Origin of the sequence: Mangrovibacillus sp. Mu-81 (assembly GCF_036867415.1) — a bacterium.
GTDB lineage: Bacteria > Bacillota > Bacilli > Bacillales > Bacillaceae_B > Rossellomorea.
Map to the genome: position 1 here is coordinate 57,407 of NZ_JBAJHU010000010.1, position 107,619 is coordinate 165,025.

Below are 107,619 nucleotides of genomic sequence, written 5' to 3' on the forward strand. Positions count from 1 at the left end.
ATAAAGAAGGAATTTTCAGTCTATTCAAAGGGGCATAGTAGATGAAGCATAAAATTATCGATATCGTTCAATCACAAGTGATCGCATCCATAAAGGAAGATGGAGACCTGGAAAAGGCAGTGCAGTCAAACGTCAATATCGTATTCATCCTTACTGGAAATTTAATAACAATGAATGAATATGTGAAAAAACTGAAGAAAGCCGGTAAAACTACTTTTATACATATAGATTTCATCGATGGACTGTCCAATACGAAGAGTGCCATTAAATACATAGCAGAGATCTGGAAGCCGTCTGGCATCATAACCACAAAGAGCAACCTGATCAAATATGCGAAAGAGGAAGGCTTAATGACGATTCAGCGCCTTTTCCTTATCGACCGCAATGCCCTTGCCAAAGGCATTGATATTGCACATAACTGCAAACCGGATGCAATTGAAGTCCTTCCTGGTCTCATGCCATCCATCATTGATCAACTGACAAACATGACTTCGCTGCCGATCATTGCCGGCGGCCTGATCAGCAACAAGGAAGATATTCTTAATGGACTAAGAGCCGGAGCACTCGCGATTTCTTCAGGAGACCCTAAGCTTTGGAATCTGGATCTTTAATCTAGAAGAGCTCAACTCAGAGAAGAGTTGAGCTCTCTTTTTATTCACGTCCCCACCTTTTTTTCTGCTTCCTCCGTCTTTCTCTTTTTCCGGAACCACGGGAGACGAACACTCGTAATCTCGTTCTCTTCAAAGAAGTTTCCGATCTTCGTAATAATGAATGTTACCAGTGTTGCGAAGATGACGATAGAATAAAATCCTGCTCCAATGCCGATTCCGATACCCCCGACGTAAAAAATCATCGCAGCTGACGTCAGGCCTTTTACCCTCAACCCATCTTTTAGGATCACACCTGCACCCAGGAATCCGAGACCGGATACAATCTGCGCTGCCAGACGCAGCGGGTCCATCACTTTTCCGCTGTCCGGTTGACTGAGCATCTCCGCCCCCTCGATCGAGACGATTGTGATCAGTGTGCATGCCACCGATACATACGTATACGTTTTTAAACCGGCCGGCTTATTTTTCGATGTCCTGTCCCAGCCGATGATAAATCCCAGTACAGCACTGACCACAATCCGGAAATAGACTTCATGCCCCCAGAAGAAACCTGACATATCATTCATAAAATGCCCCATTCCACCATCTCCTTTCACGATAAAAAGAGACCGCGCCATAAAACGAACGCTAATCCCCCCGCCAAATAGTGAGGAAATCATACCGTTCGCTTCATAGGTGATCTCTTCTACTCTGCCTATCAAGCCGGAACTTATATGATTGTTATGCTAATTATAAACGAACATCACGATTATTTCAATAATAAATTCTAATAATTCAAAATTTTTATAAATTTTCATTGCTACTCCTAGTTCCTCATTGTATGATTGAACTATCAATAATATAGTGGGTAGAGATGAGGAGAACCCTGTGTCAATCGCGTGTACGGCCATCGTGCATGCTGTTGTCATGGGGTTCTTTTCATTTGTACATAAACAACATTCAAAAAGGAGGAAGTGACGTTGAAAAAGAAATCCATTCACTTGTCAGCTGCCATTCTTGTTTTAGGGCTGGGGTTTCTCTTGTTTCAAGTTCAAAACTCAAATGCGGAAGAGCCCGCCCCGCCTCTGATCATCACGGAAATCGTAACGAAATCTGACGGATCCGGGCAGCCATATGAGTATGTCGAAATCTATAACACCACCTCAGAATCTATCAACCTGCAGGACTATCAGCTCCAATACTTCACAAGTAACTTCTCAAGTCCGGCCAACCGATGGCCAATCCAAAACAAAACAATCCAGCCGAAAGACACGCTGGTACTCTGGTTAAAGAAATTTGATTATCCTGATGTACCGCTTTGGGACTTCAACTCGAACTATGGAATGTTTCTCACTGCTGGAGAGGTGTACGAAATCAAGCTTACCACTTCCGGACAGGGATTGCATGACAGCAGCCTTCGCCAGGTGGGAATTGCTGATGCGGACGGCACTATTCTCAGTACTGCATTGATCAATGACGGTGGAGCCGACGGGATTACAAACCGGAGCATCATCTACAAAGCAAACAGCTCGGCGGCAATGACGAAGCTCCGCAATGGAGAACCACCGACCCCTTCCGTCCTTTTGTCAGAACAGGTGGAAGGTCCTGCGACACCATTAAACCTGACGGCAACTCCTTCCAACCAATCAGTTCTGCTGGAGTGGGAAGCCTCTAAAGGTGCAGTCTCGTATAACATTTACGATTCTGATGGAACGGCAACTTCAACGGACACGACCACATCGACAATCGAAGGATTGGAAAATGGCCATGCCTATACGTACCGGCTGACAGCTCTCGATTCGGATGGAAACGAATCCCCTGCAACAAAAGAAGTACGGGCTGTGCCTCAGGAGACTGTGGATACAGTAGCCCCTAACGCCCCAACCGGTCTCAAAGCTAATGCAGGGAACGATCATGTAAAACTGTTGTGGACTGCCAATACAGAAAGCGACCTTTCCGAATATCAGGTCTACATCAATGGGACGCGTTACGGGACAGCAGCTGCAGATAAAACAAGTATGGTCGTATCTAACCTGGAATTGAACAGGGAGTATACATTTGAGGTCACGGCGATTGATCAAGCCGAAAACGAGTCAGAAGCTTCAGCCGCACTCGTCACAGGACCGACAGAAAACGCACCGATACCAAGCCTGCTTATCACCGAGTTGATCCCGAATACCGACAACTACGCAGGTTATGATGCCTTCGAATACTTTGAGCTTTATAACAACAGCCCTGATCCAATCGATCTCAAAGGATATCGATTCGCCTCTTATAATTGGGATGAAGAAATCGGGGAAAGTTATATTTTGAAGCCTTGGGAGTCTGTAGTGATTTGGACAAGAAACGCAGCCATTAATCCTATTTCACACGAAGCTTTCAATTATAACTATTTCTATTCTTACAAAAGTAAGTATTTAGAAGAAGACGATACGATTGTCCTCGGTGACATCGCCGGCCTGGTCAACGGAGGAAACACACTGACCATTTATGATCCGGACGGGCTCGAAGTCGTCAGAGCCGATTACTCAGCAGAAGACGTCTCCTTGAAGCATACGGTCACCTTTACCTATCCAAAAGATAACACTCGGACGATGGAAAAACTCGCAGCAAACCAAAATCCGACGCCGGGTTGGCTGGTTGAAGATCAAGCCCCGGATCGTCCGGTGTCAGATCAAGAAGCACCGCAGCCACCCGCCAATCTTGCGGCAGCAGCGGGAAGCGGTGAAGCAGTCTTGAACTGGGACGCATCAAACACAGAGGATTTATACCGTTATCACATATATAAAGACGGCAAACTTGATTACTCCGTAGGTCCTGCGCAGACAGCATTTACGCTCTATACGCTGGTCGGCAGCCAAACATACACATTACAAGTAAGTGCCGAGGATACCTCAGGAAATATATCGGAAAAATCAGCACCTGTAGAGGTAACACCTGAACACCAGATCATCACCCAGCTTGAACGCCGGGAACATGAAAAAGATCCCGCCTACCAAGGTCTGTGGGATATCAGTTCGGACGGCCCGGTGATCGCCGGACTGTCACAGGGACTCGTCCCTCAGGGATTGACCTACTACAAGAAAAAAGACTGGCTCCTTACCATCAGCTACGTTGATGATGGCATTAGACCCGGTACCATCACCGTAACAGACCGTACAACTGGGGAATTGGTGAAGTCGGTGGTCCTTTACAATACGGACGGCACACCGTATACCGGTCATGCCGGCGGGGTAACCGTCAGCCGCGACCACGGCTGGGTGGCATCCGAGAACCACTTGTTCAGCTTTAAGTTAAGTGACCTGGTGCAAGCTGAAGACAACGGAGAAATCCAGTTCACAGAACAGATTCCATTACCGGTCGAAGCTGCTTACACCGTTTATGATGAAGGCATCCTCTGGGTCGGGGAATTCTATGAGGCAAGTTCCTATCCCACAGATCCATCTCACCATATCCAGAACAGGGACGGGGAAATGCACTATGCATGGATGATCGGCTTTGACTTGGAACGAAACAACGACACGCTTTCCGAAGAACACTGGAATGGATCGCCGGACCATGTAGCCGTACCGGATTACGTTCTTTCCACTACCGGAAAAGTCCAAGGTGCCATCATCCAGAAAGCGGCATTGAACGGCGTCACGCTCAGCACCTCGTACGGAAGAGCCAACGACAGTGTACTGTACCGCTATGAGTATCCGCTGAAAGAGGACCCTCATGCCTACGTTGCGGTTGAAGGAAAACAAGTACCTCTATGGTTCCTTGACGGACATACTGCAAAACCGCGCCAGAGTATTGAAGCCATTCCGATGCCGGAGGGAATTGTTGAAGTACAAAAAGAGCTCTACGTCGTATTCGAGTCCGGGGCAGATAAATACCGTTATACAACCACCTTCCCGATGGACAGGATGCTCAAAATCGATATGAAGAAGTTAATGAAGGATGACAAAGGAATCGAATAGCATGAAAAAGGAAGCGGCGTCCAATCACCGCTTCCTTTTTCATGTCATTTTTTCCGATAACAATCCCTTCACCGAAGGCAGGACATAATCCGGCTTCCAAGTAGCACTCCTCAGATCCTCCACGGTCGTGATCCCGCTGAGCACGAGCGCTGTTTTCATCCCGGCTTCGATGCCCATCCGTATATCGGTTTCAAGGCGGTCTCCGATCATGACACACTCTTCCGGCCGCAGCTGTAAAATCCTCAATGCTGCTCTGATGGTCAGAACGGATGGCTTTCCAATCTGCACATCGATTTTTTTCCCGGCAACCGCTTCAACTGCCCCGATCATTCCTGCACAGTCCGGCACATCGCCAACCTCTACTGGACATGTTTTGTCAGGATTGGTTGCAATCACCTTTGCACCGAGCTTAATCGCCTGGTATGCAAAATTCAAATGGTCGTAATGAAAGTTCCTGTCCCAGGAAAGCACGACGACATCGACCTCTGATGGCGACATCCCCTCCCGGAACCCGGCAAATGCCAGCTCATCCTTGATCGGCTGCTCACCAATCACATATAATGCGGCATCCGGATGGTGTCCCTGCAAGTAGTCAATTAATGTAAGTGTCGGATTTACTATATTCTCCAGGCTGGCATTGATATTGAACCCGTTCAACTTTTCCACATAACGCTGGCGCGATTCAATGGTCTTGTTTGTCAGGAACAGCACTTTCTTCCCTTCATCAATAAGAGAGTTGATAATGGTGTCTGCTCCTTCTATCAATTGCTTACCAAGATATACAGTCCCATCCAAGTCAAAAATATACCCCTTTAAGTTTTTCATCTGTACCCTCCATCCAATAAGAAAAGCGCAAGCGCCTTGTTCAGCCCCGACAAGCGTTGGAGGGCCGACCGGTGAAGTCGTTCCTTGACTTCATTGGGCGGACCGAGACGTCTCGAGGGGCTAGGCGCTGGAGCTGGCCAATTCTCAAATTTAAGTTATATTTTATTACCACAATAAAAAAATTCCCTGAGCATGACGATGTCTCCAATTTAATAATTGGATGCCGTCATACCCAAGGAATCTCCTGATCTTTATCCTTGTCTCTCTTCATTTATATTCGCCTGGTCATCAGATCTTCGCCAATGATGACCTTCGAAATGCCAATCTTTTCTGCCTCTTCTTCATACGGTTCGTTGTCAGATAAGTGGACGAGAACGATCTCATCGATTTTATCCATGTCATACTTCTCTGCCACTTCAATAAGACTGCTGTGGTTGCCCGCAATTTTACTGGCTGAAGTCGCTTCATGGATTAACATATCTATATGGTCATACCTTCCGATTCGTTCGTTTATCTCCGTATCCCCTGAATAAACGACGATTCGCCCGGCACATCGAACTTCCAGCCCGGCAGTCGGAACAGAATGAAGTGCCTTAAAGCAGGAAAATGTCATTCCCCCGCCGTTCAGCAGCTCCTCTTCCCGGTCACCATCAAATGTTTCGATCTCAATGGCAAACGCGATCGGCCATTTGTCAGCTTCCATCGTCGCCAGCCATTCCTGGAGCTTTTTCTCATTGCGATAATCGCAGAAAATACTTAAAGGCTTTTTCCTGTCTTCCAGCCACATCCCCCACAGCAGGGAAGGCAGCCCGTAAATATGATCAATATGAAAATGGGTGAAGATCACCGCATCGAGTTCACACAGATCCACCTGCAGCTGCTTCAGCTTCCTGCAGGGATTTCCGCTGACATCGACCAGCACACGATACCCATCTTTGCAAAAGCAGATTGACGTATTGTCGCGTTCGGAACCGGGGTACGCACTTCCTGTTCCTAGAAAATGAATGTCCATCTATACCACCACCTATTTGATTCCTGAGTGCATGAAGCTAGATACGAATTGTTTTTGAAAAAGGAAGAAAGCGATCACCAGAGGCATGATGACCATGACCGTCCCTGCAGCAACCATCCCCCACTGCGCTCCCGTTTCATAGGATTGTGCAAACAGGGCAAGTCCGACAGTCAGCGGACGGGACTCGACAGAATCCGTGATGATCAGCGGCCACATGAAGTTACTCCAGTGGTGACTGACCGAAACCAGGGCAAAGGCGATATAGGTCGGTTTCGCCGATGGGATGTAGACATGCCACAGTGTCTGATACCATTTACAGCCGTCCATTCTCGACGCTTCATCAAGATCAAACGGGACTTGTTTGAACGTCTGGCGCATCAGGAAGACCCCGAACGCCGATGCCCAATACGGCATCATGACAGCAAGCTTTGTATTGACGAGCCCAAGCTGACTGATCACCTGGTAGTTTGGGAACAACAGGATTTCCGGTTGAATCATCAACTGAAGCAGGAACAGGATGAACAGGACATTTTTCCCTTTGAAATTCACCCGTGCAAAGGCATAAGCAGCAAGCGTGACCGTGACCAGCTGGACAATCAACACCCCAAAAACGATGACGAACGTATTGAAGTAATACTGCAAAAATGGTGCAGTCTTCCACGCGTTGACATAGTTTTCAACTGTCGGGTTCGACACCCAGAACGGAAAGCCCCCATTGATCACTTGATTCCCAGGAGAGAAAGACGTGATGACGACCCACAGGAGGGGGATGAATGAAATGATCCCTAAAACAATAATAATGCCATAGTTTAATTTTTTCATTGATTTCCCCTCCTTAATAATGGATTTTCTTATCAAGATATAAATAGTTGAATGCGGTGATACCAAGCATGATGACAATTAGAATCACGGTCAGAACCGCAGCTTTCCCAAGATCCCAGTTCGTAAATGCCGCTTCATAGATATGGTAGAGTAATAGATTGCTGGCATTATCCGGGCCACCTTTGGTCATTATGTACAGGTGGTCGACGTTTTTGAATGAATTCGTAATCGCCACAATCATGACAAACAAAGTCGTCGGCATCAGCAGTGGAAATGTGATATGACGGAACATCTGGAACGGTTTCGCTCCCTCCATCTCAGCAGCTTCATACACGTCTCTAGGCAAATTCTGCAAACCTGCCAGATAGAAGATCATGAAAAAACCGGCATCCTTCCATATAATCATGACAATCATTGCAATCATGACGGTGCTCGGATTCCCCAGCCAGTTATGATCACCGGTTCCGAACGTTTGAAGGAAATTATCGAGCAATCCATACTGAGGGGTGTAGATAAAAAGCCATATATTCGCCACCGCAATCAGCGGAACGATCGTCGGATAGAAAAATGACGTTCGAAGCAAAGAGCTTCCGGCCATTTTTTTATTCAACCAGATCGCGAGATACATCGCCAGGAACAAACTAGTTGGTACCGTACCGATCATGAAAAGAATGTTATTCAAGATGACCTTCCTGAAAATCTCATCCTCCAAAACGCCTCTATACTGTTCAAGTCCGGAAAACTGCAATCTGGTCATCGGGCCGCTGTAGAAGCTTAACTGGATTGATTTGAGCGTCGGGTAAAACGTAAACAGTGTTAAAAAAATGAAAGAAGGAAACAGCAGCCCATAGGCGAACAGATTATTCCTCGCCCCGGAACTGAGTTTTCGTTGCTTGGTCGTCATCTAACAGTCCCACCTTTCTGGGAAAAAGGAGCCCAAGTCAGCACAATATCCACTCCGAGCTCCACTTCTTCCAGTCTATTTATGCTGCCTGCTTACTGAAAAGGCTCCAGCACTTTTTCTGCTTTCTCCTGGGCATCATCCAACCCTTCATCAACAGGGCTCTGACCTGTTAAGATTGATTGAATATGGTCATTAAAGATTTTCTGCACCTCGCCGTTCTGGTACGTGGCCAATTCACTGTCTGCATATTCCAATTGCTCGCGTGCTACAAGTGCAGGAGGGAACTCCTCCACATACTTCTTCAACAAGTCAGTCTCATAAGCAGATTCGGTGGTGGCAACATATCCTGTATCAATCGACCACTGTGCCACACGCTCAGGTTCTGTAAGGAATTTCATGAACTTAACGGCAGCTTCCTTATTCGCTTCTGGAAGATCCTTGAACAAGTAGATATTTCCGCCTCCAGTAGGTGAACCATACTGATTATTGGCAGGCAGGAAGGAGACACCGAACTCAAAGTCCGCATTATTCTTCACATTCGTCAGGTTACCCGTCGTATGATACATCATTGCCGTCTTACCACTAAGGAAGTCAGAAGGAACGGTTGCCCATTCAATGACCCCTTCCGGCATGATTTTATGCTCATTCCCAAGAGACAACCAGAACTCCATGGCGTCTTTTGCGTATGGTGCATTGAAATACACTTCTTTCCCGTCTTGAGACATGATGTTCTCTTCAGTCTGAAGTGCTAAAGCCTGGAACATCCAGTACTGATAACCTGTACTCGGTATTTCAAGTCCCCACTGATCCTTGCCGCCGTTTATCGTCAGCTTCTTGCCGTAATCCACCAGCTGTTCCCAGTTTTCAGGCGGTGCTTCAGGATCCAATCCAGCTTCTTTGAACGCGTCCTTATTATAATAAAGGACGATCGTACTGCGCTGGAAAGGCAGGCTGTATACCTTATCACCCACGGAAGAGTTCGCCATGAAACCATCATAGAAATCATCCATATACTCTTCTTCGAACATCGGAGTCAATTCCTCGATCAGGTCGTTCTCAAGCAATGTAAATAAATCAATCGAGAATAACACCGCAAGCTCAGGCGCATTACCCGCCTGTGACGATGCCATCACCTGCGTCATCGTCTCAGCGTAACTTCCCCCGTATTTCGCATTCACCTTGATGTCGGGATTTTCTTCCTCAAAATCAGCAACAATCCCATCCACGATCTTTGCCACATCACCGCCGACCGCAACCGGAAACCAGAAATCAATTTCAGTCTTTTCATCCCCTCCGGTTTCACTGCTGCTGCATCCGACAAGGACAACCATCAACACTAAAACGAATGATAAAACCTTGGTCTTCATGCCATTTCCTCCCCTTTGTTTCACATTTTCTTCATAAAAAAACCCATGAACAACAAACTGCACCACAAAAAGTGTCATGCAATTCATTGGTCACAGGGATTCTCCTCATCTCTACCCTTAGACAACTACCTGTCTAAACTATATGTCTGATTATTCATAATAATACAATAAATACTAATGCTTGGCAATGAAATTTCTGGATTTTTATATATAGTTTACAATATTTTTACTATGAATTCTTCAGTCAACTTTATGCTAACATAGCAATACTAGTAATATCGCAGCTTTAACGGGGGTATGTAACTTGGTCAAAAAGAAAAAATGCAAAAGTAAAAAGAAAGAATGTTGGGGATTGCCCAAGGAAGAGCGGAAGGAGCTTGGACGTACCTGGGCCCGGGAGTTTACGGAAGAAGGAAATATCATTAGAGCATATTCAAAGAAGTTCGGACTCAATCTAAAAAACTCCATGAAGGAACTTAGGAGGATTGGATTCAAAATAAGCAATCAGGACAAAGAGGAAATCAAGCGAATCCTAGAAAAACAGGCAGAACAAAAGAAAAAGAGGAAAAAGAAAGCACTAAAACTGGAGGAATCCTGTTATTCTGATGAAAACTTTGCTTTCATCGCTGGTTATACAGAAGGCGGGTTACCTTTTGGCATTACCCATGAGGAAATGGAGGAGATTGAGAAAGAATAGCGGCAGAAAAGGGATATTCCAATAAACAATGACGGGTATCCCTTGTCACCACTTACAGCTTACAACATTTAATCAGAAGTATTGATCATGCCACACATGCTGCCGCGGGTTTATTTTATCTTCCCTAATTCGTCCAGAAATGCCGGTCTCCTTTTGTATAATTCCATTAGCTCATCGATCAACTCTACTTGCTTCGGTTTGCCTGCAATTCTCTTATAGTTAATTAATATATGACAAACCGTTTGGTAAGCTTTCCGATTGGAAGAAGAACTTGCAGCAGCTTGGATATAACCGCGATAGATTTCCTCGACCCCTTCTTTATCATGATCAAACAGTTTATGGGCGTATTCTTCAATATAAATGGGGTTGCTTCTAACAAACAACAATAACTCTTCCACATCGTTTTCTTCATCTATCAACTTAAGGAACATACTTCCCGCTTGCCAGCTTTTGGCATCCTTTAATTCTTGTTTTAAGTTTGTGTAGAAATTCTCTTTATTTTCCGAGGATAATCCTTTTAATTCTTCGTAATATGAAAAATCCCCTTGAAACAAAAACTCCTTTGCCAACAAATACTGTTCTTCCCTTAATGAAAGGTTCTTATAGGCTAGGTATCGGAACTTTTTCCATTTCGATATTAATCCCGGATACTGTTGATCCTTCGCTTCTCCTTCTTGAGCAAACTCAATGACCTTTTGATCGTTTTTCTCCAGCAGCAACTTATTCAATAATTGCTCTCTAAAATTTGTATAATGCAAATGCTCATAAATAAACTCCTCGGCTTCTTCTTCTGTTCCATATTTCTTTGTCAACTCAAGCAATAATTGCAGCATGCTTTCACTCTCATAATGTGAATACCGATCACTTGATCTTTCATCCAGCATCGATTCAATTTTGTCAATCAGCCGTTTCCTCAGCTTTATATCATCCACAAGTTCACAACAGATACTCAACAATTCAATTTTGTAATCGCTCCACCCATCTAGAACCTCGTTTTCAACCTGATTTAATAGCCTTTCAAAGATTTCTGCCTGTAGAGGGTCTGTACTGTCAACACCACTAGTTATCTCTTCGATTAATTCCAGAGTTTCGTCAACCAGGGAGCCGATATCTCCGCCAGAATCATCTGCATATTGGAATGCACCAATTGCTTCCTCAAATAAAAGAACTGCGATATCCAGGGACTGAAGTACACCTTCAGTTTGTCGCGCCTTTTCGGCTACCTCTTCCAGTTCTCTGACAAAGTTCCTAGTAAGGCGATACTGGATAAAACCTTCCCTGCCTTTATATATTCTGATGATAGAATTTATTAATCTACGGCAACCTTCAAACTCCTGCTGATTGCCCCTTTTTGAGAATTTAACCATAAGTCTATTTTTCAAAATTGTGTCATCCTTCGTTAGGTTTACGATAATATCAATCAATTCTTTTTTAGAAAGACTGTCTAAAACCATATGTATGGTCGAATGCTCTTCCTTTTCACCTCCATCACCAAAATCACCCTTTAACATCGCCAATATTCTAAAGTATGCAGCAACCTCATGCTTACATACCGGTCCAAAATCGTATGGACAATCACACTGGGAATGCAGAATATGACCGTCAGCTGCCGTCTCAACCAGCACTTCGTAATCCTCGCTTCCCTCCACTTGAAAAAGAAACGTGTTTTCACTCTGTTTAGACGCCTTCGTGACATTGCCATCAATGTAATAGCAATATCCCCTGTCTAGAATCGTTTTATCTACATGATTCTCAAAACCATGAATATTCATCTCAGGTCCACCTTTCTTTATTTCCCACAGCACTTTATATGTCGAACCACTTCTACATGGACAAGGATCATTCCTCCCAATGGAGGGCGCATTTCTTACAGGCTAAGGTTTTTTTGTACACTTTGGATCATCCTGCTTTATTCATATCTCCATTCTAGTTACACATGAAATGCTACCAAATCCTTAATACTCATTAAAAGCGATCTTTGAAACACTGAATAATAAATTTCTGAGCATTACAAAAGAGATAGCAGGCTCGTGAACTGGAGGATTCCTTCGATTCAAATGATACTTTTGCATTCATAGCTGGATATACGGAAGGCAGGATCCCATTCGGAATTACCCACGAGGAAAGGGAGGAAATGGAGGAGATTGAAAAGAAGGATAAATAGACAGAAAAAGATACCCCTTAATAGTATAGCGGGTATCCTTTTCTTGGTATTAACTTTACGTTCAGCTCAATGGGTGTACTTAGTCTCACCAGTTGCGTTTTCCCGGCGAAATATCTCTTTCCCCTCTTCTCTGACATGCCGCACTAATTCTTCATTGTTAATTTTTTCAAATTGAAGAACATCAAAAAAGTAAGGCAATGGAAGTTTTTCATTAAGTAAATTATCAAGACTATATAATGTTTTACCCGTAATGTCTTTTCCGTAAATCACTAAATCTACGTCCGAACCCTTTTTGTAATTCCCCATAGCACGGCTTCCAAATATAACAGCCTTTTCAATTTCGCTGAATCCTTTAATGCCATCCAAAATATGTTCGAGATCTTTTTCCGTCAGTCCAAACATGTTTATACTTCCTTTAAGAGTTTTTCATAGAATGATTTGAAGGCAGGAAAATATAGTTCTTTAATATTTTTTACAAATTTTTCAGCAAGTGCTTCGTCGTAAGTATGCGTTGTGAGATTCCGGTTCGTCAGGGCATCAATCCAAACGTGCCCATCTTCGACCAAGCCTATTTGATAGGACTGTTTTATTGTTTCTCTTGGGCTTTTCACTTGGAAACCTTCTGTTTCAAGATAGTCTTTCATGACTTTCCATGCTAATTCAAAGGACATCTCAAAAAATTGAATAATCCCTGCCTTTTCCAGTTCAGAATGCAGCTCTTGTTCTGAATACTTTTCCAGGAGCTTATAAGATTTCTCAAAGTTCTCAAACCTTTGCCTCCACCTGGTATCTTTTAACGGATCCAATACTTCCCCTCCTTCACATGATAAACGCCTCTATATAAACTTATTCGTTACGATTGACCAAAACCCTCCCATACTTACTTCAACACCAACCTCACCACACACTCCACATGCGCCGTCTGCGGAAACATATCCACCGGCTGCAGATACTCAACGGTGTAATGCTTCTTCAAATACTCAATATCTTTCGCCAAAGTAGAAGGGTTGCAGCTCACATACACAAACTTCTTCGGCTTCACTTCCTTGATTGTATCAAGGAACTTCTGATCGCAGCCAGTCCTAGGGGGATCGACCACGACCACGTCGGGTCTCCAGCCTTCTTTTTTCCACTTCGGCATGAGTTCTTCAGCACTTCCGACGAAGTATTCGGCATGATTGACTCCGAATCGTTCAGCGTTCTTCTTGGCGTCATCAATGCCTTCTTTGACGACGTCCATACCACGGATTTCTTTTGCTCCGTCTGCCAGCCAAAGTCCGATTGTACCGACTCCGCAGTAAGCATCGACAACCTTCTCTTCACCAGTCAGTCTCGCTGCTTTCTTCGCTTCATTATAAAGCTTGGTGGTCTGAATCGGGTTCAACTGGAAAAATGCTCGCGCTGAAAGCTCATAAGTGAACTCATCCAGGCGTTCTTCAATGCTTTCTTTTCCAGAGAGATGAACGGTTTCGTCCCCAAAGATGATGCCGGTTTTTTTCGGGTTGATGTTCTGTGCGATGGAAACGACTTCAGGCAGACGCTTCTCTATCTCTGAAATCAGCAATTCCTTGCGTGGAATCTTTTTCTCGGAAGTAACAAGTACCACCTGGACCTGTCCGGTTTCGAAACCGACACGTGTCACGATCGTTCTCAGGATCGGCTTCTTCTTTTTCTCATCATAGACAGGGATGTTGAAGTCGTTGATGATGCGCTTGATTTCGGTTGTGACTTTGTTGGTGGCCGAGTGTTGGACGATACATTCGTCGATGTTGATCAGCTTGTTAGAGTTCATGCTGTAGAGACCTGCGAAGGCTCTTCCTTTATGGGTCTCCACTTGGAATTGGCTCTTGTTCCGGTAGTGCCATGGGTTTTCCATGCCGATTGTCGGACGGATATCAAGTTCTTCCAGGTTTAATTTCGTATGTCGTTCAAGCGATTGCAGGACGATATCGCGCTTTGCTTCGAGCTGGCCTTCATAGGTAAGGTGCTGAAGCTGACAGCCTCCACATTCTTCGTAGACGAGGCAAGGTGCCTTTGTACGCTGCGGCGACTTTTTCCGGATTTTCTTTATGCGCGCTTCGGTGAATTTCGGATGCACCTTGGTCACTTCGACGACGACTTCTTCTCCAGTCAGGGCGCCGGGTACGAAGACGATCTTTCTTTTGAAGAATCCGATGCCTTCCCCGTTGATGCCTATTTTCTTTATCGTAAGCGGAAACTGCTGTTTCAGCTCAATCTTCACTTCATTGTTGTTGCCTTGCCGTTTTTTCGTGTATTGCTTTTTCATTGATTCACGTCCGTTCTATTCGATACTTCTCCATAAATACAGGGATGCATAGCTTAAATAAGGATGCCACGGCGAGCTGAACTGTTCAAGCTCTTCCTGGGTGGGCTTCCGGTCCATTTTGTATAAACGTTTGAGGGCGTTCTGGATGCCGATATCAGCCATTGGAAACAGATTCGGGCGGCCGAGTCCGAACAACAGATAGCTCTGTGCCGTCCACGGTCCGATACCGCGGATTTTGGTGAGCTCCTTGATGATGATTTCATCTGTTTCATTTGCCAATGTTTCAAGGTTCAATTCACTGCTCGCCACCTTCTGGCCGAGACCGATGACATACTCTGCTTTACGCTGGGAAAATTGCAGCTCCCTCAATTCTTCCACGGTGATGCGGGCTGTTTTTTCAGGCGACGGATAGAACCAGACACCTTCCTTATGCCAGCCGTATGTCGTGACGAACCGATGCGTCAGCGTGAAGGCGAATTTCAGGTTGAGCTGCTGGTGGATGATGCTCTTGACGATGCTTGCAAACGGATCGAATTCCAATATGATCGGAGTGCCCAGATGCTCTTCGAAAATGGGTTTCAGTTCGGTTTGCAGGAAATGCTCATGCACGTCATGAAGTCCAATATGCCATTGAAAGATCTGTGCGATGCGGCTGTACTTTTCTTCAAGGTGTTCATCATTCTCAAATGTAACGGTGAATTGGGGTTCCTCCGTCGTACCGGTCGCCTGCACCCTGATGACCTCACCGTTTCCGTGCGGAAGATAATACGGAACCTTTACGCTGCGGTCAGCCTGATCTACTGCATTCAACGGATCAAGCGACAGCCTGTCCAGCACCATGTCAAAATTATAAGGGCCTTCAATCCTAACATTCCTCGTTATCATCGTCCTCATCCTTCCGCGTCAAAACTCGTATGTGTATTATAGCATACGGAAGGTGTAACCCTTCAACGTTGTGATACGTCTATTATGGTAGAATCAGGTAAAAAGGGGCTGGTGAAATTGAAAAAATGGATGGCGTTCGGGATACTGCTTGTGATGCTGGCAGGAGGTTGCGACGGTCCGGGTAATAAGGTTAATGTGGAGGTTGGTAAAGACTTCAAACCTGCACCGGCCGATGTGGTGAACAGCCATGGAAAGATAGAAAATCTCGAAGAATTTGAGCATTTTTTTGAAAATGTCCAGAACGGGAAGAAAGACAGTGTCCGGATTGTCAGCTATACAATAGAAGGAGACCCCATTCTGCACGACCTGGAATTCGATGGAGATACAATTCATTCCGTGGAAGATACGCGAATGGATGCTTACGGCACTGGTGAAGTGACGAAAATGAGCTGTGAAGAAATTGAATACGTAACCGATCAGGAATTAGCCGACAATGTCTATAATCTAAAACAATGCGATAAAAAACAGTACAATGAAACTCTCATCTGGTACGACTGATAATCCTTTACCAAGTTGACGCACCGAGGGACGGGCCTTTAGCAGCTAATGGCCCGTCCCTCCTATTTCATTGCCGGATGTTCATCCAGGCTTTTGAATGTGTAACCGCGTTTTTTCAAATCCTGTATTGCTTTTTCCAATGCATCTGCGTTGTCTTTTGATACAGAATGCAGCAGGATAATGGCTCCGGGATGGATCTGCGCCATGATGTTATCGTAGGAGTATTGCCAGCCGCGCTGTTCGTTTGTTTTCCAGTCGACGAATGCGAGCGACCAGAATACGTGCCGGTAGCCTTCCTGCTGAGCGATCTGCAGGGTGCGTTCACTGAATACACCACGCGGCGGACGAAGGTACTTCATTTCTTTCTGTCCGGTGAGCTCGGCTGTTTTGACTTTGACTTTCTCGAGCTCTTCCTTTACCCGCTGATCGGTGGTCGCGGTAAAATCAGGATGGTGCCAGGAATGGTTCCCGATGATATGTCCTTCTTTGACCATGCGTTTCACGAGGTCTTCCGCACTTAACAGATAATGTCCTGTCACGAAGAAAGTCGCAGGGACTTTTTCTTTTTTCAGCACATCAAGCACTTTTTCGGTGAAGCCATTTTCATAGCCGTTATCAAATGTGAGGTAGACTTCTTTCTTTTCAGGTGAACCCTTGTAGAAAGCACCGTATTTTTCAAGCATTTTGTCATAAGCCGTTCCCGCTTCAGCCGGTACTTCATCACGGCTCTTCTTGAATCCCCAGCCGATCGGATTATTGGAAACCGCCTTCGCATTGGCCGGCATGACCAGTACGAACAGGGATGCAATCAATAGGATTTTCAGTAATTTAGTCATAATAACCTTCCTTCTCAATCGTTTTCTTTAGTTTTTGAGAAGTTGACAGTTTCATGCTTACTAAAAGTATCCAAATTGTCTCTTTTTATTGAAAAGCCTGATACTCCTCACTGGCGAGTTCTTTCAATTTAGACTTGTTTTTCTCAATGAACTTCCTGACGGCTTCTTCGTCATTAATGTCGGGAAAATCCTTGAATTCCTCCTTCAATTCCTTTTCCACCTGTTGTCTCGTGACATCCAGGGTCGAACCGTCAATTACGAAAGAGAAGCCTTTTGCATTGGGCACTAAAAGCGCAAGATAAATGGCATTGTAATAGAAATTCTGCTTATCGACATTTTTTCCGTTGAACCAGTACTTGTTGAATTGTTCTTCTGAGACACCTGATCCTTCTTCAAGACCGTATGTAACCTTGATTCTTTCACCGGACAAATCGATGCCCTTCACGGTTTCACCGCCGGGCAGATTTTGCACGATGCTGTATACTTTACTGTTATCCCCCACATAGGTTCGGGTCATTTCCTTTAGTTTCTCCATATTTACACTTTCAATTTTTGTAATTTCAACTTTATCCGCCGACTCGCTGCAGGCTGCAAGCACTACTGCCGCTGCAAGCATCATGATGAAGAATACTGTAATCCGTATCATAAGATCCCTCCATTTCCCCGTAGTATACTAAAGATGGCGATTGTTGGAAAGTTTACATATGTGATTATTGATGGATGAGCTGACAGCATCCTACATAAAATAATCCAGAGCCATCACAAACGGCAAAAGTAAAACAAGTAAGACAACAGAGGATGCAGTAATGATATACTCTCTTCTCTCCCGTTCAAATTTCCATTCCATAACCGCCCTAAAGCTGAACTGCAGGGTAAAAACAAGGGGTACCATCACCCCGGCCCCCACTTTTTCAAATTCTACATTAAAAATCAAAAGAATGGACCCGATTACGATTATAGCTTCCATCCATCCCTGCACAGGATGCACCGGCTTATACAAAACTCCCGGTTTTCTCGAGATGTTCAGCTTTTTTCGCAGCCAGTAATCGAGAAAAAATCCCACTCCCAATACCATGACCAAAACAGCGAACAATATAATTAAAAAAAAATAATTCACTGACCTCCCGAACTCCCGCCTGAATCCCGATGAGTCCCCATCGTGTAATTCTGATCCTCCCCAGGTTTCGCGCCAGGATTGATTCCAGGTACATGGGTATCGTTATTCCTTTTCTTTCTCCGGACACCGATCAGGAACGCAAACAGCAGAATTCCTCCAATCATGATCCAGAACCACCACATGTCATCTCCTCCTTTTAATAGCCTATGAAATTCCGGCATCACTTAAAACTCCACATAAAACGGATGGGCCTCTTCATCAAGACAGCATCTGATCCTTTCCCTGAAATTTGGAAAAGTCACCATTTCAAGCGCTTCTTCAATCGGAAAGAAGCCGACCTCCAGGCTTTCATCAGAGGTGGTCATTGTCCCTCCTACCGGTTTCGCTAAAAATAACGTGTTGCAGATTGACTCATTCACATTTTGAAAAATGCCGCAGAACTTAGTGATCTCAACCTCGATCCCCGATTCCTCCCTGGTCTCTCTGATAGCCGCTTCCTTCAGTGACTCTCCTTCCTCCACCTGTCCGCCGGGCATTTCCCATCCTCTTCTCGGCCCCTTGATCAAAAGCAGTTCGCCATGTTCATTCAGGACAATCGTTGCAGCAGATACGATATGTTTTGGCGGTGTATAGGTTTGTCGCATGTTTTGATTTGCACTCATGATTTGTCTCCCCGTTTCCTATGACTTCAATATCCTAATTTTACCACAACCAAACGAGCACTTGTCCGAAAATTCCGATCATAAATAGATATAAAATCCCGCCGTTCCAAACTCTGGCCCGTAAAAAAACAACAAAGTTTATGAAGACATTCTTTAAAAAAATTTGAAAACATTATTGACCAGATGAATTATCTGTTATATTATATGTATAACAGATAGCACAAAAGAAATGAGTGTGATTGACATTGCTAATAAACCTTGATTTAGAGTCAGATGAACCAATTTACACACAACTAAAGCATCAGATTATTGCAGGTATTGCGAAGGGGTTGCTTAAGCCAGGTGATGGGTTGCCTTCCGTAAGATCGATGGCAGCAGATATTGGAATCAATCTTCATACCGTGAACAAAGCCTATCAACAGCTAAAGCAGGAAGGCTTCATATTAATCCACCGCCAGAAAGGGGTTGTTGTGAATCCTGACGGTGTTCAGCAAGCAGATGAGGAGTATCGGAGCAAATTAATTAAAACATTGCATCCACTAATTGCAGAATCGCTGTGTCGTGGAATGAATGAAGATGAGTTTTTACAATTGTGCAGCAGATTATTTAAAGAGTTCTCATAAAGGGGAGAGGTAAATGAATACGTTTTATATTTTGTTGTTAGTGATTATGGTGCCGGTGTATCTTTCGATGATGTTCATCCCATATTGGACGAGGAGAACAGAAAGCTTCGGTGTTTCCATTCCTGAAGGTGTATATAAAACCGAAGAATTAAGGGGAATGCGTAAGAAATATGTCCTGTTAACAGCAATGCTGAGTATTGCCGTAACCATCATTTTTCTAGTATCAGGATCATCATTTGCTGCTGATGAACAAAAGGCCAGTATTTTATTTAGCGGGGTTGTTCTAGGGTATGTTATTCTTAGCTTTCTCATTTATCTAGTGTTCCATCGTAAAATGAAACTGCTCAAACAGAATAATAAATGGTCAGCAGCTAAATCACAGCTTGTGGTCATTGATACAGCTTTTCGTGAAAAAAAACTCACCTACTCCAATCTATGGTTTGTCCTGTCGTTTTTGATTGTGCTGGTTACGGTGTTCATTACGTTCCAGAACTATCAATCAATGCCTGATCAGATTCCGACAAAGTATAACTTTGATGGGGAGGTTACGAACTGGGTAGATAAATCCTATCGTTCTGTATTAGTTATGCCTATTATGCAAGTATATTTAACATTACTTTTCATTTTCATTAATACAATGATTGCCAAGGCGAAGCAACAAGTGAGTGCTGAAAATCCTGAAGAATCAATGTATAAAAATGTTGTTTTCAGAAGAAGATGGTCGGCATATATCATTATTACCGGGACCGCAGTCGTTTTATTATTCGCATTTATTCAGCTTTCAACTATTTATCCAATAGACACTCAGCTGATGGCGATTATCCCACTTATACTAACGATTGGGCTAGTGTCAGGATCTATCATACTTTCGATTACAACCGGTCAAGGCGGCAGCCGGGTAAAAACAACCACCACAGGAGTAAATGGTGCTGTCCTTGATCGTGATGATGACCGTTATTGGAAACTGGGTATGTTCTATTTCAATCCAAATGATCCTTCTTTATTCCTGGAAAAACGATTTGGAGTAGGCTGGACCATAAACTTAGCGCAACCAATCGGGTGGGTTATTTTCATAGTGATTATCGGGTTAGCAGCTGGAATTCCATTCTTGCTGGGGATGTAAGGAATAAAAGGAATTCGAGAGCTCAAAATTCGTATTTAGAAGCTTTTTTCCCCTAGTATTAGAAACTCCCCTTTTGTCGATTTATTTTATAAAAGGAAAATGGCATACGTTAATTCGTATGCCATTCCTTTATGCCTATTTAATTTTTTGAACCTCTACGTCCGTCTAGTATTTCACACCTGACGTTCCAAATATCCTGGAACGGCTTGTTTATTTAAATACCGGTTCCTTAAACTGCGCCAATTTTTCCAAAGAAGACTTGTCCACTTCGTCATGAAGCGAGTTTCCGTGAGAATCCATTGTCACTACCGCCGTGAAGCCTTCGACATTCAAGTGCCACATTGCTTCCGGGATACCGAACTGCATCAGGTCCACTCCGTCTACGCCTTTGATACAGTCAGCATAATATTGGGCAGCTCCTCCGATTGCGTTCAAGTATACGCCGCCATGCTCCTTCAAGGCAGCAAGCGTCTTCGGACCCATTCCGCCCTTACCGATAACAGCACGTATACCAAAGCGTTTCATGATATCGCCTTGATAAGGCTCTTCGCGAATCGATGTTGTCGGACCTGCTGCTTTCACATGCCAGTTGCCTTCGTCATCCTTCAGCATGACCGGACCGCAGTGGTAGATCACTTGACCGTCCAAATCTACCGGTGCATCGTTTTCGCTCAAGTGCTTGTGGATCGCGTCACGGCCGGTGTACATGCGGCCGTTGATTTGTACGACATCTCCCACTTTCAGTTCCCGGATCTTCTCTTCCGTGATCGGAGCTTCCAATACAACGACGTTCGGCTTTTCACCAGAATCAGCAGCGGCTGTTTCAAGTTCTGACTGTGACCCAACTGTCAGGTCAATCTTATCGCCTTCCTGATAGAACCACTCATCGATCCCGCCATCATCGCTCAGCTTCACACCAAGGCGTCTGAATGCCCAGCAGTTATACGCTACTGAGACGAAGAAGCTGGCAGGGATGCGGTTCATCACGCCGACCTTGCAGCCAAGAAGCGTCGTTTCCCCGCCAAAGCCCATCGTACCGATGCCAAGCTCGTTGGCATTGTCCATCACATATTCTTCTAATTTACGAAGATCCTCTGTCGGATTCACATCATCCACGGAACGGAAAAGCTGTTCCTTCGCCAGGTCGTACCCTGAAGAACGGTCTCCCCCGATTCCGACGCCGATGAACCCGGCACTGCAGCCCTGGCCCTGAGCCTGGTACACAGAATGCATCACGCACTTGCGGATCCCGTCAAGGTCTCGTCCTGCGCGGCCAAGACCATCAAGCTCGCATGGCAGACTGTACTGAATATTTTTATTTTCACAGCCGCCGCCCTTCAGAATCAGGCGGGCATCGACATAATCTTTTTCCCATTGCTCAAATTTAATTACTGGCGTCCCAAGACCCAGGTTATCACCGGAGTTTGCGCCAGTCAGCGAATCAACCGAATTCGGGCGAAGCTTTCCATCCTTCGTTGCCTGCACCATCGCGGCATAAATCGCTTCTTTGATTTGGAGCTGATTCACGCCGACCGGAGTTTTTATTTTAAATGTAGGAAGTCCTGTATCCTGACAAATCGGAGATACATTGTCATCCGCCATCTTCACGTTATTCGAAATCGTATCAAGGCTCATCGCCGCCCGTGTTCCTGCATTCTCGCGTTCTTTCGCAGAACGGATCGCCCGGCGCACATCCTTCGGCAGGTTCGTGGATGTTTCCACGATCAAGTCGTACATACTTTGCTGCAATGTCTCTTTATTCATCATTCTTCCCCTTTCCCCTCTACCTATCAAATTGTTCAAACGATTCTTATTTTTCACCAATCATTATACTCCTATAAGAATTGGATTGAAAGGGATTTCACATAGGAAATTCCTTCTCGAAATAACAAGAGACCTCATCCTCATGAGTCACCGAATACCCATCCTTCCGATAAAAATGAATCGCATCCTCCCAGTGCTTATTTGTCTCAAGAATGAGCATTCTTGCACCGAGGGACTGTGCTTTATCCTCCAAATGAACAAGCATCCGCCGGCCGAGACCGTGCTTCCGATAAGGTTTCAGAACCGACATCCTCACCACCTGAAACGTATCTTTGCATTCTCTTCTGATTGCCCCCGTACAGATCATCCTGCCATCCATCATTCCCACATAAAATAATTCATCACCCTGCATATATTCCGTCCAAATATCCTGAATATCGGGATTCAGGGTGTGGTCGATAAAACCGAACCGCTCAAGGAAGCCAGACAGGATGACTTCTTTAGCTTCGGGACACTGCTCTTTTTTGATTGCCTGTATTTGCATATGACTCTCTCCTTTTATTGAACCATTGTTAAGTATTTGACTAAAAATGACAGATTCCTTCAAAGGAGTTGAATGAATTGCGACATGGTTCATCATTTTCCGGGAAATATCGATGATTGGGGTTGAAGTACTTTTTCTTCTTTTAATGGTGCCTGGCACAGCCCGCGCTTTTGAACCAGGCCCGAACCATCCGATCCACAATCCTGCTCCATCCACATCCTCCGCCCAACCCGGCCAAACAAAAAAGAGCCCCATTCCAGGACTCTTATTCTTCAGTCTTCTTAAACTGTTCGCATTTCGTCTCTATATCATCGATCATTGAAATCAAACGATCGATATCATCCACATCGGCCTGTTCAGGGTCGATGGAATCTAACACATCAACAAACAGGTTCAAACGCTGTTTCAGGTAATCCACCTGAGAGTTTTTATCGTTCACGGCTTTGCCCAAGTAAATCTCTCCTTTCATACCTTTATTATGGTAACCAATAACTTTCGGATTGACAAGGGGTGTCCAGTTTTCAATAATGGGTTAGTGACTTATTTTAAAGGAGTTTTTTATTTATGAAACAAACCACTCTCTCCAAGAAAATGTCCATTGACCATGATCCTTGGGAGGCTTACCTGGATGTGGAAGAACATGGCGGCATCACACTTTCCAACATCGAATTCACGACGACGACTTTGTGCAATATGCGTTGCGAACATTGTGCTGTCGGCTATACACTGACGCCGAAGGATCCGGATACACTGCCGATGGATACCGTCTTTCGGCGCCTCGATGAAATCACAACTCTCCGTTCCCTTAGTATTACCGGAGGAGAGCCGATGCTTTCAAAGAAATCAGTGGAACATGTTGTGCTTCCGCTGCTGAAATATGCACATGCCAGGGGTGTACATACACAGATCAACTCGAACCTGACGCTTGATCTGGACCGTTACTTATTGATTGCCCCTTATTTGGATGTTCTGCACATTTCTCATAACTGGGGAACGACGGATGAATTCATCGATGTCGGATTTGCGAATATGGAACTGAAGCCGACACGCGAGCAGCGCCAGAAGCTGTTTGACCGCATGATCGAAAACAGCCGCGCATTGTCTGAAGCAGGCGTACTCGTATCAGCCGAAACGATGCTCAACAAGAACACGCTGCCTTATCTTGAAAAGATCCACCGCCAGGTCGTCGATGAAATGAAGTGCGGACGACATGAAATTCACCCGATGTACCCATCAGATTTCGCTTCGAGCCTGGAGACTTTATCATTGGATGAAACGCGTCAAGCCATTAAAAACATATTGGAATTCAGAGATGAAGATGTATGGATGCTATTCGGTACGCTCCCGTTCTATGCGTGCAGTTCATCCGAAGAAGACCGCGAAATGTTGAAACGGCTGTATGCAGCAAAAAACGTGAGTGTCCGCAATGATCCCGACGGCCGTTCCCGATTGAACGTCAATATCTTCACAGGTGACGTCATCGTGACCGACTTCGGTGACACGCCTCCGCTCGGGAACATCATGAGGGATTCCCTCCCAGGCATTTTTGATAAATGGCAGGAACAGGAGCTTGCGAAGGAATTGAATTGTCATTGTCCTGCAGCCCGCTGTTTAGGTCCGAATGTATTGGTGAAATCCATGTATTATCAGGATGTGGATTTTTCAAAAAGGAAAGCTCTGATTGAACGATGATTGGCGTCCCGGCTTCTGTTTGGAGCTGGGCTTTTTTCGTTAGATGACGATTCTGATTATTGATGTAGTAATGGTGGACAGAAATTATAATGAACAAAATGAGTCATTATTAGCTAAAACCAAAAATGTAATTGGCTAAAATATGACTGGATCCTAAAAATTAATGAGGTTCCACTCAGATTTTGTAGACATCTTCGCGACTCAAAGATGATCCTTTCTGAATAATTGCGCCGCATCTCAGATAATTGCGCTTCTTTTTCAATAATTGCGCTGTTTTCCGGATAATTGCGCCACTTCCAAAATTATTGCGCCTCTATTCGAATAATTGCGCTGGTTTTCCATTTATTGCGCTACTTAGAATCATTATTAATAACTTAAAAACTACTTGTAGAAACGGTCCGTATGGCAGCCTTCAACTAAATTTATACCCTAACAAAAAAACACCCCGGAACAGAGATCCGAAGTGTTTTTATTTTGTCTTGTCATTGACGGGTGAGGATTCACGTACCGTCTTTTCAAATGGCTGTTCGCCCAGCCCGTAGCGCTTAATTCGCTCGGCATAGTACTTTGCCCGCCGCGAACCGAACCAAAGTCTCATTGCTGTCGCTGCTACCAGGACGGCTCCAAACAGTAATAAATATTCCATTGCTGGCAAACCTCCTTTATTTAGAGTATTCTGAATATTATAACATATCCTTAATAAAACTTAAAGGAAATAGTGGAAGTTAATGTATTCCCTGTTTCGACAAATAGTAAACATTGTTTGAAGGCCCGTCCCAGTTGCTTTGGGGACGGGCCTTCAAGTTTATGTTATCTTGGTGTTTCACTCGCCATGAATCCAAAATGGACGTGATCCTGTATTGGGATCCAAGCACCCACACCTTGGGATGTTACGTTTTTAACGACAACGGAACGTTTGGTACCTTTCATTTGCAGGTAGACTTCACCGTAGGTCACTTTGCCTTTTTCATTAATGGCCGGTGCATAGGCGTACAGGTAACCCAGTCGTTTTGGGGAAATATTATAGACCTGGCTCTTTTTCGTGCCTGCCCCGACGATCGTCTGGAATGCAAGCGGCAGCTGTGAGTTATCCATCGCCTTGATCATCATCATCTTTTCAACATCATCCGCGTGCGGGACCTTTGCAGTCAGACCGCCTTTAACGACTTTTTGTGCTTCCTGGACGTAGTGGATCTGGTAGTTGCCCTTTCCACCCCGGTTATCATAGTAATTCGTGTTGATCTTCTGGTATTCCCAGTTTGGAGATGTCTCGGTAGAAGCGTAGTTCAGCGGCCACTCCCCTAAATAGATCGTAGCGCGCAATCCGATGGTCGGCGCTTTATTGATCGAAGACTCATTCAGAATCCGGATCAGGTTCGGATTTTCAATTTTGACTTTGGATGTATCGAGCAGTTCCTGTGTGAATTCACTTGGCTGCAGATACGGCTGGTCCTGTGTTGAATTCGGGTATGTGTTTTCTTTTGCAATGTTCAGGACCGAATTGGGAATCGATACTTTGGCAGAATCCGCTTCTTTCTTTGGTACTGGATTCTTTTCAGCATATGTGCCGGCAGCGGCAACAAAAAATGCGAGTAGGAACATAAGGACGGTACGCATACATTTCATGAGTTAGACTCCTTTCATCTTTAACTTAAAGGTTTGCCTTTAGTTTTTTCCCAGTTGAAGGAGCTTATCCACGAAAACAAAAAATCTTATAACTGAAAGAATATTTACAAAATTCGATAAATATTTTATAATAAAAAGAACCTGGAGGGTTGTCAGACATCATGGAATGCTGACAGTTTTTCATAAGTCATTTTCTACTTTCCCAAAGAGGCAGCGGTTCCCTAGTGGAAACCGCTGTTTTTTTTGTTTATTATTTTATGAGTCGACAACGACTTTCTCTTTAATAGAATGTTTCTTTTTGCCGATTGCCGCCACTGCCTTGATGGAAATGGTTTCTTTTATTCCCGGCTGTGGTTGAATGAATACTGTGAAACGTCCATCTTCCCCGGTGACTACACTTTTCTCATTAACCAGAACTTGACCATGTGACAGTTTCAGTTTTACCGGAATACCTGCAAGCGGAAAACCGTTCGAAGTCAAATGGCCGGCAATTTCCTCACCATCTGCCGTAACAGCATTTTCCGGTATTTCAAGGGTCATAACAGGCTTGGCAGGCTTGCAGCCGGCTGTCACATCGACCGTTACAGAATCGAAATTCCCGTCGACCATCGCACTTGCCGTGATTGATGCCGGTTGAAAAGGCGTCCCGGGACTCACGATGACAACGGATGTAAAGATGCCGTCTTCATCTGTTACTGGATTCGACGGCAGAAACTGCAGAATCGGGGACCCTGTCAGGGAAACCGTCCGATTCGAAAGCGGGATTCCGTCGCACGATAATGTTCCTGAAATGACGGCACGGCAGCTGATCTTGTTTCTTTTCAGCCTGCTTAATGTAATGGATAATTCCCGGCATTTCACACAACGGACAGTGACCTGCCGCGTTTCTGAAGAGACTTGTTTCCCGCCGATCATGGTCCTGGCGGTGATGGTGATGATTTCATCCACATCCGAGAACAGGACAAGTGTCGCTTTATAGGTCCCGTCTGCGAGTGTAATGGCCGGATTCGGTGTAACGATGACCTTGTTTGAAGCAGATTGAATCGTAAATGTGACCGCTGCGCCGCCAATCGGCACGCCCTCGCAGGTAAGCCTCCCTGTCAGCTTCGTCCCTTTGCAACCAACAAAATCAGGAATCGGATTTAAGGTCAGCACAGGGTTGATGCACACAATACAATCCACCCGTACGACGATATGATCACTAATCGTCACGGTCCCGACCTGCGCAGTGGCCGTTATGATGACACCTGGTGTAATCGGTGTCCCCGGTACAATCGTCACCCTTGTCGAAAAGCGGCCTGTACTGTCCGTCACGGGATTCGGGTTCTCGAATATCAATCCTGCAAACGATGAAGTCAAATTTACGGTTACTCCTTGAAGCGGTCTGAAGTCACACAGGATCCTCCCGCTGACGACTCCTTCGCAGCTGATTGTTCCAACTTCATCCAGTTGAATCATCGGTTTCTCACACAGATTGGAAGGAAAAAATCCGCATCCTTTTGGAGGCAGCTTGATTTTACAATGACTATCTTTTTTAGGTACCACTTTCATATTCCTCAGTTTAATTTTCCTCACATACGATCATTCCTTTTCACAAACTCTTGTCTTATTTTATTCAGAGTGAGGAGGACGGTTCGTACAAACCTTTATTTGGTTGAAAAATGGATTGTCCGCCTAATGAAGGGCACAGTGTGAAAGGAGAGGACCTCTTTTTCTCCATTAAAAAAGATCAGGGAATGAGCTCCCTGATCTTTCGCCTGGTCCTACCTGTCTATTCCTTACAGCAAATAAAACCCAATCCCCATTATAAAGTAGGCAGCAAGAAGGGTAAGTCCTTCAAACCAGTTTGTTTCTCCATCATTGGAAATGATGATTGTGACGAGAACGGCCGACACCATCGCGACCAGTTCAGGCAAGGTGAAGACGAGCGGCATGCTCGTTTCGAAGAACAATGAAATGAATACGAGCACAGGTGCGACGAACATGGCAATCTGCAGGGTGGAACCGACCGCAATTTCGACGGCAATATCCATCTTGTTCTTATAGGCCATGATGATGGCGGAAGCGTGCTCAGCGGCATTCCCGACGATCGCGACGATGATGACCCCAATGAACAGTTCACTCCAGCCGAATGCATGACCGACTTCTTCAAATGTGTGTACAAGACTTTCAGATACGTATGCAACGGCTGCCGTTGAAGCAGCCAGAATCAGGAGTGCTTTTCCTTTACTCCATTCCGGTTCCTCTTCATGAACATGCTCCCCTTCCCCTTCTCCATGCTGATACACACCGCGGTGCGTGACGAGCTTGAAGAAAAGCGCAAATAGGTAAAGCGCAATCAGGATGCCTGCGACTCCGATACTCATCGCCATCGTCGCTGTTTCATCCATTTCCTGAGCGAATACTTCCGGAATGACAAACGCGACGATGACGGCGAACATCAGCAGCCCGGAGTTATGCCGGGCATCAAACACATTGAATGTCTGGCGTTTGAACTTGATTCCACCGATGAAGAAGGAGAGTCCCGCTACCAGGAGAAGATTTCCTAGCACTGATCCTGTCAGGGATGCCAATACAACACCGATGAGCCCTGCTTTTAATGCAAAAATAGAGATGATGAGTTCTACTGCATTTCCGAATGTGGCATTCAACAGTCCGCCGATCCGGGGACCGGAAATGACAGCAAGGCTTTCCGTCGCCCTCCCCATGAAACCAGCGAGCGCAATGATCGTCACGCAGTAAACGCCGAACATCATCACGGTCGGCCAATGGAGCAGACTTCCGATCATGGATAACGGAACCCCTGCCAGCACAAGTATCAAAAAGATTTTATTCACTTCGCAGTCCTCTTTTCCTAAATGTATTTGTTAAGTCCTTTTCTAGTGTATGGAGTGATCCATTTTTTTTGCAAAGAAACTCATGAATCGATGAAGAAAAGACACATTAATAGATAGATCTTTAATAGGAGGTACGTTCATGACAATCACATTAAAAGATAAAGTGGCAGACCTGTTCTCCCACCATAAAGTCGGAACACTCGCGACCATCCGCGACAACAAACCGTATTCACGCTTTATGATGTTCAATTCGGAAGATCTTACTCTATATACTGCTACGAATGAGTATGCGCACAAAGCCGATGATATCGCACAGAATCCGAATGTCCATGTTTTACTCGGGTACGGCCGCGATTCAGGACATGAACATTATGTAGAAATAGAAGCGAAGGCCTCTGTCGAAGAGTCCGCCGAACGCAAGGAAAGATTCTGGTCGGAACAACTCAAGCACTGGATTGCAAGCCCGGAAGACCCTGAATATCTTCTGTTGAAACTCACACCCGTCACCATCCTGTACTACGAAAAACCAGGCAAAGAGCCTCAGGAACTGACGTTTTAGTAAAGTGAGGGCACATACCTTTGACTAGGCAGCCCTCAGCTAATATCACCTTTTCCCTCATCTCATAAAAGTTGAAACCTAAAAAAAAACGGGCCTTCAAAGGGTTCATTCCCTGAAGGCCCGTCCCTCGTCTTCAGTACACTACTGTGTGACGAGTTCAAAGGTTTCTTCGATATTGATGGAGTCCTGGACGGATTGGACCATGGAGCAGTTTTTTCGCGTAAGCTTCATGGCTTTTTCGATTTTCTTCTCGTCCAGGTTTACTCCTTTGATCGTGAAATGCAGCGAAATTTCTTCCACACGGTTCGCTTCGTCTTCATTTCGCACGACATCTGCTTTAATATGGATATCATCAAATTCGATACGCATCTTCTCAAGCACTTTGCGAAGGACACCGCCGCTGCAGACTGCCACCGACGAAACCAGCAGCTGAAACGGCCGGAATCCATACTCTTCATTTCCGGACACCTCAAGCTTTCCATACCCAAGATCAGAATAAAATCCACCCTCCTGCATCTTAAATTCCATCTAACACACAACCTTTCTCTACATAGTATAATTTTTCTAAATTTTACTCCATTTGATCCCCATTGCCAAACGATCGATTCCGGGGTACCATCTAATAAGGAAATTTACTAGTTTGGGAGTTTTTGCATATGAATCAATCATTATCATTCCGATTCTGGGTATTGGTCGCCATCGTTGCGATTTCAGGCTTCTCGCAGGGTATGCTCCTGCCGCTCATCGCCATCATCTTCGAGCAGGACGGGGTATCCTCCTCTTTGAACGGCCTGAACGCCACCGCCCTTTATATCGGAATCTTACTTGCTTCACCGCTTATGGAAAAGCCGCTTCAGAAAATCGGCTACAAACCAATGATCATCATCGGAGGCATCGTCGTCGCACTGTCCCTTTTCTTGTTCCCGTTGTGGAAATCGTTCTGGTTCTGGTTTGCGCTCCGTTTATTCATCGGTGTAGGCGATCACATGCTCCACTTCGCCACTCAGACATGGATCACCTCATTTTCACCGAAAGAGCACCGCGGCAGAAACATTTCGATCTACGGGGTATCATTCGGAATCGGATTTGCGGTCGGACCGCTGATGGCGCAGCTGATCGAAATCAGCCAGGCACTGCCGTTCATGATTTCTTCCTTATTGAGCCTGCTCGTCTGGAGCTTCGTCTTTAAACTGAAGAACGAATTCCCCGAACAGCAAAATTTAGGGAGCGCCACCTTCCTGGGATCATTCCAGCGTTTCGGAAAAGTCCTGAAATACGCCTGGGTCGCACTCCTTCCGCCACTTGGATATGGTTTTCTCGAAGCATCGCTGAATGGAAACTTCCCTGTATTCGCACTCCGGAACGGTTTATCCATAGAAGCCGTTTCGATCCTGCTGCCTGCTTTTGCCGTCGGAAGCATCATCTCACAAGTACCGCTCGGTGTGATGAGTGATAAATACGGCAGGCAGAATGTGCTGCTCACCGTCATGCTCATCGGATTCCTGTGTTTCACCGCAGCAGGCTTCGTTTCTGAATCGACGCTTGGGTTATTCATCTGTTTCACACTTGCCGGTATGGCGGTCGGGTCAACATTTTCACTCGGCATCAGTTATATGACCGATCTGCTGCCGAAAGAGTTGCTGCCTGCCGGGAATATCATGTGCGGAATCTTCTTCAGCTTCGGAAGCATGATGGGGCCGTTCATCGGAGGAGTCGTGATCGAATGGTTCAACGGACCAAGCTTCTTCTATATGATCAGCTTTATGATGCTTGTCATTTTTGTAAGTCTGCTCGTATTCTCCTTGCAAAATAGACGGCGGGAAATCACCCAAAATTAATCGGCACAAATTCCTTTTCTTTCTCATATAGATATGGTACTATCAGATTATAATAATTATAAATAATGATTCTCTTAAAAAACGTCCTTCCACACCCATATAGATTTGCTGTCATCCTTCATTGGTGGCAGCTTTCGTTGTTTTATAAGGATAATGACGTTGATTATTATTCTCAATTAGAAATCTTTATTTTCAGTTACAAAAGGAGGAGTACCATATGAGCTCTCAAACCAAAGCCCTGTCCCTCGGAAAACCAAATGAAGAAATCAAATTCCTTGAAAAAATACAACCGCACGCTGAATTAATCGCTGCGTTGATAAGCGGTGTGTTCATATTACTCGGATGGCTGTATTCTAAAGGCGATACCGGCACACTCAGCATCATTTTCTATTTACTTGCCTTCGTCATCGGCGGCTTCGCAAAAGCGAAGGAAGGAATCGGGGAAACGATCGAGAACAAGGAACTCAATGTTGAAATGCTGATGATCTTTGCCGCGGTCGGCTCAGCCATCATCGGCTACTGGACGGAAGGGGCCATTCTTATCTTCATTTTCGCTGTCAGCGGCGCCCTTGAAACCTATACAATGAACAAGAGTCAGAAAGAAATCTCCGCCCTTATGGAACTGCAGCCTGAGGAAGCCTGGCTCGTGACTTCCCTCGGTGAAAAGAAAGTCCATGTTTCAAGCCTTGAATTGGGGGACCATATCCTCATCAAGCCGGGAGAACGTGTCCCGACAGACGGAAAGGTTGTCAAAGGAACAACTTCCATTGACGAAGCAGCGATCTCCGGTGAAGCAGTTCCGGTCACCAAAGCGGCCAGTGATGAAGTATTCGCCGGGACAGTCAACATTAACGGTGCCGTCACTGTCGAAATGACCAAGCCAAGCAGTGAAACATTATTTCAAAAAATCATCGACCTCGTGCAATCCGCCCAAAGTGAGAAATCTCCTTCGCAGCTGTTCATCGAACGCTTTGAAGGCACGTATGTAAAAGTCGTCCTTGTTGTTGTCTTCCTGATGATGTTCCTACCTCACTTCCTGCTTGGATGGAGCTGGACGGAGACCTTCTACCGCGCGATGGTGCTGCTCGTTGTCGCATCCCCCTGCGCACTGGTCGCGTCGATCATGCCGGCAAGCTTGTCCGCCATCTCGAACGGAGCCCGGCACGGGATCCTTTTCAAAGGCGGCGCACACCTCGAGAACCTGAGCAACCTGAAAGCCATTGCCTTTGATAAAACAGGCACGCTTACGAAAGGGAAACCTGTCGTGACGGATACACTTATTGCAGAAGGATATGATGAGAAGGAAGTCATGACCGTCATCGCATCCATTGAAAATCAATCGAACCACCCTCTCGCGCAGGCAATTACCGGTTATGTCCGCAGAGAAACAGGGACTGACCTGATCCGCCCGGATTCGCTCGAGGACGTGTCCGGCTGGGGTGTGAAAGCCATGGTGGATGGTGCTGAGTGGAAGATCGGGAAAGCAGAATTCGTCGGAAAAGAACTGGCCGGAAAGTATTGGAACCGGGCCTCCAGCGACCTTGCATCTCAAGGTAAAACAACAGTTTTCGCCGCCAAAGATGGAGAGATCACTGCGTTGATCGCCCTTAAAGACGTTGTTCGCAAGGAAACGATCGAAGCCCTGGATTTATTGAAAAAAGAAGGCGTCGAAACGATCATGCTCACCGGTGATAACGATAAGACCGCCCGCGCAATCGCAAAGGAAGCCGGGGTCACATCTTTCATCGCCGAGTGCCTTCCTGAAACGAAAGTGGAAGAGCTGAAGAACCTCAAAAACCATTTCGGAACAGTCGCCATGGTCGGAGACGGTATCAACGACGCCCCTGCACTCGCAACCGCTAACGTCGGGATCGCGATGGGAGAAGGAACCGACGTCGCCCTCGAAACGGCGGACGTCGTCCTGATGAAAAACGACCTCACCCGTATTGCCGAAGCGATCAAACTATCGAAAAAAATGAAGCGTATCGTCCAGCAAAACGTCGTCTTCTCCATCGGCGTCATCATGGTTCTGATTGCTTCCAACTTCCTTCAGGTGCTCGACCTGCCATACGGAGTCATCGGACATGAAGGAAGTACGATACTGGTCATATTGAATGGATTACGATTGTTAAAATCGTAAATGAAATAAACTTGCCTGGATACCCGGGCGAGTTTTTCATTTCTTCGATATCACATCAGTGTTCAGCTGGATGAACAGCGTTTTTATTTCCCCTGATGTTTTTCCAGCATTTCACTTAAATAGTCTTCCGATTTCCCCTTTGGGATACTGAGACTTTCCCATTCTTCATGCTTCACTTGCTTACCGATATATACGAGCTGACCAACATGATAGGCATAATGGGCCAGCTGCCTCTCGATGGCCTCCATCACCAAATGGCGTTCACCTCGGATGGTGACTGATTTTACTAAATCCTGTTCATTCAAGTCAGTCAATGCATCCATCAGTGTTCTCCAGCCTTTTTTCCAATTCATCTTTACTTCTGATTTTGAAGATAGATCGTTCAAGAACTCCCCTTCCCGATTCCGAAAATCCTTCTCTCCATCCGAAGTCAAAAAGTCGGTCCATCTTGAAATCATATTGCCGCTCATATGCTTTACGATGATTGCCACACTATTCGATTCGCTGTTATACATCCAAAAGATGTCCTCTTCCGATAATTGGTCGATTGTTTTATCCCCAAGATTTTTTACGCTCTTAAATCGTTCAATGACAATGTTTAAATATTCTTGTCCAATGTTCATACGTCTCCCCCTTTTAAACTACGAGCTATCCCCACAATCTCCTGGATTACGCCTTCAACGTCCGCTTCATTCCTGATGATGAATAAATAATCCGCCTCCCCTTCCGCCGGTGCGATCACATCACCTTTATTTGACTCTGAATTTTGCCGCGCCAGTACTTCTTCAAAAGTAGCAGCACTCCTGAATATGATTTTGCTGCGCGAACTAGCTGCAACACGCTCTTCAAGAACATGGTCAGGCAATTCGAAAGTGACCATGATACTGCGGAACCCATTGCCGTGAAAATAGTCAAGCAGTTCCCCCCGCCCTCTCCTGCCTCGATTCGAATTACAGATGATGAGATGACAGTCGGTTTGCTCGACTGCGTGGTCCACGATCGTTTTCGTAACGGCATATTTAATTGTATTCGGCCCCTGTTCTGCCAATAACTTTCTATAATACGTATTGATGAATTCTGCCTGAAGATCCTGATCGACCACGACAGCATTCCTCAGCTTCTCTTCCAATTTATTTGCAAACGTCGTTTTTCCACTATGGGTCTTGCCGACTGTCATGATAACGAAACGGTTCATTTAGCCTCTCCTTTCAATAAAGCACCTCACTTACATATCCTTATTTTACCATACAAAACACCAGAGATGATCACTTTCTACCATCGCAAAAAAACGTCCCGCATCTCACGGGACGTTTCGAGTAAACCATTATTCGTTTCTTACTGAGATACTCCCTCCAACCGCCGCAGCCAAGCCGTCAAAAGTACCGCTCCCCCAACCATAAGTGCACCGATCCAAGGCGTATGGATCAACCCGATGCCATCGACGATGAGTCCTCCGACAAACGAACCGATTGCAATTCCAATGTTGAACGCAGCGATATTCAAGGCTGAGGCGACGTTCACGGCAGATGGTACATATTTTTCCGCCAAATTCACGACAAGTACCTGCAGACCCGGTACGTTCATGAACGCAAACATGCCCATCAGGAAGATGGCGATCAGTCCGACGTCCTTAAAAGGTGCCGCAAACGTTAACGCAACAAGAATTACCCCTTGCAGCATGAACATCCAGAACAATGCCTTGAGCGGGTTTTTATCGGACGCTTTCCCGCCGACCACGTTACCAATCGCAACTGCGATTCCGTAGACCAGCAGGATGATGCTCACCCATTTCGAACTGAATCCTGTGACATTTTCCAACAGCGGTGTCAGGTACGTGAATGCGACAAATGTTCCTCCGTATCCGAGTGCAGTGATCGCAAATGCCAATAATAACTTCCCATTGCGTAAAACTTTCAGTTGTTCACTGAATTTCGCAGGCGGGGTTTCCTTTAGATCCTTCGGTACAAGGATCGAACTTGCAATGATTCCGACGACTCCAAGCAGGGCAACTCCCCAAAATGTCGCTCTCCACCCGAATGCCTGCCCGATGAATGTTCCAAGCGGTACTCCGGTAACGGTCGCGACCGTCAATCCTGTAAACATGAACGCGATCGCACTCGCCCGTTTATTTGCCGGCACTAGGTCAGCGGCGATTGTCGATCCGATTGAAAAGAAAATGCCATGTGAAAAAGCCGTTATGAACCGGGCTGTAAGGAGCAGTTCATAGCTCGTTGCAAGTGCAGAAACCGCATTTCCGACTATAAATAAAACCATCAGTGACATGAGCAGTGTTTTTCTGTTCATTTTACTGGTCAAAGCGGTGAGAATAGGGGCTCCGATCGCCACCCCGACCGCATAGCCGGATATCAATAATCCGGCGAGCGTGATGGAAATCGATAGGTCATCCGCAATCGATGACAGTAATCCGACCGGGACAAATTCCGTCGTCCCGATCCCAAAAGCGGAGATCGCCAGAGCCAATAATGCCGGCGTGCCTCCTTTAGTTTTCGAATGATTCATTGTATGTGTATGAGAACTCATAAAAGAATTCCTCCTTCATTTTTCCAAAAGTTTACTTGGGATCCCGAAGGCGCCTTTCGCTTTCCCGTGTACATAACATTATGAATGGTATATTCCTATAATGTAATTACGCACTTTAAAGTGCTGTAGGTACAACAAAGTTTCATAGGTACCTGTAAGTACCCTATAGGATGATTCGGCAATATGTCGTATCATCAAAGTACAGTGTCGATTATGCACCCTTCCTGAACATCTGGGAAGTACGCACTTTCAAGTGGTATAGGTACCAGTGAGTAACCATGGGCCGCGACACGATCCATTAGGAAATTGATGAGGATTTATGGTATATTCATCTGTAATTAAACCAGCGATAAGCAGATTATTTGTAAATAAAAGATACCAGTAAGGAGGATTTCCAATTGAAAACTTACAATATCCCCGTAGAAGCTGCGCTTGAAGTCATCGGCGGCAAATGGAAAGTCGTCATCCTCTGCCACCTTATCGACAACGGCACGCTCCGCACCAGCCAGCTGAAACGCATGATGCCGAACATCACACAGAAAATGCTCACCCAGCAGCTCCGGGAACTGGAAGCGGACGGGGTCGTCAACCGGATCATCTATAATCAGGTGCCTCCGAAAGTGGAATACGACCTGACCGAATACGGCACTTCTCTCGCACCGGCTCTGCAGATGCTCTGCTCCTGGGGTGAACAGCACATCGAAAAAACCGTTTCAGAAGGAGAAGATGTTGTCGTCATGTCCGGGGAACAAGAATAAATATTTAAAATAGCGTAACGCCTCGTTTCCATCAACGAGGCGCTTTTATTTTTTTCCTGCCAAGCACCATAAGCTTATTTCTTTGACATCCCACACAACCTGTATTATATTAATTGACGTATCAATAATTGACCCGTCAATCATTCTGTTTTAAGGAGGAGGATGCTTTGTCCAACGAGGAAAGAATTTTAATTCAATTAAATGATATCTATAAGCAAGTCAGTCCTAAATTCGAGCGCTGCACCGGCATCAGTCAGTCACGCCTGGACCTTTTGCATAAATTGATCGAAGTGGATGAAATCAGTCAAAGTGCGCTTCAACGGGAAGTGAATATTGACAGCGCAGCCGTTACAAGACACTTGAAACAGCTTGAAGCAGGAGGCATGGTTTCACGGCGAAAGAACCCGGTTGATAACCGGATCACCTTCGTCCGTCTGACCGGGGAAGGCCGTGAACGGATCGATGCATTATGTCGGGAGAAAAAGCAGTTCATCGCAGAAGTGCTGAAGGACTTCAGCACTGAAGACCAAGCCCTGCTTTCCGATTTGCTCATGCGGATCCAGAATAACGTAAATAGCATCAAATACTAGTCATAAAGGAGTTTTTAAACATGAATAAAACGAGAATCAATGACTTTCAGGAAATCATCACAGGACGCCGTTCGATCAGAAACTACGACCCGTCCGTGAAAATCAGCAAAGAGGAAATGACGGAAATCCTTCAGGAAGCGGCCCTTGCACCGTCTTCAGTCAATCTGCAACCTTGGAGATTCCTTGTTATCGACAGTCCTGAAGGAAAAGAAACACTTGCTCCTCTGGCAAAATTCAATCAGACCCAGGTGAAAACGTCTTCGGCCGTCATCGCTGTCTTCGTTGACATGAAGAGCCTGGATTATGCCGATGAAATTTACAATGAAGCCGTAGAAAAAGGCTATATGCCAGCTGGAGTAAGGGATAGACAGCTGCCATCAATCAAAGGTCTGCTTGATGTGCTGCCGGAAGAACAGTACAAAGAAATGAACCTGATTGATGCCGGACTCGTATCCATGCAGTTAATGCTGGCAGCCCGTGCCCATGGATATGACACCAACCCGATAGGCGGCTATGAAAAAGACCAAATCGCAGAAGCATACGGCATGGATAAAGACCGCTACTACCCGGTCATGCTCATTTCCATAGGCAAAGCCGCAGACCAAGGCTACAAATCTGTACGTCTTCCAATCGAAAAAATCGCCGAATGGAAATAAGGGACACCGGGACAGGTCCATTGTCCCGCTTCATTTAAGATTTCGTCCGCCACAAACTAAAGCAGAAATGAGGAACTACAATGATCATCATTCACGCACATTTTCAAATCAATCCGGAAAAAGAAGCGGAATTCCTTGAGGAAATGCACCCGCTCGTTGAAGCATCAAGAGCCGAAGATGGCAATATCTCTTATGACCTGATGAAAGCAACCGATAAAGAACACGCATATACAATGGTGGAAATATGGAGAGACCCGGCTGCTGTCGAAACACATAACACCAGCAGCCACTTCACTTCATTTGCCGGCAGAGCCCCTGAGTATATGGCTGCACCGATTGATGTGCAGATCTTTGAAGGAAGTAAAGTGAAAAGATAAGTCATTTGATATTCTGACCTTTTTCACAAAAATTTCCTTCTGCATCTATTGAGCAGACCTGTTTAAAAAAACCTGCTGAGGGTATTTATGCTTCTAAGGAGGCGATTCCATTGAATCCTATATTTAAACTATTCCATAATGACGAACATTTGAGTGAATCAATTGATAAACTTCGTAAAGATGGGGTCAGCGAGGATGACATTTACATGCTTGCCCATGATAATGACCATGACAGGCGTGCAAGAAAGAGCAACGATTCCAATAAAATCGGGGTAAGTGTCACAGGAATAGCCACCGCCACCAAGAATGTATTCAGGGGAAAATCCGATAAACTCATTTCAAAAATGAAGGAAATTGGGTTTGAACAGTCAAAAGCTCAAAAACTTGAAGAAGAATTAGACAAAGGAAAAACACTATTAGTTGTCAAAAATCAAGATAACGTGGAATTTTAACAATCAAAGGACAAAAGACAACCCTTTTATTTTCAATATAATCGGGTTGTCTTTTTCTTGTAGGGAAAAAGGAACTTCACCTGTACACACGTCAAAGCGATGTTCATGGTTCACCCGCAAAACATTTTGAAACCTACCCCTCCCCTCATCCGTATATTAGACATACACAGAATAAGATCCTGGAAAGGGGAACATACATTGGGTAATATATTTTTATTTTCAGTGATTGTCGGTTTGATCATGGCACTGCTAGTGGTCCCGGTCACTTTTACAAAAAAGAAGAAGGAAGGGAATGCGAATCCTTCCATTGCAGGTATGATTGGAGCCACGATGATCATTGCGGTCATCGGATCATTTATCTTCTATTACATGACGAACCTTGATCGAAACTTCACGTCGATGTGGATATTGTTCATTATCGCGGCAGGAGCCGGGGCTGCTTTTGCCACAGGTAAAGAACGCATGGTCAAAGGCGGATTATTCGCAGCCGGCCTGCTTATGGGAATCTACTTCCTGACTGCGTTCGTCTTCAACGCAGACGAAAAATATCAGTCGGCAAAAATGGACGTCCAAACAGAAATTGAAGCATTTGACGAAGAGAAAACACCTGCAAGCGTGCCGCCGCAGTTTGCCCGCAACAAGATGAAGAAGGCATTCGGGCAGGTGCCGAATACGAGTTACTATGAGCTCGGCAGCCTGCAGATCCAAAAGGTGAACGGTGAATATGTATATATTGCTCCCGTTGAGTTCTCCGGGTTCTTCAAATGGTTCAAGGGAGACGAAACACCAGGATACTTCACCTTGAGCGCGACCGATTCATCAGCAAATCCGAAATTTATGAAAGAGTCGATGGCCTACACGCCTTCTTCTTACTTTAATAAGAATATCGAGCGTCACATGCGGATGAATTATCCGAAGTACATTTTCAACGGTGATCCGCAGCTTGAAATCGATGACGAAGGCAAACCGTTCTACCTCCGCACCTATGGAGAGTTCATCTCAGCCCGTAACGGCTTTGATGTGAAAGGGATCGTGATGGTCGATCCTCAGAATGGCGACACCAAGTCCTATAAACTGGACAACGTCCCTGATTTCATCGACGGAGCAGTCTCTCCTGAAACGGTCAGCCTGCAGAACAGTTATTTCGGTAATTACGTTCAAGGCTTCTGGAACAGCGTCTTCGGAAAATCCGAGGTGAAGCTGCCTTCCGACGAAGGAACCGAAGCCAATGTCAGCCCTATTTTCAATAAAGACGGCGAGATGTACTACTTCACTGACTTCACGTCTCCTAAAGAAGGCGTCGACTCGATGCTGGGGTACTCTCTCACCAATGCAAAAACAGGTGAAGCGACCTTCTACACAGGAAACCTGGAGGAATCATATATGGATTCACAAGGTGCCCTGCAGATCATCCAGAAGAAATTCATCGAGAAAAAATGGGACGGCGAAATGCCCGTACTTTACAACTTCTACGGTGAAGCAAGCTGGCTGACACCGGTGCTTGATGCCAACGGCTTCCTGCAGAACTACTTCATCGTATCTGCTGCCAACCCTGAAATCTCGGCCTACGCCGACACGCCGAATCAGGCACTCAAAAAATATAAAACCGCCCTCCAAAAAGGCGGCGGGACAGTCGACGGCAGCTCCAAAGCTGAAGAAAAACAAACAACGGGAACCGTCGTCCGCGTATACAAAGAAAAAATCGGTGACTACACCACCGTCTCCTTCCTGCTTGATAATGGCAGCAACTATCTTGTATCATCCGAAATCAGCCCGCTTGCCATCTATCTGAAGGAAAACGATAAAGTCAACATTACATTCATGGATACCGGAGAAAGCTTCCTGCCTGTGAAAGAACTGAAGATTGAGGGATTGGAATAATAAGAGAGGACGAAACCCGTTTGGGGTTTCGTCCTTTTTAATGGGATGAGTCCAGGAATACTTTCAGTTCATCAAGGTCGAATGAATTACTCCAGTGGACATAATGTCCGCTATTCAAAGAACGATAAATAACCGAATCTGTTTTTCTTTTCATTTTTCTAATCGCTTTACGGGTGGAGATGAATTCTTTTTTGTCGATTCCTTCAAATGTTCCGTATACCAGATAAACTGGTGCTTCCACCTGCCCCAGCAATCCGGGAAGATTCAAATTATAGTAACCAAACATAAGGTTCAACGCTTCTACTGAAAACATCGGCTGAGACTTCAATGCAGTCCTTACATAAGTTGTATCAGGAATCGAGAAACGTTGGCAAAACTGCTCCGCTTCTTCATCAAAATTCTTGCTTTCAGGATCATCTTCCATTGAAAATAATCGCTCAACTCTTTTTAACAAATGACGTCCAAACAACCTTACGCACACATTCAGAAAAGGAAACACATAGGCAAACGCTCCAAATTCTGAAACAGGAACCCTCGGAAACCGCTTATGCCCTTGATCAAGAAGGATGAGCCTGTTCACTCTTTCAGGATAGTGTACTGCGAAATTCAACAGGATGGCGCCGCCCATTGAATGGCCTATGAGAATCACTGTTTCGATTCCTTCCTGATCCAAATATCCTTTCACCCACTTTGCCATTTCCAGCGGAGTTGCCGTCCCTTCTATCCCCTTACTTCTCCCAAATCCGGGAAGATCAATCATATGAGTCTCATAGCCACACCCCAAATACTCAGCGATATTCAGACCTTCATTACCGGAAAATCCGCCCGCAGGAAGAAAGATAATCGATTTCCCTTGACCTGTCTTTTGTACATAATAGTGATCGGCAATAGTGTCGATTTCCTTCACTCCATTTCTTCATCCGAACTTTCATACCACTTCTCATCAAACGTAAGCCCCAATGCATTTCCCAATGCTTGACCAAATCGCACGAATCCCCTCCCCTTAGCAGTAATAAACTTTCCATCCTGCACGACCGTTTCTTCAGAATAATTCTCACTTTCAAAAACACAAGTTTTCCTGAGGTCAGCTTCAAGCATCCCGACCGTATATTTTCTCCCTTTTAAAAGTCCTGCTTTTGCAAGAAGAAACGGAGAACTCGAAATACTTGCGATGACTGACAGCTTACTTTCTATTTCCTTTAAAAATGTAAATAAACTCTCTTCATCTGCTAGTTTCATAACATCCATGCAGCCTGTTAAAACAAGACTATCAATCTCTTTCTTATTCAATTTATCAATGGTAACGTCAGGAATACAGGTCAGTCCGGACTCACCCCTGATCGTACATGTACTCAATCCCACTGTAACTACCTGCTTTCCACCCGCATCAGAATCGACAAGGCGACACTCAGTTCATATTCACTAAATTGCGGATAGAGCAATATGTCCATTTTTTTCACTGCTTCACCCTTCTCTCTCCTTCAATCCCTCCAGCAGCTCAATCACTCTTTCATTCTACTCGATCATTTTATCGTTCTGCTTCCTGATTCTTGTAAAATCAAAAGAAAAAATCAATAAAAATAAAATAATGACAAATCCCATATCCGGTCCCCCAATTAATGTTCAAATCTACCTCCAATATTAACATAAATATCCAAATTTCTCCCAACAAATAATGCAATTCACTCTACCCACTTACAGTATAAAGGGACAGTCTATTAGTACCAAGGTTGGACATTTAAATGGATTTCCTCCCTGTTCTTTGTTTACTTCACCGCAGTTAGTGGTATCGGAATAGAATAATGAGTTTTTGGAGGGTGATAGAAATGAGTGAGAACTTAGCAGGGCATTTAGCTGCAGGGGTAATGGAGGAATGGGATATCCGCCATCTCTTTGGCTTGCCCGGGGATTCTATTAATCATTTTGTCGACAATCTGCGAAGTGAGAAGGAGCAAATCGAGTTCATTCAAGTCAGACATGAGGAAGTCGCCGCACTCGCCGCCTCTTCTTATGCGAAGCTGACCGGCAAGATAGGAGTCTGCTTATCTATCGGAGGACCGGGTGCGATCCACCTGCTTAACGGATTATATGATGCAAAAGCTGACGGAGCGCCGGTGCTCGTTCTCGCCGGTCAGGTGGAAAGCTCCAAGATTGGGGAGGATTCGTTTCAGGAGGTGCATCTTGAGCGTTTGTTCGAAGATGTTTCCGTATTTAATGCGCGCGTGTCTTCGCCTGACTCTTTTCCCGATCTGTTAAACCAGGCAATACGGACTGCCTATGCCAGAAAAGGTGTTTCTGTGCTCGTCATTCCCGATGATATGCCTGCACAAAAAATCAAAGACAAGGTCCGCAACACTTCGAGCGTTTCATCCATCGCAAAGCCGGCACCGTTCCTCGATGATATTCAAACCGGACTTCAATACCTGCATGATGCTAAACGTCCAGTCATCCTTGCAGGGACGGGAGCGAAGGGTGCTGTGGATGAACTGGAGGAATTCGCGGACAGACTCGCTGCCCCCATCATCTTCACTCTACCCGCAAAAGGGACACTGCCTGATGAACATCCGCTGAATCTCGGTCAGCTCGGGCAGATCGGGACCAAACCAGCCTATGAAGCCATGGAAGAAACAGATCTGCTCATTATGATCGGGACGTCTTTTCCTTATCGGGAATTCCTGCCGGATAATGCAAAGGCTGTCCAAATCGATGCAGATTCTGCTCAAATCGGAAAAAGATATCCTGTATCGGCAGGGATTGCAGGTGACTCCAAACTTGTACTTCAGGAATGGAACAAGGCAATCGTACGCAGGGAAGACCGCTCCTTTTTAAAAGAATGCCAGATCAATATGAAGAACTGGTGGAAGCATGTAGAAAAGGATGAAGTCGAAGTCACTACACCGATCAAGCCGCCCCAGGTTATCCCGATGATCCAGAAGATCGCCAATGACGATGCCACCCTGTCTGTCGATGTCGGAAATGTAACAGTCTGGACGGCTCGCCATTTCCGGATCACACATCAGAAATTCATCATCTCCAGCTGGATGGCTACGATGGGCTGCGGACTTCCGGGAGCAATTGCCAGTGCCATTGCCTGTCCTGAACGCCAGGCTATCGCTGTATGCGGGGATGGCGGTTTCACCATGGTGATGCACGATTTTGTGACTGCCGTCAAATACAAACTGCCGATCATCGTCGTCATCCTCAATAACAGAAAGATCGGGATGATCAAGTATGAACAACAAGAAATCGGGCACCTCGAATATGAGACGGACCTTCAGGATATCGATTTCGCACAGTTCGCGAAATCCTGCGGCGGGGAAGGCTACCGGGTCATCAAACATGAAGATCTGGAACCGGCTTTTGATATGGCTGCGAAATCCAATAAACCGGTCATTCTTGATGTACAGATTGAAGACCAGCCTCCACTGCCCGGAAAGATCACCTTTGATCAGGCATCAGGCTACTCCAAGTATGTGATGAAAAAATTCTTCAAAGAACATGAAGTTGAAATGCCTCCGCTGCGCAAAGCGTTAAAACGGCTGTTTTAAGGAGAGATCACATGAGACATCAACTGTATCCAGTCTTTTTTTTGACAGTCCTCTTGCTTTCGGGCTGCAAATCCCTTCAGGTCCTTGATACGAAAGGACCTGTTGCCAAGCTGCAGGAAAATCTGATCCTCTTGTCCACCGGGATCATGCTGCTTGTCTTTATCATCGTCTTTTCGATGTTTGTGATCTTTACGTGGAAATACAGGGAAACCCCTCAGCGCAGAGATATCATTCCGTCCTACGTGAAAGGGAATAAAAAACTTGAAATAGCGTGGACCGTGATCCCCATTGTTCTGTTATTGATCCTGGCAGTGCCAACCGTACAGGGGACCTTTTCGCTTGCAGACTCCCAGAAGGAACAGGACGGCAAAATGGAAATCACCGTCACCGGTCATCAGTACTGGTGGGAATTTGAATACAACGATCAAGGGGTCACATTATCCAATGAAGTATGGATCCCAGTGGATACGCCGGTCGTATTCAACCTGAAATCAGATGATGTCATTCATTCTTTCTGGGTACCCAGGCTTGGCGGGAAAAAGGATTTAAATCCAGGCGGCACAAATCGATTGACCCTTCACGCCTCAGAAACCGGTGTATATGAAGGAAAATGCGCCGAGCTTTGCGGTGCCTCTCACTCGTTGATGAGATTCAAAGTCCATGCTGTCAGCAAAGAAAGATATGATCAGTGGATTAGCGAAAAGGCAGAGGGAACTGCACGTGAGACCGCAGCATCCGACTCTTATGAGAAAGGCAAGAAATTATTCACATCGAACTGCTTAAGCTGTCATGCTGCAGACTATACCGACAAAAGCGAAGGTCCCAACCTTGCCGGCATCGGCAGGAAGGAAATGATCGCCAGCGTCGTTCCTAACAATGAACAAAACATGAAAAAGTGGATAGAGGATCCGAAATCATTCAAGCCTGGTGCAGAAATGCCTGGATTTAAGGAACTTTCGGATGAAGAACTCGAAGCACTCAGCAACTATCTTTCACAATTAGAATAATTTTTTGGTGAAAAGGAGGGTTCTCCAATGGACATTAAATATACGATTTTCGGCAGGGAGTTTGTCTTTCCATCGGATATCATCGCTGCGGACCTGTCGATCTTGCTTATGGGAATATTAGCCGTATTTTTCTTGACCCGCTATAGAAAATGGAAATATGCATGGGATTGGATGACCTCCACCCACCATACCAAAGTAGGAATCATGTACCTCGCTGCAGGCGGGGCATTTTTCCTGAGAGCTGGCCTGGATGCCTTGATCATCCGCCTGCAGCTCGCACTCCCCGAGAATCAGTTCTGGGTCTTTCAGGGAGAAAAATACAACCAGATGATGACGACGCATGGAACCACGATGATTTTCTTTGTGGCCATGCCTCTCTTGATCGGGTTGATGAATGTCGCCGTCCCTCTCCAAATCGGGGCGCGGGATCTTGCCTTCCCTTATGTGAATCTGCTAAGCTTCTGGCTATTTCTGACAGGAGGAGCATTGGTGAACGTGAGCTTCGTTCTCGGAGGCTCCCCGTCTACAGGCTGGACTGCCTACTCCCCTTTGAGCCTGGATACGTTCAGCCCCGGACCCGGCCTTGATTATTATACGCTTGGCATACAGATTGCAGGGATCGGCACCATGCTGACAGCCATCAACTTTCTCGTTACGATCATCAGGAAGCGTGCGAAAGGGATGACGTTCATGAGGATGCCGCTCTTCACCTGGTCCTCTTTCGTCACGTCGATCCTGATTCTGTTTGCTTTTCCGGCGTTGACCATCGCCTTACTGCTGCTGATGATGGACCGCGTGTATGGCACGGCATTCCTAAGCGGGACAGACGGTAATCCATTGATTTGGCAGCATTTATTCTGGATATTCGGACATCCTGAGGTCTACATATTGATCCTTCCTGCTTTCGGCATTTTTTCGGATGTCATCACGACCTTTTCACGAAAAAATTTATTCGCCTATGGCGCTATGGTCTTCGCTCTTGTCCTGATCGGATTCCTCGGCTTCATGGTGTGGATCCACCATATGTTCACCGTTGGTCTCGGTCCGATTTCGAATGCCATTTTCGCACTGGCGACGATGTCGATCGCCGTCCCGACCGGCATTAAGATTTTCAACTGGCTGTTCACCATCCGCGGAGGGGTCGTCCGTTTCAAGACTGCCATGCTTTTTTCACTAGCTTTCATTCCTACTTTTTTAATCGGAGGCGCAACCGGTGTCATGCTTTCAGCCGCTCCTGCAGATTATCAATACCACGACAGCTATTTTGTCGTCGGTCACTTTCATTATGTCATCGTGGGGGGAACCATTTTAGGAATCTTTGCCGGTGTCTATTACTGGTGGCCAAAGATGTTCGGCTTCTTATTGAACGAAGTACTGGGAAGATGGCATTTCTGGCTGTTCACCATCGGTTTCCACGTCACGTTCTTCCCGATGCATCTCATGGGGCTGAACGGGATGCCGCGCCGGGTGTACACATATTTTGAAAGCGACGGACTCGGAAGCTTGAATTTAATCAGTACGATCGGTGCCTTCATCATGGCCGCCGCCGTCATGATCTTTCTATTTAATATCTACTGGAGTCTCCGGCACGGGGAGAAAGATACGACCGGTGACCCATGGGATGGACGTACGCTTGAATGGGCACTTCCATCCCCTCCCCCCGACGGCAATTTCATCGATCGGCCGGTCGTCACGACAATCGATCAATTATGGAATGAAAAGAGGAACGGAAATGGACGTTTAAGAACCGTAAAAGAAGATGGCCCGATTTATTTATCCAAGCCCACGGCTCAGCCCGTGTTTCTGTCCGCCATCCTTTTCTGTTCTTCCTTCGGCTTCATTTTTTATCAGCCCCTCATTCAATGGGCCGGTGTAGTCGGAGTCGTGTGCATGTTGATCCTGAGGTCTTTCAAGGATGACAGCTGGAAGGCATACACCCGTTCTGAACTTCGCGATGAAAAGGAGGAGAAGTCATGAATAATGAGTCCTTTCTTCTTGAGCAGAAAGAAGATAAGAAACTGGGAATGTGGTTCTTCATCGCAGCGGAGATCGTCATCTTTGCCTCTTTATTCGGCGTCTATCTGACCCTGCGCTCCCATACGGACGGAGGCCCCGCCCCACAGGAGATGCTTGAGCTGAAGAGTGTGATGGTCTCAACCGTGCTCCTGCTTTCAAGCAGTTTCACGATTTACATCAGCCATCAGGCAATCGAAGGAGAAAAGACGGGAAAAACAATCGTATTTTTAGCCATGACTATGGTATTGGCAGGATTATTTTTATTCATGGAAGGCAGGGAATTCCTCCTTTACTATGAAAAAGGGTATGAGATGCAGAACAGTTCTTTTTTGTCTGCCTTTTACCTGCTTGTCGGAACCCACGGGGCGCATGTTGCCGCAGGCTTCATCTGGATGGGACTATTGCTCATCCACCTGAAAATGAATGGTGCGGCGAAAGAAATGCAGGCAAAGTTATCAGTGTTTTCTCTTTACTGGCACTTTGTGGACCTCGTGTGGGTCCTGATATTCACTCTCGTCTATTTATACGGGAAGGTGGGGTAACATCGTGAATAAATCAGCACTTTTCTTCCTTTACATGATCGTCATCGGCACTGCCCTCGGCGGATATATTCTGATTGAATATGGCAGGAAGCTTTTTTCCCCATCAGCCATCCTGCTGATGATCCTGGCTCTTGCCGCCATTTCTATTTTCGTTCAGCTGTCGACCCTTATGAGGGCGCATCCTCCTTTGAACAAATGGAAATGGCTGTCTTTATCAAGCGGGCTTATCGTCGGAGGTCTCGCGGTTTTATATCTACTTTTACTCGAATAGGAGGAATATAAATGGATGGTATTTCAATTTTAATAGGCATTCTTCTAACTCTAATTGCCCTTGTAATCCTGTTTCCTGCAGGAATGATCCTTTATATCATGTTCAAAGATGAGAAGCAGGAAGAACATGCTGTATTACGAAACTTTCCGATTCTCGGAAAAATGAGATATATTTTAGAAAAAATCGGACCGGAAATGCGGCAGTATTTTTTCCTGAACGATAATGAAGGGAAACCGTTTTCAAGAAATGAATATCAGCAAACCGTTTTATCCGGAAAATATAAATCCCGCATGCTCGGCTTCGGATCGGAACGCGATTTTGAGCGTGAAGGCTACTATATCCGGAATGCTTTATTCCCAATCCAGCGCGATGAACTGCGCGTCGACAACAGCGAAAAAATAAAGTCGAAGGTTTACAAAATCGATAAGGACAATTTATTCAGGCGAAAAGAGCACCGGGAAGAGGCAGAAGTCGATTCCTTTCTGCTAAGGGATGAAGATGCCCCCGTCATCGGGGAACAGACATGCAGGCACCCCTTTAAAGTAAGGAGCCTTATCGGACAATCCGCAATGAGCTACGGTTCACTCGGGGAAAAAGCCATCACTGCCCTTTCAACCGGTCTGGCGCTGGCCAAAGGTACGTGGATGAATACCGGTGAAGGCGGATTATCAAAGCACCACTTAAAAGGCGGCGTCGATATCATCTGTCAAATCGGTCCCGGTTTATTCGGCGTCCGTACAAAGGATGGCGATTTTTCCTGGGAAGAATTCAAGAAGAAAAGCGAACTGAAAGAGATTAAAGCATTTGAACTGAAGCTCGCACAGGGGGCCAAAACTCGCGGGGGACATGTAGACGAGGCTAAGGTAACGCCTGAGATCGCGAATATCCGCAATGTCGAGCCATATAAATCAATAGACAGTCCAAACCGTTTCAAGGAGTTTGGAACGAATGAGGAAATGCTCGATTTCATTGATGAACTGCGTCAGGTCGGCGGAAAACCTGTCGGGATCAAAATTGTTGTAGGGAGTACGAACGATATCGAGGAGCTCGCCTCCTATATGGCTGCCTCAGGAAAGCATCCGGATTTCATCACAGTGGATGGAGGCGAAGGCGGCACGGGGGCTTCCTATCATGAATTGGCTGCTTCTACAGGCGTTCCGATCAAATCGGCACTTCCTTTTCTCCATGACACGCTCATCCAACACGGCATTCGTGACAAAGTGAAGATATTCGCCTCTGGAAAGCTGCTGACACCTGACAAGGTCGCATTCGCTCTCGCACTTGGCGCTGACTTTGTGAATATCGCTAGAGGCCTGATGTTTTCTGTCGGCTGCATCCAGGCACAGGTATGTCATACCAATAACTGCCCGGTAGGTGTCGCGACCACAGACAATAAACTTCAGAAAGCTCTGATTGTAGAAGAAAAATCATTCCGTGTCTGCAACTACATGCTCTCCCTGCGCGAAGGATTATACAATCTCTCAGCCGCCGCCGGGGTGGATACACCAATAAAACTATCACGGGAGCATATCGTCTACCGAGACAAGGACGGACGCCTTTATCCCATGAATCCCGAAACAAGCCAGGAATTACAGCAAGCATGACCGAAGGCCCGTCCCGCACTGCATTAAAGTGCGGGACGGGCCTTTAACTTTCGTATGTAATGTCACTGATTCCGTCAAAAAATATGGTAAAATATTGAATAGATGATAACGAAAGAAGTGATAGATATGAAAGATAATATAGAAGCGATCATCCTTCACCATGAAGAAATGATTCAATGGGTGAAGTCTTTGAACAATCTTCCGGCAGAGGAATGGTTTCGTCCTCTCGATGAAAACAAGTGGAGTATCGCAGAGATCATCAGCCATTTCGGACCTTGGGATGATTTTGTCGTGAACATGAGGCTGCCTTATCTGGGAAACAGCGAACCGCTCCCGAAAGCGCCGGATCCCCAGAACCTGAATGAACAGTCCTCATCGAGAGCCCGCTCTACTGAACAAGCCACTGTCATCCAATCGTTCATCGACTCCCGAAACCGGTTATTAACGGGCATCAGCGAAATCCGGGAAGGATCCTGGGGGCAAACGTTCAAACTTGGTGAAAAAAAATTAACCCTTTCCAGATATCTGGAAGGACTCGCCGATCATGACCTTCACCATAGGACACAGATTGAACAGGCCACGAACCGAAAGAACGCTCAGATCTGATCTGAGCGTTCTTAAAAATAATCCTCCGCATTCATATAATACACGTGATTATCCGTCCACTTCCCATTCTCATGGATAAAGCCCTTTCGTGTGCACTCGTACTTCATACCGACCGATTCGGCCAGTCTGATCGAAGGAATATTATCAAGGTTGATATGTGCCTCGACCCGGTGATAATTGACCTTTTCAAACGCCATCCTCAGCGCAGCCCGCACCGCTTCTTTCCCGTAACCCTGCTTCCAGTGCGTGTTGTTCAGCGTATAACCGATCCGTCCCCAATGGAAACTCAACCTCATCAGGGTGGAAAAATCGATGTTTCCAATATACGCGCCGGTATGTTTCAGGAACACCCCGAAAATATAGACCTCGTCATTGTTCATCATTTCATTCTGCTGTTCAACCATGTCACGGAACCAATATTCCGTACACTCACTCAAATCCTGCCATCCAAGATCATACTTATGCTGGGCAGGCAGCCTTTTCATATTCTCATTGAACCAGTTATAATAGTCACTCTTCATGAACGGTCTTATTATTAACCGCGGAGTTTCTATGCTTAAACTTTTCTTATCCATGGAGGCACCTCTCTTCAGGGCAATTGGCCATTCCCTCTAATTATAGCAGTTTATCAGCAGAATCTAGTCGATCCTCTCAATTTCTATCACTTTCGTAAAAGGAAAACCGAAATACGTGTATTTGACTGTTACAGAATCTATCTTCTGAAAATGCTCAAGCGCCAATCCATAGTGGCGGATCGCACTCCTGTTATCCTGTTCCTCCAGTTGTATGGCCTCTTCACGGCTGTAGCCCGTCTCTATATCATATTCGTGGATGTCATGAAAACTGATTCCCTCTATTTCCTTCTCCAATGCAAACATGCCGATCACCGCATTCGTCCGGCTGATACCCAATTCCACCTTGGAAGGCCGGTCGCCGCCATTGACCATCACCTCAGTCAACTTCAACTTATGAAACCCTTCATTTTGAAGCTCCACCACCACGATACCCGGGTCATGCTCACTCCACCCAGACTCTTCACTCGCGAGCGGCGGATTCATCTTTAAATAAAGTACCAGGCATGCCAGCAGCACCGCTGTCCCCCCGATCACCCATCTCACAATCCTATCCACTGAGCTTCACCTCACACAATTCCTCCCTATCAGCCTACGAAAGATCCCAAAGGAACGTGCCTATCTCTATACTTGAAAAAATTCCCTTTAACGCAAAGAAGCGTCCCCTGCAAGGAAACGCTTCGAATCCGGTTACTTTTGAGACCACTTCTCCCACTCTTCTTCAAGCTCCTTCTCAATTTCCTCATCCGAAAGGGCGTGGTCCTCACTACTATCAAAATGGTTGGCGATGCGACCAAGTTTCACATTAATCATCCAAAGACTGATCACCACGAACGAAATAATAAGAATAACAATAAAGTCCATAAACACTTCGAATCCCCTCCTTACCTATTTATATTAGGAAGGACCCCCAAATAGACGGGGCTTTAAAAGTAAGGACCGAAGAATTAATTTTCCACAAACCCTCAGAGACTATTGGTCTACAGAAGGCGGGACATGGGGTCAGGTTCATTGTCCCGTTTTTTGAGAGCGGGATCCGGTGACTGCGGGGTAGTTTAGCCTGACGAAAACCCCTAAATCTGTGCCTGGCTCAAATTCAACCTTTTGTGCCAGGCACAAGTACATCCGATTGTGCCTGGCACCGCCATTCCAAAACTGTACCTGGTACAAATCCAACCTCTTGTACCAGGTACAATTCAATGTCTATGTACCTGGTACACACCAAGCAATTTGTACCTGGTACAGATTCACCCCCGCGTACCAGGTACACCCCACCTGCCAACCCATTATTCCATCCGATTCCAATGCCCGCTCATCACTATCTAATAAGCCTTAGCCCAATAAACCATCTTCTCCGCATCTTTCCCGCAGCACACACAAGTATCCGACACACTCTCCTGCTCAAACGGCATACAGCGTGACGTAGCACCCGTTTCTTCCTTGATCTTATCCTCACAGGCAAGTTCACCGCACCACATCGACTTGACGAAACCGCCTTTCTCCGCCATCACTTCTTTGAACTCCCCGAAATTCAATGCGACTCTGGTCATCTCCTCGCGATGCTCCTTCGCTTTCTCAAACAGATTGCGCTGAATCACTTCAAGAAGCTCTGGCACCTTCGTTTCCAGTTCCCCTGAGGGTACTGTCACCTTCTCACCCGTATCACGGCGGGCCAGAATCACCTGACCGTTCTCGATATCACGCGGCCCCACTTCCAGGCGCAGCGGGATCCCCTTCATTTCATACTCATTGAACTTCCAGCCCGGCTTCTTATCGCTTGCATCTATCCCGACACGCGCCACAGCCGACAGTTTCTCCTTGAGGTCATACGCAAAATCAAGCACACCTTCCTTATGCTGTGCGATCGGCACGATCATCAATTGAGTCGGCGCCATGCGCGGCGGCACAACGAGACCGCGGTCATCCCCGTGCACCATGATCATCGCCCCGATGATGCGCGTCGTCAGTCCCCATGAAGTCTGCTGCACATGCTGAAGTTTTCCTTCACGGTCAGTGAACTGAATGCCAAACGCTTTTGCAAATCCATCACCCAAATGATGGGACGTGCCGGATTGCAGCGCCTTCCCGTCATGCATCAGGCTTTCGATCGTATACGTATACTTCGCACCGGCAAACTTTTCTTTCTCCGTTTTCTGACCCTTCACCACCGGGATCGCCAGCAGCTCCTCACAAAGCTCCGCGTACACCTCGAGCATCCTAACCGTTTCTTCGTGTGCGTCCTCATCCGTTTCATGGCAGGTATGTCCTTCCTGCCACAGAAACTCCAGCGTCCGCAGGAACGGCCGCGTCGTTTTTTCCCATCGCACCACATTCGCCCACTGATTATAGAGCTTCGGCAGATCTCGGTAGGAATGGATGATATTTTTATAATGCTCACCGAACAATACCTCGGAAGTCGGACGTACACACAAGCGCTCCGCCAGCTCCTCTTCACCGCCGTGGGTCACCCACGCGACCTCTGGCGCAAATCCTTCAATATGATCCTTTTCGCGCTGCAGGAGACTCTCCGGAATGAAAAGCGGCATATACACATTCTCATGCCCTGTTTCCTTGATTTTCGCATCAAGCGCATTCTTGATATTCTCCCAAATCGCGTAACCGTATGGCCGGATGATCATCGACCCGCGTACACTCGAGTAATCGACCAGCTCCGCCTTCTTCACCACATCCGTATACCACTGGGCAAAATCCACATCCATCCCCGTGACATCTTTTACAAATTCCTTCTCCATACTGGACACCCTCTTTTTTAAAAAATAAAAAAGCCCCGGTCATCATCAGGGACCATTTCTGGCGGTACCACCCTGATTCAAAGCAAAGCTTCACTCTCATACATGATAACGGTATTCAACCGCTGAATATTCAGACTCTGAGGCAGGTTCAAATGATTGTCGATAGGAGCCTCACACCACTCTGGCCCCCTCTCTGAAAAGACAGGTTCACTTTACTGATCCTCATCAATGTTTTTTCATATAGTTTAGATGATTATATAGAGATTTCCATCTTGTGTCAATTTAATTTCCACCCGGATTCAATCGAAGTCGTTTCAACTGGATTCACCTTCGATCTGCTCAATGAATAGACCATAAGGAAAACAGTGACCGTCAGCATGACAAGGGAGCCTGCCATCACAACTTCCCGGATGGATACGAGCTGCGCCCCTGCACCGATCAATACGGTTGCGGCAATGACGAGAAATCCTTCCAGCCAGCCATACACACTGCTCACACGCCCCATCATCCCGACCGGAATCCGCTCTTGAATGAACGTATCAAACCCTGTTTGTGCAAAAGCCAGCGAGAAGGACAGCAAAGAAAATCCAATGGCTGCTGCCAGGAATCCTTCAGAAACTGAATATACAATATACCCCGCCGAAACCATGACCGAGCCAAATGCGATCAGCTTCACATCCCGAACCTTGTCTGCAATCACGGTATTCACCACTGCCCCGGCAAGATATCCCGCTCCAGCAATACTTACCAGATATCCATACGTGCTGTTCGAAAGGTCGAGCACTTCTTTTGAAAATGCAGCTTCAAGCGAATCGACCGCCGCAGTCAGTACGATCATGCAGCTGAATAAAAAATACACCACCATCACATATATGCGGCGCAGGCTGAAACGCCTGACCACCCGCAAATCCTCTTTTATCATGTCCAGCGACAACTTCTTCACCCCCTCGAACGCGCCCCCTTCAACATCCGGCAGAAAAAGTGTCACCACCCCCGAGAGTAACAACGCCGCTCCATTTAAAAAAATGGCCGTCTCCGGGGTGCCCACGATGAAAAGCATTCCTGCAATTGCAGGCCCGACAATGAATGCACCGGAATCCATCAGACTCCTTAGCGCGTTGAACCTCTGTCTTTTCTTCCTCGGAATCAACTTCGTCATATACGTCATCGATGCCGGATAGAAGACCGCGCTGCCCATATTGATGACGAACACAACCGCGTATACCATCGGGAGTGATGAGATGAGCGGCAGCACAGCAACCAAGACCGCCCTGAATACATCCAGAAACACCATCAACCTCCGCTTATTCAACCTGTCAATCAAACTCCCTGCCCATGCATTCGTAAACAGCGCTGCCAGCGGCTTCAGTACATAAAGAATCCCGACCGCAAGCGCCGACCCCGACTCATTCAGCACGATCAAGTTAAGCGCAATCAAGAAAATCCATGCACCTACATTCGACAATCCAATCCCCATCAATAGCAGCAGCGAATCCTTCCATTTCATCCTGCATTCCTCCCCGCAATCTTTTTCAATCCCTGCCCCTCACTGCTATAAAGAAGCCAATAAAAAAAATCCCACCCCCAAGACAGATCAGTCTTGGGGGCGAGATTCGATCGCGGTGCCACCCCAGTTCATCAATATGTTGCCATATCAACCTTTTCGGGTACTGCATAAACAGCCTATACCCTAGCTCTATAACAGGAGCTCCTGTCACACCATCCCACTAAAAAGTTCCGATGTGCAGCTCAGAGTCTTGGTTCACCGTCAGCCCCCCTGCCCTTTTTCAGCTTCCAGGGCTCTCTGTCGAAGAATTCTGCCGGCTACTCTTCTCGTCATCGCATTTGCTAATTTCACTTATAGTAGCATTCGATATTGGAAAAGTAAACCATATTTTAAAACATAAGATAATGCCTTACGATCTCTTCATACCCGGGCTTTTCTTTAATCATCTTTATGATCATTTCCCTCAGACCATCCAGCTCCCTGCTGTCCTTAGTCGTTGGGCAATCGGAATACTTATACTGATAGTATTCCTCGTTCAGCCTAACCTTTATCATATGCCTTCCAGCAGTGGAAACGGCACAATTTTCTCCAGAATAAAGATTCTTCTCTTCCTTAAAATTTATCTCTTCAATCTTCGCATAAATCTCATCCCGTTCTTCTTTTGTAAACGAAATCGGCTTCACTTCCTCACCGCGAATGATCGTCCCATCAAACGTACTGACCGACGGCCCATGACTTGTGGTGATTTCGATATCAAAATTCGAACTGTTAGCAAAGAAACCGCTCAGCCACTCACTTCCGATGAAACCAAGCTTCTCCCCATTCACCACCGCAAAAATGAATAGGAGCAAGAGCACAATCAGTAAACTGACAACAGGTGCATACCAGCGTCTCCGATAAGGCTTCTCCCGCTTCAGCTTTTCTCGGACCTTTCCCTTCAACTCATGCCCAAATTCGAAATCCTTCAGCCCCTCATCCGTCATTCTCTTAATCTTCCGCTCCAGCTCCCTATCCATCCTGCCTCCCCCCTTCTCCATATATCCGGTACAACCGCTCTCTTCCTGTCTTCAACCTTGTCTTGGCCGTACTCGGATTCAGCCCCAGCACATCCGCCATCTCATTCACCTTTAACTCCTGATAATAATATAAAAATAAGACCTCTCGATATTTGACGGGCAGCTTGAGCAGTTTCAGATGAAGCTCACTCCGTTTCTCCCCTTCAATCGCTTTCGATTCCGGATCCCCCCGCTCATGGAGGATTTCAGTCACCTTATTTGTAAGTAGGATCTTCCGGGTATCCCAGCGTTTCAGATGGTCCTTGCACTGATTGATCGTGATCCTCAGCAGCCACGTCTTCAGACTCGACTCACCCCTGAAAGAATCCACCTTCCCATAAAATTTCACAAATGCTTCCTGTGCAATATCCTCGGCCAAACCATAATCCTTCACGTACGAATACGCCATATACAAAACCGCCTGCCCATACTCTTCCATCGCCCGTTCAAGCAGTTCATCCTTATCACATTCCCCGTCCTGCAGCCGCTCCGCACTCATCACGTTCCCACCTCAGTTCTCTACATCTTAGACGACACACCCTATAAGTTGGTTTGGAAAATTTTATATTTACTTAATTGTACTGGAAATTACTTTTGGAAGGTGGGAATTGAAAGGGGTTTTGACAAACTGAAGCAGCGTCTTGTAGTTTTTCCATATTATGTTAAACCCAGCGTAAATTGAGATTATTCAGCATAAAATAAAAAAAATCAGCATATATTGAAATTTGTCAGCATATACTAATATTTTTGCGCATAAATCAAAAAAAGTCAGCATAAATACATCCCCGCGCGCCTCGCCTGACTTATTTCCGGCAGAGTATGGACTCCCACCGGTATCACGCAATAAAAAAAGAGCTGCCTACAACATCTAAGCGCTCTTCTCAAACTTATTAGCTTCCCATTTTGCGTCTTGTATTACTCGGCTTCTTGGTTTGCTGACTCTGCATACGCTGATTCGACGCCAAACCGTTATTCGCCTGTTTGCCGCCCGCCTGAGCTTCCTTCTTCTTGGCCAGCTGCTGCTTCATCGCTTCCTGCAGGCTGATTTTCTTCTTTTCCGTCATTACATAACCCCCTTTTGAGGTAAAACTCTACTATTCATTATAATACATCTTTTAGGAGAAAACAGCTTGTTTTTGAATGCTTCAGCAGAAAACACGCCGTAAACCGCCTTCCAAAGGATTCTAGTTCGCTTTGTAATTAAGGATTTTCCGCCATTCCGGCATTCCCCACATATTCAAGCCACATTTTGAAAAAAACAAGCCACTTTTACACTATTCAAGCCCCTATCTAATTATTCAAGCCAACATTCAATTATTTAAGCCGCTTCCCCAATAATCAAGCAACTTGTCGAAATATCTCAGCACTTCCTGCCATCACACTAAAAAAGACCAACCTCCAAAGAGATTGGTCCTTATCGAACTTAATGATATCCATTTTGCCCATTTGCAGAACCGGATGTCTTCTGCTTAGGCTTGTGGTTTTTATTCTGCTTGGTTCCGCCATCTTTTTTCGTTTTCTTTGTCATACTGGATCACTCCTGTTTTTGTTATGGAAAACAAGTGGTCATCATTGGGACAAGGTACCTGTCCCTCCGTCCCGTTTGGTGTAAGAACCATTCTTATTTTGCACTAAAAAGAAAATGAGCTTCCCGGTAATTTCCGGAAAACTCATGAAGGTCAACAGAAAAATGTCACACTGACGGGTGATGAAATTCTTCTCACCCGTCATGACTAATCAGTCTTATGCTGCAGATTGAGGAACGTCCTCGTCGACTTTGATCACACCGCCTGCGCTGAGTTGTTTTCTCAGGCTAAAGATAAAGGCCAGGACAACTGCGACCGTTCCGATTGTCGCTCCCGCATAGGAAGTGCTCATTGATAATCCGAACCCGATTGGTGCGTTCAGAATATACGTGAATGTGACCATCGTCATGAATACTGCCGGGACACTTGCCACCCAGTGAGGTTTCTTTTGAAGCGCAAGGTACATCGCTCCCACCCAAAGGGCGATCATGGCCGTTGACTGGTTGGCCCAGGAGAAATATCTCCATAGAAGGTTGAAGTCGATTTGAGTCAGAGCAACCGAGATGACGAATAATGGAACCGCGATCCAAAGACGGCTGGACATCTTCACTTGCTTCACGTTGATGTAATCTGCGATGATCATCCGTGCACTTCTGAATGATGTGTCGCCGGATGTGATCGGAAGTACGATGACACCCAGGATTGCCAGTGTTCCGCCGATGGAACCAAGCATCAGCATGGATACTTCGCTGACGATTGCCGCCGGTCCGCCTTCAGCTAGGATCGCACTTAATTCACCTGGTCCGAATAAGCTCATCGCTGCCGCAGCCCAGATCATTGCGATGATCGCTTCTAAAATCATCATGCCGTAGAAAATCTTGCGTCCGTTCTTCTCATTTTGAGTCGTTCTGGAAATGATCGGTGATTGAGTTGCATGGAAGCCTGAGAGCGCTCCGCACGAAATCGTCAAGAATAATAACGGGAAGATCGCCACTGAATCAGGGTGCATATTCGCAAGCGATATTTCAGGGATATCCGCTCCCGTGATGACAAGCCCTGCTCCTACACCTACTGCACTGATCAGCAGTAGAGCGCCGAACAATGGATACACCCGTCCGATGATTTTATCGATCGGAAGCAATGTCGCTACAATATAGTAAATGAAAATTGCTGCGATGATCACTCCTAAGGAAATCCAGGCAGGAGTTAAATTCGCAATCAACGCTGCGGGTGCCGTGACGAATACCGTACCTACCAGCACGAGCAGTAAAATCGAGAAGCCATTCACAACGTGCTTCATCGTTTTCCCTAAAAACTTTCCAGCAAGAGCCGGCAGATGCGCCCCGCCGTTTCGGATGGAGATCATCCCGGTTAAATAATCATGAACCGCTCCGGCAAAAATAGCCCCGAGTACGATCCAAAGGAATGCAACCGGTCCGTAAAGAGCCCCCATGATCGGGCCGAAGATCGGTCCGACACCAGCGATGTTCAAAAGCTGGATCATCGAATTCTTCTTCGTGTTCATCGGCACGTAATCGACGCCGTCCGCTTTCGCGTAGGCAGGTGTCGTCCGCGCCTCTTTCACTCCAAAAATCTTTTCAATGAATTTTCCATATGTGAAGTAACCGACAATTAAGAGTACAATTGCAACAAGAAATGTGACCATAAATTTGATCCCCTTTCGCTCATTATGAATACGCTTTCATCATATCAAATACCGTCACAGTATCGTCACATTCCTGTTTAAGATGTCAATAATTCAAGCTGAAATGTTTACAGATGGGTTTAACGTGCATAAGATTTTTGTTGTGAATTGCCGAATCATCTTTTTTTCTTTTCACCCAGGCTCATCTGCCTATATGTACTACTCCGCAGTCGGTTTCGGCATGAGCTATACATAAATCAAAGAAGAATATGTGCAAAAAACAAGAGAGCATAACCTCTAGATCCACCCTTATACTGACAATAAAAAAGAAGACATGCAACGCCTGCTTGAATGGGGAATTATCCGTGTCTATAGGAGGAAGTATTGAAGGAAATGAAGAACATCGCTAAAAGCAGCGAAGATTGGTCTCTTCGCTGCTTTTTTATTCTTCTTGAACTAATTCAATTTATCTAAACAACTGGCTGCTACCAAGCAGGCGGCTTACTCACCCTACAACCAGCAGCAATACGACATATCCGATTGTCCCCGAAAAAAAAGAAATAAAGCTGCTTTCTTTCTCATCCGGGATCTCTTCTTTCAACACATTCAGTACAATCCCTCCTGACAAGAACGCAAACAGCAGTGCAAGGAGTATGTCATGGATTTCAGTCATTGCACCGATCAGCCAGCCAAATACAATTGCTCCAGCCAGGATCCAGCGGCCAACAGCATTGTAAATGGTACGATGATGAGTCCTGAGCCCGTAATCGACTACAAAAAAGTGAAGCCCCATCGCGATTACATACAACAATAAATTCATCCAGCCTTCCACATCACGATGAACCAGCAAATAACCGATCAGCCCGTTATAAACAAAGAACGTACTGATATGAAGCCAGAAAGCACCTGTACCAGCCTCGTTTTCACCGGTCTCCATCCTGTTTTCTTTCCTTGAAGTGCTGACCATTTTCTCAATTCCATAAAACATCAGCAAGCCAATCAAAGCCACCAGATAAGCATGGTGATTGAGGAATGTCAGCATTTCAGATGATTCTGATAAACTTTCCTGATGCTCCTCAAGCTCAGGTAAAATATGGACAAACACATACGCTACTGAAACCCCGCCAGCTATCGATAAAAACCGACTCCTCGGCAACACCTCCAAAAACTTCAGGTGCTTCCCGGAAATATGTACAACCGCCAGCAGTACCGCATAAATAAACGTTAACCAAATCACCCTGCCACCTCCGTTGAAAGAGTCTCTAGTTAAAGGTACCCTTCTCAAGAAGATGAAAACATTCTAATGAATGGCGGCCAACTAAATACTGATTAACCTTTTAATTGTTTATGTCAGATAAATAACTCCTCGGGAAAGTGGCTAGGCAATGATTAATGCTACGAAATCCCCTTCGAACTTCTTATATTGCGCCTGATACAATAACCTGAATCCTGGCAGGCACCACATTAAAAGAATGTAATCCTAACCCCCCAACAATGAGATTATTGTTGTACTTGGTACAATTCCTCTTATACCCTTCACTACCGTATACAGTCTACAACTCAAGCCGCTCCCGCAGCTCCTTCACATAATTCCTGCTTACAGGGACCTTCTCTTTCACCCCGTGAACTTTCAGTTGATAGACCCCATTTCCCCACGGGATGAGTTCTTCGACATACGGCAGCTGAACGAGATAGCTTTTGTGTACACGGAAAAATGGATGGGTAACGAGTTTTGCCTCAAGATCTTTGATCGCCAGCTTGCACGTGTATCTTTTCTTTTCTGTGCAGATATATGTTTCCCGCTCTTCTCGGAAGATGTAAAGGATATCGCCCGGTTCAATGAAGATGATTTTGTCTTCATCTTGTACGGATAGCTTACCCATTGTTTTCGAATCTTTTTGTTCTCCATGCTCAGTCAGAAGTAACTTTTTCAGCCGCTCCATCGTCTGCGACAGCTGAGCCTCGTCAAAAGGCTTGACCAGGTAGTCCACCGCTTCGACACGAAACGCCTTTAAAGCATAGTCCGGGTATGCGGTCGCGAAGACGATTTCCGGTTTTTTCTTCATCTTCTGCAATGCTTCAGCGAGATCGACGCCGCTCATGCCGGGCATCTCGATATCAAGGAATAATACTTGCGGATCCCGCGTCAAAATCAGCTCCATCGCCTTTTCAGCAGAGTTTGCCTCCCCAACGATTTCAACCCACTCGTATTCACTCAGAAGATGCTTCATTTCCTCCCGGCTGTATGGTTCGTCATCAATGATAGCGACTTTCATCTGCTATTCTCCCTCCTTTTATTGAGAATTCCACTGTCGTCCCTGATCCTTTTTCAGAATGGATTGTAAGGCCCGACTCTTCTCCGACCATCATTTCCAGTCTTTTATTGACATTGTAGAGGGCAAGCCCAGTTCCGGTAGTGGATTCCACCGGCTCAAGCAGCAATGTTTCAAGCCGGGATGCGTCGATTCCATCTCCGTTGTCTTCCACTTTCACGGTCACACCATCATCTCCTGAAATGATCGATATGTTTAAAATGAAGCCTTCAGACTGATTCTTCATTCCGTGTTTAATCGCATTTTCAACAAGCGGCTGCAGGGTGATTGATGGCACCACTGCCTGCAGCGCCTTTTCATCGAGCTCATACTCGATCTGCAGCCGGTCAAAGAATCTCGCTTCTTCGATGGCGAGATATGCCTTCACGTGCTGGCATTCTTCCTTCAACGTCGAAGTCGATTTCGTGCTTCCGCTCAGGTTCTGCCTGATGAACCGAGAAAGTGAAATCAGCAAGGTCCGCGCTTTGTCCGGGTTGATCCTTATCAGTGATACGATGACATTAATGGCGTTGAAAAGGAAATGCGGACTGATCTGTGCCTGCAGGGCTTTGACCTCGGATTCCTTCGCAAGCTCTTTATGGGTATCGATTTCTGCAAGTTCCAACTGGTTACTCAAGAGCGTCGAGATCCCTTTTGTCAGCTCCATCATGATCGGAGAGATGGCTTTTTCCGAGTGGAAGTAGAATTTCAACGTACCGACGATTTCATCCCCTTTAAAAAGAGGGGCCATGATGGCGGCGCCAAGCGGACAATCACCGCGGTCACACTGTATTTCTCTTTTCCCGACCTTCAATAATTCTCCCGTTTCGATGACCCGCTTTGTTGCCTCGGTCTGAATCGGCCTGTCCTTTTGATGATGATCCGATGCGACACCGACGTGGGCCAGGATATGTGTCCTGTTTGTGATCGACACAGCGAGGGCGTCAACCTCCTTCATCAGGATCTGGCATGTTGCATAGGCGGAAGATGCGTTCAACCCTCTTCGCATATACTTCACCGTCCTGTCGGCTAGCCGGAGCGCTTTCTGGGACTGCACTGCTCCCATTCGCTCTTCCTCATAGAACACACTTTTAATGATCAGCATGAAGATCCCGGTCCCGATCCCATTAGCGATGATCATCGGCCAGCCGATATCGGATACGAGTTCATACGCAACAGGATACGGTTTGGCAAAAAGAAGGATGATGGCCATTTGCATGGCTTCTGCCAGAAATCCGACGAAAAACGCTTTTTGAGGGGACACAAGCCGGTTCTTCTTCTCACGCTTTCCGATATATCCAGCAAGAAGTCCGGCGATGACGGTTGATACGCTGCACGCGAATGCCGTGAATCCGCCAAGAAAAAACCGGTGTACGCCAGCTACAAGACCGGCGCCAAGACCGATCCACGGACCGCCCAGTATGCCGGCTGCCACGATCCCGATCACCCTTGAATTCGCGATCGCTTCATTGTCCTGCAGGTGCAGCTGCCATTTGGCATACTCATCGACTTCTGCATTCACGATCAACCCTGTATAAGAACCGATGATTCCAAAACAACCAAACAGCAGAATGATCAGCAGGGTCTGGGACTTCTTCACGTTCCTCCGCTGTTCGATCAGTTTGCGAAAAAAACCGAGCCTCGTCATGATAAAGGCGATCGTTACAATGATCCCCAGCCGTTCAATCATGGCGATCAGCATGGACAGCCACCTCCTTTTCCCCCTATTATACTTGACCCTTTCCATTAAATCACAAAAAAGAAAGACCCCATTAAACTTCTGTTTAATAGAATCTTCCCCTAATCAGTATGAGTTATTAACAAGATGTATCGTCTTTCTCTGTAGCCAGCGCATTGATTTCGCCGCCGACCATGATGATGATGCCGGTCAGATAGAACCAGATCATGAGTACGATGATTCCCCCGATGCTTCCGTATGTGGCCGAATAGTTGCCGAAACTGCTGACATAGAAAGAAAAGGCCAGGGACGCCAGCACCCAACCGACCGTGGCAAATATAGCCCCGGGGATGGCGCTCAAGCACCGGATTTTTTTGCTGGGGGCAAAATAATACAATCCAACGAACACGATGAACAGAATAAGCGGAGAGATTGCCCAGCGTATTCCATTCCAAATCGCCATGAACTGGTCTGAATAGCCGAATTGAGAAAATAAGAAAAGACCGATTTGCTTTCCGAACACAGGCAGCAGCAGAGCCACCACAAATACTACGATCATTCCGAGTGTCAGGACGATCGACATCAAGCGCATCACGATGAACGATCTCGTTTCTTCCACTTCATATGCCCGATTCAGACTTTTCACGATTGCATTCATCCCGTTCGATGCCGACCAGATTGTTGCGATGATGGAGATGGATAGCAATCCGCCGTTACGATTCGACATGACCTCACTCAAATTCCCCTCAATCATCTTCATCGTCTCACCTGGCGCAAAGTCCCTGATGACACCTAATAAATCGCCCTGCTCTATCGGTAAATACGGCAGCAGCGTGAAAACAAAAATCAGGAGCGGAAATACTGATAGCAGAAAGTAATAAGCAATCTGCGCTGCCAATCCCGCTATGTCATTTGTGCTGATCCTCTGAAATAAATTTTTCGAATCTTTTTTCCAACCTTTGCGGCTCGTTCCCTCCGACATCCACTCACCTCTTTAAGTCATTCTCTTTGTCTCAGGTAAAATCAGTATCCTTTGAATGATGAAGCAACAGGCTGACTGTCCGCTTCACCTGAGTTCAATTCGTTTGACGGATGATCGGAAAACGTTTCTTTATATGCTTCCGTCGAATCCTCAAACGTCTCCTTCGTTTCCTCGATCATTTCTTTCACTTGAGGAGTCATCCCTTTGATTTCATTTACTTTTTCTGAAATGAATTCAATATCCCTGCTTACTTGATCGGCAGTCGTTCTCAGTTTTTCATAGACGTCCTTGGACGTTTCTGCCAGCAGCTTTGGATTTTTCGAGTACTTCGAAAGATTGGTGCCGCTGCTTCTCAGTGTTACTCCCACTTCCTGCCGGGTCGATTTGTCCAGCAGCGAGAGGAGCCCTCCCGCTACTGCACCAAGCATGACACCTTTTAAAAATTTACTATTTCCCATCTCATTTCCCTCCTGCAATCCATGTTCTTTTATTTTGAATACTAAAATGCCGCAGCCGGTTTCAATATTCACCGGCAGCCAGGTCGTCCCTTAATAATGTTTTCTCTGCGTATGGACAGAGTTCCTTCATACCGCCTGTTTCAGGTTTAGTTTCCCCTATCCTTACTTGCTTAACTACTATTTCCCCATTTCCTTATAGTGTAAAACACTCAGGGGAAAAATCGTTCTTTCGACACTCTCGTCGCATGCCATGTTGACACGGAACTCGAATCATGGAAAGATGAATACTAATAATATGTACGAAAGAAAGGACGAACATTAATGGACTTAACACAAAACTCCGCAGAGAATATCGAATTCATGGTCACAGCCATCAAAGAGAAACTGAATGTCGTCAACGCCGGCGCCATCAAACCGGAACACTTCAACCAGGAAATGTACGAAGACCTTCATGACCTGTACCTGATGGTCGAAAAGAAAAACCGCTTCAGCCCAAGAGAAATGACCGCCATCATAGAAGAACTCGGCGCACTCCGCAAATAACACCGAAGTCCCGGACCGATCAACGCAACGAGGGACTGGCGCACTTTCTAACAAATAAGGGACATTCCCCACCGGGAATGTCCCTTTCGCTTTAGTCAAAACGTTATTTAGAAAGAATCTTTAATGACTCACGGTTAAACGCCGGGAGGTCATCCGGTGTCCGGCTTGTCACGAGCTGATTTCCGCAAACGACGACTTCTTTGTCTTCGTATGTTGCGCCGGCATATTCCATGTCCACCTTGATGGATGTGAAGCCAGTCGCGTGTCTTCCTTCAAGCGCCTTTGCTGTGATCAGCAGCTGCGGTCCATGGCAGATGGCAAAGACAGGTTTCTTCTCATCCATAAAGTGTTTCGTAAACTTCACGAAACGATCGTCGGCTCGGAGCTGATCGGGTGAGAATCCTCCTGGCAGCAAGAGTGCATCAAAGTCTTCCGGTTTGACATTGTCGATGCTTTCATCGATTGACACCGTCGCGTCCCCCTGCTTTCCTTTCACGGATTTCCCTTTTTCCTTTTCGATCGTGATGACTTCGTGCCCTGCTTCTTTCAATGCTTTTTCCGGATCTGTAAACTCTACATCTTCAAACATATCGGTGATCAAGCATGCAACTTTAGCCATAAAAATAAAACACTCCTAATTGTTAGTTTGTTTAATTGCTCACATAGTAAATGTACCCTTTCAGACAAAAATAAAACTTCTTAAGAATGATCATCCATCGAAAATTGGGAGAAAATTGTATTCCGCTGAACTTTATACACTTCCTCTCCGGCCATATCATTGATGATCGCAATATTACGGTCCACTGCAAGACCCAGGTTTGTTGCACCTGCGCCGTGTGAATGCTCCAGATTCGTCAGCGTGTAAAAATGATGTCCGCGCTCCTTCTTATCCTGAAAAACCAGCTTATAGTCCCGCGTCACCTTAAACCTCTTATCGTCTTCCCACACAATGTTATCACCGATCATTTCATCAAACCAGGAAGGGATATTCGGCACATATCCCGTCGCCAGGATGACTTTCTCCGATAAATGGGAAAACTCTTTATCTTCCTGCCATTGGTGACAGCTCAGAACATATTGATGGTCCCCGCTGCGGATTTTCTTCACCTCGGTCAGCGGCTGAATCGTAATATCGGGTGCATGTACACTGACAGAGTGGTTATAAAGAATGTTATAAATACTGTTCAATGTATCCGGATCAATTCCATTTCTGAGCTGATCCAGAGTCTTCAATGCATCGATACGCTTTCCGAAGGGCAGACCGTGAAAATAATCCACATAATCCGGTGCGAAGAACTCCTGTCCGAGCTTCGATGATTCCAACTGGAGGATCCCTTCTGATCTTGTCAGCCACGTCAGCTTGTACGGATGATCCCGTTGTTCTTTGAGCAAGTCATAAAAGACTTCCGCTGCACTCTGACCTGACCCGATGATCGTGATCGATGTGCTTTCAAGTGTGGAATCCTTATGAAACAAATACCTGCTCGTATGGTGAACGTCTTCTGCCGGCAGCCCGTCCATGCCATCGAGTATCAGCGGCTTGCTGCCAGTCCCCATTACCACATGTTTCGTACGGACGACTTCCCGCTCATCGCTCAGCCTGTTATCAACGGTGACCTCGAAATGATCCCCCGCATCTTCCACACCGATGACTTCACTATGAAATTGACATTGCGGCAGCTGTTTTACGACCCAGCGGGCATAATCATTGTATTCCTGCCTCGGCATTTCAAATTTGTGAAAAAAGAAGAACTTATAGAGGCGGTTGTGAGTATGTAAATAATTCAAATAGCTGTACTTGCTCTGCGGATTGGCGAAGGTGACCAAATCCGCGATGAAAGGTACCTGCAGGTCGGTCAAGTCGATAAGCATACCAGGGTGCCACTGAAACTCCGGCGTTTTATCAAAAAATTTCACTTTCAATTTAGTCTTCTCATCCATCAGCGCAGCCAGACTCAAATTATAAGGGCCGATCCCGATTCCGATACAGTCGAATATCTCGTCTTTCTTCAATTTACATTCCTCCGTCTCCGTGGCATTTCCCCCTATTTTTATCATATTGCGCCAAAACTATTTCACAAGACTGCCCAAAGGCAGCCCCGAATGATTATTTTTTCTTGAAACACAGCGCGTACCATCCGCCTTCTTTCACAATCGGGCCGATGGACACGACTTTGAAACCGGTTTTTTTTGCAAGTGTTTCCATCTCCTTCTGTGACGGGATCGGATACAAATTTTGAAACGTCATGAAGAAGCTGTTGAAGGCACTCGAGAATTGTTTGCCGTGCTTTGATTTCTGCATCGGAGTCAGGACAAAGAACTGTCCTTTCTTCTCCAGCCATTCTGAAGCTTTTTCGAAAAACTGCAATCTTTCGGACGGATTGATGTAATGGAACAAATTATTGGCCATAATCAGATCGAAGGCCCGATCGGGTTCATATTCATGTAAGTCCCTGTTTAGAATTTCAATATTGTCATAAGATTTCAACGCTTCCTTCGCTTCCCTTGCAACCCCTTCATGAATCTCGATCCCGACCATCCTTTTTTTCGGATGGCGGTCTGCGAGTCTTCTGATATAGCCTCCTTTCCCGCAGCCCAGATCAAGCACTGAATTAACCTTGAATTTCTTCATCACTTTTTGAAGTTTTGGAAATGCAAAGCGCTCAAGCAGGACCGATGTTTTTGCAACAGTGGAGCCGTGTAGGTCTGAATTGAAATGTTGTTTCGTTTGGTTTCGAAGCAGACTCGGATAGGAAAGCAGGGCGGGGATATGCAGTTCCATCATTTCCTTCAGCAGAACGCCCGAGGAGAAGTCCTCCTTTTTGGATGATGGGAGTTTCCAGCCATTCCTCACTTTTATGCGATTTCTTGATGCCCGTTTCAGATGCTTCAATGTAATTCCGACTTCCACCCATTGTTCCAGGAGATCCATCTCTACATTCTTAGCCAGTGCCACTTCTTGAATCGAAGCTGGCTTCTTGAAATTTTCGAACAGTTCCAATTCATACCCCACATAAGCGTGCCAACTGTATAAAAACGGGACATTCTTCTTCATCCAGGATCTTGCCCGCCATATTTTCGCCATTTCTGCCATCATCGCAAAGCCTCCGTCTCTTTCCAAGGATAGTCTTGGATTTCTGTAAATCGCGTGTTTTCTTTTTCTTTTCCGCTGATCTTTCTGCTTCGAATCGGGAGGATCCCCCCCTGAATCGTCCGGTCGTGCAAGGTTTCCCTCCATAGACCGAGTCCTGAAATATTCAGCATCTGTTTGTAATGGGACACTGTGTCCTTTTCCATCCTCTGAAGGCTGTTCTTGCGGAGCCAGCCGATTGGTCTGTACGGATAAGAGTAGGCAAGCGCCGATAAATGGCTGAGATGCATTTGATGGGTCACCCGTTTCCTGCGCACTTTCGGGTACCACTCCAGGTTGGCGGGATCGAGTTTTTTTAGTTTATACATATCACATAGTAATTCTCCCAGGACGTCGCCATCCTGGATCGCCATATTCATCCCTTCACCTGCCATCGGATGAACGGTATGGACCGCATCGCCAATGAGCGCGAGATGATCCTTCACGTAGGTATCGCTGTGATACTTCAGGGGCACCATCAGCTGGATTTGCTTCCAATCCGTTATTTCATTCACATAGCCATCAAGCTCCGGGCACATGTTGATATAAAGCTTATGAAACTCAGAGATGGGCTGCTTTCTGAGGGCTTTATATTCTCCTGCCGGAATCAGATATACAGATCGCACTTCGTTGTCCGGGAGCGGGAATAATCCAAGGAAGGACTGATAGGTCGAGATGATCTTTCCTTTCACCATCGTCTCCGGCCTCGGGAACGTGACAGTAAGGAAATGATGATTATATTTCTTTTCATTCACTGATACGCCCATATGATCCCTGGTTACCGAGCTCCTTCCTTCCGCTCCGATGACGAAGTCACACTCTATTTCAACTGTCTCTTTCCTCTCCCTGTCCTCAAGCTTCACCTTATGGTCCTGTATCTCCTTGCATACTGTGTGGGGATGGTAGTGAAAAGAAGGAAATTTCTTTGCTTTATTCAACAGGATGCCTTTGAGGGTTTCGTGGTGGATCATCAGTGAAAATGGATAGTCACTTGGCAGGTTCGAATAGCTCATCAACGAATGATCCGATTCAGCCTTCAAGTTCTTCAGTTCAGCCAGCTCTAAATCAGAAATCTTATGGCCTTTTTCAAAAACTGACTCGATTGCGCCAAGTGAATCCATAATTTCCAGGCTCTTCGGCTGCAGAAGTTCTCCTTTATAGATGGGGCTGGGACCCGGAAGCCTCTCTGCCACAGTCACATCAACCCCGCATTTTGCAAGCTTCAGGCCAAGCGTCAGGCCGCCGATTCCGCCACCGCTGATAAAAACATTGGTCCGCATGTCGTCTCACCTCTTTCCTTTTATGTATCCTTAATGGGAAATGTTGAAACTTGCCGATGTGCTGCCACCGGACTTCCTGATTAGACAAACTTTATCATTTCAACAAAATTTGTAGAATCTTCTATTTCCCGGAAAATAAACGTTCACAGCTGCTCAAACTCGTTTTTTGTCGCTATTTCCCCAGCAATAATCGACATATTCCCGAGGAAGTTTGACGGTTCAAGCGAAAACTTCACAAAAAAAGAGCTTCGGAACGATTGACCGTTCTGAAGCTCTTATCATTATTCTTTCCCTGCAATTGGAAGCAGGAGGGAAACCGTGGTTCCTTCATTTACGTTACTTTGGATCGATATGGAGCCGTTGTGCTCCTTAATGATTTTTTGACAGATCATCAATCCCAAGCCGGTCCCTTTTTCCTTCGTACTGTAAAAAGGTTCCCCGAGATGCTTCATGCGTTCAGGCGGTATTCCGGCTCCGTTATCCTGGATGGATATTTTTGCGAAGGTTTTTTCCTTTTCAAGCTGAACGTTCAAAAGACCTCCATTCGGAAGGGCTTCCAATGCATTTTTCATGACATTGAGCACAACCTGTTTGATTTGATGGGAATCGCAGTGAATTTCTGCTTCTTCAACCGAGAAGCGTACATCCACTCCCTGTTTCAGGCATTCCATCTTGATGAATTCGACTGAACTGGTAAGGAGGCTGGTAAGAGATGTTAAGGAAAATTTGACTGCACGCGGCTTTGCCAGCGCAAGGAATTCATTCGTGATGATTTCGATTCGATCGAGTTCGCCTTGAATGACTTTCAAATGGAAATCATCCTCTGCACTTTCTTTCATCAGTTGCAAAAAACCTTTGATCGTCGTCAGCGGGTTGCGGATTTCGTGAGCCACTCCGGCTGCCAGCTGGCCAATCATCGCAAGCTGCTCAGACTTTTCCAATAAGTCTTCATTTCGTTTCTTTTCAGATAAATCGCGAATGATCGCGGAGATCCCGATCAGTTCACCTGAATCTTTCAAGATCGGATTGAGATTAAAGGCAATTTCGACAGGAGAGCCATCCTTTCTGTATCGGACGGTTTCAAAATCTTTGATTCGCTTGCCTGCCTTGACTGTCTTTAAATTCTGCTTAAACTGGGAAACTTGTCCTTCCTGATGAAGGAGCGTAATCCCCCTTCCAATGATTTCATGCTCTTCCCAACCGAACATCGATTCAAAATGCTGGTTGACCTTCAGGATATTCCCTACAGGATCAAGGAGGGCGATTCCGTCCCCTGCATGTTCAAAATAGGCTTCCAACAGCTCCTTGGCTTCCTTCAATTCCTCTTCCATTTTGATTCTGGCGGTGATATCCTGTCCGACTCCATAAATACCGATGACTTTGTCATTCACACGGATGGGGATATTCGTGAAACTGACATGACTTTTGCCGCCATCTTTGTCCACCAGCGTCGTCATGTATCTAGTCGCTTCCCCCGCCAGGGACCGTTCGAAATTGTGGATCGTTTCTTCTCTCTTGTCCTCAGTGATGAAATCACTATAATGCCTTCCGGTCATATCCGACGAATGAGAAGTCCATTGATCCTCGGCAGCGGGGTTCACCTCCTGTATGATTCCCTCCGTGTCGAGCATATAGATATTATCGGGACTGTACTGCACAATCGAGCGGTACTTCTCCTGGGTTTCGATCAATTCCCGCTGAATGTCCTTGATCAGCGAAATATCCATGATGGAACAGATGATCTTGGTCACTTCTCCATTCTTCTTGACAGGGACAATCGAAGCCAGGTATTCAAGTCCCCTGTATTTATCCTCATACGTCAGTTCTTCGCCCGTTTCCCAGATTTTCTTTAATTTAGGCTGGATTTTTCCGAGATGAAAAGAATCGAATACTTCCTGGATGGTTTTGCCGATGACATTCGAAGGTGAAATATCGAGTTTTTTCAGCAATTCTCCTGCTGCCATTTCGATCACAAAATCTTCATTATGTTTTTTCACTTTATACGTAATGGTCTTCTGAAGTTTCAAGGTGTTCTCCAGTTCCACTTTTAACGAAATCAGTTCATTTTCGTATTTCTTTTTTTCGCTTATGTCATGGAGGATGATGCCTACATGATCAACGGCTCCCTGTTCGTTAAAATCTGCCGGTGAAATCGTGAGGTGACAGGTGTATGTCTGCTTTCCGTCTATGGTGAATGTGACTTCCTCATTCTTCGCATTCTTTCCTTCAATCCCCTTGGTCACCAGACTCACAAAGTCAGGATTTTTAAAGGCCGGCCGCTGGCAGAGTGGTTCTCCAAGGGCATGATCTGTAAGCCGGAACAGATTCTTGAAGGATTCGTTCATTTCTGTCAGCACGCCATGTTTATCGATGACGCATACACATGTTGGGGTATTCCTTATGAGGGATGGATAGATGACGGAGAGTGGAGGGTTGGGTCCTTCTTCTTTCTTTTCACTCTGTAATTCTTTTCCGGGAATGATCATCAGGAAATCGATGCCGTTTTCCACCTTTTTGCGCTTCAGCATATAGGTACGGTTGTTATAAACAAATTGACTTCCCTCTGTATCTGACAACCTCTCACTATTGAAGCAATTCTTGTCGGACAGTGCTTCCCATTCAGGATTGGCTTCGACAATCGTACGGCTGTCTGTACTCCATAACGCCGCGGGAACAGGTATTGAATGAACGCTTATTGCATTCACAGGTTTTATGTCTGCCATAGTACCTTCCTTTTCGTCACAGTATTTACTACTATTTTACCCTACCTTACCCTTCTTATAAATGCTTGTCTTGATTCAATTAGGAAATATTGACCTTTCCTATGAATCTAGCACCTTCCACCCTGTGCATACCGCTGGATCATAAGATATTCAATTATATTTCAATCCATAAATAAACCTGAGCCATTAAGCCCAGGTTCTGTTTATTAGACATGTGTTTTTTTCAGAGGTTCATATTTCACGGCAAGTTCTGCGCCTACCCGCGCATTGTTCTTCACAAGCGCGATGTTGGCAGTAAGACTTTTCCCTTTCGTCAGTTCTTTCACTTTCCCCAACAGGAACGGTGTAACTTCCTTTCCTGCTATGTTTCTTTCCCCGGCTTCTTCCAGTGCCGATTCTATGATCCTGTGGATCTCACTTTCTTCCATCGCATCTGCTTCCGGGATCGGATTGGCTATTACCACTCCTCCCCGCAGTCCCAGATCCCACTTTGTCCTTAAGAGGGCAGCAATTTCATCACATGAGTCCATTTGGACGGTCACATCGTAAGCGCTCTTTCTTGTGTAAAAAGCAGGCAGTGAGTCCGTTTGATAACCAAGTACAGGCACTCCTTTGGTTTCAAGGTATTCAAGGGTAAGCCCGATATCCAAAATTGACTTTGCTCCTGCACAGACGACCGCCACGCTTGTCTTGGCCAGTTCTTCAAGATCCGCCGAAATATCCATTGTTTGTTCTGCTCCGCGGTGAACACCTCCGATGCCGCCTGTCACGAACACGGCAATACCGGCAAGTTCGGCAAGAATCATCGTTGCCGCCACCGTAGTCGCCCCGTCTTTTCCAGAAGAAAGAATATATGGAATATCACGCCTGCTTGCCTTAATGACTCCTGATACCTGCCCTAAGTATTCGAGTTCTTCCTGCGACAGTCCGATTTTGATTTTTCCATTTAAGATCGCAATCGTGGCAGGTACAGCCCCCCGGTCACGGATGATATCTTCCACTTCCCGTGCCGTTTGTACGTTTTGCGGATAAGGCATGCCATGTGAGATGATCGTCGACTCAAGTGCGACGATCGCTTTGCCGTTTTTCCTTCCCTGTAAAACCTCTTCTGAGTATTCGATATATGCGTCCATTTTCATCATTTAACTCCCCATTCCATTTAATAATTCTGACTGTATTGCTGTTGAAGTTTCCCCTTCGTAAGGGAAGGGCTGACAGTGTGCGCAGACTGCAGGGTCAAAGATGAACAGGTGACTCCGATCCTGCAGGCACCGTCTGTGTCAGATCCTTTGATATAGCCATAAATAATACCGGCAACCATGGCATCTCCTGCCCCGGTTACGTCTACGACCTTCACTTCGGGAGGCAGGATGGCGCTTGCTTCCTTGTATACCGTGTAATAAATCAGGCCTTGATTTCCCCTTGTGATTACAACTCGTTCCGCCCCTCTTTGAGTGATCAGTTTGGCCGCTTTAAAAAGATCGCCTTCCGTTTCAATCTTCATCTCCAGATAAGCTTCAGCTTCTCCTTTGTTGCAAATGAACCAGGAGACTCCTTGCAGGGACGAAGGCAGCTTCTTCACTTTCGGAGCAGACACCGGGACGACGGTCATCGGAATCCCCTCTGTGTGACAGCGGCGGATGATATAGTGCAAAACGTCTGCAGGGAAATTGGTATCCAGCATCACCATTTCGGACGATGCAATCACTCCCCACTTTTTTTCGATGAAACCAATGTCAACGCTTTCATAAAGTTCCATGTCAGCCAGTGCAAACATCATTTCCCCCTGCTTGTTCAAAATCGCGGAATAAGTGCCTGTCGTCCCTTTGTATAATCCGATTGAGGCGGATACGTCTACATAATTTTTCGTCTGATTCAAAAGCCATTCACCTTCAGAATCATCCCCTACCACCGTCATCAGGCAGGATTGAAGTCCGAGCCGGCCGAGATTTTCCGCGATATTGCGGGCAACCCCTCCGCTCGCCTGACTGGAACCTGCCGGGTTGGATGTCTCCTGGATCAATTCATTGTGAAGTTGAAGCTTGCGGTCGATATTCGCACCGCCTATGCAAGTGACTCCCTTTTTTCCCGGAAGAACATATGCCCTCCCGAGGATCTTGCCCTCCTTTATCAAATTCGATATGTACCCGGCAACGGCTGACCGCGACAATCCGCTTTTCACAGACAGTTCCTGCTGACTCATGAACGGGTTTCCTTCAATTAAAGACAACAAAAGCTTTTCCTTCTCATTCACTGCCTTCACTCCTATAAAATAATTTATAACTTTTGTTAATATTCTAAACTTTTGTTTTATTCAGTACAAGAGAAAGAATTGCTGCAAATGAAAAAACAGCCTGCCGGGGTCTCCGGACAGGCTGTCATTAACGATTAATTGATTTCCTTATCTTTCTTTGCTTTACCGATATCCTTCAAATAGTACTGATCAGACGTAAAGAATTCGTTCGTCAAACTCTTCACTTCTTTGCTCAAGAGCAGGACGGCAATGATATTCGGGATCAGGATGGCGGCGAGTGCCAGGTCGAGGAACTGCCAAATTGTCCTGGCTGCTCCGACTGCCCCAAGCACAATGGCCACAACATAGACAACTTTAATGGCTTGTGCCGCTTTCCAGCCGAATAGAAATTCTGCCTGCTTCGCACCGTAAAAGACAATTACGATGATTGTGGAGAGGACAAAGAAAATCAGGGAAACCGTAACAAGAACGCCTCCGAATGATCCGAAGTATTGAGTGAATGCCTCAGTCGTCAGTGCAGAGGGATCATCCAATGCACCTTCCGCAGTCCATACACCGGAAGACAATACAACGAATGCCGTTGCCGTACAGACTATGAGCGTATCAATCACGATTCCCACGATCGCCCACAACCCTTGCCTTACGGGGTGATCGGTCTGCGCGGCAGCATGAGCGATCGGTGCCGTACCTAATCCTGCTTCATTCGAATACAATCCGCGTGCAAAACCCCAGCGGATCGTTTCCGCTATCGCCGCTCCCGCAAATCCTCCCATCGCGGACATCGGCTGGAATGCATTGCTCAGAATCAGGCTGAAGAAATCAGGAATCGCACCGAGATTCATGAACATGATTACAAGGGCTGCCCCCACATAGATGATGGCCATAAACGGGACGAATACCTCTGTCACTTTCCCGATTCGCTTAATCCCGCCGAACACGATGAGCACTACAATAAAGGCCATGATAAGACCTGTCACAAGTCCGTCCACATGAAACGATTCCTCAACAGTCGCTGCAACCGAGTTCCCCTGCACCATAACGCTCGGAATCAACTCAATCATGAGGGCAATGGCGAACCAGACGCCGAGCCATCTCATGTTAAGTCCTTTTGTCATGTAATACATCGGCCCGCCGACGAATTCACCTTTTTCATTCTTCTCGCGATATCGGACTGCCAGTACACTCTCAGAGAACTTAAGCGCCATCCCGACAAAGGCGATAAACCACATCCAGAATACCGCACCGGGTCCGCCGAACATGATGGCTGCAGGGACCCCGACGATATTCGCCGCCCCGATTGTAGACGACAGTGCCGACGTCAACGCTTGCAGCGGAGTAACCGTCCCTTCCCCTTTCGGCTTCTTTTTACTGAATACACTTCCGATCGTCTGTTTGAATATGTACAGTGGATAACGGAACTGTATGAATTTTAACAGAAACGTCAAATACAAGCCTGTACCCGCGAGTACGATGATTAAGGGCGGTCCCCATAACCAGGCTGAAATGTTTCCTATGATGTCATAAAAATTCTCCAATCGAACTCCTCCTCAAGTTATGTAGATCTAGTGTCTAAACGTCAGATCATTTCGTCGAACAAATATGTATGGACCCATCAGGCATAAAATATATATCGTTATTATTTCTGAAAATTTAGACACTTATTCTATTAGTGTTTTCTTTCATTCCCTGAATTTACGCGTGTGAAACATCTAAAGAAAGATCTACAATGCAAAATAAAAAAGACCCAAAACTGCTTTCAAGGCAGCTCCAGGTCCAACACCTTCCATTATTCACTTCTAGTCGGTCACCCTTGGCAGGATCAACACTTCCACTCTGCGGTTCAATCCCCGTCCTTCAGCAGTGCCATTGTCCCCGACAGGTTCAAACTCACCGAAGCCCTTTGCACTGAACCATTGCGGGTTCAGTTCCTGATTTTCCAGAATGATCTTCATAAAGTTCACTGCGCGCATCACGCTCAGCTCCCAGTTGGAATCAAACTCTGCGTTACGGATCGGCACATCGTCCGTATGCCCTGAAATGATGATATTCCTTGGCGGGTTCATTACCAGAAGCTCAGACAACTCTTTCGCCACATTCAGATCGGCACTGTGCACAACAGCCGATCCCGAATCAAAAAGGACATTGTCGCGGATCGTGAGCAGCAAACCTTCATCGGTCAGCTTCGTAACAAACTGAACTTCGAGGTTATTCGTCTTGATATATTCATTGACTTTCTTCTGGATTTCTTTTAATTCCTCTTGATCTTTCAGAAACGCCTGACGTTCGATTTCCTCTTTATCAAGATCAGCCTTTTCCTTCTTCTCTTCCTTCTCTGCACCGCTTGACTTCACTTCCCCATCACTCGGCGGCTGGGTTTCCCCGGGACTGGGATTTTCCATGATCCCCGTGCCGCCGGTGAACACTTCGTTAAAAGCTTGGGACAGCTCCTTGAATTTCTGAGCATCCACTGAACTTGCAGCATAAAGCACAATAAAAAGTGCCAATAAAAGAGTGAGCAGATCTGCGTAAGGAATCAGCCAGGATTCGTCCATATGTTCATCTTCGTGTTTCTTTTTACGCCGTCTCATTTTCCTCCCCCTTCAGCAGCAGCAGCCGGTCACTTGCCGGTAAATAGGAGGCAAGCTTCTGCTCGATGACCCTTGGGCTCTCTCCTTCTATGATGGAAAGAATGCCTTCTACCATCATCATTTTCAATTGCACTTCACGCTTTGATTTACGCTTCAGTTTATTGGCAAACGGATGCCATAATACATAACCGGTGAAAATCCCCAGCAGGGTGGCGATAAAGGCTGCGGCGATCGCGTGACCCATCTCTTCGGTATTCTCCATATTGCCCAGTGCTGCAATCAATCCGATAACGGCCCCAAGCACCCCCAGTGTCGGGGCATATGTCCCCGCCTGAGAAAAGATGGAAGCCCCTGCACTATGGCGATCCTCCATCGCATCGATTTCTTCATGCAGGACATCCCTGATATAATCGGCACTCTGGCCGTCGACAGCGAGGGAAAGTCCATCCTTCAGGAATTGATCTTCTACCTCCTGCGACTTTGATTCGAGGGCAAGAAGTCCTTCTTTACGTGCAACATCCGCAATCTCCGAGAAGTACTGGATGATTTCTTTCGGATCCTGGACCGATTGTTCTTTAAAGAGCATCCCGAATAACTTCGGGACTTTTTTAATTTCATGTGTTGGAAATGCGATGGTGACGGCCGCGGCCGTTCCAAGCAGAATGATCAAAATAGCTGCGGGATTAAACAAGGCAACAGGACTTACGCCTTTGAAAAACATCCCCGCCCCAACGGCGATCAAGCCCATAATGACACCAATTACTGACGTTTTATCCATCTTTTGCTCCACCTTACTCTTTGTAGTAGTCTACTTCTACTATCGGACAGAACGACTGTTTATTTAAGCGTTTTTTAAAAGGCCCGTCCCTCGCAGCTTTAAAACATCGAAGAACGGGATTTGAATCAAAAATATTTCCATATATAGAATAAAAGTTATGTTTTTCAAACCGATATATAGAGGAAGAGGAATTTATATTACATATTGAAGGAGAGAAACAATGTGACACCAGAGCAAATGAAGATTTCTGATACGAAGCGTAAAAATGTCCTGTTACTGATTACCTATTCAGTAAGCCTGCTTGCAGGTCTGATTTATTCCATCATGAACCAGTCGGGCATCATACCGGTTTCGGTATTTGCTTCGCAGATGATCCTGCTGGCGGTCTTTTTCATCACTCTGCAGCTCATCATGAAAAAGCCCCAGCTGTATGTATATTTCAGCATCCCGACCATTTATATTATCATGCTGATCTGGCTGCTTACAGATGGATCGAATGCCAAAAACATGGTGATTCTGACCCTTATGGCTGTCCTGTCCGCCATCCATTTTAAAACGATCATATTCAGTATCGGCTATGCTTCAGGCCTCATCATCCTTGTGCTGAACAACGTCTTTGCCCCTGCTGATGATGTACTGTTCAATGAGCTGTTCCTTCCTGCTGTCCTTACTTACCTGCTGGTGGGAATCGTGCTTGGCGTCGTCATCCATTTAAACAGGAAGCAAACGATCCAGCTTCAGGAATTCCTCAACAGGACAGAAGGTGAAAACAAGAAAAAAGATGAACAGAGAGCTCTGTTTGCAAAAGAGCTGACGACCATCTCGACAAGTATCAAGCAGATCAATGATCAAATCCAGATCCATCTGATTTCTCAAAATGAGATGAAAACAGCCGTGAATGAAATTTCTGCCGGCAGCCAGACTCAAAGCGATAAGATCAACAACATCGCATCCGTTGCCGCCATGACCATGACGAAAATGGGGGATGTCACTCACTTCTCAAGCGACCTTGCGCTTCATTCTGACGATGCCAACCGTCTTGCCGTCTCAGGCAGCGAAAGGGTCACGTACCTCCATGATAATATGACAGAATTGAAAAACATCATCGAGGGACTGAGCAGCACCTTCAAGGAACTTACGAATAAAATTGAGGAAACCAACACGTTCATTGGAAGCATCCAGGACATCACCGATCAAACAAATCTGCTTGCATTGAACGCTTCGATTGAAGCCGCTCGCGCAGGAGATGCAGGAAGAGGCTTTTCAATCGTGGCTGATGAGATCCGCAAGCTTGCCGAAATTACAAGAAACACCGCAACCCGGATCAATGATAATTTATCTTCCGTGAACGAAGTGAACTCAACTGCCCTTGAGATTATGAATCTAAGTTCCACTAAGCTTCATGAAAACATGTCTGCAACGGGCGAAGTGACAGAATATTTCTCGACTCTTCGTGAAAAACTCGATGCCATTTCGAAAGAATTTCAGCGTCTTTCCTCTACGGCTGCTTCTGTAAAAGGGCAAACCGGTGAGGTCGAGCTTTCCACCAAAGAGCTCGCAGCCGTCATCGAACAATCCAGCGCTGGGCTGGAAGAGATCAGTGCGACAATTGAAACACTGAATCAGGACAACGAAACAATCGCCACCTACATCAAAGACACTGCTGAGAGTGCCGAACGGATCGAACACAGCATCAACAATTAAGGGGACACAGCAACAGTTCGTCAATAAACCGACGGACTGTCTTTTTGTGTGATTTCATACCGCCTTGTCATCGGATTGTAGATATTTCAGCACGAATAATGTGTTAAACTGAAGGCAGCAGAACTAAAGGAGTGGCGTTTTTGAAAAGAAGACTCATCATTACGATCCCGATCATGCTCGTCGTGTTCCTGGTCGCGAACTCATATCTTGGCAAAGCCTATACAGAAGTCCCTGAAGGTACCAGAATCCTGATTGTGCTCGGCGGAACGTTATTATCGGGAATCATCTCTTACTTTCTATTCAAACCGGATGGGGAAAAATCATAATGAAAAGCCCTGCTCTCCCCTTTGAGAATAGGGTTTTTCTTTTGGGAAATTTTATGTATATTGTAATAATTTTATAAATATTTTGTAATTTTTGTCATAAATCATTATAATCTATTCATACTTACACAATCTTTACAGGGGGAATGAATGATGAGGACATCGAGATACTTGGCCTTACCGGCTCAGTTTTTACTTACGTGTGCGGGTCTGTTTCTTTTCAGCGGTGCGGGAGTACTGCTCTCTTATGACAGTGAACTGGTGATCATGATGGGGAAGTATATTCACACGCTTCGTGAAATTATCTTACAATTATTGAATCCTTCTTCCATCATCATTGAAGTGGGGGGAACCCCGGCTCCAAAGAAATACCCGATTTATCCGCTGTTCTTTCAGCTATTCAGCTACTCTTGTCTTCTATTATTTCTTGCATTTCTGGCAGCAGCCTTGATTTCCACACTTCTAAGTTATCTATTCATGTTTCTGCCAAAGAAAGTATACAGGCTCTGTTTAAAACTCATGGACTTACTAGATTCTTTGCCGGATGTACTCATCATCGTCTTCATACAGCTTTTTATCATCTGGTTTTTCAAACAAACACACATCTTATTGTTTGATATTTATACTTTAGGCGAGGAAAAAGTTTATTTACTTCCCATTATTTGTTTAGCAATCATGCCTATTGCTTTTTTAACCAAGAACTTTCTATTCCAACTCCGGGAAGAAGAAGATAAGCCTTATGTCGAATATTCTTTTTCCAAAGGGTTTTCTAAAGCATACACGATCTGGGTGCATCTGTTCAGGAATGTTTGGATTCACTTTTACTACCACATCAAGCCGATTTTCCTTCTTATGCTTTCAAATCTCCTGATAATCGAGATCCTTTTTAATATCAACGGATTCATGAATGTCCTGTTGGATGTATCGCAGCGGCAGCCGAGCGCTTTTTTCCTTGGCATGCTGATGATTTACATCCCGTTTTTCATTGTATTCAGCCTCGGGTCCCTGCTATTGAAAAAATGGCTTCCCGATGAGGAGGTGCTGTCTTGATGAACTTCCGCTCTTTACGGTTATGGATACCGATTTGCTTTCTATTGATTCTGTTGGCAGGGAGTTTCATCCTTCCTTACACTCATCCACAGTTATTTGAAGAGGGCCCGCCTTATATGAAAGATGAAGAGACCGGTAGATTAACCGCCTCCCCTCCTTATACGCCTTCGGAAATGGCACCGATGGGAAGTGATAAATTAGGAAGAAATGTCTTTTTCGTACTGATTGAAGGTGCTAAATATACACTGCTGTCGGCGATAGCGATTGCTTTGATCCGCATGTCAGGGGGATTCCTTTTTGGCTTGGTTTATGCATTTCTTCCCAGTTGGATCCGACAGGTCTTTAAAGGTCTCGGTGATACATTTAATTTCATCCCGCTTGCCATCATAGGCTTCGTGCTGTTAACTCCCTTGCAGCGCGCATTTGAGGCAGGATCACTTTATTCCATGAAATTTCTTTTCATTCAGATCATCGTGATTTCTATCATCGTCATACCTTCACTCGGAATGTATATCGGTGAAGAAATGAGAGAATTTCTTAAGAATGATTTTATTACGGTCTCACGGCAGATAGGTGCCGACAGATTCTTCATTATTAAAAGACACCTGCGCCCCCAGTTCAGCCGCCATGCCATCGTAATGTTTTCTGAACAATTGTCACAGACCTTGTATTTACTCATTCAACTTGGCATCCTGCACATCTGCCTGGGTGGTCTCAGAATTGCTGAATTTGGCATCATGGAACACCGCCCCGAATATTTCTCATTCATAAACGATTGGGCTGCAACCATGAGCATCAATATCTATCAGATCCATCTCTATCCTTGGCTCCTTTTATTTCCGCTTACTTTCTTTGCGGCAGCCATTTATTGCGTGAATGAAATCAACTCGGTAGTAAAAGAAGTATTTTTAGAAGGAAAAGCGTTGAGAAAACGGAAGAAGAAAATCGTAGCACAGGATTCAGTGCCTGCTGGGATTGACCATCCGTTCACCCTTACCGGCCATGGAAGTCAAAAGGAGAATCATCATGAGACGATATAAGCTGACCATGACTCTCGTGATTCTAAGCGGCCTCCTGCTGTCAGGCTGCAGAATCGATTGGGCCGCTGAACCGAAACTTAAAGCTAATCAGAATGCGGGGAAAGTCGTTAAACTGGACGGGAAGGTGAATTTAAAATCCCTAGAACTGGTCATCGAAGGAACGACCAACCTCCCGAAAAATGCTGTGATTTATGCAAGTATCAAAGAATACGGCGATCTTTCAAGCAAATACGGCTCCATCATCCGCTGGCAGGCGGAAGCAAGTACAGAAATCACTGCTGAAGGCATGGGAACAGTTGACAAGAACGGGAATTATGCAATCACTCTTCCCAGGAAGGACCATTCAAAACGATATCTATTGGAAGTCATGTTCAACCCAAAGCTGCAACCCTTGAAGATACAGGAAATATACGGTATAGAGGGGGAGAACATGGCGCTTGTAAATGGCATGTCGAAGATAGACGTTAGAGGAGAGACGGTTACAGTGCTCACCCGTGTAGCACCGATCGTCAGCATCACAGACCCGAACGGTAACGACATCGCATGGGGATTGAATGAATCGATGTTCCAAACCAAACCTAAACCGATCAAATAGTGAGTAATAGTATTCACAGAAAGCAGCCTCCTCTAGGCACTTCCAGCGGAGGCTTTAGCGTTTTACAGCAGCTTCCTCTCAATCTTCTGATTATATTAAAAAACAGAGCTGTTCGTCTTCACCCTTCCCTTTGAAACACGGAGTTGAATCTCACCATTTTTTCATTGAGGCTGCGCTTCAGCTCTTCTTTTTCTTAATCATCCTCACAGAAGCGGATGAGATCCTCGATCCTCATCATTTTTTCTTTATAACCATTTCTTCTGTGGAATAACTGGTATTCTTCATTATTCAGCGAGCCATACGGAGAGCAGGCGGTATCGATAAGTCATCGTCCAGATTCTGAGGATTTTTGATTATCAGTTTAATTAGATTCGTTCTTTTTAAACGCCGGTTACCTGCCCCCACTATTCCTCTTCACAACCTCAACCTGATCGTCCGTCATCTCAATAAAAACTCTATCTTCTATCAACTGAGCCACCATCTTGGCTTTTTCGAAATTGTCCAGTGAAAGCTGATTTTCAGATTGGTCTCTATAAATTCTCCCCATTTGAAAATATAACTCCCCCATGCCATACAAAATTCGGTTTTCCTTACATTCTTTTATTCCCCGTTGTGCGTAGTGGAGAGAAGAATCAAGTTGATCATTTAAATACAATACACGTGAATAATTGTAGTACACTTTTATTAAAAGAACTTTGTCACGAATGATTGGCAGCTGCTTTAAGTAAGATAATATGTCGTTAAAAAGATTTTTAGCTTCCTTATATTCCTTTTCTTCTGTATAGATATTGGCTTTTGTCAGACACATTTCGATTTCCTTTTCAGAGTGACTTTTCACTGTTGTCTGTTTCATACGGAGAGCTTCGTCCAATAATAGAATGGCATGTTTATAATTGTGATGGACCTTATACATATAAATGGCCTCATACCAAAGTAAAGTTTGTTTATTTCTAAAATGCTTAAACAGAGGGTTATCTTTCTCATACTCAACAATGTCTTTCAAACGATCATATTTTTTCATTTTTAGAGCTTCACTTAATTGAAGCATAACCTCCTGGACATAATCCATGCGGGATACATAGATGCTTTCCAGAAAATAATTAATATCAATACCCAACCTCATAGATAGACGATACAGCAAGTGGGCCGAGGGTGAAATGTCACCGCTTTCTATCCTGCTGATAAACGATTGACTGCAGATGTCTTTGCAAAGTTCCTGCTGAGATATACCAAAATGTCTTCTAAGCTCTTTGATTTGTTCACCTATTCTGCCTTCTGTTACGTTCATATTAGCCTCCCGAAAATATTACTAAATTCATATTTCTCTAAACATAAAGGAGATTCCTTCTGATAAACTTATAAAAAAATAAATTAATAATCCATTTCACCTAATCCTAAAGTTTTATAATTGTGTTAATATTTGTATTATCTTGATGGATAAAGGGGACAAGAATCATAATGAAAAAAGGTCTAATATCATTACTATTGATGAGTAGTTTCTATTTTGTATCTAATACCGGCATTTTAATGGCACAAGAACCTGATGACCAGGCTGCAGCAAGTTCGGTTGTAATCCCTGATGGGGACAAGGATGATCCTGGAACACTGGAATAATGAAAAAAAGCATCCACCGTCGGATGCTTTTAATTTTCCATCGAAGCTTTGGCTTTATTGATTTGATATTCAGAAACCTGGACCAGACCAATGACCTCCGACTCTCCTGAGCATTCCTGCAAGGAGATAGAACCACTTTTTTGCTCGATGCTGCCACACGTGGTATTCACCGTTTCTTCTCCTTCACCGTTCTTTAACGAGTAGAATAAAACGTCACCATCAAACTTCAATTCATTTAAACTTACCTGAAGGTTGAAAAAGTTGGATAGCGTCACTTGAGATTCCTTGCTTTCTTGTACGTCCTCAATAAAACGCAGCAGCTTGTCCAGATTCTCCACTTTGCCTTCTTCATTCACAATAACATCTCCATTATCAGCAGCTTCCTCGAGGGTGTATTGTTTCTCTTTCTCGGTCGTTTCACTCGAGCATCCAGCCATTAAAAGCCCTCCTGTTAGTAAACAAATAGCTAATTTTTTCAACATTCTCCCCCCTTTGTCATCAAGCAGTCTCCTGTATCATTGGAGAGTCCACTAATTCATTGACTTCTTTCATACTTCCCGCTTCTCCGTAATTGATTATTTTACGCTGCTCATCTATCAAGATCCCATATGGCAGACTCGGGATACTTAAATCCCCGAACAGCGCATTATCCAAAATCATTGGAATACCACTTTCTTTTAGGATGTGAAAATATTTCACATGGGAATTATCTTCATCCTTCATCGAAATTACTGTAACATCTGTTTGCTGCCTTGAATTGAATTGATGCAAATTCAAAAGGACATCCTCACATGCATGACAGGTGGGTGATACGAATATAAAAAGATTGTGCCCTTTTTCACTGGTAGTGTCTATCATGTCAGGTGTTGTGATTGACTTAGCCTTGTATTTGGGAAATAGCTTTTCGACGGTAAGTCCACCCTTTGCCCGTCTTTCGATTCTATCTACTTTTCTTATGTACTGTCCCAATAGTTTAAGTGTTTGATAGAACATGATAAGTAAGATGGCAATTACTGCCCACTGAATGATATACGCTGTGACCCAAGATTGTCCCATTCGACCACTCCTTTATTTTAGATTGAACACCTTTTTGTATTCAATCAGTTTTAATGCGGTAATAGTGATCAAAACGAATAAGCTAGATGAGAGAACCGTCGGGATAATCGTGTTAATCGTATAGTAGTGTTCATTAGTGAATGCCTCAACAATTAACAAACAGACTATCAAGAAAATATTTCTGCCCACACTCTTCCATGTTATCGTATGATTCCCTATTAACCCACCACACCCACAATTCAGGTTCTTATCCCCTTTTCTCAACTGGTGGACCATTGCACAGGTATAAGTAATCAGCATGATTAGACCAATAATGACAGCTATTTCATGTCCTTTCCCAATAAGTAAACATAAACTAATAGAAACTTCCAACGCTCCAAGAGTAATCGCGGCTGGTTTAATCAAAGCTGAATGGATTATTCGGTAATTCTTTATTGACGCTACATGCCTGTGAAAGCGCAGAAACTTATCAATACCCGTTGAAAGAAAAAGAATGGACATTAATATAGCACAGTATAAAGATATTGATTCCACTTCCTCACTCCTATGCGTACCACTTTGCCTGCATATTAAATAATCGGGCATATTCAGAATCGTTGCCCATTAATTCATCGTGATGCCCCATTTCCACAAGTTCTCCATTTTTCATCACCAGGATTCTGTCGGCAATTCTTGCTGAAGCCATCCGATGCGAAATATAAATGGTCGTTTTCTGCTTTGACAACACTTCAAATTGCTTGAACACTTCGAGCTCTGCTTTAGGATCTAGAGCAGCTGTCGGTTCATCCAGCACAAAGATCTGCCCATTTTTAAATAATGCTCTGGCCAACGCTATTTTCTGCCATTGTCCCCCTGATAAATCTTCCCCTTCAAATAGGATTTTTCCCAGGATCGTTTCATACCGCCTTTCATACCTTGATACGAATGAATCCACTCCTGTTTGTTTCGCTACATCAATCATTTTCAGCTCATTCTTTGCATCTTCTTGTAAGCTGATCGTGATATTATCCTTTACACTCATATTGTATTTCATAAAGTCCTGGAAGATCACAGTAAGATTCTTAAATAACTCCTCTTGCTTTATATCTTTTATGGATACACTATCGAAGAATATCCCACCCCTACTAACCGGGTAAAGCCCCATCAGGCATTTAACCAGGGTCGTCTTACCAGAACCATTTTCTCCAACTATGGCAATTTTTTCGCCAGGCCGGATTATAAATGATACATTACTTAATACATCTCTTTTACTATGAGGGTACGTGAATGAAACATTCTTGAATTCTATACCTTGGCCCATGCTCGATGGGAAATCCTTTTCTCCCCTGGCTATCTTCATACTGGGATCTTCAAACTCCAAGAATGAGAACAAATCTTGTATATTTAAGAATTCATTGAAAATATTCGCCACTTTGATTGATAAATCAGTTATTGTATTCTGGGTCCCTTGAACAGCCTGCATCACACCTACAAAGTCACCAATTTTCAACGTGGTTGTCTTCAATAGCCTGATCAAGAAGAAGGCATTGAATACGTAAATGATGGCTGTGAATAGTTGCAACCCTAAATGAGCAAGCTCGCGTCTCTTTGACAAGTCAAAGATCTTCTTATTGTTCTCAATAAATAATCGGCTCCATCTATCCAAAAGGTGATTCTTCAAATTAAATAACCTGATTTCTTTTGCACTCTCCCGATCATTTAACAACGCAGATAGATAATGCGCCTCTCTGATTGAGGGAGTCTGATAACGTAATAACCGAAACTGCTTATTCCCGTATTTTCCCTGTACAACAAGAACAGGAATCGCCATCAAAGTACTTGTAAAGGCCAACAGCCAATGAACCTGAATGAGAAATACGAAGAAAGAGATTAACGTGATGACGTTTTGCCCAATATCCAGCACCGCTCGAATCGGACTCATCATCCTCTCACCTGAATTACCCATGACCCTGTCATGATGATGGTGAAATTCTGTATTATCATAATAGTATAAGGGTACCGATGCAGCCTTATTAGAAATTTGTTTTTCTAATTTATAGTCAAGTTTCTGTTCAATCTTAAGGTCAAAGATCTTCATCAAGTTGATGACAGCCGATTGAAAAAAGAGCATGCCAAACTGTAACAGCAATAACCAAATAACTGAACGTAAGCCTTTACTCTCATTATCAAAATACAATGTGATTTCATTAATAATATTTTGGATCAACAAAACAGAAACAATAGGTATTAAGCCTAATACGATTCTTACGAGAAAGGAAACGATAATCCAGCTTTTTCCCGTTTCCCAAACTAATGTGAGAGCTTTCTTCACAAAATGGAATTGCGTCACTTTCATCACCAAGATTCTATTATTACTTAAATTATGCCGACCTGATCAGGCCGGCATAAATTGTCTCTTCTATTACACACGTACACATTTGCAAGTTTTTGTTCCATCAGAGAATGTTAGACATTCATAAACGTAACCACACGCACAACGCTCATCGTAGCAAGGGACCTTACTTGGTCCGCCGCTTAGTTTGGTAGCAAGCTTTTTCAGCATAATGACACCTCCTCTAATATAATTTGTACTTACAAGACGAGTATATATATTTTGCTAATAGTGTGAATTTTCCGTATGTTGAACTTAGACACTTGATTTGTATAATTTTAGACATGTTCCACTCAATTTCTTCAGGAAATATGAAGATAGTAATAATTAGTGAAGAAAAGGTAACGGGTTAGCTAGTTCATAAAACATTGCATGCCACCTATTTTTAGGAACCAGATCCCCCTCGAATCTAATTTTATCTACCTCTACGTCTTTTAACTCCAAAGATATAGAAAGATGGAGGTGTTTTAGTTACACGACTTTTTGAAATGTTAACAGACATAACGAAACCCCCGCTCATACACACAGCGGGGGTGATTTTATAAAAGCTTACCTTCAATCTTCTGTTCATAATTTTTAAAAACGGAGCTGTTCGTTTTCACTCTTTTCTTCGACAACATCGAATTGTATCTCACCATTTTTTCATTTAAATTCCGCTGAAGCTCTTCCTTCTCCATGTCATCTTCACAGACACGGATGAGGTCTTCAATCCTCATCATTTCTTTCTTCATATCCATTTCTTCAGTGGTATAACCGGCATTCTTCATCATCCGGTGTGCCATCCGCAGAGCAGGCGGTATCGACAGATCATCATCCAGGTTAAGCGGTTTTCCGTAGCCCGGCAGATTATCAAACTCACCATCTTCTTGCGCCTTCTTGATCCGTTGTTCAGAAACAATCATCGAAAAATCCATGTAAAACCCCTCCTGTGAGAATTCAGTGGGTCTGGCTGATCATTCAAAGTCGTCCTGCTGACCACTTGTTACTATTAGTGTATACGAATGTCACCCTTTTGATCTGGACAATTTTTGACGAAAAAGCAACATCGGTTGACTGAGCGTTCAGTCTGCACCGGTCGCCACTCTTTACCAGCATTCCACCCGCACATAATTTCATTCTTCATGGAAAAACTACCGATAGGATATCATGAAAGGAGTGTTTTCATATGGCACGCGGAAAATCATTTGAAGCAAAGAAAAAGGGACATCCCGGAAACTTCCCGAAAAACAGCACCACCGAACAGCATACAGAAAAACCTGCTGGCGACGAAGAACTGATTGTCACTCAGGAGGCTTTTAAAAACAGAGTTGATCATGACGAGCATCGATTTTAATAAGAAACAAGCATCAGGGAAGGTTCTGATGCTTGTTTTTTTAAGTGATTTTTACTTTATACTCTTACTTTTTCTTTCTCATCGACAGAAGATAAGTCCATTGCCGGCCCGAAGAATTCAAAGTTGATTTTGTCTTCTGGAAGACCGATTTCTTTTAACGTTATGATGACGGCTTTCATGAACGGTGCAGGTCCGCATACATAGCATTCCGTGTCACTGTCTACATATGCTTCCAGAATTTCTTTGTTCACATAACCTGAGAAGTGGCAGAGGGATACATTGTTTGGATTTTCCAGGATATAACATGCATCTCCATTTTCAAGCTCATCCATCAATTCATCGATATCACTTCTGAATGGTTGAACACCTTCATTCTTACTCGCGTGAATGAATGCAGCCGGACGATTTGGGGTAGTCTGAGCAATCGTCTCAAGCATACTCATCATCGGCGTGATCCCAACACCTCCTGAGATGAGCGCAACCTTAGTACCGGATTTTTCTTCATTCAAGTAGAAATCGCCTGCAGGTGCACTGACTTCGATTGCGCTTCCCACTTCCACACCATCATGCAAGTATGTTGAAACGATTCCGTTCGGATCGAACTCTGCTTCCTTTTTCACCGAAATTCGGAAATATTCTTCTTTATGTCCGCTTGATAAGCTGTACTGGCGAATATGTGTATTCACCTGACCAGGGATCGTCACTCGTACTGAAATGTATTGACCCGGATGATAAGAAGGTACTTTTTCACCGTCCTGAGGTTTAAGATAGAAAGATGTAATAACGTCGCTTTCTTTTACTTTCTTAGCCACAACGAATGGTTTGAAATCCCTGAAGCCAGCTTGTTTCTGCTCCGCTTCCACATACATCTGCTCTTCCACATCGATGAATACCCCGGCAATCACACCGTATGCGTCTGCCCAGGCTTGGATGATTTCATCCGTGGCAGCGTCCCCAAGTACTTCCTTGATCGCCCCGAGTAAATGTTCACCTACGATGGGGTAATGTTCAGGCTTGATTCCCAGACTTCTGTGCTTATGAGCGATTTGCTTCACTGCAGGTAATAATGCCTCTAATTTATCAATATTTTGGGCAGCTGCATAAACCGTATTCGCCAAAGCTGTTTGCTGTCTTCCTTTTTTCTGATTGACATGATTGAAAATATTCAACAGCTCCGGATGAGCCGCAAACATGTTTTTATAAAATACAGATGTAATTTCCGTCCCTTTTACTTCCAAAACCGGCGCAGTAGATTTCACGATATCAATTGTTTTTTGTGATAACATCATTCAGTCACCTCTAAAAGATATATTTTAAATACATCTTTAACTTACACCCAGACATCGATTAAAACAATATTGCTGATACTTCTTTAACAGATTAGACACAATTGCATACCTTTTTTAGACACAAACTTGCCGGATTAGTATAATGTAACCATAGGAAGGAATAGGTGAACCCATATGAAATTAACTCTTTACACCGACTATTCACTGAGAGTCCTCATCTATCTGGCTGCAAAGCCAAAGGATGAACTCTCTACTATAAAAGAAATTGCTGACGCCTACCAAATTTCAAAAAACCACCTGATGAAGGTGACGTATGAATTGGGCAAAATGGGCACCATCGAAACCATCCGCGGCAGATACGGAGGCATCAAGCTTGCCAAGGAACCTGCCGACATCAACATCGGGAAACTTGTCCGGAAAACCGAGGAAGACTTCGAACTGGTGGAATGCTTCGGCCAACACAACAGTTGCGTAATTACACCGGTTTGCGGCCTGAAGCACGCACTGGCCAAAGCACTGAACGCCTATCTTTCTGTCCTTGAAGGCTACACACTCGCGGACCTCGTCAGCAACCCGATGGATTACCGTATGCTCTTTCAGGAACAGCAACATAGAGAAATCGATCGTTGACCGCCCCCTGTTAATGGCAGGGGTTTTTTTATTGGTTCACGCAAAGTCGTGCATCGTCTATATATGTCGGTTGAAAACACTTGCAAAGCCCGGTGGCACTGATACAATTGAATTGTAATAGAACATTCTGACAAAAAGGAGAATACATATGTCCAACTTTCAAAAAAATCTTGAAAAGTATGCAAGCCTCGCAGTTCAAGTGGGAGTGAACGTTCAAAAAGGACAGACACTTGTCATCAACACAACCATCGATGCTGCAGAATTTGTCCGTCTTGTGGTGAAAAAAGCCTATGAAGTAGGTGCAAAGCATGTTTACGTGAACTGGAACGATGATTTCGTGAACCGCACGAAATACGATCTTGCCCCTGATGAGGCATTCCAGGAATTCCCGCAGTGGAAAGCCCGTGAAGTCGAGGAGCTGGCTGAAGGCGGAGCTGCATTCATGAGCATCGTATCTTCTAGTCCGGACCTACTGAAAGGCGTCGATCCCGAACGTATTTCGAACTTCCAAAAGGTTGCCGGTAAAGCAATGTCCAAGTACCGTCAGTTCATTCAGTCCGACAAAGTCAGCTGGTGTGTCCTTGCAGCTCCTTCTAAAGACTGGGCTGCAAAAGTATTTCCTGACGCATCTGCAGATGAGCAAGTGGACTTACTATGGGATGCGATCTTCAAAGCGGTCCGCGCAGACCAGGCGGACCCTGTTCAAGCCTGGAAGGATCATGATGCAGCACTTCATGAAAAGGTAGAATACCTGAACGAAAAGAACTACCAAAAGCTGCACTACACTGCCCCTGGAACAGATCTTACAATCGAGCTTCCTAAAGGCCACCTTTGGGTAGGAGCAGGAAGTACAAACGAACAAGGTACTGAATTCATGGCGAACATGCCGACTGAAGAAGTGTTCACTGTTCCATTGAAAACGGGTGTAAACGGTACGGTATCAAGCACGAAGCCATTGAGCTACGGCGGTAACGTAATCGATAACTTTACGATTACGTTCGAAAACGGACGCATCGTTGATGTGAAGGCGGAAGAAGGCGAGGAAATCCTTAAGCGACTAGTCGACACCGACGAAGGGTCTCACTACCTTGGGGAAATCGCTCTTGTCCCTCATAAATCACCGATCTCTCAATCAAACGTGCTATTCTATAACACATTGTTTGACGAGAACGCATCAAACCACCTTGCAATAGGAAATGCATATGCATTCTGTATCGAAGGCGGAAAGAAAATGAGCCAGGAAGAGCTTGATCAGAACGGCCTGAACAACAGTATCACCCACGTAGATTTCATGATCGGTTCTGACAAAATGAACATCGACGGAATCAAGAAAGACGGTTCAAGCGAGCCTGTATTCCGCGACGGCGGCTGGGCATTTTAATTTCATATTTTAAAAATCCGGCAAGGTGTCCGCAGAGGCTGCCTTTCCGGATTTTTTTGACTTTTATGTAATGTGACGGTCTATCCGTCATCAAAGATGACCGATTTAACAATTTCTGTTCCATATTCGGTATAACCAGTCCTCTATTCTATGAGTCTTGGGCATTCATCGATGAGTTTTACATATTATTCACTGAGTTTTGAGTAGTATTCGATGAAAAACTTGCATTATTCTATGAGTTTCCGACATCATTCGCTCATTTTTCCATATACTTACAAAAATTAAACCAAATAAAGAGCATGCCCCTCACTCACCCGCTTCATACTCCTTGGTCAATGCCACCGCAGCCATTGTGGCACCGGCTGCTTGTGCATAGCTGCCAAATGCCGAAATTTGAAGACCAAGCTCCCTTTCCTCTCTCAATATAAAGGTTTCTCCAATTGCTTCAAGTGCTGCACCCAGCGACTGAATGGTATTTCCTGTTGTTAACAGCTTTTTAAATCTGGCATTTCCAATGTTTGCTCCATAAGCTTCCAATGCCGCTCCGACCGACTGGACACTATCACCGATCACATCCAAGTTCAAGCCTTCTATTTCTTCCTCTGAAAATTGAACCTCTGCCGCCTTGACATTCGTCATGTTGCCTGCAGCTTGAATCCAGTCACCGGTTATCCTGAATCGCTCCCCCTCAGATCCCCCTGATACCTTCTCTGCTCCCACTGCCTGCAATGAATTCCCAGCAGCTTCGAATCCATTGCCGATCGAAACCAGTCGAAAGCCTGCATGCTCTTCATTTACCAAAATGGTCTCGCCAATTGCCGCAATGACTGTCCCCAGCACTTGTATCCACGCGCCTGTCAGGAGAATAAGCTCACCGTTCACCTCCCATCATCCCTTCCATTTCCGATACAATACAGTATTCATATTCAGATGACTTCGTTTCTACCCAACGCTTTTTAAAAAATTTGTAAATTCCAGTAAATCCATCTTGTCTATTCCATTATATCGAGCTATGATATTCTAGTTCATCTATGATTTTCAAAAGGGGGGAGAAATAGATGAGAATTCGTGATTGGGACCGTAACCTGAAGGTTCGTCTGTTTGGGGAAGCAGCGATCAATATCACATTCTGGATATTCTTTCCGTTTCTTACAATCTATTTTACAGAGGCATTCGGAAAGCAGACGGCTGGACTATTATTGGTTCTTTCTCAAGTATTCGCGGTCGCGGCCAACCTGATGGGAGGTTATTGCGCCGACCGATTCGGACGGAAGACGATGATGGTGATTTCCGCTTTCGGTCAGGGGTTTGCATTTTTAATTTTCGGCTTGGCGAGCTCACCATGGCTTGATTCTGCACTAATCGGATTCATTTGTTTCAGTTTAGTGGGAGTTTTCGGTTCGTTTTACTGGCCGGCCAGTCAGGCGATGGTCGCAGATGTGGTCGATGAGAAGGATCGCAGCCACGTGTTCGCGATCTTCTACACATCCATCAACATAGCCGTGGTCGTCGGACCGATCCTTGGCGGCATATTCTACGTTCATTACAGATTCCAGCTGCTTTTGGCTGCTGCCGTCATCTGTATGGGCCTCGCATTTCTTTTATATAAAATGACGAGGGAAACCGCACCTGCCGATCACAGCAAGCTGCTCGTGACGGAAGGTAAAAAGAAAGCCTGGCACAGTGTCCTGAGTGATCAGTTCAAGGATTACAGCGTCATTTTCAACGATAAAACGTTCTTATTATTCATTCTTGCAGGAGTCCTGGTCGGACAGACATTCATGCAGCTCGACCTGTTGATTCCAGTCTATATTAAAGATGTCATGGATCAGGCTACCCTGTTCAGTATCGGTCACTGGTCATTGACGTTGGTGAGCGAGCAGATCTTCGGGCTTATCCTGTCTGAAAATGGATTCCTGGTGGCGCTTCTGACCGTTGTCATCACACGCTGGATCACCAAATTCCGGGAGCGGAATGTGTTCATCCTGTCATCCGTCATTTATGCCGTTTCAATCTTGATGTTCGGGCAGTCAAGCTCCGTCTGGATCTTCATTGCAGCGATGGCTGTCTTCACATTCGCTGAACTCATGACGGCAGGGATCCAGCAGAGCTTTGTCTCAAAGCTCGCGCCGGAACATATGAGAGGGCAATACTTTGCGGCGGCAAGTCTCCGTTTTACCATTGCAAGGACGATAGCCCCGCTGTCGATCACCCTCTCGCTCTATGTCGGTTATGACTGGACGTTCATCCTCCTGTCGCTGCTTGCATTGATCAGCGCAGGTTTGTTCTATGTCATGTTTGAGAGATTCGAGAAGGAAGAAATTGAATTGAAGAAGGCCGTTCAATAGGGACTTCAAGACGAAAAAAGGAATGAACCGCAATGGGTCATTCCTTTTCTTCATTCCTTACAGCCCCAAATCAAAACCATCCTCGGACTGCAGCGTATTTAAACAAAGGTGTCAGGTTGTTGGTGCCAAGTACAAATCCCTCTAATTGTGCCTGGTACAAAATCGCCAGTTGGTGCCAGGTACAATTACATCAATCTGTGCCTGGCACCATAACGCCTGATTGTGCCAGGCACCCCATAACGCGGTACTGCACAAGCAAAACCTCTCCAAAGAAATTCAACATTTTATAAAGCTAAGGGAAGAATTGTTTGGATTACTTTTTTTATAAAAAAATGAATTCTCCTCAAAAATAATTTTCAGAAAAGCCCGAATCCGAAAAATTCCCGCTCACCCCTTTAAACGAAAAAACTCAGATGTTACAATGTACAACCGTAAGCGATCTTATCGTCACTCTCTACCCGAGTTAGTCGGAGATTCCAATCAATACTAAGCAAAGAAAGGATGTTTCAGATGCATAGAGGAAGCAAAGGCTGGTACGTGGAAGAACTAAAAAAAGCAGGCGTACGCCGCTACGAGGAACGTAAAGTTGAATCATACAAAAAACACGTTCTTGCAAACCTGTTAGAACGTACTAAATAATAGAATGAGAGGGACGGGCCGCCGTTCCTAAGACCCGGTCTTAGGAATAGAGGCCCGTCCCTTTTTTCATGAGAATCTTCCCTTGCGAATTTTCTTAATTTAGTAGAATAGAAAGACTATTTCCATGTAAGCATTTTCTTTTAAAATAATCATTGTTCCGGACTTCCCGGCTATGTTAGAGTAAAAAACATATTTTATAAAATCTCATACGAATTCCTTATATAACGATGGTGATATGGACCATTAGTCTCTACCCGGCGCCCGTAAATTGCCGGACTATAAGGAAAGTCATTTCATTTATTTAAGATAAATGCATCCAGGCTTTCTTTATTGTTATCAGAGAAAGTCCGCATGCATTTTTATTTTGCCCATCAAGAGGTCTGACATCAGATGTCGTCTCTTCAAGGTATAAGAATTCGTATTGTGATAGTTCAATTATGGAGGGCTTATGTATGGATATCTTATTGGGTTTAGTATCTTTGGCGGGGGTATTGTTTCTTGGCTGGCTCTGGAGCAGCAATCGTTCCGCAATCAAGTGGAAGACGATCGGAATCGGAATCGCCTTGGAATTCCTGCTTGTTCTGTTCGTTCTAAAAGTACCATTCGGTCAGACACTGCTAAAGAAAACGGCACTCGGCGTCCAAAAGGTCATCGACTACAGTAACGAAGGAATCATGTTCGTCTTTGGCGGTTTCTTCGAAAAAGGAAGCAATATCACATTCGTATTTGCGATCAATGTGCTTGGAGCAATCATTTTCATCTCGGCGGTGATTTCTGCTCTCTATTATTTACGCATCATCCCTCTGTTCGTGAAGTATATCGGTATCGTATTGGGTAAGATCCTTGGCACGACGAAGGTTGAATCGTTCAATGCAATCGGGAATTCGTTTCTCGGATTGGTAGAAGCACCCCTCCTTGTCAAACCGTATCTGGCAAAATTGACGCGATCCGAACTATTCGCGATCATGGTAGGCGGAACCGCTTCTGCCAGCGGGGCGATCTTGATCGGGTATTCATTGATGGGCATTGAAATGAAGTACCTGCTTCTTTCTGTATTCAGTGTTCCGCTTGTTTCGCTGGTGATGTCGAAAATCATGGAGCCGGAAACAGAAGAATCAAAGACGAACGGCAATATTTCATTAGGAAAGACGGGCCATACCAATATATTTGAAGCCATTTCCGAAGGAGCGATCAGCGGAGTGCAGCTGGCGATCAATATCGGGGGATTGCTCATCGCCTTCATCGGCGTGCTCGCGCTAGTGAATGGTCTGCTCGGTCTCGTTCATACAGACCTTTCAACCATATTCGGGTATGTCTTCTACCCTCTCGCTTTATTGATCGGGGTACCAGTGGATGAGGCATTTCGGGCAGCCTCGATCATCGGGACAAAACTATCCGTCAATGAATTTGTGGCCTATGATCAGCTTTCAGGAATGATCGACGAATTGTCGCCGAAAACAGTGGCAATCCTTTCCGTTGCGCTATGCAACTTCGCAAACCTGTCGTCAATCGGCCAGCTGATCGTCGGATTGGGTTCTTTAGAGCCTTCCCAGCGACCGACCGTTTCAAAATTGAGTTTAAAAGCAATCGGGGCAGGTACTCTGGCAAGTTTCATCACAGCGATCATGGTCAGCAGCCTTTTATAAGGCTATTTTCTTACGATTAAGAGATTTGTACCCTGTTTAGGCAGAAGTCGAATAGAGCACGTGCAAGCACATCTTTCACATTCTGCTTGTTGAAGGATGACATCAATAAGAAATATTTCTCTTTATGTTTCTATTTTGCCTCTTTGGTGAATAGTAAAAGGTAGTGTACGTTTATTATTTTGGACGGAAGGTGAAAGAAATGAGAGAACAGAAATTCATGAAAGAAACAAAAACGAGCAAAACCACGCATGTTCTTCCACCGGACACGAATCATCACGGTACGTTATTCGGTGGAAAGCTGATGGCATATATCGACGACGTCGCGTCCATCGCGGCCACCCGTCACGCACGCAAACCGGTCGTCACCGCTTCCACGGATTCAGTCGATTTCTTACAGCCGATCAAAGTCGGCGACGCCGTGACGCTCGAAGCGATTGTCACATACACCGGTCGCAGCTCCATGGAAGTCGGCGTCAAAGTCATGTCAGAAGTCCTGCTGACAGGTGAAACGAACGTCGCAGCGATCTCCTTTTTAACGTTTGTCGCCATTGAAGGGGGAAAACCTGTGGTGATCCCGGAGGTCGTCCCGGAAACAGAGGAAGAAAAATGGCTCAACGAAACGGCGAAGAGCCGTGCAGAGCACCGGAAAGCCCGTAAAAAGCACAGCCAGGAATTGGCGGAGTTTTTCAGGAATGCATATTAGTTATTACGAGAGATGCTTATGATGAGCATCTCTTTTTATGTTGTTTTTCTGCATGACGCGCGATTTCGTATTCACACACCCTCTAAAATATCAAAACTGATCTCCAAACCAGCTTCATGTAGAATTCAGTGCCCGCTTATGAGCGAGATTTTTGGTTTATGATCGAAATATTCATTTTATGAGCGAAATTCTCATTTTATGAGCGAAATCCGGATTATATGATTGAACTAACGATTTCACTTCGAATTTCGACACACCTCGACTCAGATACTGCCCCACCACACTCCATCCCTATTCACTCACCAATTTTCAAAATACTCCCACTTTTCCTTCCAAGCTAACATTTCTCCGCCCTCCTCCGATATTACAAAGGTACGGACAAGTACGCGTCTATTTTTACCATTAAGTGGAGGGTTTATATTGAAAAAGTTCATATTGATTGTGCTGGTGATGATGCTTGCGGCAGCCGGCTGCTCGTCTTCTTCATCTGAGCAAAATAGTAATGAAAACAAACAAACGATCGGGATCCTTCTTTCTGACACCGGTCTCGGGGATGGATCATTTAATGATTCAGCATTCCGCGGTCTTGAACGGGCTCGGGATGAACTGGGGATCCTGTTTGATTACAGGGAGGCACCGGACGGAAACTTCGAAGAGGCTCTTCAGGAACTCGTCAATCAGGATCATGACCTGGTGATCGGGCTCGGTTTCTCCATTCAGGATGCGCTCGAGAAAGTCGCGAAGGAGCATCCGGAGCAGAATTTCCTTCTCATCGACGGCTTTTCGGAACTTGATAACATTACATCAATCACATTTAAGGAACATGAAGGCAGTTTTCTTGTCGGCATGGTGGCAGCGATGAAGACCAAGACGAATACAATTGGTTTCATTGGCGGTGCGGATGCTCCGGTCATCCATCGTTTTGAAAAGGGTTTTGAGCAAGGTGCGAAGTATGTCAATCCTTCGATTAAAATCCTGAAAGACAATGCGAATAACTTCGGTGATGCTGCTCTTGGAAGCAATATTGCCAACAAACAGATTAATGCAGGTGCAGACTTCATCTACCCGGCAGCCGGATTTACCGGGGTCGGAGCGATACAGGCTGCCCAGAAGGCAGGCATCTATTCTGGCGGCGTCGATTCCGATCAATACTTCATCGCTGAAAAATCGGTTGTGACCTCGATGTTGAAAAAGATAGATATCGCTGTTTTTAACCTCACAAAAGAATTGGTATCAGAAGGAAAGATTTCAGCATCATCATTTGAACTCGGCTTAAAGGAAGATGGAGTCGGCCTTGCTCCTGTCCGAGTCACTGAATTGACAGATGATGAAAAGAAGAAGATCAAAGATGCAACAGATAAGATCATTTCGGGAGAAGTCACGATAAAGATGCAATAATCCCGCCTAAGGAGTTAATGTTACATGGCACTGAAAAAAAGATTAATGATATTGGGGTTCATCCCCCTGATTCTATCAACCATCATAATAGGATACATCGTTTCACAATTAATCTCTCTTCAAAGCTCAGCGAATGAAGATGTCCAGATCCTTTTAGAAACCGAACAGCTGAGGGGCGACCTCATCGTCACAAAGCAGGCACTTGCCAATTACTCCGTCAATTCCACTGATGAGAATAAACAAATGGTGGAAACGTTATTGACGGACACTGCTTCACAAATTGATGAATTGGAAAAAATCATCTTTATTGAGAATCAGGAACAAACACTGGCTGTCATAAAGTCGAAATTCAAAGAGCTGAAGTCAGCCTCCGAAGATGCATTGAGTGCGAACAGCAAAGCTGAGATCAAGCGGCAATCTCTGCGGATTTCTGGTGTCCTGAATGATATGTATCTATTAAACAAACAAACGAATGACTGGTATCAAAATTTATTAAAAGAGAATGAGCAGGAAATCACCTTCATTGTGTGGGCGACTGTCATCGGCTTCCTGACAGCCATCATCCTATCTGTCGCTGCCTCTATCATTCTTTCAAACCGGATTGTGAAACCGCTGAATGCGATGGTCCATAATGCAGAACGAATTGCCAACGGGGACCTGACGATCACGTTTGAAGAAAGCAGACATAAGGATAGTAAATTTGAAGTGAATAAATTGCAATCAGCATTTCAACACATGGTCGGAAACCTTCGCAATACGGTTCAATCCGTAAATGACATCGGAGTGAACGTCGAACAATTCACCAGGGATGTACAAGTCCAGATGGCCAACTTGTCTGAAAGCAGCAGCCAGGTCGCTGTTTCGACAGAAGAATTGGCAAAGGGCAGCCAGGCAATTTCAGAGGATGTACAGTCCACTGCTTCATTGATGGCAGTGATGGGTGAGGATTTTGCCCGGAATGTCCGCGGCAGCCAGGAATCCTCCGCTAACAGCAAGGTCGCACTTGAATCCGTCGAGCACGGAAGAACATCACTGATCAAGCAAAAGGAATTTGCCGATTCCATCGCTGAGTCTTCCTCTTCGATTGAACAATCCGTACAATCCTTTGCCCAGTACACCGGTGAAATCGAGCAGGCTGCACTTGCAGTGAAAGACATTGCCGAACAAACGAATCTTCTTGCACTTAATGCAGCGATCGAAGCGGCACGAGCAGGTGATGCAGGAAAAGGCTTTGCAGTCGTGGCTCAAGAGGTCCGCAAGCTTGCCGAGGATTCGTCGGTTGCTACGGAAAGAATCGGGAATATGGTCGGAAGCATCAAACACGGGATTCATTCGATCATGGAAGCCTCTCAGAAAGGCAGTTCTTTGTCCACCCGCCAGGTAGAGTCCATGTCTGTTACTGAAAGCTCCTTTGAAGAAATAGCGGGAAATGTCTCTGTTATTTATGAAAAACTATCAGAACTTGAACAAGGGATGACAGCTTCAAACGAGCGTACGAACAATGTCATCGCTGCGGTTGAGAACATCTCGGCAATCACGGAAGAAACAGCTGCCGGAACAGAAGAAATCTATTCTTCAACAGAAGAACAGCTTCGCTACTTCGAGCAGATGACAGAACAGGTATCAGAACTGAATGCCATGACTGTTAAAATGAAAAAGGAACTGGAAAAGTTCACACTATAACCGTAAGAGGCCGGAGAAATGTCCGGCCTCTTATTTGGCTATCAATCTTTCTATCACTCTATCCCTGCCTTTTATACTTGTCCCTCAAAAAACATTACTATATTTTCCCTGTTAAGTATGGCTGTCACCATTCTACTAGTCGTAATTGCACCCGTTCATTTGTTACAGAACGTTTAAATTTATTTAACGAAGGTAATCAAACCGAAGATCCATATATACGTATATAGGTATTTAAAATCGCTCTGTACATACCTTTTATCACAGGATGTGTCCATTGATCCTTGTCATACTTTGTAACATTATGTCGGTGGTAAATATCTCCACCTTCAAATCCGACAGAAATCTCCTATACTATATAGAAGGTTATAGTGTGTAGAATTCTTATAGTTGGAGGAATATTGATGTTATCAAACTCTGAAATCGGGATCGATTTAGGAACCGCAAATATTCTAGTTTATAGTAAAAATAAAGGAATCATTTTAAACGAACCGTCTGTAGTCGCAATCGACACAGAAAATAAACAAGTATTAGCAGTCGGCGTAGAAGCCAAAAACATGATCGGAAAGACCCCTGGTAAAATCGTGGCAGTCCGCCCATTGAAAGACGGCGTGATCGCTGACTTTGATGTAACAACCGAAATGTTGAAACAAGTCATGAAAAAAGCGAGTAAAAAGCTTGGATTCTCCATCCGCAAGCCAAACGTCGTGGTTTGTACACCATCCGGTGCGACAAGTGTAGAACGCAGAGCGATCCAGGATGCCGTACGTGGAAGCGGGGCAAAATCTGTCACTCTTATCGAAGAGCCTGTTGCGGCTGCAATCGGGGCGGACCTCCCTGTTGACGAGCCTGTTGCAAACGTAATCGTGGACATCGGCGGCGGAACAACAGAAGTCGCTATCATCTCTTACGGCGGCGTGGTATCGTGCAACACGATCCGCATCGGCGGAGACCAAATGGACGACGATATCATTCAGCACGTACGCAAACGCTACAACCTGCTGATCGGTGAAAGAACGGCAGAAAACATTAAAATCGAAGTGGGCCATGCGTTGATTGATCATGAAGAACGCTCCATGGAAATCCGCGGACGCGACCTGGTCACTGGTTTACCGAAAACGATCACATTAACTTCCCATGAAATTCAAAGTGCTCTAAGAGAATCACTGCTGCATATCCTTGAAACCATCCGTGCAACGCTCGAGAATTGTCCTCCTGAACTAAGCGGAGACATCGTAGACCGCGGTGTGATCCTCACAGGCGGAGGATCCCTGCTGAACGGACTTCAAGACTGGCTGAGCGAAGAAATCGTCGTGCCTGTCCACCTTGCACCAAATCCATTGGAATCTGTTGCAATCGGAACGGGACGTTCATTAACTGTCATCCACAAACTGCAAAAAGTAAAATAATACGTAAAGGAACGAACCCCCGAACGCGTTCGGGGGTTCGTTTGTCTTTACTCTACAACCCTCCTCAAAAAAACAGCTGCTATAATACTAGGGGGGGTCTGTTTTGAAGTACAAAATATGAATTAACCTTACTTTTCGTATAGTAATTCGCACCAAAATTAAAAAGCAATTGGGCAAGAAAATCAAAAAGAAGAATGCTTGGAAACATATGCTCCAAGCATTTTTTATTCCAAGATAAGCACTGGTTACCGATTTTCAAATATGAATATCCAGAAAATAAGCTACTAAAATAAGGGAAGAAACTCCTCTTATTGAGGAAACAGCACGAAAAACAGAGTGAATAGAGGGAAATATTCCCCCTATTTACCCTAAAAGCATGAAAATGGACCATTTTACTTGCCATAACGGGAAAATCTCCCCTTATATCCCCCGAACCAAGCCCTATTCTGAAGGATAACGGGAAAAACTCCCCTTATTTAAACAATCAGAGGTTACTCACAATGAAGGATGAAAAAGTGTCTGCTTCATTTATCTGTCTCTAAAAATCAACACCCACCCCCTGCTAGTTAATTAGCATTCGTAGCACACCAATTGGTATAACGATTAGCATGTGAATTTTCATGCTGACAATAACTTTTGACACCATGTGAAAAGGGGTTCGAAATTCAGGGTAGATTTACCGTATGTTTTTTAATCCCTACATATATCAACAAAAAGAAGCAGTCTAATTCAGTTGCGAATAGGACTGCTAATTGGTGAGCTAATTTAGTTTTTGTATTCGAAAACCGAATCCGTTACTATATTACCCTCTTTTTATAAAATTCAAACCAATATGATCCAATTTGATTTTTTTTACGTTAGCTCTTTAGAATTGAGTTAAATGGGGTTATTTAGTATCCTTAACTTTCTTACGTCATACTGAAGGAGCAATTTATGTCACAGCATGTCAGGGATATTGATTTATACCATAAGGTAGTCAGTGAAAAAGATTCATCTGCTTTGCGCCAGCTTTATCGAAAGTACGAAAAGCTCATTTATTCTTTTTCCTATAAAATGACCGGCGATAAGGAGATTGCGGAAGAAGTGATTCAGGAAGTGTTTCTGAAACTTTGGAAAAAGCACTCTCCTTACGACCAATCTAAGGGAAAGTTCTCTTCCTGGTTATTGACGATGACTCGGAACACAAGCTTAGATGCTCTCCGCAAACGTAAGAAGCATGAGTCCGTTGAATATATTGAAAAGGATTCGCTGCAGGTCAGTTATGAAACGCCTGCCGACATCGTGGAATGGAAGGAAAAAGGGAAAGCGATCCAGGACTGTATCCGTGCTTTAAAAGAGGATCAGCAGCGGATGGTCCATTTATTTTATTTCAAGGGACAGACACAACAGTCCATTTCCAATAGCACGGACACACCGCTCGGAACTGTGAAAGGGAGAATCCGGCTGGCATTGAAGCATCTGCACAGCTGCCTTAAAGGGAAAGGAGGGGGAACGGAATGATTCAGCAGCCATGTAATTACTTACTTGATTATTTCAATCATCATCTTGATGATGTTGAAAAAGCATCGTTCGAGAAGCATCTGGAAAGCTGTTCTGACTGTCGTGAAGCATTGAATGAGCTTCAGCACCTGAATGAGTTCCTGCCTTATGCTTCTGAGCCCATTGACCCTCCCGAAGGATTGGAAGACCGTGTGTTTGCCAGTATAGACAAGGCATCCTCAGTCACTCCATTACGAAAAGAAAAACCGCGTAAGAGATGGATATTCCCTTCTGTAGCTGCCGTACTTGCTCTTTCTTTGCTTGGAAATGCCTATATGTACACACAGATCGAGCAAGAAGAAGAAATTGCGGAGCAGGCGACTATCGATCAGGTCACTCAATATGTTGAGCTCGCCGCCGTGAAAGGCAATGCCAAAGGAACGGCCAGCATTATCAAACAGGGCGAACAATCAAGCCTTGTCGTGCAGGCTTCACAGCTGGAGAACTTAACCAAGGAAGAAGTGTACCAGGTATGGCTCATCAAAGATGACAAGCCGGAGCGGGCTGGTACATTTGTGACCGGCGATGATGGAAAAGGTTCAGTCGTCTTTAAATTGAACGAAGAATTCGTCAAGAAAGACTGGGATACGGTCGCGATCACTCTGGAGCCTGATGCAAACAGCCAGCTTCCACAGGGAGAAATCATACTAGCGTCACAACTATAATTCATACGATTAACGAATGCCCGGCATCCTGTCCGGGCATTTTTTTAACACTTTTCTTTTTGACTTTTCTCCCGTCTCATACACCCATCCCATGCACTAGAATACACTAGCTAGAAAAGTACCCAAAGAGGTGAACAAATGACTGCTGCAACTGACTATACATCTCCTTCTGTACAGTTTTTTGGAAGTGTGAACGATCATAACCTGTTTACAAAAGATGCTCATAATCTGATCAACATCCTTGGCAAAAAGCAATTGAATACGCTGGAAAAAACGTCCCTACTCGACATATTCCTCAGTAAAGGTAACGTCGTGGAGCCTCATTATCATCAAAATGCAGCTGAACTTGTCTATTGTATTTCCGGCAGGATCACAGTCTCGCTGCTCAATCCATTCACGAGGGAATTGCTCACCTATTCCGCTTCACCGGGAGAAGTGGTGAACATTCCACAAGGCTGGTGGCATTACGAAGTGGCCGATGAAGACTACACCCATTTGCTGGCCATTTTTGACGCCCCCAACCCTGAAGTCATCCTGGGCTCTGATATCCTGACCTTCACACCTTCCGACGTCATGGCCCACACGTATTGCATGAATGAAAACCAATGGAATGCCGTCACTTCCAATGTGAAGCCTGCCACCTACATCGGCCCTCCCAATCATTGCAATACGCAAAACAGGAACCACTATACCGCAGAACAATCTTACTATTATTATTCTCCCCCCTATTGCCATATCTCTCCTTACCACTACGGATACTATGGACGATGAAAGCGCGTATTCTTTTAAATCTTTATCAACCCGGTCAGATCATTTCTGCCGGGTTTTTATAATGTGCTGAAAAAAGTTCAAAAAATAGTGATCCAACCTCAAACTTTTGTCGTTAGCTATATGAAAATATTAAAACAAAAGGAGAGATACCCCAATGAAATTCAAAAAAAGTTATTTAGCCATCCCGTTAAGCATGTCACTGATGATCCCGGCAGCAGGTACCGCATTCGCCCATAAGGGTGAAGATCACTCCCCGACAGCCGTAACACCGGCTTCCGATTTAAGAACGACACTTCAGCATTACTTAAGTGAACACGCATACTTAGCAGTCGAAGCAATGAGAAGAGGCGCAGAAGGATCGGAAGACTTCGACGCTGCGGCTGTTGCCTTAAGCGCCAATACTGAGGACCTGACAGCAGCCATCACTTCCGTTTACGGAGAAGAAGCAGGAAATCAATTTAATGGAATGTGGAGTGAGCACATCGGTTTCTTCGTTGATTACGTAAAAGCAACCGGAGCAGGCGACCAGGCAGCCAAAGATGAAGCACTCAAGAATCTGGACGGCTACCGTGCTGAATTCTCAAAATTCCTTGAAACTGCTACAGGCGAGCGTTTAGAGTCTGACAGCCTGGCAGAAGGTTTGCAAATGCACGTGAACCAGCTGGTAGGAGCATTTGACAGCTATGTGGCAGGAGATTACGAGAAAGCCTATAAATATGAGCGTGAAGCAATCGGGCATATGCATATGGTAGCGAAAGGTTTATCCAGTGCGATCACCGATCAGTATCCGGATAAATTCGAAAATACCATGGCCGTCACACCTGCAGCTGACTTGAGGGCTACTCTCAACCATTATCTGACCGAACATGCTGCACTTGCAACAATGGCCATGCAAAACGGAATCGACGGTTCTGAAGACTTTGAAGCGTCTGTAAACGCATTGAACTCGAACACCGAAGACCTGGCAGCAGCCATTGCTTCTGTATATGGCGAAGAAGCAGGGAATCAGTTCAAAGAAATGTGGAGTAACCATATTGGATTCTTCGTCGATTATGTAAAAGCTACTGGTGCCGACGATCAGGCAGGCAAAGATGAAGCATTGAAAAATCTGGACGGATACCGTGCTGACTTCTCCAAGTTTCTGGAAACTGCCACTGACGGCCGTTTAAAATCTGATGCATTGGCAGAAGGTCTGCAAATGCATGTCGATCAATTAATAGGAGCTTTTGACAGCTATGCTGCCGGAGAATACGAGAAGTCATTTGAAGATATCCGCATGGCTTACGAACATATGCTTAACCCGGCAAAGGGTCTTTCTTCCGCGATTGTCGATCAATATCCGGATAAGTTCGCTCACGATATGCCATCTCAAATGCCTAACACTGGGATGGGTGGAACAGCCGATCAGGATGAGTTCCCGCTTGAATATTTATTGGCTGCCCTGATGGCGGTTGCCGGCGGATCAGTCCTGGCTCTGAAGAAATACGCAGCAAATAAATAATGAGAAAGCAAAGAGGGACGACCCCGGCAAGGTCTGTCCCCTCTTTTGTGAAGATGAAAGGAGTGGCTTCACATGCTATATATTATGAGAGCTGTCCTCCTTGTGCTTGTACTATTGCCCATTTCAGCGTGCAATGCAGAAATGGGCATGAACACAAACGCAGGAACCGATGTGAAGAAAAGTGATCATCAACAGGATAAAGTACCTGAATCACAGCAAATGGCGAGCATCACTACCAGTTCTTCCCCCTATGCAGAGTCGATCATTAAGGATGAACGATCCGGAATCGTCCCTGCCACCCTTGAAATTCCTGCAATTGATTTAAAGGCGGATGTTGAGGCAGTGGGATTAAAAAAGAACAGGGAAATGGCCGTCACAGAAAGTTTCGAAAAAACCGGATGGTATGAAAATGGCTACAAACCCGGCGAACCCGGGAGTGCCGTCATCGGTGGACATGTTGACAGCCGGAACGGCCCCGCCATTTTCTACAACCTGAACAAGCTCTCTAAAGGAGACGAACTGACCGTGACAAGCAAAGCCGGAGAATCCAGAACCTTCGTTGTCACCGGCAAAAAAGAATATCCATGGGACGACGCTCCCTTGAAATCGATCTTCGGATACAGCCACAGCAGTACGTTGAATCTCGTCACCTGCACAGGCGATTTTGACCGGTCATCCAGGAACTACAGCAAACGACTCGTCGTTTATACGGAGATGAAAACCTGACTTAAGCAGCACAGTTTTATTTAAGTGGGTCTGTTTTGAAGTGCAAAATATGAATTAACATTGCTTTTCGTATAGTAATTCGCACCAAAATTAAAAAGCAATTTGGCAAGAAAATCAAAAAAAATGCTTGGAGACATATGC

General features: G+C 45.2%; 106 protein-coding genes, 1 pseudogene, 1 riboswitch and 2 other annotated features. Of the genes and pseudogenes, 45 read left to right on the forward strand and 62 right to left on the reverse strand.

The window, feature by feature from the left end; all coding sequences use genetic code 11:
- The first annotated feature begins 41 nt into the window (after nt 1-41).
- A complete protein-coding gene (locus V6B33_RS17410) occupies nt 42-611 on the forward strand; it encodes a glycerol-3-phosphate responsive antiterminator (RefSeq protein WP_334218958.1) in 570 nt (189 codons plus the stop codon).
- Between the two features lie 44 nt (nt 612-655).
- On the opposite strand, the gene V6B33_RS17415 is transcribed toward V6B33_RS17410, so the two are convergent.
- Nucleotides 656-1,189 carry an MgtC/SapB family protein gene (locus tag V6B33_RS17415; RefSeq protein WP_334218959.1) on the reverse strand — a complete coding sequence of 178 codons (534 nt, stop codon included), beginning with the start codon at nt 1,187-1,189 and terminating at the stop codon, nt 656-658.
- Between the two features lie 381 nt (nt 1,190-1,570).
- On the opposite strand from V6B33_RS17415, the gene V6B33_RS17420 reads away from it, so the two are divergent.
- The gene (locus V6B33_RS17420; protein WP_334218960.1) at nt 1,571-4,552 is read left to right on the forward strand and encodes a lamin tail domain-containing protein; all 2,982 of its coding nucleotides are present in this window, start codon (nt 1,571-1,573) and stop codon (nt 4,550-4,552) included.
- A 39-nt stretch (nt 4,553-4,591) separates the two neighbouring features.
- Here the strand turns inward: V6B33_RS17420 and V6B33_RS17425 are convergent, their stop codons facing one another.
- The 5 genes from V6B33_RS17425 to V6B33_RS17445 form a co-directional block, all read right to left on the reverse strand.
- Nucleotides 4,592-5,377: an HAD-IIA family hydrolase gene (locus V6B33_RS17425; RefSeq protein WP_334218961.1), complete on the reverse strand. Its 786-nt coding sequence runs from the start codon at nt 5,375-5,377 to the stop codon at nt 4,592-4,594.
- A gap of 271 nt (nt 5,378-5,648) precedes the next feature.
- On the reverse strand, nt 5,649-6,389 hold the full coding sequence (locus tag V6B33_RS17430) for an MBL fold metallo-hydrolase (protein WP_334218962.1): 741 nt from the start codon (nt 6,387-6,389) through the stop codon (nt 5,649-5,651).
- 12 nt (nt 6,390-6,401) lie between these two features.
- Nucleotides 6,402-7,211: a carbohydrate ABC transporter permease gene (locus V6B33_RS17435; RefSeq protein WP_172255054.1), complete on the reverse strand. Its 810-nt coding sequence runs from the start codon at nt 7,209-7,211 to the stop codon at nt 6,402-6,404.
- A gap of 13 nt (nt 7,212-7,224) precedes the next feature.
- Entirely contained in the window at nt 7,225-8,115 is an 891-nt protein-coding gene (locus V6B33_RS17440; RefSeq protein WP_334218963.1) for a carbohydrate ABC transporter permease, read from the reverse strand.
- 92 nt (nt 8,116-8,207) lie between these two features.
- On the reverse strand, nt 8,208-9,482 hold the full coding sequence (locus tag V6B33_RS17445) for an ABC transporter substrate-binding protein (RefSeq protein WP_334218964.1): 1,275 nt from the start codon (nt 9,480-9,482) through the stop codon (nt 8,208-8,210).
- A 304-nt stretch (nt 9,483-9,786) separates the two neighbouring features.
- Between V6B33_RS17445 and V6B33_RS17450 the strand changes: the two genes are divergently transcribed.
- Nucleotides 9,787-10,179 (forward strand): hypothetical protein, encoded by a 393-nt coding sequence (locus V6B33_RS17450; protein WP_334218965.1) that lies wholly within the window; start codon nt 9,787-9,789, stop codon nt 10,177-10,179.
- Nucleotides 10,180-10,289: 110 nt separating this feature from the next.
- Here V6B33_RS17450 and V6B33_RS17455 read toward each other — a convergent pair whose 3' ends face one another.
- The 6 genes and pseudogenes from V6B33_RS17455 to V6B33_RS17475 all read right to left on the reverse strand — a co-directional run bounded on the left by V6B33_RS17455 (nt 10,290) and on the right by V6B33_RS17475 (nt 15,515).
- Nucleotides 10,290-11,951, reverse strand: a complete 1,662-nt coding sequence (locus V6B33_RS17455; protein ID WP_334218966.1) for an SWIM zinc finger family protein — start codon at nt 11,949-11,951, stop codon at nt 10,290-10,292.
- Between the two features lie 33 nt (nt 11,952-11,984).
- Nucleotides 11,985-12,032: pseudogene (locus V6B33_RS22125) on the reverse strand (SEC-C metal-binding domain-containing protein); the annotation flags it as partial.
- Between the two features lie 377 nt (nt 12,033-12,409).
- Nucleotides 12,410-12,745, reverse strand: a complete 336-nt coding sequence (locus V6B33_RS17460) for a nucleotidyltransferase domain-containing protein (protein WP_334218967.1) — start codon at nt 12,743-12,745, stop codon at nt 12,410-12,412.
- Between the two features lie 2 nt (nt 12,746-12,747).
- Complete coding sequence (locus tag V6B33_RS17465) at nt 12,748-13,149, reverse strand: nucleotidyltransferase substrate binding protein (RefSeq protein WP_334218968.1); 402 nt, start codon at nt 13,147-13,149, stop codon at nt 12,748-12,750.
- A 74-nt stretch (nt 13,150-13,223) separates the two neighbouring features.
- Nucleotides 13,224-14,630, reverse strand: coding sequence for a 23S rRNA (uracil(1939)-C(5))-methyltransferase RlmD (rlmD, locus tag V6B33_RS17470; RefSeq protein WP_334218969.1), 1,407 nt, complete (start codon nt 14,628-14,630; stop codon nt 13,224-13,226).
- A 15-nt stretch (nt 14,631-14,645) separates the two neighbouring features.
- On the reverse strand, nt 14,646-15,515 hold the full coding sequence (locus V6B33_RS17475; protein ID WP_334218970.1) for a DNA-3-methyladenine glycosylase family protein: 870 nt from the start codon (nt 15,513-15,515) through the stop codon (nt 14,646-14,648).
- 117 nt (nt 15,516-15,632) lie between these two features.
- On the opposite strand from V6B33_RS17475, the gene V6B33_RS17480 reads away from it, so the two are divergent.
- Nucleotides 15,633-16,073, forward strand: a complete 441-nt coding sequence (locus V6B33_RS17480; RefSeq protein ID WP_334218971.1) for a DUF4362 domain-containing protein — start codon at nt 15,633-15,635, stop codon at nt 16,071-16,073.
- Nucleotides 16,074-16,135: 62 nt separating this feature from the next.
- Here V6B33_RS17480 and pdaA read toward each other — a convergent pair whose 3' ends face one another.
- The 5 genes from pdaA to V6B33_RS17505 all read right to left on the reverse strand — a co-directional run bounded on the left by pdaA (nt 16,136) and on the right by V6B33_RS17505 (nt 18,688).
- Nucleotides 16,136-16,909: a delta-lactam-biosynthetic de-N-acetylase gene (gene pdaA / locus V6B33_RS17485; RefSeq protein ID WP_334218972.1), complete on the reverse strand. Its 774-nt coding sequence runs from the start codon at nt 16,907-16,909 to the stop codon at nt 16,136-16,138.
- A gap of 85 nt (nt 16,910-16,994) precedes the next feature.
- On the reverse strand, nt 16,995-17,555 hold the full coding sequence (locus tag V6B33_RS17490; RefSeq protein WP_334218973.1) for a DUF4825 domain-containing protein: 561 nt from the start codon (nt 17,553-17,555) through the stop codon (nt 16,995-16,997).
- 90 nt (nt 17,556-17,645) lie between these two features.
- Nucleotides 17,646-18,026, reverse strand: coding sequence for a DUF4181 domain-containing protein (locus tag V6B33_RS17495; RefSeq protein ID WP_334218974.1), 381 nt, complete (start codon nt 18,024-18,026; stop codon nt 17,646-17,648).
- Entirely contained in the window at nt 18,023-18,208 is a 186-nt protein-coding gene (locus tag V6B33_RS17500) for a hypothetical protein (protein WP_334218975.1), read from the reverse strand. The genes V6B33_RS17495 and V6B33_RS17500 overlap by 4 nt, the downstream gene beginning before the upstream one ends.
- 42 nt (nt 18,209-18,250) lie before the next feature.
- Nucleotides 18,251-18,688 (reverse strand): NUDIX hydrolase, encoded by a 438-nt coding sequence (locus V6B33_RS17505; RefSeq protein ID WP_334218976.1) that lies wholly within the window; start codon nt 18,686-18,688, stop codon nt 18,251-18,253.
- Between the two features lie 245 nt (nt 18,689-18,933).
- Here V6B33_RS17505 and V6B33_RS17510 point away from each other — a divergent pair, with 245 nt between their 5' ends.
- Both V6B33_RS17510 and V6B33_RS17515 read left to right on the forward strand, forming a co-directional pair.
- The gene (locus V6B33_RS17510) at nt 18,934-19,311 is read left to right on the forward strand and encodes a GntR family transcriptional regulator (RefSeq protein ID WP_334219058.1); all 378 of its coding nucleotides are present in this window, start codon (nt 18,934-18,936) and stop codon (nt 19,309-19,311) included.
- A 13-nt stretch (nt 19,312-19,324) separates the two neighbouring features.
- Nucleotides 19,325-20,434 carry a DUF1648 domain-containing protein gene (locus V6B33_RS17515; RefSeq protein ID WP_334218977.1) on the forward strand — a complete coding sequence of 370 codons (1,110 nt, stop codon included), beginning with the start codon at nt 19,325-19,327 and terminating at the stop codon, nt 20,432-20,434.
- Nucleotides 20,435-20,644: 210 nt separating this feature from the next.
- On the opposite strand, the gene V6B33_RS17520 is transcribed toward V6B33_RS17515, so the two are convergent.
- The 3 genes from V6B33_RS17520 to V6B33_RS17530 all read right to left on the reverse strand — a co-directional run bounded on the left by V6B33_RS17520 (nt 20,645) and on the right by V6B33_RS17530 (nt 23,193).
- Nucleotides 20,645-22,198 (reverse strand): fumarate hydratase, encoded by a 1,554-nt coding sequence (locus V6B33_RS17520; protein WP_334219059.1) that lies wholly within the window; start codon nt 22,196-22,198, stop codon nt 20,645-20,647.
- A gap of 97 nt (nt 22,199-22,295) precedes the next feature.
- Nucleotides 22,296-22,997: a GNAT family N-acetyltransferase gene (locus tag V6B33_RS17525; protein ID WP_334218978.1), complete on the reverse strand. Its 702-nt coding sequence runs from the start codon at nt 22,995-22,997 to the stop codon at nt 22,296-22,298.
- Nucleotides 22,998-23,007: 10 nt separating this feature from the next.
- The gene (locus V6B33_RS17530; protein ID WP_334218979.1) at nt 23,008-23,193 is read right to left on the reverse strand and encodes an SE1561 family protein; all 186 of its coding nucleotides are present in this window, start codon (nt 23,191-23,193) and stop codon (nt 23,008-23,010) included.
- Nucleotides 23,194-23,306: 113 nt separating this feature from the next.
- Here V6B33_RS17530 and yfkAB point away from each other — a divergent pair, with 113 nt between their 5' ends.
- Entirely contained in the window at nt 23,307-24,434 is a 1,128-nt protein-coding gene (gene yfkAB / locus V6B33_RS17535) for a radical SAM/CxCxxxxC motif protein YfkAB (RefSeq protein WP_334218980.1), read from the forward strand.
- A 469-nt stretch (nt 24,435-24,903) separates the two neighbouring features.
- Here the strand turns inward: yfkAB and V6B33_RS17540 are convergent, their stop codons facing one another.
- The 4 genes from V6B33_RS17540 to cax all read right to left on the reverse strand — a co-directional run bounded on the left by V6B33_RS17540 (nt 24,904) and on the right by cax (nt 28,897).
- Complete coding sequence (locus V6B33_RS17540; protein WP_334218981.1) at nt 24,904-25,080, reverse strand: hypothetical protein; 177 nt, start codon at nt 25,078-25,080, stop codon at nt 24,904-24,906.
- A 164-nt stretch (nt 25,081-25,244) separates the two neighbouring features.
- Nucleotides 25,245-26,060 carry a YfkD famly protein gene (locus V6B33_RS17545; RefSeq protein WP_334218982.1) on the reverse strand — a complete coding sequence of 272 codons (816 nt, stop codon included), beginning with the start codon at nt 26,058-26,060 and terminating at the stop codon, nt 25,245-25,247.
- A gap of 255 nt (nt 26,061-26,315) precedes the next feature.
- Nucleotides 26,316-27,635 carry a hypothetical protein gene (locus V6B33_RS17550; protein ID WP_334218983.1) on the reverse strand — a complete coding sequence of 440 codons (1,320 nt, stop codon included), beginning with the start codon at nt 27,633-27,635 and terminating at the stop codon, nt 26,316-26,318.
- A 203-nt stretch (nt 27,636-27,838) separates the two neighbouring features.
- Nucleotides 27,839-28,897 carry a calcium/proton exchanger gene (gene cax, locus V6B33_RS17555; protein WP_334218984.1) on the reverse strand — a complete coding sequence of 353 codons (1,059 nt, stop codon included), beginning with the start codon at nt 28,895-28,897 and terminating at the stop codon, nt 27,839-27,841.
- A 139-nt stretch (nt 28,898-29,036) separates the two neighbouring features.
- On the opposite strand from cax, the gene V6B33_RS17560 reads away from it, so the two are divergent.
- Nucleotides 29,037-29,456, forward strand: a complete 420-nt coding sequence (locus tag V6B33_RS17560; RefSeq protein WP_334218985.1) for a pyridoxamine 5'-phosphate oxidase family protein — start codon at nt 29,037-29,039, stop codon at nt 29,454-29,456.
- 141 nt (nt 29,457-29,597) lie between these two features.
- On the opposite strand, the gene V6B33_RS17565 is transcribed toward V6B33_RS17560, so the two are convergent.
- Entirely contained in the window at nt 29,598-29,984 is a 387-nt protein-coding gene (locus tag V6B33_RS17565; RefSeq protein ID WP_334218986.1) for an OsmC family protein, read from the reverse strand.
- A 128-nt stretch (nt 29,985-30,112) separates the two neighbouring features.
- Between V6B33_RS17565 and V6B33_RS17570 the strand changes: the two genes are divergently transcribed.
- Both V6B33_RS17570 and V6B33_RS17575 read left to right on the forward strand, forming a co-directional pair.
- The gene (locus tag V6B33_RS17570; RefSeq protein WP_334218987.1) at nt 30,113-31,294 is read left to right on the forward strand and encodes an MFS transporter; all 1,182 of its coding nucleotides are present in this window, start codon (nt 30,113-30,115) and stop codon (nt 31,292-31,294) included.
- A gap of 217 nt (nt 31,295-31,511) precedes the next feature.
- Nucleotides 31,512-33,434, forward strand: a complete 1,923-nt coding sequence (locus V6B33_RS17575) for a heavy metal translocating P-type ATPase (protein WP_334218988.1) — start codon at nt 31,512-31,514, stop codon at nt 33,432-33,434.
- Nucleotides 33,435-33,517: 83 nt separating this feature from the next.
- Here the strand turns inward: V6B33_RS17575 and V6B33_RS17580 are convergent, their stop codons facing one another.
- The 3 genes from V6B33_RS17580 to V6B33_RS17590 form a co-directional block, all read right to left on the reverse strand.
- Entirely contained in the window at nt 33,518-34,057 is a 540-nt protein-coding gene (locus V6B33_RS17580; protein WP_334218989.1) for a DUF1572 family protein, read from the reverse strand.
- Complete coding sequence (locus tag V6B33_RS17585) at nt 34,054-34,629, reverse strand: ATP-binding protein (RefSeq protein WP_334218990.1); 576 nt, start codon at nt 34,627-34,629, stop codon at nt 34,054-34,056. The genes V6B33_RS17580 and V6B33_RS17585 overlap by 4 nt, the downstream gene beginning before the upstream one ends.
- Before the next feature lie 140 nt (nt 34,630-34,769).
- On the reverse strand, nt 34,770-35,975 hold the full coding sequence (locus V6B33_RS17590) for an MFS transporter (RefSeq protein ID WP_334218991.1): 1,206 nt from the start codon (nt 35,973-35,975) through the stop codon (nt 34,770-34,772).
- A gap of 398 nt (nt 35,976-36,373) precedes the next feature.
- Here V6B33_RS17590 and V6B33_RS17595 point away from each other — a divergent pair, with 398 nt between their 5' ends.
- From V6B33_RS17595 to V6B33_RS17620, 6 genes are all read left to right on the forward strand, one after another.
- Nucleotides 36,374-36,733 (forward strand): winged helix-turn-helix transcriptional regulator, encoded by a 360-nt coding sequence (locus tag V6B33_RS17595; protein WP_334218992.1) that lies wholly within the window; start codon nt 36,374-36,376, stop codon nt 36,731-36,733.
- A gap of 167 nt (nt 36,734-36,900) precedes the next feature.
- The gene (locus tag V6B33_RS17600) at nt 36,901-37,323 is read left to right on the forward strand and encodes a MarR family winged helix-turn-helix transcriptional regulator (RefSeq protein WP_334218993.1); all 423 of its coding nucleotides are present in this window, start codon (nt 36,901-36,903) and stop codon (nt 37,321-37,323) included.
- A 20-nt stretch (nt 37,324-37,343) separates the two neighbouring features.
- Nucleotides 37,344-37,979, forward strand: a complete 636-nt coding sequence (locus V6B33_RS17605) for a nitroreductase family protein (protein WP_334218994.1) — start codon at nt 37,344-37,346, stop codon at nt 37,977-37,979.
- Nucleotides 37,980-38,059: 80 nt separating this feature from the next.
- Nucleotides 38,060-38,356 carry a putative quinol monooxygenase gene (locus V6B33_RS17610; RefSeq protein ID WP_334218995.1) on the forward strand — a complete coding sequence of 99 codons (297 nt, stop codon included), beginning with the start codon at nt 38,060-38,062 and terminating at the stop codon, nt 38,354-38,356.
- Between the two features lie 110 nt (nt 38,357-38,466).
- Nucleotides 38,467-38,808 carry a general stress protein gene (locus V6B33_RS17615; protein WP_334218996.1) on the forward strand — a complete coding sequence of 114 codons (342 nt, stop codon included), beginning with the start codon at nt 38,467-38,469 and terminating at the stop codon, nt 38,806-38,808.
- Nucleotides 38,809-39,006: 198 nt separating this feature from the next.
- Nucleotides 39,007-40,689, forward strand: coding sequence for a hypothetical protein (locus tag V6B33_RS17620; RefSeq protein ID WP_334218997.1), 1,683 nt, complete (start codon nt 39,007-39,009; stop codon nt 40,687-40,689).
- Nucleotides 40,690-40,726: 37 nt separating this feature from the next.
- Here V6B33_RS17620 and V6B33_RS17625 read toward each other — a convergent pair whose 3' ends face one another.
- On the reverse strand, nt 40,727-41,596 hold the full coding sequence (locus V6B33_RS17625; RefSeq protein WP_334218998.1) for an alpha/beta fold hydrolase: 870 nt from the start codon (nt 41,594-41,596) through the stop codon (nt 40,727-40,729).
- Nucleotides 41,593-42,051, reverse strand: a complete 459-nt coding sequence (locus V6B33_RS17630; RefSeq protein ID WP_334218999.1) for a DJ-1/PfpI family protein — start codon at nt 42,049-42,051, stop codon at nt 41,593-41,595. The genes V6B33_RS17625 and V6B33_RS17630 overlap by 4 nt, the downstream gene beginning before the upstream one ends.
- Nucleotides 42,052-42,515: 464 nt before the next feature.
- Here V6B33_RS17630 and V6B33_RS17635 point away from each other — a divergent pair, with 464 nt between their 5' ends.
- From V6B33_RS17635 to V6B33_RS17665, 7 genes are all read left to right on the forward strand, one after another.
- Nucleotides 42,516-44,237: a pyruvate oxidase gene (locus tag V6B33_RS17635; RefSeq protein WP_334219000.1), complete on the forward strand. Its 1,722-nt coding sequence runs from the start codon at nt 42,516-42,518 to the stop codon at nt 44,235-44,237.
- Between the two features lie 11 nt (nt 44,238-44,248).
- Nucleotides 44,249-45,244 carry a cytochrome c oxidase subunit II gene (coxB, locus tag V6B33_RS17640; protein ID WP_334219001.1) on the forward strand — a complete coding sequence of 332 codons (996 nt, stop codon included), beginning with the start codon at nt 44,249-44,251 and terminating at the stop codon, nt 45,242-45,244.
- A gap of 45 nt (nt 45,245-45,289) precedes the next feature.
- Complete coding sequence (locus tag V6B33_RS17645) at nt 45,290-47,221, forward strand: cytochrome c oxidase subunit I (RefSeq protein WP_442915557.1); 1,932 nt, start codon at nt 45,290-45,292, stop codon at nt 47,219-47,221.
- Nucleotides 47,218-47,802 carry a cytochrome c oxidase subunit 3 gene (locus V6B33_RS17650; RefSeq protein ID WP_334219003.1) on the forward strand — a complete coding sequence of 195 codons (585 nt, stop codon included), beginning with the start codon at nt 47,218-47,220 and terminating at the stop codon, nt 47,800-47,802. The genes V6B33_RS17645 and V6B33_RS17650 overlap by 4 nt, the downstream gene beginning before the upstream one ends.
- A gap of 4 nt (nt 47,803-47,806) precedes the next feature.
- Nucleotides 47,807-48,073: a hypothetical protein gene (locus V6B33_RS17655; protein ID WP_334219004.1), complete on the forward strand. Its 267-nt coding sequence runs from the start codon at nt 47,807-47,809 to the stop codon at nt 48,071-48,073.
- An 11-nt stretch (nt 48,074-48,084) separates the two neighbouring features.
- Nucleotides 48,085-49,677 carry an FMN-binding glutamate synthase family protein gene (locus V6B33_RS17660; protein WP_334219005.1) on the forward strand — a complete coding sequence of 531 codons (1,593 nt, stop codon included), beginning with the start codon at nt 48,085-48,087 and terminating at the stop codon, nt 49,675-49,677.
- 126 nt (nt 49,678-49,803) lie between these two features.
- A complete protein-coding gene (locus tag V6B33_RS17665) occupies nt 49,804-50,283 on the forward strand; it encodes a DinB family protein (RefSeq protein WP_334219006.1) in 480 nt (159 codons plus the stop codon).
- Between the two features lie 11 nt (nt 50,284-50,294).
- Here V6B33_RS17665 and V6B33_RS17670 read toward each other — a convergent pair whose 3' ends face one another.
- From V6B33_RS17670 to V6B33_RS17735, 14 genes are all read right to left on the reverse strand, one after another.
- Nucleotides 50,295-50,858, reverse strand: coding sequence for a GNAT family N-acetyltransferase (locus tag V6B33_RS17670; RefSeq protein WP_334219007.1), 564 nt, complete (start codon nt 50,856-50,858; stop codon nt 50,295-50,297).
- A gap of 63 nt (nt 50,859-50,921) precedes the next feature.
- A complete protein-coding gene (locus V6B33_RS17675; RefSeq protein ID WP_334219008.1) occupies nt 50,922-51,413 on the reverse strand; it encodes a hypothetical protein in 492 nt (163 codons plus the stop codon).
- A gap of 132 nt (nt 51,414-51,545) precedes the next feature.
- Complete coding sequence (locus V6B33_RS17680) at nt 51,546-51,725, reverse strand: hypothetical protein (RefSeq protein ID WP_334219009.1); 180 nt, start codon at nt 51,723-51,725, stop codon at nt 51,546-51,548.
- A 452-nt stretch (nt 51,726-52,177) separates the two neighbouring features.
- Complete coding sequence (gene proS, locus V6B33_RS17685; protein ID WP_334219010.1) at nt 52,178-53,608, reverse strand: proline--tRNA ligase; 1,431 nt, start codon at nt 53,606-53,608, stop codon at nt 52,178-52,180.
- 44 nt (nt 53,609-53,652) lie between these two features.
- Nucleotides 53,653-53,846 (reverse strand) — a binding site (T-box leader).
- A 39-nt stretch (nt 53,847-53,885) separates the two neighbouring features.
- A complete protein-coding gene (locus V6B33_RS17690) occupies nt 53,886-55,115 on the reverse strand; it encodes an MFS transporter (RefSeq protein ID WP_334219011.1) in 1,230 nt (409 codons plus the stop codon).
- Nucleotides 55,116-55,207: 92 nt separating this feature from the next.
- Nucleotides 55,208-55,457: a binding site (T-box leader), on the reverse strand.
- A gap of 47 nt (nt 55,458-55,504) precedes the next feature.
- Complete coding sequence (locus V6B33_RS17695) at nt 55,505-56,131, reverse strand: hypothetical protein (RefSeq protein WP_334219012.1); 627 nt, start codon at nt 56,129-56,131, stop codon at nt 55,505-55,507.
- On the reverse strand, nt 56,124-56,669 hold the full coding sequence (locus V6B33_RS17700; RefSeq protein WP_334219013.1) for a sigma-70 family RNA polymerase sigma factor: 546 nt from the start codon (nt 56,667-56,669) through the stop codon (nt 56,124-56,126). Before V6B33_RS17700 ends, V6B33_RS17695 begins: the two co-directional genes overlap by 8 nt.
- A 391-nt stretch (nt 56,670-57,060) precedes the next feature.
- Nucleotides 57,061-57,234, reverse strand: a complete 174-nt coding sequence (locus V6B33_RS17705; protein WP_334219014.1) for a hypothetical protein — start codon at nt 57,232-57,234, stop codon at nt 57,061-57,063.
- A gap of 679 nt (nt 57,235-57,913) precedes the next feature.
- On the reverse strand, nt 57,914-59,362 hold the full coding sequence (locus tag V6B33_RS17710; RefSeq protein ID WP_334219015.1) for a carbon starvation CstA family protein: 1,449 nt from the start codon (nt 59,360-59,362) through the stop codon (nt 57,914-57,916).
- 484 nt (nt 59,363-59,846) lie between these two features.
- Entirely contained in the window at nt 59,847-60,578 is a 732-nt protein-coding gene (locus tag V6B33_RS17715; RefSeq protein ID WP_334219016.1) for a hypothetical protein, read from the reverse strand.
- A 316-nt stretch (nt 60,579-60,894) separates the two neighbouring features.
- Nucleotides 60,895-61,617 carry a LytR/AlgR family response regulator transcription factor gene (locus tag V6B33_RS17720; protein ID WP_334219017.1) on the reverse strand — a complete coding sequence of 241 codons (723 nt, stop codon included), beginning with the start codon at nt 61,615-61,617 and terminating at the stop codon, nt 60,895-60,897.
- The gene (locus tag V6B33_RS17725; RefSeq protein WP_334219018.1) at nt 61,598-63,355 is read right to left on the reverse strand and encodes a sensor histidine kinase; all 1,758 of its coding nucleotides are present in this window, start codon (nt 63,353-63,355) and stop codon (nt 61,598-61,600) included. Before V6B33_RS17725 ends, V6B33_RS17720 begins: the two co-directional genes overlap by 20 nt.
- Before the next feature lie 115 nt (nt 63,356-63,470).
- Complete coding sequence (locus V6B33_RS17730; protein ID WP_334219019.1) at nt 63,471-64,313, reverse strand: YihY/virulence factor BrkB family protein; 843 nt, start codon at nt 64,311-64,313, stop codon at nt 63,471-63,473.
- A gap of 41 nt (nt 64,314-64,354) precedes the next feature.
- The gene (locus V6B33_RS17735; protein WP_334219020.1) at nt 64,355-64,771 is read right to left on the reverse strand and encodes a YtxH domain-containing protein; all 417 of its coding nucleotides are present in this window, start codon (nt 64,769-64,771) and stop codon (nt 64,355-64,357) included.
- Between the two features lie 321 nt (nt 64,772-65,092).
- Between V6B33_RS17735 and V6B33_RS17740 the strand changes: the two genes are divergently transcribed.
- Nucleotides 65,093-65,314, forward strand: coding sequence for a DUF1128 domain-containing protein (locus tag V6B33_RS17740; RefSeq protein ID WP_334219021.1), 222 nt, complete (start codon nt 65,093-65,095; stop codon nt 65,312-65,314).
- Nucleotides 65,315-65,417: 103 nt separating this feature from the next.
- Here the strand turns inward: V6B33_RS17740 and V6B33_RS17745 are convergent, their stop codons facing one another.
- The 10 genes from V6B33_RS17745 to motA form a co-directional block, all read right to left on the reverse strand.
- Nucleotides 65,418-65,933, reverse strand: a complete 516-nt coding sequence (locus V6B33_RS17745) for a type 1 glutamine amidotransferase domain-containing protein (RefSeq protein WP_334219022.1) — start codon at nt 65,931-65,933, stop codon at nt 65,418-65,420.
- Between the two features lie 80 nt (nt 65,934-66,013).
- The gene (locus V6B33_RS17750; RefSeq protein ID WP_334219023.1) at nt 66,014-67,327 is read right to left on the reverse strand and encodes a lysine N(6)-hydroxylase/L-ornithine N(5)-oxygenase family protein; all 1,314 of its coding nucleotides are present in this window, start codon (nt 67,325-67,327) and stop codon (nt 66,014-66,016) included.
- A 94-nt stretch (nt 67,328-67,421) separates the two neighbouring features.
- Nucleotides 67,422-68,411, reverse strand: a complete 990-nt coding sequence (locus V6B33_RS17755) for a class I SAM-dependent methyltransferase (protein WP_334219024.1) — start codon at nt 68,409-68,411, stop codon at nt 67,422-67,424.
- Nucleotides 68,408-69,724, reverse strand: a complete 1,317-nt coding sequence (locus V6B33_RS17760) for an NAD(P)/FAD-dependent oxidoreductase (protein ID WP_334219025.1) — start codon at nt 69,722-69,724, stop codon at nt 68,408-68,410. The genes V6B33_RS17755 and V6B33_RS17760 overlap by 4 nt, the downstream gene beginning before the upstream one ends.
- A 281-nt stretch (nt 69,725-70,005) precedes the next feature.
- Complete coding sequence (locus V6B33_RS17765; protein ID WP_334219026.1) at nt 70,006-72,447, reverse strand: PAS domain S-box protein; 2,442 nt, start codon at nt 72,445-72,447, stop codon at nt 70,006-70,008.
- Nucleotides 72,448-72,653: 206 nt separating this feature from the next.
- Nucleotides 72,654-73,580 (reverse strand): pseudouridine-5'-phosphate glycosidase, encoded by a 927-nt coding sequence (locus V6B33_RS17770; RefSeq protein ID WP_334219060.1) that lies wholly within the window; start codon nt 73,578-73,580, stop codon nt 72,654-72,656.
- A 26-nt stretch (nt 73,581-73,606) separates the two neighbouring features.
- The gene (locus V6B33_RS17775) at nt 73,607-74,701 is read right to left on the reverse strand and encodes a carbohydrate kinase (protein WP_334219027.1); all 1,095 of its coding nucleotides are present in this window, start codon (nt 74,699-74,701) and stop codon (nt 73,607-73,609) included.
- Nucleotides 74,702-74,835: 134 nt separating this feature from the next.
- Nucleotides 74,836-76,236 (reverse strand): alanine/glycine:cation symporter family protein, encoded by a 1,401-nt coding sequence (locus V6B33_RS17780; protein ID WP_334219028.1) that lies wholly within the window; start codon nt 76,234-76,236, stop codon nt 74,836-74,838.
- A 261-nt stretch (nt 76,237-76,497) separates the two neighbouring features.
- Complete coding sequence (gene motB / locus V6B33_RS17785) at nt 76,498-77,289, reverse strand: flagellar motor protein MotB (protein ID WP_334219029.1); 792 nt, start codon at nt 77,287-77,289, stop codon at nt 76,498-76,500.
- Nucleotides 77,276-78,067, reverse strand: coding sequence for a flagellar motor stator protein MotA (motA, locus tag V6B33_RS17790; RefSeq protein ID WP_334219030.1), 792 nt, complete (start codon nt 78,065-78,067; stop codon nt 77,276-77,278). Before motA ends, motB begins: the two co-directional genes overlap by 14 nt.
- A 222-nt stretch (nt 78,068-78,289) precedes the next feature.
- On the opposite strand from motA, the gene V6B33_RS17795 reads away from it, so the two are divergent.
- From V6B33_RS17795 to V6B33_RS17815, 5 genes are all read left to right on the forward strand, one after another.
- Nucleotides 78,290-79,771: a methyl-accepting chemotaxis protein gene (locus tag V6B33_RS17795; RefSeq protein WP_334219031.1), complete on the forward strand. Its 1,482-nt coding sequence runs from the start codon at nt 78,290-78,292 to the stop codon at nt 79,769-79,771.
- A 140-nt stretch (nt 79,772-79,911) separates the two neighbouring features.
- Nucleotides 79,912-80,097: a histidine kinase gene (locus V6B33_RS17800; protein ID WP_334219032.1), complete on the forward strand. Its 186-nt coding sequence runs from the start codon at nt 79,912-79,914 to the stop codon at nt 80,095-80,097.
- A 147-nt stretch (nt 80,098-80,244) separates the two neighbouring features.
- Nucleotides 80,245-81,144, forward strand: coding sequence for an ABC transporter permease subunit (locus V6B33_RS17805; RefSeq protein WP_334219033.1), 900 nt, complete (start codon nt 80,245-80,247; stop codon nt 81,142-81,144).
- Nucleotides 81,144-82,184, forward strand: a complete 1,041-nt coding sequence (locus V6B33_RS17810; protein ID WP_334219061.1) for an ABC transporter permease subunit — start codon at nt 81,144-81,146, stop codon at nt 82,182-82,184. The genes V6B33_RS17805 and V6B33_RS17810 overlap by 1 nt, the downstream gene beginning before the upstream one ends.
- A complete protein-coding gene (locus tag V6B33_RS17815) occupies nt 82,171-82,779 on the forward strand; it encodes a hypothetical protein (RefSeq protein ID WP_334219034.1) in 609 nt (202 codons plus the stop codon). The genes V6B33_RS17810 and V6B33_RS17815 overlap by 14 nt, the downstream gene beginning before the upstream one ends.
- Nucleotides 82,780-83,170: 391 nt before the next feature.
- Here V6B33_RS17815 and V6B33_RS17820 read toward each other — a convergent pair whose 3' ends face one another.
- Nucleotides 83,171-84,067: a helix-turn-helix domain-containing protein gene (locus V6B33_RS17820; protein ID WP_334219035.1), complete on the reverse strand. Its 897-nt coding sequence runs from the start codon at nt 84,065-84,067 to the stop codon at nt 83,171-83,173.
- Nucleotides 84,068-84,237: 170 nt separating this feature from the next.
- Between V6B33_RS17820 and V6B33_RS17825 the strand changes: the two genes are divergently transcribed.
- On the forward strand, nt 84,238-84,393 hold the full coding sequence (locus tag V6B33_RS17825; protein ID WP_334219036.1) for a hypothetical protein: 156 nt from the start codon (nt 84,238-84,240) through the stop codon (nt 84,391-84,393).
- A 29-nt stretch (nt 84,394-84,422) separates the two neighbouring features.
- On the opposite strand, the gene V6B33_RS17830 is transcribed toward V6B33_RS17825, so the two are convergent.
- The 5 genes from V6B33_RS17830 to V6B33_RS17845 form a co-directional block, all read right to left on the reverse strand.
- A complete protein-coding gene (locus V6B33_RS17830) occupies nt 84,423-84,875 on the reverse strand; it encodes a hypothetical protein (protein ID WP_334219037.1) in 453 nt (150 codons plus the stop codon).
- A gap of 16 nt (nt 84,876-84,891) precedes the next feature.
- The gene (locus tag V6B33_RS17835; protein ID WP_334219038.1) at nt 84,892-85,449 is read right to left on the reverse strand and encodes a hypothetical protein; all 558 of its coding nucleotides are present in this window, start codon (nt 85,447-85,449) and stop codon (nt 84,892-84,894) included.
- Nucleotides 85,450-85,461: 12 nt separating this feature from the next.
- A complete protein-coding gene (locus tag V6B33_RS22130) occupies nt 85,462-86,034 on the reverse strand; it encodes a MauE/DoxX family redox-associated membrane protein (RefSeq protein WP_442915556.1) in 573 nt (190 codons plus the stop codon).
- Complete coding sequence (locus tag V6B33_RS17840) at nt 85,994-87,778, reverse strand: ABC transporter ATP-binding protein (protein ID WP_334219039.1); 1,785 nt, start codon at nt 87,776-87,778, stop codon at nt 85,994-85,996. Before V6B33_RS17840 ends, V6B33_RS22130 begins: the two co-directional genes overlap by 41 nt.
- 581 nt (nt 87,779-88,359) lie before the next feature.
- Nucleotides 88,360-88,734 carry a DnaJ family domain-containing protein gene (locus V6B33_RS17845; RefSeq protein WP_334219040.1) on the reverse strand — a complete coding sequence of 125 codons (375 nt, stop codon included), beginning with the start codon at nt 88,732-88,734 and terminating at the stop codon, nt 88,360-88,362.
- Nucleotides 88,735-88,985: 251 nt separating this feature from the next.
- Between V6B33_RS17845 and V6B33_RS17850 the strand changes: the two genes are divergently transcribed.
- On the forward strand, nt 88,986-89,153 hold the full coding sequence (locus tag V6B33_RS17850; protein ID WP_334219041.1) for a hypothetical protein: 168 nt from the start codon (nt 88,986-88,988) through the stop codon (nt 89,151-89,153).
- Nucleotides 89,154-89,209: 56 nt separating this feature from the next.
- Here the strand turns inward: V6B33_RS17850 and hmpA are convergent, their stop codons facing one another.
- Nucleotides 89,210-90,439: an NO-inducible flavohemoprotein gene (gene hmpA, locus V6B33_RS17855; protein ID WP_334219062.1), complete on the reverse strand. Its 1,230-nt coding sequence runs from the start codon at nt 90,437-90,439 to the stop codon at nt 89,210-89,212.
- 177 nt (nt 90,440-90,616) lie between these two features.
- Between hmpA and V6B33_RS17860 the strand changes: the two genes are divergently transcribed.
- Both V6B33_RS17860 and V6B33_RS17865 read left to right on the forward strand, forming a co-directional pair.
- On the forward strand, nt 90,617-91,072 hold the full coding sequence (locus V6B33_RS17860; protein ID WP_334219042.1) for an RrF2 family transcriptional regulator: 456 nt from the start codon (nt 90,617-90,619) through the stop codon (nt 91,070-91,072).
- Between the two features lie 148 nt (nt 91,073-91,220).
- Entirely contained in the window at nt 91,221-92,453 is a 1,233-nt protein-coding gene (locus tag V6B33_RS17865) for an aminopeptidase (RefSeq protein ID WP_334219043.1), read from the forward strand.
- 306 nt (nt 92,454-92,759) lie between these two features.
- On the opposite strand, the gene V6B33_RS17870 is transcribed toward V6B33_RS17865, so the two are convergent.
- Nucleotides 92,760-93,335, reverse strand: a complete 576-nt coding sequence (locus V6B33_RS17870) for a DUF6944 family repetitive protein (protein ID WP_334219044.1) — start codon at nt 93,333-93,335, stop codon at nt 92,760-92,762.
- A 176-nt stretch (nt 93,336-93,511) separates the two neighbouring features.
- Here V6B33_RS17870 and V6B33_RS17875 point away from each other — a divergent pair, with 176 nt between their 5' ends.
- The 12 genes from V6B33_RS17875 (at nt 93,512) to V6B33_RS17930 (ending at nt 107,478) form a co-directional block, all read left to right on the forward strand.
- Nucleotides 93,512-94,801 carry an MDR family MFS transporter gene (locus V6B33_RS17875; protein ID WP_334219045.1) on the forward strand — a complete coding sequence of 430 codons (1,290 nt, stop codon included), beginning with the start codon at nt 93,512-93,514 and terminating at the stop codon, nt 94,799-94,801.
- A 510-nt stretch (nt 94,802-95,311) separates the two neighbouring features.
- On the forward strand, nt 95,312-95,440 hold the full coding sequence (locus V6B33_RS17880) for a YflJ family protein (protein WP_071619527.1): 129 nt from the start codon (nt 95,312-95,314) through the stop codon (nt 95,438-95,440).
- Between the two features lie 197 nt (nt 95,441-95,637).
- Nucleotides 95,638-95,739: riboswitch (purine riboswitch) on the forward strand.
- A 153-nt stretch (nt 95,740-95,892) separates the two neighbouring features.
- A complete protein-coding gene (locus V6B33_RS17885; RefSeq protein WP_334219046.1) occupies nt 95,893-97,086 on the forward strand; it encodes a NupC/NupG family nucleoside CNT transporter in 1,194 nt (397 codons plus the stop codon).
- Nucleotides 97,087-97,285: 199 nt separating this feature from the next.
- Nucleotides 97,286-97,789 carry an acyl-CoA thioesterase gene (locus V6B33_RS17890; protein ID WP_334219047.1) on the forward strand — a complete coding sequence of 168 codons (504 nt, stop codon included), beginning with the start codon at nt 97,286-97,288 and terminating at the stop codon, nt 97,787-97,789.
- Between the two features lie 420 nt (nt 97,790-98,209).
- Nucleotides 98,210-99,187 carry a BMP family lipoprotein gene (locus V6B33_RS17895; RefSeq protein WP_334219048.1) on the forward strand — a complete coding sequence of 326 codons (978 nt, stop codon included), beginning with the start codon at nt 98,210-98,212 and terminating at the stop codon, nt 99,185-99,187.
- Between the two features lie 24 nt (nt 99,188-99,211).
- Nucleotides 99,212-100,870 (forward strand): methyl-accepting chemotaxis protein, encoded by a 1,659-nt coding sequence (locus V6B33_RS17900; protein WP_334219049.1) that lies wholly within the window; start codon nt 99,212-99,214, stop codon nt 100,868-100,870.
- Between the two features lie 401 nt (nt 100,871-101,271).
- A complete protein-coding gene (gene mreBH, locus V6B33_RS17905; RefSeq protein ID WP_334219050.1) occupies nt 101,272-102,276 on the forward strand; it encodes a rod-share determining protein MreBH in 1,005 nt (334 codons plus the stop codon).
- 933 nt (nt 102,277-103,209) lie between these two features.
- Nucleotides 103,210-103,776 (forward strand): RNA polymerase sigma factor, encoded by a 567-nt coding sequence (locus V6B33_RS17910; protein ID WP_334219051.1) that lies wholly within the window; start codon nt 103,210-103,212, stop codon nt 103,774-103,776.
- Nucleotides 103,773-104,480 carry an anti-sigma factor gene (locus V6B33_RS17915; protein WP_334219052.1) on the forward strand — a complete coding sequence of 236 codons (708 nt, stop codon included), beginning with the start codon at nt 103,773-103,775 and terminating at the stop codon, nt 104,478-104,480. The genes V6B33_RS17910 and V6B33_RS17915 overlap by 4 nt, the downstream gene beginning before the upstream one ends.
- 138 nt (nt 104,481-104,618) lie before the next feature.
- Complete coding sequence (locus V6B33_RS17920) at nt 104,619-105,251, forward strand: cupin domain-containing protein (RefSeq protein WP_334219053.1); 633 nt, start codon at nt 104,619-104,621, stop codon at nt 105,249-105,251.
- Nucleotides 105,252-105,405: 154 nt separating this feature from the next.
- Nucleotides 105,406-106,752 (forward strand): copper amine oxidase, encoded by a 1,347-nt coding sequence (locus V6B33_RS17925; protein WP_334219054.1) that lies wholly within the window; start codon nt 105,406-105,408, stop codon nt 106,750-106,752.
- Between the two features lie 72 nt (nt 106,753-106,824).
- Nucleotides 106,825-107,478 carry a class F sortase gene (locus tag V6B33_RS17930; RefSeq protein WP_334219055.1) on the forward strand — a complete coding sequence of 218 codons (654 nt, stop codon included), beginning with the start codon at nt 106,825-106,827 and terminating at the stop codon, nt 107,476-107,478.
- Nucleotides 107,479-107,619: the final 141 nt, after the last annotated feature.

Bases quoted from the DNA above. Each gene is read 5' to 3' on its own strand.
- V6B33_RS17410 (WP_334218958.1), top strand. From the start codon at position 42: ATGAAGCATAAAATTATCGATATCGTTCAATCACAAGTGATCGCATCC.
- V6B33_RS17415 (WP_334218959.1), bottom strand. From the start codon at position 1,189: ATGGGGCATTTTATGAATGATATGTCAGGTTTCTTCTGGGGGCATGAA.
- V6B33_RS17425 (WP_334218961.1), bottom strand. From the start codon at position 5,377: ATGAAAAACTTAAAGGGGTATATTTTTGACTTGGATGGGACTGTATAT.
- V6B33_RS17430 (WP_334218962.1), bottom strand. From the start codon at position 6,389: ATGGACATTCATTTTCTAGGAACAGGAAGTGCGTACCCCGGTTCCGAA.
- V6B33_RS17435 (WP_172255054.1), bottom strand. From the start codon at position 7,211: ATGAAAAAATTAAACTATGGCATTATTATTGTTTTAGGGATCATTTCA.
- V6B33_RS17440 (WP_334218963.1), bottom strand. From the start codon at position 8,115: ATGACGACCAAGCAACGAAAACTCAGTTCCGGGGCGAGGAATAATCTG.
- V6B33_RS17445 (WP_334218964.1), bottom strand. From the start codon at position 9,482: ATGAAGACCAAGGTTTTATCATTCGTTTTAGTGTTGATGGTTGTCCTT.
- V6B33_RS17455 (WP_334218966.1), bottom strand. From the start codon at position 11,951: ATGAATATTCATGGTTTTGAGAATCATGTAGATAAAACGATTCTAGAC.
- V6B33_RS17460 (WP_334218967.1), bottom strand. From the start codon at position 12,745: ATGTTTGGACTGACGGAAAAAGATCTCGAACATATTTTGGATGGCATT.
- rlmD (WP_334218969.1), bottom strand. From the start codon at position 14,630: ATGAAAAAGCAATACACGAAAAAACGGCAAGGCAACAACAATGAAGTG.
- V6B33_RS17475 (WP_334218970.1), bottom strand. From the start codon at position 15,515: ATGATAACGAGGAATGTTAGGATTGAAGGCCCTTATAATTTTGACATG.
- pdaA (WP_334218972.1), bottom strand. From the start codon at position 16,909: ATGACTAAATTACTGAAAATCCTATTGATTGCATCCCTGTTCGTACTG.
- V6B33_RS17490 (WP_334218973.1), bottom strand. From the start codon at position 17,555: ATGATACGGATTACAGTATTCTTCATCATGATGCTTGCAGCGGCAGTA.
- V6B33_RS17500 (WP_334218975.1), bottom strand. From the start codon at position 18,208: ATGTGGTGGTTCTGGATCATGATTGGAGGAATTCTGCTGTTTGCGTTC.
- V6B33_RS17505 (WP_334218976.1), bottom strand. From the start codon at position 18,688: ATGAGTGCAAATCAAAACATGCGACAAACCTATACACCGCCAAAACAT.
- V6B33_RS17515 (WP_334218977.1), top strand. From the start codon at position 19,325: ATGAATACGTTTTATATTTTGTTGTTAGTGATTATGGTGCCGGTGTAT.
- V6B33_RS17520 (WP_334219059.1), bottom strand. From the start codon at position 22,198: ATGAATAAAGAGACATTGCAGCAAAGTATGTACGACTTGATCGTGGAA.
- V6B33_RS17525 (WP_334218978.1), bottom strand. From the start codon at position 22,997: ATGGGGCTCTTTTTTGTTTGGCCGGGTTGGGCGGAGGATGTGGATGGA.
- yfkAB (WP_334218980.1), top strand. From the start codon at position 23,307: ATGAAACAAACCACTCTCTCCAAGAAAATGTCCATTGACCATGATCCT.
- V6B33_RS17540 (WP_334218981.1), bottom strand. From the start codon at position 25,080: ATGGAATATTTATTACTGTTTGGAGCCGTCCTGGTAGCAGCGACAGCA.
- V6B33_RS17545 (WP_334218982.1), bottom strand. From the start codon at position 26,060: ATGAAATGTATGCGTACCGTCCTTATGTTCCTACTCGCATTTTTTGTT.
- V6B33_RS17560 (WP_334218985.1), top strand. From the start codon at position 29,037: ATGACAATCACATTAAAAGATAAAGTGGCAGACCTGTTCTCCCACCAT.
- V6B33_RS17565 (WP_334218986.1), bottom strand. From the start codon at position 29,984: ATGGAATTTAAGATGCAGGAGGGTGGATTTTATTCTGATCTTGGGTAT.
- V6B33_RS17570 (WP_334218987.1), top strand. From the start codon at position 30,113: ATGAATCAATCATTATCATTCCGATTCTGGGTATTGGTCGCCATCGTT.
- V6B33_RS17575 (WP_334218988.1), top strand. From the start codon at position 31,512: ATGAGCTCTCAAACCAAAGCCCTGTCCCTCGGAAAACCAAATGAAGAA.
- V6B33_RS17580 (WP_334218989.1), bottom strand. From the start codon at position 34,057: ATGAACATTGGACAAGAATATTTAAACATTGTCATTGAACGATTTAAG.
- V6B33_RS17585 (WP_334218990.1), bottom strand. From the start codon at position 34,629: ATGAACCGTTTCGTTATCATGACAGTCGGCAAGACCCATAGTGGAAAA.
- V6B33_RS17590 (WP_334218991.1), bottom strand. From the start codon at position 35,975: ATGAGTTCTCATACACATACAATGAATCATTCGAAAACTAAAGGAGGC.
- V6B33_RS17605 (WP_334218994.1), top strand. From the start codon at position 37,344: ATGAATAAAACGAGAATCAATGACTTTCAGGAAATCATCACAGGACGC.
- V6B33_RS17610 (WP_334218995.1), top strand. From the start codon at position 38,060: ATGATCATCATTCACGCACATTTTCAAATCAATCCGGAAAAAGAAGCG.
- V6B33_RS17635 (WP_334219000.1), top strand. From the start codon at position 42,516: ATGAGTGAGAACTTAGCAGGGCATTTAGCTGCAGGGGTAATGGAGGAA.
- coxB (WP_334219001.1), top strand. From the start codon at position 44,249: ATGAGACATCAACTGTATCCAGTCTTTTTTTTGACAGTCCTCTTGCTT.
- V6B33_RS17650 (WP_334219003.1), top strand. From the start codon at position 47,218: ATGAATAATGAGTCCTTTCTTCTTGAGCAGAAAGAAGATAAGAAACTG.
- V6B33_RS17660 (WP_334219005.1), top strand. From the start codon at position 48,085: ATGGATGGTATTTCAATTTTAATAGGCATTCTTCTAACTCTAATTGCC.
- V6B33_RS17665 (WP_334219006.1), top strand. From the start codon at position 49,804: ATGAAAGATAATATAGAAGCGATCATCCTTCACCATGAAGAAATGATT.
- V6B33_RS17670 (WP_334219007.1), bottom strand. From the start codon at position 50,858: ATGGATAAGAAAAGTTTAAGCATAGAAACTCCGCGGTTAATAATAAGA.
- proS (WP_334219010.1), bottom strand. From the start codon at position 53,608: ATGGAGAAGGAATTTGTAAAAGATGTCACGGGGATGGATGTGGATTTT.
- V6B33_RS17690 (WP_334219011.1), bottom strand. From the start codon at position 55,115: ATGAAATGGAAGGATTCGCTGCTGCTATTGATGGGGATTGGATTGTCG.
- V6B33_RS17695 (WP_334219012.1), bottom strand. From the start codon at position 56,131: ATGGATAGGGAGCTGGAGCGGAAGATTAAGAGAATGACGGATGAGGGG.
- V6B33_RS17700 (WP_334219013.1), bottom strand. From the start codon at position 56,669: ATGAGTGCGGAGCGGCTGCAGGACGGGGAATGTGATAAGGATGAACTG.
- V6B33_RS17705 (WP_334219014.1), bottom strand. From the start codon at position 57,234: ATGACGGAAAAGAAGAAAATCAGCCTGCAGGAAGCGATGAAGCAGCAG.
- V6B33_RS17710 (WP_334219015.1), bottom strand. From the start codon at position 59,362: ATGGTCACATTTCTTGTTGCAATTGTACTCTTAATTGTCGGTTACTTC.
- V6B33_RS17720 (WP_334219017.1), bottom strand. From the start codon at position 61,617: ATGAAAGTCGCTATCATTGATGACGAACCATACAGCCGGGAGGAAATG.
- V6B33_RS17725 (WP_334219018.1), bottom strand. From the start codon at position 63,355: ATGCTGATCGCCATGATTGAACGGCTGGGGATCATTGTAACGATCGCC.
- V6B33_RS17730 (WP_334219019.1), bottom strand. From the start codon at position 64,313: ATGTCGGAGGGAACGAGCCGCAAAGGTTGGAAAAAAGATTCGAAAAAT.
- V6B33_RS17735 (WP_334219020.1), bottom strand. From the start codon at position 64,771: ATGGGAAATAGTAAATTTTTAAAAGGTGTCATGCTTGGTGCAGTAGCG.
- V6B33_RS17740 (WP_334219021.1), top strand. From the start codon at position 65,093: ATGGACTTAACACAAAACTCCGCAGAGAATATCGAATTCATGGTCACA.
- V6B33_RS17745 (WP_334219022.1), bottom strand. From the start codon at position 65,933: ATGGCTAAAGTTGCATGCTTGATCACCGATATGTTTGAAGATGTAGAG.
- V6B33_RS17755 (WP_334219024.1), bottom strand. From the start codon at position 68,411: ATGATGGCAGAAATGGCGAAAATATGGCGGGCAAGATCCTGGATGAAG.
- V6B33_RS17760 (WP_334219025.1), bottom strand. From the start codon at position 69,724: ATGCGGACCAATGTTTTTATCAGCGGTGGCGGAATCGGCGGCCTGACG.
- V6B33_RS17765 (WP_334219026.1), bottom strand. From the start codon at position 72,447: ATGGCAGACATAAAACCTGTGAATGCAATAAGCGTTCATTCAATACCT.
- V6B33_RS17770 (WP_334219060.1), bottom strand. From the start codon at position 73,580: ATGGACGCATATATCGAATACTCAGAAGAGGTTTTACAGGGAAGGAAA.
- motB (WP_334219029.1), bottom strand. From the start codon at position 77,289: ATGAGACGGCGTAAAAAGAAACACGAAGATGAACATATGGACGAATCC.
- motA (WP_334219030.1), bottom strand. From the start codon at position 78,067: ATGGATAAAACGTCAGTAATTGGTGTCATTATGGGCTTGATCGCCGTT.
- V6B33_RS17805 (WP_334219033.1), top strand. From the start codon at position 80,245: ATGATGAGGACATCGAGATACTTGGCCTTACCGGCTCAGTTTTTACTT.
- V6B33_RS17810 (WP_334219061.1), top strand. From the start codon at position 81,144: ATGAACTTCCGCTCTTTACGGTTATGGATACCGATTTGCTTTCTATTG.
- V6B33_RS17815 (WP_334219034.1), top strand. From the start codon at position 82,171: ATGAGACGATATAAGCTGACCATGACTCTCGTGATTCTAAGCGGCCTC.
- V6B33_RS17820 (WP_334219035.1), bottom strand. From the start codon at position 84,067: ATGAACGTAACAGAAGGCAGAATAGGTGAACAAATCAAAGAGCTTAGA.
- V6B33_RS17825 (WP_334219036.1), top strand. From the start codon at position 84,238: ATGAAAAAAGGTCTAATATCATTACTATTGATGAGTAGTTTCTATTTT.
- V6B33_RS17830 (WP_334219037.1), bottom strand. From the start codon at position 84,875: ATGTTGAAAAAATTAGCTATTTGTTTACTAACAGGAGGGCTTTTAATG.
- V6B33_RS17835 (WP_334219038.1), bottom strand. From the start codon at position 85,449: ATGGGACAATCTTGGGTCACAGCGTATATCATTCAGTGGGCAGTAATT.
- V6B33_RS22130 (WP_442915556.1), bottom strand. From the start codon at position 86,034: ATGCCCGATTATTTAATATGCAGGCAAAGTGGTACGCATAGGAGTGAG.
- V6B33_RS17845 (WP_334219040.1), bottom strand. From the start codon at position 88,734: ATGGATTTTTCGATGATTGTTTCTGAACAACGGATCAAGAAGGCGCAA.
- V6B33_RS17850 (WP_334219041.1), top strand. From the start codon at position 88,986: ATGGCACGCGGAAAATCATTTGAAGCAAAGAAAAAGGGACATCCCGGA.
- hmpA (WP_334219062.1), bottom strand. From the start codon at position 90,439: ATGTTATCACAAAAAACAATTGATATCGTGAAATCTACTGCGCCGGTT.
- V6B33_RS17860 (WP_334219042.1), top strand. From the start codon at position 90,617: ATGAAATTAACTCTTTACACCGACTATTCACTGAGAGTCCTCATCTAT.
- V6B33_RS17865 (WP_334219043.1), top strand. From the start codon at position 91,221: ATGTCCAACTTTCAAAAAAATCTTGAAAAGTATGCAAGCCTCGCAGTT.
- V6B33_RS17875 (WP_334219045.1), top strand. From the start codon at position 93,512: ATGAGAATTCGTGATTGGGACCGTAACCTGAAGGTTCGTCTGTTTGGG.
- V6B33_RS17880 (WP_071619527.1), top strand. From the start codon at position 95,312: ATGCATAGAGGAAGCAAAGGCTGGTACGTGGAAGAACTAAAAAAAGCA.
- V6B33_RS17885 (WP_334219046.1), top strand. From the start codon at position 95,893: ATGGATATCTTATTGGGTTTAGTATCTTTGGCGGGGGTATTGTTTCTT.
- V6B33_RS17890 (WP_334219047.1), top strand. From the start codon at position 97,286: ATGAGAGAACAGAAATTCATGAAAGAAACAAAAACGAGCAAAACCACG.
- V6B33_RS17900 (WP_334219049.1), top strand. From the start codon at position 99,212: ATGGCACTGAAAAAAAGATTAATGATATTGGGGTTCATCCCCCTGATT.
- mreBH (WP_334219050.1), top strand. From the start codon at position 101,272: ATGTTATCAAACTCTGAAATCGGGATCGATTTAGGAACCGCAAATATT.
- V6B33_RS17910 (WP_334219051.1), top strand. From the start codon at position 103,210: ATGTCACAGCATGTCAGGGATATTGATTTATACCATAAGGTAGTCAGT.
- V6B33_RS17915 (WP_334219052.1), top strand. From the start codon at position 103,773: ATGATTCAGCAGCCATGTAATTACTTACTTGATTATTTCAATCATCAT.
- V6B33_RS17920 (WP_334219053.1), top strand. From the start codon at position 104,619: ATGACTGCTGCAACTGACTATACATCTCCTTCTGTACAGTTTTTTGGA.
- V6B33_RS17925 (WP_334219054.1), top strand. From the start codon at position 105,406: ATGAAATTCAAAAAAAGTTATTTAGCCATCCCGTTAAGCATGTCACTG.
- V6B33_RS17930 (WP_334219055.1), top strand. From the start codon at position 106,825: ATGCTATATATTATGAGAGCTGTCCTCCTTGTGCTTGTACTATTGCCC.